General features: G+C 72.5%; 97 protein-coding genes, 3 pseudogenes and 1 riboswitch (1 of these 101 only partly in view). Of the genes and pseudogenes, 54 read left to right on the top strand and 46 right to left on the bottom strand.

Annotation, left to right across the window (positions count from 1 at the left end; all coding sequences use genetic code 11):
* Positions 1-361: 361 nt before the first annotated feature.
* On the bottom strand, positions 362-1,012 hold the full coding sequence (locus AB0D49_RS31505) for a DNA-3-methyladenine glycosylase (RefSeq protein WP_362763964.1): 651 nt from the start codon (positions 1,010-1,012) through the stop codon (positions 362-364).
* Positions 1,013-1,120: 108 nt separating this feature from the next.
* Between AB0D49_RS31505 and AB0D49_RS31500 the strand changes: the two genes are divergently transcribed.
* The 3 genes from AB0D49_RS31500 (at position 1,121) to AB0D49_RS31490 (ending at position 3,199) form a co-directional block, all read left to right on the top strand.
* Complete coding sequence (locus tag AB0D49_RS31500) at positions 1,121-1,903, top strand: sporulation protein (protein ID WP_362763961.1); 783 nt, start codon at positions 1,121-1,123, stop codon at positions 1,901-1,903.
* Positions 1,904-1,943: 40 nt separating this feature from the next.
* A complete protein-coding gene (locus AB0D49_RS31495) occupies positions 1,944-2,483 on the top strand; it encodes a YbhB/YbcL family Raf kinase inhibitor-like protein (protein ID WP_362763959.1) in 540 nt (179 codons plus the stop codon).
* 209 nt (positions 2,484-2,692) lie between these two features.
* Positions 2,693-3,199, top strand: coding sequence for an HNH endonuclease (locus tag AB0D49_RS31490; RefSeq protein ID WP_362763956.1), 507 nt, complete (start codon positions 2,693-2,695; stop codon positions 3,197-3,199).
* Positions 3,200-3,306: 107 nt separating this feature from the next.
* Here AB0D49_RS31490 and AB0D49_RS31485 read toward each other — a convergent pair whose 3' ends face one another.
* From AB0D49_RS31485 to AB0D49_RS31475, 3 genes are all read right to left on the bottom strand, one after another.
* A complete protein-coding gene (locus tag AB0D49_RS31485; RefSeq protein WP_362763953.1) occupies positions 3,307-4,260 on the bottom strand; it encodes an SPFH domain-containing protein in 954 nt (317 codons plus the stop codon).
* Between the two features lie 138 nt (positions 4,261-4,398).
* The gene (locus tag AB0D49_RS31480; RefSeq protein ID WP_362763951.1) at positions 4,399-4,830 is read right to left on the bottom strand and encodes an NfeD family protein; all 432 of its coding nucleotides are present in this window, start codon (positions 4,828-4,830) and stop codon (positions 4,399-4,401) included.
* Positions 4,831-5,026: 196 nt separating this feature from the next.
* Complete coding sequence (locus tag AB0D49_RS31475) at positions 5,027-5,818, bottom strand: ABC transporter ATP-binding protein (protein ID WP_362763948.1); 792 nt, start codon at positions 5,816-5,818, stop codon at positions 5,027-5,029.
* A 151-nt stretch (positions 5,819-5,969) separates the two neighbouring features.
* On the opposite strand from AB0D49_RS31475, the gene AB0D49_RS31470 reads away from it, so the two are divergent.
* Positions 5,970-6,764, top strand: a complete 795-nt coding sequence (locus AB0D49_RS31470; protein WP_362763945.1) for a hypothetical protein — start codon at positions 5,970-5,972, stop codon at positions 6,762-6,764.
* A gap of 292 nt (positions 6,765-7,056) precedes the next feature.
* Here AB0D49_RS31470 and AB0D49_RS31465 read toward each other — a convergent pair whose 3' ends face one another.
* The 4 genes from AB0D49_RS31465 to AB0D49_RS31450 all read right to left on the bottom strand — a co-directional run bounded on the left by AB0D49_RS31465 (position 7,057) and on the right by AB0D49_RS31450 (position 9,689).
* Positions 7,057-7,296 (bottom strand): chaplin, encoded by a 240-nt coding sequence (locus AB0D49_RS31465; RefSeq protein ID WP_362763942.1) that lies wholly within the window; start codon positions 7,294-7,296, stop codon positions 7,057-7,059.
* Between the two features lie 189 nt (positions 7,297-7,485).
* The gene (locus AB0D49_RS31460; protein ID WP_362763939.1) at positions 7,486-7,731 is read right to left on the bottom strand and encodes a chaplin; all 246 of its coding nucleotides are present in this window, start codon (positions 7,729-7,731) and stop codon (positions 7,486-7,488) included.
* A 178-nt stretch (positions 7,732-7,909) separates the two neighbouring features.
* Positions 7,910-8,551 carry a response regulator transcription factor gene (locus AB0D49_RS31455; protein ID WP_362763936.1) on the bottom strand — a complete coding sequence of 214 codons (642 nt, stop codon included), beginning with the start codon at positions 8,549-8,551 and terminating at the stop codon, positions 7,910-7,912.
* On the bottom strand, positions 8,544-9,689 hold the full coding sequence (locus AB0D49_RS31450; RefSeq protein ID WP_362763933.1) for a GAF domain-containing sensor histidine kinase: 1,146 nt from the start codon (positions 9,687-9,689) through the stop codon (positions 8,544-8,546). Before AB0D49_RS31450 ends, AB0D49_RS31455 begins: the two co-directional genes overlap by 8 nt.
* A 215-nt stretch (positions 9,690-9,904) precedes the next feature.
* Here AB0D49_RS31450 and AB0D49_RS31445 point away from each other — a divergent pair, with 215 nt between their 5' ends.
* From AB0D49_RS31445 to AB0D49_RS31435, 3 genes are all read left to right on the top strand, one after another.
* A complete protein-coding gene (locus AB0D49_RS31445; protein ID WP_362763930.1) occupies positions 9,905-10,603 on the top strand; it encodes an SDR family oxidoreductase in 699 nt (232 codons plus the stop codon).
* Positions 10,600-11,685, top strand: a complete 1,086-nt coding sequence (locus AB0D49_RS31440) for an S-adenosylmethionine:tRNA ribosyltransferase-isomerase (RefSeq protein ID WP_362763927.1) — start codon at positions 10,600-10,602, stop codon at positions 11,683-11,685. The genes AB0D49_RS31445 and AB0D49_RS31440 overlap by 4 nt, the downstream gene beginning before the upstream one ends.
* 294 nt (positions 11,686-11,979) lie before the next feature.
* The gene (locus AB0D49_RS31435; protein ID WP_362763924.1) at positions 11,980-12,756 is read left to right on the top strand and encodes a transglycosylase SLT domain-containing protein; all 777 of its coding nucleotides are present in this window, start codon (positions 11,980-11,982) and stop codon (positions 12,754-12,756) included.
* Between the two features lie 126 nt (positions 12,757-12,882).
* Here the strand turns inward: AB0D49_RS31435 and AB0D49_RS31430 are convergent, their stop codons facing one another.
* Positions 12,883-15,513: an FHA domain-containing protein gene (locus AB0D49_RS31430; protein ID WP_362763921.1), complete on the bottom strand. Its 2,631-nt coding sequence runs from the start codon at positions 15,511-15,513 to the stop codon at positions 12,883-12,885.
* A gap of 262 nt (positions 15,514-15,775) precedes the next feature.
* Between AB0D49_RS31430 and AB0D49_RS31425 the strand changes: the two genes are divergently transcribed.
* Entirely contained in the window at positions 15,776-17,794 is a 2,019-nt protein-coding gene (locus tag AB0D49_RS31425) for a streptophobe family protein (protein WP_362763918.1), read from the top strand.
* A gap of 146 nt (positions 17,795-17,940) precedes the next feature.
* The gene (serB, locus tag AB0D49_RS31420) at positions 17,941-19,149 is read left to right on the top strand and encodes a phosphoserine phosphatase SerB (RefSeq protein ID WP_362763915.1); all 1,209 of its coding nucleotides are present in this window, start codon (positions 17,941-17,943) and stop codon (positions 19,147-19,149) included.
* Positions 19,150-19,384: 235 nt separating this feature from the next.
* Here the strand turns inward: serB and AB0D49_RS31415 are convergent, their stop codons facing one another.
* The 4 genes from AB0D49_RS31415 to AB0D49_RS31400 all read right to left on the bottom strand — a co-directional run bounded on the left by AB0D49_RS31415 (position 19,385) and on the right by AB0D49_RS31400 (position 22,427).
* Positions 19,385-19,903: a histidine phosphatase family protein gene (locus AB0D49_RS31415; RefSeq protein WP_362763913.1), complete on the bottom strand. Its 519-nt coding sequence runs from the start codon at positions 19,901-19,903 to the stop codon at positions 19,385-19,387.
* Between the two features lie 114 nt (positions 19,904-20,017).
* The gene (locus tag AB0D49_RS31410; protein WP_362763910.1) at positions 20,018-20,224 is read right to left on the bottom strand and encodes a hypothetical protein; all 207 of its coding nucleotides are present in this window, start codon (positions 20,222-20,224) and stop codon (positions 20,018-20,020) included.
* Positions 20,225-20,524: 300 nt separating this feature from the next.
* On the bottom strand, positions 20,525-20,638 hold the full coding sequence (locus tag AB0D49_RS31405; RefSeq protein ID WP_362763907.1) for an SGM_5486 family transporter-associated protein: 114 nt from the start codon (positions 20,636-20,638) through the stop codon (positions 20,525-20,527).
* Positions 20,639-20,810: 172 nt separating this feature from the next.
* Complete coding sequence (locus AB0D49_RS31400) at positions 20,811-22,427, bottom strand: MFS transporter (protein ID WP_362763904.1); 1,617 nt, start codon at positions 22,425-22,427, stop codon at positions 20,811-20,813.
* An 82-nt stretch (positions 22,428-22,509) separates the two neighbouring features.
* Between AB0D49_RS31400 and AB0D49_RS31395 the strand changes: the two genes are divergently transcribed.
* Positions 22,510-23,205 carry a FadR/GntR family transcriptional regulator gene (locus tag AB0D49_RS31395; RefSeq protein ID WP_362763901.1) on the top strand — a complete coding sequence of 232 codons (696 nt, stop codon included), beginning with the start codon at positions 22,510-22,512 and terminating at the stop codon, positions 23,203-23,205.
* Here AB0D49_RS31395 and AB0D49_RS31390 read toward each other — a convergent pair.
* From AB0D49_RS31390 to fabG, 3 genes are all read right to left on the bottom strand, one after another.
* On the bottom strand, positions 23,180-23,521 hold the full coding sequence (locus AB0D49_RS31390; protein ID WP_362763898.1) for a hypothetical protein: 342 nt from the start codon (positions 23,519-23,521) through the stop codon (positions 23,180-23,182). The genes AB0D49_RS31395 and AB0D49_RS31390 overlap by 26 nt on opposite strands.
* A 247-nt stretch (positions 23,522-23,768) precedes the next feature.
* On the bottom strand, positions 23,769-24,536 hold the full coding sequence (gene fabI / locus AB0D49_RS31385) for an enoyl-ACP reductase FabI (protein ID WP_362763896.1): 768 nt from the start codon (positions 24,534-24,536) through the stop codon (positions 23,769-23,771).
* A gap of 5 nt (positions 24,537-24,541) precedes the next feature.
* On the bottom strand, positions 24,542-25,261 hold the full coding sequence (fabG, locus tag AB0D49_RS31380) for a 3-oxoacyl-[acyl-carrier-protein] reductase (protein WP_362763893.1): 720 nt from the start codon (positions 25,259-25,261) through the stop codon (positions 24,542-24,544).
* Positions 25,262-25,502: 241 nt separating this feature from the next.
* Here fabG and AB0D49_RS31375 point away from each other — a divergent pair, with 241 nt between their 5' ends.
* The 3 genes from AB0D49_RS31375 to tyrS all read left to right on the top strand — a co-directional run bounded on the left by AB0D49_RS31375 (position 25,503) and on the right by tyrS (position 29,894).
* Positions 25,503-27,026: a TldD/PmbA family protein gene (locus AB0D49_RS31375; RefSeq protein ID WP_362763890.1), complete on the top strand. Its 1,524-nt coding sequence runs from the start codon at positions 25,503-25,505 to the stop codon at positions 27,024-27,026.
* An 82-nt stretch (positions 27,027-27,108) separates the two neighbouring features.
* Entirely contained in the window at positions 27,109-28,500 is a 1,392-nt protein-coding gene (locus AB0D49_RS31370) for a metallopeptidase TldD-related protein (protein ID WP_362763888.1), read from the top strand.
* Positions 28,501-28,625: 125 nt separating this feature from the next.
* Positions 28,626-29,894, top strand: a complete 1,269-nt coding sequence (gene tyrS, locus AB0D49_RS31365; RefSeq protein ID WP_362763885.1) for a tyrosine--tRNA ligase — start codon at positions 28,626-28,628, stop codon at positions 29,892-29,894.
* Positions 29,895-30,029: 135 nt separating this feature from the next.
* Here tyrS and AB0D49_RS31360 read toward each other — a convergent pair whose 3' ends face one another.
* The gene (locus AB0D49_RS31360) at positions 30,030-30,320 is read right to left on the bottom strand and encodes a GlsB/YeaQ/YmgE family stress response membrane protein (RefSeq protein ID WP_362763999.1); all 291 of its coding nucleotides are present in this window, start codon (positions 30,318-30,320) and stop codon (positions 30,030-30,032) included.
* A gap of 247 nt (positions 30,321-30,567) precedes the next feature.
* On the opposite strand from AB0D49_RS31360, the gene AB0D49_RS31355 reads away from it, so the two are divergent.
* Complete coding sequence (locus AB0D49_RS31355) at positions 30,568-30,948, top strand: DUF3099 domain-containing protein (protein WP_362763882.1); 381 nt, start codon at positions 30,568-30,570, stop codon at positions 30,946-30,948.
* Between the two features lie 519 nt (positions 30,949-31,467).
* On the opposite strand, the gene AB0D49_RS31350 is transcribed toward AB0D49_RS31355, so the two are convergent.
* Positions 31,468-32,481 carry an AsnC family transcriptional regulator gene (locus AB0D49_RS31350; protein WP_362763879.1) on the bottom strand — a complete coding sequence of 338 codons (1,014 nt, stop codon included), beginning with the start codon at positions 32,479-32,481 and terminating at the stop codon, positions 31,468-31,470.
* 110 nt (positions 32,482-32,591) lie between these two features.
* On the opposite strand from AB0D49_RS31350, the gene AB0D49_RS31345 reads away from it, so the two are divergent.
* From AB0D49_RS31345 to AB0D49_RS31335, 3 genes and pseudogenes are all read left to right on the top strand, one after another.
* Positions 32,592-33,809, top strand: coding sequence for an amidohydrolase family protein (locus AB0D49_RS31345; RefSeq protein WP_362763996.1), 1,218 nt, complete (start codon positions 32,592-32,594; stop codon positions 33,807-33,809).
* 13 nt (positions 33,810-33,822) lie between these two features.
* The gene (locus tag AB0D49_RS31340; RefSeq protein ID WP_362763876.1) at positions 33,823-35,433 is read left to right on the top strand and encodes an AbgT family transporter; all 1,611 of its coding nucleotides are present in this window, start codon (positions 33,823-33,825) and stop codon (positions 35,431-35,433) included.
* A 284-nt stretch (positions 35,434-35,717) separates the two neighbouring features.
* Positions 35,718-35,936: pseudogene (locus AB0D49_RS31335) on the top strand (hypothetical protein); the annotation flags it as partial.
* A 738-nt stretch (positions 35,937-36,674) separates the two neighbouring features.
* Here the strand turns inward: AB0D49_RS31335 and moaA are convergent.
* From moaA to AB0D49_RS31320, 3 genes are all read right to left on the bottom strand, one after another.
* Complete coding sequence (moaA, locus tag AB0D49_RS31330) at positions 36,675-37,664, bottom strand: GTP 3',8-cyclase MoaA (RefSeq protein ID WP_362763874.1); 990 nt, start codon at positions 37,662-37,664, stop codon at positions 36,675-36,677.
* A gap of 402 nt (positions 37,665-38,066) precedes the next feature.
* Positions 38,067-39,704, bottom strand: a complete 1,638-nt coding sequence (locus tag AB0D49_RS31325; protein ID WP_362763871.1) for a cation acetate symporter — start codon at positions 39,702-39,704, stop codon at positions 38,067-38,069.
* Positions 39,701-40,057, bottom strand: a complete 357-nt coding sequence (locus AB0D49_RS31320) for a DUF485 domain-containing protein (protein WP_362763868.1) — start codon at positions 40,055-40,057, stop codon at positions 39,701-39,703. The genes AB0D49_RS31325 and AB0D49_RS31320 overlap by 4 nt, the downstream gene beginning before the upstream one ends.
* A 369-nt stretch (positions 40,058-40,426) precedes the next feature.
* On the opposite strand from AB0D49_RS31320, the gene AB0D49_RS31315 reads away from it, so the two are divergent.
* The 4 genes and pseudogenes from AB0D49_RS31315 (at position 40,427) to AB0D49_RS31300 (ending at position 46,437) form a co-directional block, all read left to right on the top strand.
* The gene (locus AB0D49_RS31315) at positions 40,427-41,956 is read left to right on the top strand and encodes a S8 family serine peptidase (RefSeq protein ID WP_362763865.1); all 1,530 of its coding nucleotides are present in this window, start codon (positions 40,427-40,429) and stop codon (positions 41,954-41,956) included.
* Between the two features lie 111 nt (positions 41,957-42,067).
* A complete protein-coding gene (locus AB0D49_RS31310) occupies positions 42,068-43,585 on the top strand; it encodes a S8 family serine peptidase (RefSeq protein ID WP_362763863.1) in 1,518 nt (505 codons plus the stop codon).
* Between the two features lie 141 nt (positions 43,586-43,726).
* Positions 43,727-45,242, top strand: a pseudogene (locus AB0D49_RS31305) (CoA transferase).
* Positions 45,243-45,342: 100 nt separating this feature from the next.
* Positions 45,343-46,437 (top strand): CopD family protein, encoded by a 1,095-nt coding sequence (locus tag AB0D49_RS31300; RefSeq protein ID WP_362763860.1) that lies wholly within the window; start codon positions 45,343-45,345, stop codon positions 46,435-46,437.
* 229 nt (positions 46,438-46,666) lie between these two features.
* Here the strand turns inward: AB0D49_RS31300 and AB0D49_RS31295 are convergent, their stop codons facing one another.
* From AB0D49_RS31295 to AB0D49_RS31285, 3 genes are all read right to left on the bottom strand, one after another.
* Positions 46,667-47,401 (bottom strand): lysoplasmalogenase, encoded by a 735-nt coding sequence (locus AB0D49_RS31295; RefSeq protein ID WP_362763857.1) that lies wholly within the window; start codon positions 47,399-47,401, stop codon positions 46,667-46,669.
* Positions 47,401-48,450 carry a sterol desaturase family protein gene (locus AB0D49_RS31290; protein ID WP_362763854.1) on the bottom strand — a complete coding sequence of 350 codons (1,050 nt, stop codon included), beginning with the start codon at positions 48,448-48,450 and terminating at the stop codon, positions 47,401-47,403. Before AB0D49_RS31290 ends, AB0D49_RS31295 begins: the two co-directional genes overlap by 1 nt.
* Before the next feature lie 249 nt (positions 48,451-48,699).
* A complete protein-coding gene (locus AB0D49_RS31285; RefSeq protein WP_362763851.1) occupies positions 48,700-49,410 on the bottom strand; it encodes a VIT family protein in 711 nt (236 codons plus the stop codon).
* A 244-nt stretch (positions 49,411-49,654) separates the two neighbouring features.
* On the opposite strand from AB0D49_RS31285, the gene AB0D49_RS31280 reads away from it, so the two are divergent.
* The 4 genes from AB0D49_RS31280 (at position 49,655) to AB0D49_RS31265 (ending at position 54,587) form a co-directional block, all read left to right on the top strand.
* The gene (locus tag AB0D49_RS31280) at positions 49,655-50,668 is read left to right on the top strand and encodes a DEDDh family exonuclease (RefSeq protein ID WP_362763848.1); all 1,014 of its coding nucleotides are present in this window, start codon (positions 49,655-49,657) and stop codon (positions 50,666-50,668) included.
* A gap of 267 nt (positions 50,669-50,935) precedes the next feature.
* Positions 50,936-51,739, top strand: coding sequence for an SURF1 family protein (locus AB0D49_RS31275; RefSeq protein WP_362763846.1), 804 nt, complete (start codon positions 50,936-50,938; stop codon positions 51,737-51,739).
* A gap of 311 nt (positions 51,740-52,050) precedes the next feature.
* Positions 52,051-53,826 (top strand): glycoside hydrolase family 15 protein, encoded by a 1,776-nt coding sequence (locus AB0D49_RS31270; protein ID WP_362763993.1) that lies wholly within the window; start codon positions 52,051-52,053, stop codon positions 53,824-53,826.
* A gap of 5 nt (positions 53,827-53,831) precedes the next feature.
* Positions 53,832-54,587, top strand: coding sequence for an SDR family oxidoreductase (locus tag AB0D49_RS31265; RefSeq protein ID WP_362763845.1), 756 nt, complete (start codon positions 53,832-53,834; stop codon positions 54,585-54,587).
* Between the two features lie 252 nt (positions 54,588-54,839).
* On the opposite strand, the gene amaP is transcribed toward AB0D49_RS31265, so the two are convergent.
* From amaP to AB0D49_RS31240, 5 genes are all read right to left on the bottom strand, one after another.
* The gene (amaP, locus tag AB0D49_RS31260) at positions 54,840-55,427 is read right to left on the bottom strand and encodes an alkaline shock response membrane anchor protein AmaP (protein WP_362763842.1); all 588 of its coding nucleotides are present in this window, start codon (positions 55,425-55,427) and stop codon (positions 54,840-54,842) included.
* On the bottom strand, positions 55,424-56,128 hold the full coding sequence (locus AB0D49_RS31255) for a DUF6286 domain-containing protein (protein ID WP_362763840.1): 705 nt from the start codon (positions 56,126-56,128) through the stop codon (positions 55,424-55,426). Before AB0D49_RS31255 ends, amaP begins: the two co-directional genes overlap by 4 nt.
* Positions 56,125-56,484 carry an Asp23/Gls24 family envelope stress response protein gene (locus AB0D49_RS31250; protein ID WP_362763990.1) on the bottom strand — a complete coding sequence of 120 codons (360 nt, stop codon included), beginning with the start codon at positions 56,482-56,484 and terminating at the stop codon, positions 56,125-56,127. The genes AB0D49_RS31255 and AB0D49_RS31250 overlap by 4 nt, the downstream gene beginning before the upstream one ends.
* A 146-nt stretch (positions 56,485-56,630) precedes the next feature.
* Complete coding sequence (locus AB0D49_RS31245; protein WP_133048226.1) at positions 56,631-56,816, bottom strand: hypothetical protein; 186 nt, start codon at positions 56,814-56,816, stop codon at positions 56,631-56,633.
* Positions 56,817-56,859: 43 nt separating this feature from the next.
* Positions 56,860-57,345 carry an Asp23/Gls24 family envelope stress response protein gene (locus AB0D49_RS31240; protein ID WP_362763835.1) on the bottom strand — a complete coding sequence of 162 codons (486 nt, stop codon included), beginning with the start codon at positions 57,343-57,345 and terminating at the stop codon, positions 56,860-56,862.
* A gap of 105 nt (positions 57,346-57,450) precedes the next feature.
* On the opposite strand from AB0D49_RS31240, the gene AB0D49_RS31235 reads away from it, so the two are divergent.
* The gene (locus AB0D49_RS31235; protein ID WP_362763833.1) at positions 57,451-58,299 is read left to right on the top strand and encodes a nucleopolyhedrovirus P10 family protein; all 849 of its coding nucleotides are present in this window, start codon (positions 57,451-57,453) and stop codon (positions 58,297-58,299) included.
* A 172-nt stretch (positions 58,300-58,471) separates the two neighbouring features.
* Here AB0D49_RS31235 and AB0D49_RS31230 read toward each other — a convergent pair whose 3' ends face one another.
* The 4 genes from AB0D49_RS31230 to AB0D49_RS31215 form a co-directional block, all read right to left on the bottom strand.
* Entirely contained in the window at positions 58,472-59,332 is an 861-nt protein-coding gene (locus AB0D49_RS31230) for an enoyl-CoA hydratase/isomerase family protein (RefSeq protein WP_362763830.1), read from the bottom strand.
* Positions 59,333-59,470: 138 nt separating this feature from the next.
* Positions 59,471-59,686: a helix-turn-helix domain-containing protein gene (locus AB0D49_RS31225; protein WP_355735174.1), complete on the bottom strand. Its 216-nt coding sequence runs from the start codon at positions 59,684-59,686 to the stop codon at positions 59,471-59,473.
* 347 nt (positions 59,687-60,033) lie between these two features.
* Complete coding sequence (locus tag AB0D49_RS31220; protein WP_362763826.1) at positions 60,034-61,632, bottom strand: ABC-F family ATP-binding cassette domain-containing protein; 1,599 nt, start codon at positions 61,630-61,632, stop codon at positions 60,034-60,036.
* 93 nt (positions 61,633-61,725) lie between these two features.
* Positions 61,726-62,496 carry a hypothetical protein gene (locus tag AB0D49_RS31215; RefSeq protein ID WP_362763824.1) on the bottom strand — a complete coding sequence of 257 codons (771 nt, stop codon included), beginning with the start codon at positions 62,494-62,496 and terminating at the stop codon, positions 61,726-61,728.
* A gap of 223 nt (positions 62,497-62,719) precedes the next feature.
* Between AB0D49_RS31215 and AB0D49_RS31210 the strand changes: the two genes are divergently transcribed.
* Together AB0D49_RS31210 and AB0D49_RS31205 are read left to right on the top strand one after the other, a co-directional pair.
* Positions 62,720-63,610 carry a neutral zinc metallopeptidase gene (locus AB0D49_RS31210; protein WP_362763821.1) on the top strand — a complete coding sequence of 297 codons (891 nt, stop codon included), beginning with the start codon at positions 62,720-62,722 and terminating at the stop codon, positions 63,608-63,610.
* 134 nt (positions 63,611-63,744) lie between these two features.
* A complete protein-coding gene (locus tag AB0D49_RS31205) occupies positions 63,745-64,158 on the top strand; it encodes a VOC family protein (protein WP_362763818.1) in 414 nt (137 codons plus the stop codon).
* A gap of 37 nt (positions 64,159-64,195) precedes the next feature.
* Here AB0D49_RS31205 and AB0D49_RS31200 read toward each other — a convergent pair whose 3' ends face one another.
* A complete protein-coding gene (locus AB0D49_RS31200) occupies positions 64,196-65,734 on the bottom strand; it encodes a hypothetical protein (protein WP_362763815.1) in 1,539 nt (512 codons plus the stop codon).
* A gap of 453 nt (positions 65,735-66,187) precedes the next feature.
* Here AB0D49_RS31200 and AB0D49_RS31195 point away from each other — a divergent pair, with 453 nt between their 5' ends.
* Entirely contained in the window at positions 66,188-66,784 is a 597-nt protein-coding gene (locus AB0D49_RS31195; RefSeq protein WP_362763812.1) for a putative immunity protein, read from the top strand.
* 528 nt (positions 66,785-67,312) lie between these two features.
* Here AB0D49_RS31195 and AB0D49_RS31190 read toward each other — a convergent pair.
* Positions 67,313-68,425 (bottom strand): alpha/beta fold hydrolase, encoded by a 1,113-nt coding sequence (locus tag AB0D49_RS31190; protein ID WP_362763809.1) that lies wholly within the window; start codon positions 68,423-68,425, stop codon positions 67,313-67,315.
* A 53-nt stretch (positions 68,426-68,478) separates the two neighbouring features.
* The gene (locus AB0D49_RS31185; protein WP_362763806.1) at positions 68,479-69,252 is read right to left on the bottom strand and encodes a class II aldolase/adducin family protein; all 774 of its coding nucleotides are present in this window, start codon (positions 69,250-69,252) and stop codon (positions 68,479-68,481) included.
* Positions 69,253-69,666: 414 nt separating this feature from the next.
* Here AB0D49_RS31185 and AB0D49_RS31180 point away from each other — a divergent pair, with 414 nt between their 5' ends.
* The 10 genes and pseudogenes from AB0D49_RS31180 (at position 69,667) to cobI (ending at position 84,268) form a co-directional block, all read left to right on the top strand.
* Entirely contained in the window at positions 69,667-70,308 is a 642-nt protein-coding gene (locus AB0D49_RS31180) for a lysozyme (RefSeq protein WP_362763987.1), read from the top strand.
* Between the two features lie 264 nt (positions 70,309-70,572).
* Entirely contained in the window at positions 70,573-71,892 is a 1,320-nt protein-coding gene (locus tag AB0D49_RS31175; RefSeq protein WP_362763803.1) for an inorganic phosphate transporter, read from the top strand.
* Between the two features lie 49 nt (positions 71,893-71,941).
* The gene (locus AB0D49_RS31170; protein WP_362763800.1) at positions 71,942-72,163 is read left to right on the top strand and encodes a hypothetical protein; all 222 of its coding nucleotides are present in this window, start codon (positions 71,942-71,944) and stop codon (positions 72,161-72,163) included.
* Between the two features lie 166 nt (positions 72,164-72,329).
* Positions 72,330-72,491, top strand: a riboswitch (cobalamin riboswitch).
* Between the two features lie 105 nt (positions 72,492-72,596).
* A pseudogene (locus AB0D49_RS31165) lies at positions 72,597-73,499 on the top strand (cobalamin biosynthesis protein); the annotation flags it as partial.
* Between the two features lie 287 nt (positions 73,500-73,786).
* Positions 73,787-75,286 carry a cobyric acid synthase gene (locus AB0D49_RS31160; protein WP_362763797.1) on the top strand — a complete coding sequence of 500 codons (1,500 nt, stop codon included), beginning with the start codon at positions 73,787-73,789 and terminating at the stop codon, positions 75,284-75,286.
* Positions 75,283-79,224 (top strand): cobaltochelatase subunit CobN, encoded by a 3,942-nt coding sequence (gene cobN, locus AB0D49_RS31155; RefSeq protein WP_362763794.1) that lies wholly within the window; start codon positions 75,283-75,285, stop codon positions 79,222-79,224. Before AB0D49_RS31160 ends, cobN begins: the two co-directional genes overlap by 4 nt.
* On the top strand, positions 79,221-81,299 hold the full coding sequence (locus tag AB0D49_RS31150; RefSeq protein ID WP_362763791.1) for a putative cobaltochelatase: 2,079 nt from the start codon (positions 79,221-79,223) through the stop codon (positions 81,297-81,299). The genes cobN and AB0D49_RS31150 overlap by 4 nt, the downstream gene beginning before the upstream one ends.
* The gene (gene cobO, locus AB0D49_RS31145; RefSeq protein ID WP_362763788.1) at positions 81,299-81,898 is read left to right on the top strand and encodes a cob(I)yrinic acid a,c-diamide adenosyltransferase; all 600 of its coding nucleotides are present in this window, start codon (positions 81,299-81,301) and stop codon (positions 81,896-81,898) included. The genes AB0D49_RS31150 and cobO overlap by 1 nt, the downstream gene beginning before the upstream one ends.
* Positions 81,899-82,166: 268 nt before the next feature.
* Positions 82,167-83,540 (top strand): cobyrinate a,c-diamide synthase, encoded by a 1,374-nt coding sequence (locus tag AB0D49_RS31140; protein WP_362763785.1) that lies wholly within the window; start codon positions 82,167-82,169, stop codon positions 83,538-83,540.
* A complete protein-coding gene (gene cobI / locus AB0D49_RS31135; RefSeq protein WP_362763782.1) occupies positions 83,537-84,268 on the top strand; it encodes a precorrin-2 C(20)-methyltransferase in 732 nt (243 codons plus the stop codon). The genes AB0D49_RS31140 and cobI overlap by 4 nt, the downstream gene beginning before the upstream one ends.
* 101 nt (positions 84,269-84,369) lie before the next feature.
* Here cobI and AB0D49_RS31130 read toward each other — a convergent pair whose 3' ends face one another.
* Positions 84,370-85,089, bottom strand: coding sequence for a ZIP family metal transporter (locus AB0D49_RS31130; RefSeq protein ID WP_362763779.1), 720 nt, complete (start codon positions 85,087-85,089; stop codon positions 84,370-84,372).
* A 104-nt stretch (positions 85,090-85,193) separates the two neighbouring features.
* Between AB0D49_RS31130 and cobM the strand changes: the two genes are divergently transcribed.
* The 6 genes from cobM to cobC all read left to right on the top strand — a co-directional run bounded on the left by cobM (position 85,194) and on the right by cobC (position 92,152).
* Positions 85,194-86,021: a precorrin-4 C(11)-methyltransferase gene (gene cobM, locus AB0D49_RS31125; protein ID WP_362763776.1), complete on the top strand. Its 828-nt coding sequence runs from the start codon at positions 85,194-85,196 to the stop codon at positions 86,019-86,021.
* Between the two features lie 8 nt (positions 86,022-86,029).
* Positions 86,030-87,538, top strand: coding sequence for a precorrin-6y C5,15-methyltransferase (decarboxylating) subunit CbiE (cbiE, locus tag AB0D49_RS31120; RefSeq protein WP_362763773.1), 1,509 nt, complete (start codon positions 86,030-86,032; stop codon positions 87,536-87,538).
* Positions 87,535-89,253, top strand: a complete 1,719-nt coding sequence (cobJ, locus tag AB0D49_RS31115; RefSeq protein ID WP_362763770.1) for a precorrin-3B C(17)-methyltransferase — start codon at positions 87,535-87,537, stop codon at positions 89,251-89,253. The genes cbiE and cobJ overlap by 4 nt, the downstream gene beginning before the upstream one ends.
* Before the next feature lie 151 nt (positions 89,254-89,404).
* Positions 89,405-90,091 carry a precorrin-8X methylmutase gene (locus tag AB0D49_RS31110; protein ID WP_362763767.1) on the top strand — a complete coding sequence of 229 codons (687 nt, stop codon included), beginning with the start codon at positions 89,405-89,407 and terminating at the stop codon, positions 90,089-90,091.
* Positions 90,088-91,047: a sirohydrochlorin chelatase gene (locus AB0D49_RS31105; protein ID WP_362763765.1), complete on the top strand. Its 960-nt coding sequence runs from the start codon at positions 90,088-90,090 to the stop codon at positions 91,045-91,047. Before AB0D49_RS31110 ends, AB0D49_RS31105 begins: the two co-directional genes overlap by 4 nt.
* Positions 91,007-92,152, top strand: a complete 1,146-nt coding sequence (gene cobC, locus AB0D49_RS31100) for an Rv2231c family pyridoxal phosphate-dependent protein CobC (RefSeq protein ID WP_362763984.1) — start codon at positions 91,007-91,009, stop codon at positions 92,150-92,152. The genes AB0D49_RS31105 and cobC overlap by 41 nt, the downstream gene beginning before the upstream one ends.
* Positions 92,153-92,286: 134 nt before the next feature.
* Here the strand turns inward: cobC and AB0D49_RS31095 are convergent, their stop codons facing one another.
* Positions 92,287-93,213, bottom strand: coding sequence for an SCO1860 family LAETG-anchored protein (locus AB0D49_RS31095; RefSeq protein WP_362763762.1), 927 nt, complete (start codon positions 93,211-93,213; stop codon positions 92,287-92,289).
* Between the two features lie 391 nt (positions 93,214-93,604).
* Complete coding sequence (locus tag AB0D49_RS31090) at positions 93,605-94,690, bottom strand: amidohydrolase family protein (protein WP_362763759.1); 1,086 nt, start codon at positions 94,688-94,690, stop codon at positions 93,605-93,607.
* Positions 94,691-94,892: 202 nt separating this feature from the next.
* Between AB0D49_RS31090 and AB0D49_RS31085 the strand changes: the two genes are divergently transcribed.
* Complete coding sequence (locus tag AB0D49_RS31085; protein ID WP_362763756.1) at positions 94,893-96,008, top strand: aminotransferase class V-fold PLP-dependent enzyme; 1,116 nt, start codon at positions 94,893-94,895, stop codon at positions 96,006-96,008.
* Positions 96,009-96,219: 211 nt separating this feature from the next.
* Here AB0D49_RS31085 and AB0D49_RS31080 read toward each other — a convergent pair whose 3' ends face one another.
* Both AB0D49_RS31080 and AB0D49_RS31075 read right to left on the bottom strand, forming a co-directional pair.
* Positions 96,220-99,312, bottom strand: a complete 3,093-nt coding sequence (locus AB0D49_RS31080; RefSeq protein ID WP_362763981.1) for an NACHT domain-containing protein — start codon at positions 99,310-99,312, stop codon at positions 96,220-96,222.
* A 2-nt stretch (positions 99,313-99,314) separates the two neighbouring features.
* Positions 99,315-99,704 carry a trypco2 family protein gene (locus tag AB0D49_RS31075; protein ID WP_362763752.1) on the bottom strand — a complete coding sequence of 130 codons (390 nt, stop codon included), beginning with the start codon at positions 99,702-99,704 and terminating at the stop codon, positions 99,315-99,317.
* 508 nt (positions 99,705-100,212) lie between these two features.
* On the opposite strand from AB0D49_RS31075, the gene ectA reads away from it, so the two are divergent.
* From ectA to thpD, 4 genes are all read left to right on the top strand, one after another.
* Entirely contained in the window at positions 100,213-100,743 is a 531-nt protein-coding gene (ectA, locus tag AB0D49_RS31070) for a diaminobutyrate acetyltransferase (RefSeq protein ID WP_362763749.1), read from the top strand.
* Between the two features lie 13 nt (positions 100,744-100,756).
* A complete protein-coding gene (ectB, locus tag AB0D49_RS31065; RefSeq protein ID WP_362763746.1) occupies positions 100,757-102,028 on the top strand; it encodes a diaminobutyrate--2-oxoglutarate transaminase in 1,272 nt (423 codons plus the stop codon).
* A 179-nt stretch (positions 102,029-102,207) separates the two neighbouring features.
* Complete coding sequence (locus AB0D49_RS31060; RefSeq protein ID WP_362763743.1) at positions 102,208-102,618, top strand: ectoine synthase; 411 nt, start codon at positions 102,208-102,210, stop codon at positions 102,616-102,618.
* A 5-nt stretch (positions 102,619-102,623) separates the two neighbouring features.
* Positions 102,624-103,511, top strand: coding sequence for an ectoine hydroxylase (thpD, locus tag AB0D49_RS31055; protein ID WP_362763740.1), 888 nt, complete (start codon positions 102,624-102,626; stop codon positions 103,509-103,511).
* A gap of 138 nt (positions 103,512-103,649) precedes the next feature.
* On the opposite strand, the gene AB0D49_RS31050 is transcribed toward thpD, so the two are convergent.
* From AB0D49_RS31050 to AB0D49_RS31035, 4 genes are all read right to left on the bottom strand, one after another.
* The gene (locus AB0D49_RS31050; protein WP_362763978.1) at positions 103,650-104,702 is read right to left on the bottom strand and encodes an aminotransferase class V-fold PLP-dependent enzyme; all 1,053 of its coding nucleotides are present in this window, start codon (positions 104,700-104,702) and stop codon (positions 103,650-103,652) included.
* Between the two features lie 209 nt (positions 104,703-104,911).
* Complete coding sequence (locus AB0D49_RS31045; RefSeq protein ID WP_362763737.1) at positions 104,912-105,634, bottom strand: DsbA family oxidoreductase; 723 nt, start codon at positions 105,632-105,634, stop codon at positions 104,912-104,914.
* 256 nt (positions 105,635-105,890) lie between these two features.
* Positions 105,891-106,499 (bottom strand): DUF1349 domain-containing protein, encoded by a 609-nt coding sequence (locus AB0D49_RS31040; RefSeq protein WP_362763734.1) that lies wholly within the window; start codon positions 106,497-106,499, stop codon positions 105,891-105,893.
* A gap of 115 nt (positions 106,500-106,614) precedes the next feature.
* The gene (locus AB0D49_RS31035; protein WP_362763732.1) at positions 106,615-108,144 is read right to left on the bottom strand and encodes an aldehyde dehydrogenase (NADP(+)); all 1,530 of its coding nucleotides are present in this window, start codon (positions 108,142-108,144) and stop codon (positions 106,615-106,617) included.
* A gap of 291 nt (positions 108,145-108,435) precedes the next feature.
* On the opposite strand from AB0D49_RS31035, the gene AB0D49_RS31030 reads away from it, so the two are divergent.
* From AB0D49_RS31030 to AB0D49_RS31020, 3 genes are all read left to right on the top strand, one after another.
* Positions 108,436-109,209: an IclR family transcriptional regulator gene (locus tag AB0D49_RS31030; protein WP_362763729.1), complete on the top strand. Its 774-nt coding sequence runs from the start codon at positions 108,436-108,438 to the stop codon at positions 109,207-109,209.
* A 92-nt stretch (positions 109,210-109,301) separates the two neighbouring features.
* Entirely contained in the window at positions 109,302-109,832 is a 531-nt protein-coding gene (locus AB0D49_RS31025) for a GNAT family N-acetyltransferase (RefSeq protein ID WP_362763975.1), read from the top strand.
* A gap of 206 nt (positions 109,833-110,038) precedes the next feature.
* A complete protein-coding gene (locus AB0D49_RS31020) occupies positions 110,039-111,490 on the top strand; it encodes a penicillin-binding transpeptidase domain-containing protein (RefSeq protein WP_362763726.1) in 1,452 nt (483 codons plus the stop codon).
* Positions 111,491-111,616: 126 nt separating this feature from the next.
* On the opposite strand, the gene AB0D49_RS31015 is transcribed toward AB0D49_RS31020, so the two are convergent.
* On the bottom strand, positions 111,617-112,204 hold the full coding sequence (locus tag AB0D49_RS31015; protein ID WP_362763723.1) for a TIGR03086 family metal-binding protein: 588 nt from the start codon (positions 112,202-112,204) through the stop codon (positions 111,617-111,619).
* 382 nt (positions 112,205-112,586) lie between these two features.
* On the opposite strand from AB0D49_RS31015, the gene AB0D49_RS31010 reads away from it, so the two are divergent.
* Positions 112,587-113,541 carry the 5' portion of an MFS transporter gene (locus AB0D49_RS31010; RefSeq protein ID WP_362763720.1) on the top strand. Its footprint extends 269 nt past the window's final position, so the window shows 955 of its 1,224 coding nt (coding positions 1-955); it begins with the start codon at positions 112,587-112,589; its stop codon lies off the right edge, out of view.

Raw genomic sequence — 113,541 nt, 5'->3', positions numbered from 1 at the left:
CGCTGTTGAGTTCTCAAGGAACGGACGCTTCCTTTGTACTCACCCTCTCGGGCTTTCCTCCGGGCGCTTCCCTTCGTGTCTCCGACTCTATCAGATCCTTTTCTCGATCCGATTCCCTGTCGGCGGGATTGTCTGGGGCTTTGGGCTATTCACCCGGCGGCCTTTCGACATTCACTACGCTAGCGGAATCCCCGCCCGATTCATAATCGGGGTTCAGGGCATTCGAATTCAGGCATGCGGGCATGACTGAATTGACCCCGGTCAGGGTTCATGTAGCTAGTGGGTTGGCCGCTCCGGCTGCTGACAAGCGCAGTACCCGGTTCAGCGGCTCGGGCCACGTTACGCACCTTCCGTGGTCGCGTCAACTTGAGCGGCGCCTGGGTGCGTGGGCCCGATAGGGGCTCACCGTAGGGTCGTTGGCGATCCAGAAGCGCCAGGGGTGGATCTCCCCGTCGCCGCCCTGGCCGGAGACTCCGGTGCGTGGGCCGTTGCGTACCTGGTCAGTGGGGGCGGGGGTGCCGGTGAGTATGCGGAGCGGGGTTTCGCCCGGGGTGCAGGCGTCGGTGCCGTCCAAGGTCCGGTCCACGTCGAGGGCGGTGGCGAGGCGGGCGGGACCTTTGGCCAGTTCCTTGTCATTTCGGGCTGAGATTCGACGTTTGCGGGCGAGTTCCTCGCCCTCGACGATCTCGCCGGCGCGGAGCAGGACGGCGCTCGCGGTTCCGTCGGGGCCGCAGACCAGGTTCATGCAGTGCCACATGCCGTAGGTGAAGTAGACGTACACATGGCCGGGTGGGCCGAACATCACGGCCGTGCGGGGGGTGGGGCCCCGGTAGGCGTGGGAGCCGGGGTCGTTGGGGCCGTCGTAGGCCTCCACCTCGGTGAGGCGGACCGCGATCGGGCCGTCCGGGGTGGTGCGCAGGAGGATGCGGCCCAGGAGGTCGGGGGCGACCTCCAGTACGGGGCGGTCGAAGAATCGCCTGGGCAGGGGCGTACGGTCGGGGGTCGCGGTCACGCCGTCCGAGAGTAGTGCAGCGGAACCGGACATCGCCGGATCGCGTTTGTAGGGGTCAGGGACCAGATGGATTGAGGACCGCGCGCTCGCCGCGCGAGAGGGAGTGTCATGGCGTTCAAGAAGCTGCTCGCGAGCCTGGGTGCCGGTGGGGCGTCGGTCGAGACCGTGCTGACCGAGGTGAATGTCGTGCCGGGCGGGGTCGTGCAGGGGGAGGTACGGATTCAGGGCGGGTCCGTGAACCAGCAGATCGAGGCGCTGTCGGTCGGGCTTCAGGCCAAGGTCGAGGTGGAGACGCAGGACTCGGAGTACAAGCAGGACATCGAGTTCGCGAAGCTGCGGCTGGGGGGCGCCTTCGAGCTGGTGGCCGGGAATGTGCACACGGTGCCGTTCGGGCTGGAAATCCCGTGGGAGACGCCGATCACGATGATCGACGGACACGCGCTGCCGGGGATGCACATCGGGGTGAGCACCGAGCTGGAGATCGCGCGTGCGGTCGACTCGGGCGACCTGGACCCGGTGAACGTGCATCCGCTGCCGGCGCAGAAGGCGCTGCTGGACGCGTTCATCCAGCTGGGATTCCGGTTCAAGAACGCGGACATGGAGCGCGGGCACATCCGGGGGACGCGGCAGAAGCTGCCGTTCTACCAGGAGATCGAGTTCCTGCCGCCGCAGCAGTACCGGGGGCTGAACCAGGTGGAGCTGAGCTTCGTCGCCGATTCCCAGACCATGGACGTGGTGCTGGAGATGGACAAGAAGCCGGGGCTGTTCAGTGAGGGCAGCGACACATTCCGCTCCTTCCAGGTGGGGCTGCACGACTTCCAGGGGACCGACTGGGCGGCGTACATCAATCAGTGGCTGTCCGAGGTCGGCTCGAAGCGGAACTGGTTCTAGGCTCGGGGGCGACTGAACCATCCGATCAGGAGGTACCGAGGTGACCGAGCCGAAGAGGCGGCCCCTGCCCCATGACTTCCATCCGCCCGTGCCCGCCTTCACGGTCACGAGTGAGGACGTCGAGGAGGGCGGGACCCTCAAGGACGCTCAGGTCTTCGCGGCCGGCAACGTCTCGCCGCAACTGCGGTGGGCGGGGTTCCCGCCGGAGACCAGGAGCTTCGCCGTGACCTGCTACGACCCCGACGCCCCGACGGGCAGTGGGTTCTGGCACTGGGTGCTGTTCGACATCCCGGTCTCGGTGACGGAGCTGCCGGCCGGCGCGGGCACGGGCGGGTTCGCGGGGCTGCCGGACGGTGCGGTGCACGCGCGCAACGACTACGGGACGAAGGACTTCGGAGGTGCCGCGCCGCCGCCGGGGGACGGGCCGCACCGCTATGTCTTCACGGTGTACGCGGTGGATCAGGAGAAGCTCGGTCCCGACGCGGACGCCAGTCCGGCCGTGGTCGGTTTCCATCTGCGGTTCCATGCGTTGGCGCGGGCGCAGCTGATCGGTGAGTTCGAGAACGCCGGGCAGGGCTGACCGGTCCAAGGTTCACCGAACGTTTGCCCGCCTCTGGTCTTGGAAGTGATCAGGGGCGGGCATTTTTGTTCCCGGGGGCGTGGGGGCCACCTTTCGAGGCCACCTCGCGGAGCAGCGGATATTGCGTTGTCCATCTCGGCGTGCCCGGCCAGAGTTGATCCCAGCCCGCCAGAAGTGGGCCGGGTGCGACACGGGAGGTGGGCTGGATCATGCGCGACACGCTGGTGCTCAATGCGAGCTTCGAGCCGCTGTCGACGGTGACGTTGAACCGCGCCGTCGTTCTGGTGCTCCAGGACAAGGCTGTCGTCGAGCAGGCCCACCCCGAGCTTCGGATGCGTGGTGCGGCCGTGGACATACCGGCGCCCCGGGTGATCCGGCTGTGCAGGTATGTGAGGGTGCCGTTCCGAAGACAAGCGCCGTGGTCGCGGCGGGGAGTGCTGGTCCGGGACCGGCACCGGTGCGCGTACTGCGGGCGGCGGGCGACGACCGTGGACCATGTGATGCCGCGGTCCAAGGGCGGTGGGGACACCTGGCTGAACACGGTGGCCTCGTGCGCGGAGGACAATCACCGCAAGGCGAATCGGACGCCGTCGGAGGCGGGGATGCCGCTGCTGCGGGAGCCGTTCGAGCCGACTCCGGCGGACGCGATGCTGCTGGCGCTGGCCCAGGACGACTATGAGGCGCTGCCTGAGTGGCTGAACTCGGTGGCGGCCTAGATCGTTCTACGAGGGGCCCGGTTGGGTGTGAGGTGTGTCGTGTGGTTCCCCGTACCCCGGTGAGGGGGTGCGGGGAACTTTCTGTGTGGGCGTGCGGCGCGGGTCCGTCAGTCGATCGACGGCTTCTCGCGGCGCGGTGCCGGGGGCTTCGGGCTGGTGTCGCCGGGGGTGGCGGAGCCGCCGCCGAGTCCGCCGAAGTTGCCCATGGCGCCGGACAGGCCCTTGAGGGCGTCGCCGATCTCGCTGGGGACGATCCAGAGCTTGTTGGCGTCGCCTTCGGCGATCTTCGGGAGCATCTGGAGGTACTGGTAGCTGAGCAGTTTCTGGTCGGGGTCTCCGGCGTGGATGGCCTCGAACACCGTACGCACCGCCTGGGCTTCGCCCTCGGCGCGGAGGGCTGCTGCCTTGGCCTCGCCCTCGGCGCGCAGGATCTGAGACTGCTTCTCACCTTCGGCGCGCAGGATCTCGGACTGGCGGACACCTTCGGCCTGGAGGATGGCGGCGCGCTTGTCGCGGTCGGCGCGCATCTGCTTCTCCATCGAGTCCTGGATGGAGGTGGGCGGTTCGATGGCTTTCAGTTCGACGCGGTTGACGCGGATGCCCCACTTGCCGGTGGCCTCGTCGAGGACGCCGCGCAGGGCCGCGTTGATCTCCTCGCGGGAGGTGAGGGTGCGCTCCAGGTCCATGCCGCCGATGATGTTGCGCAGGGTGGTGACCGTGAGCTGTTCGATGGCCTGGATGTAGCTGGCGACCTCGTAGGTCGCGGCGCGGGCGTCGGTGACCTGGTAGTAGATGACGGTGTCGATGTTGACGACCAGGTTGTCCTGGGTGATCACCGGCTGCGGGGGGAAGGGGACGACCTGTTCGCGCAGGTCGATGCGGTTGCGGATGGTGTCGATGAACGGCACGACGATGTTCAGGCCCGCGTTCAGCGTCCGCGTGTAACGGCCGAAGCGTTCCACGATCGCGGCGCTGGCCTGCGGGATGACTTGAATCGTCTTGATCAGGGCGATGAAGACCAACACCACCAGAATGATCAAGACGATGATGACCGGTTCCATCGTCGCTGCCCGTACCCTTCTCCGCCTCGGCGGACCTACGGTTGCAGATCTTATGCTTGTTGAAGATCTTGCTGGTCGAGTCTGACAGACCGTCGTATGCCCCGGGGGACGTTCGGTCCACTTGAGGTCCCGTGGGGGTCAGATGACGATCGCCGTGGCTCCTTCGATGTCGACGACGTCCACCTGCTGGCCCGCCTCGTAGCTGCGGTCGGCGTCCAGCGCGCGGGCGGACCAGACCTCACCGGCCAGCTTGATCCGGCCGCCGGAGCCGTCGACGCGCTCCAGGACGGTGGCCTGTCTGCCCTTCAACGCGTCGATTCCGGTGGCCAGTCGGGGGCTGTCGCGGCGGTGCCGGGCGGCGATCGGGCGCACGACGGCGACCAGCGCGGACGAGACGATGACGAAGACCAGGACCTGGGCGACGACACCGCCGCCGAACCCTGCCACTGCGGCTGCCGCGAGGGCGCCGACGGCGAACATCCCGAACTCCGGCATCGTGGTCACCACGAGCGGGATACCGAGTGCTGCCGCGCCGATGAGCCACCACACCCATGCGTCGATGTCGTTCACATGGTCAATGGTATGACTGCGGATCGGGTGGCGGACAGGGTGCAAAAGGGGCTGGGCCCTGCGTTCTTGGGAGTTCAGGGTTTCGCGGGGCGCGATGTCCGGGGTGGTTCAGGGGGTCGCCGGAGGGGTGGCCGGGGTTCGGCGGGGGTTGTTCCGGGGTGTTCTGAGGGTTGTCCGGGGTGTGCGGGCGGGTTCGTCAGGACAGGGGCAGGCCCTGGGCCGTCCAGCGGTCGCCCATCTGCTCGACGACGAGCGGGAGGCCGAAGCAGAGGGAGAGGTTGCGGGAGGTGAGTTCCAGCTCCAGGGGGCCCGCGGCGAGAACCTTGCCCTGACGGATCATCAGGACGTGGGTGAAGCCGGGGGCGATCTCCTCGACGTGGTGGGTGACCATGATCATGGAGGGTGCGATCGGGTCGCGGGCGAGGCGGCCGAGGCGGCGGACCAGGTCCTCGCGGCCCCCGAGGTCGAGACCGGCGGCGGGCTCGTCGAGCAGGAGCAGCTCGGGGTCGGTCATCAGGGCGCGGGCGATCAGGGTGCGCTTGCGCTCGCCCTCGGAGAGGGTGCCGAACTTGCGCTCCAGGTAGTCGGACATGCCGAGCCGGTCGAGGAAGGCGCGGGCGCGCTGCTCGTCGATCTCGTCGTAGTCCTCGTGCCAGGTGGCGGTCATGCCGTAGGCGGCGGTCAGTACGGTCTGGAAGACGGTCTGGCTCTTGGGGAGTTTCTCGGCGAGGGCGATGCCGGCCATGCCGATACGGGGGCGCAGGTCGAAGACGTCGACCTTGCCGAGGGTGTCGCCGAGGATGGTGGCGGTGCCCTTGCTGGGGAAGAGGTAGCTGGAGGCGATGTTGAGGAGGGTGGTCTTGCCGGCGCCGTTGGGGCCGAGGATGACCCAGCGCTCGCCTTCCTTGACCGACCAGGAGACCTGGTCCACCAGCGCCCGGCCCTCGCGGATGACGGATACGTCCTCAAGCTCCAGAACATCGCTCATGAGCGCGTTGTCTCCCCTTGCAGTGTGGCCGGTCTCGGCAGTCGCGTACGCCTAGGCTCGGGCCCGCCGCGCCGGTGGGACAGGCCCTCTACGAAATCTACGCCACCGGCTGCCCGGTCCATTCCATCGGTCCGGTCCTTAGGGTGGACACATGCTCTCGGAACCGCGTTCTGGACGCCTTGCCGCTTGGGGAAATGCCCTGCTTGCCGGACTTGTTTCGCCGGATGACGCCGTGCTGGCCATCGTCGGGGAGGACGCCGTGCACCGGGTGGCCGGGCTGCCCGGCGAGCCCGCGCCGGTCGGTCTGACGCTGGCGCTGGGGCGGCTGCGCGCGCTCGGTGCGACGGGGCTGCGGATCGCGTTGCCGGCGCCTGGGCATCCGCTCGGGCTGAGCGGGCCGCCGGAGTTCAACGCGCGGGCGATGGACGCCGAGGAGGCGGTGATCTGTCACGGGGCGGCGTTCGGTCTGGTGCCGGAGGTGACGGAGGCCGGGCCCGCGGACGACGTACATGTGGAGGTCGTCTGGCACTGTCTGGCCGTACGGGAGGCGCCGCCCGCGGACGTTCCCTCGCTGGGCGAGGCGGAGCGGGAGCTGGCGGAGGCGCTGCGGGACGCGACCGAGCTGCTGACCCGGCTGGATCTGGCGGCGTCGGGGCCGGTGGCGGAGGCGGCGATCGACGCGTACCGGGCGCGGGCCGAGCGCGGTCGGGAGGTGCTGGCGCCGGGGTATCCGCCGCGGGCGGTGCGGGTGCTGGAGCTGGCGCGGCGGGTGGGGCTGCTGATCTCCGTGGCGTCCGAGAGCGGGGACGGGGGTGGTGGGGCGGTGAGTGCGTCCGAGCTGGCGGCGCGGGGGGACGCGCTGCGGCCGGTGGAGCGGGTGGCTCGGCGGGCTCAGGTGGCGGCGTACAACTCTGTGGTGGAGGAGCGGGAGAAGGGGGTGCGGTGAGGTGGGGGGGTGGGGGGCGGTGAGTTTCGGGGGCTGGTGAGTTTTGGGGGGCTTGGGGCGCGGGAGTCGCGCGTGGTTCGGGGGTGGCGTCGGGTGTGGCGCTCGTTTGCGGGCTCGGCGGGCTTGTCCACCAGGGTGTGCGGGCTGTCGGGGTCGTCCTCCAGGGGCGTGCGGGCTGTCGGGGTCGTCCTCCAGGGGCCTACGGGCAAGCGGGCTGTCGGGGCGTCGTCGTGCGTCGTCAAAAGGCCCCCGAGTCGTCGTCGACTCGGGGGCCTCGTGCGGCTGGGGTGGATCAGCCGTTGGCCGCCTGGTTGCCGAACGCCGGGTTCAGCAGGCCGATGACGTTGACGCTGTTGCCCACGGCGTTGACCGGGATGTGCACGGGAACCTGGACGGCGTTGCCCGAGGCGACGCCCGGGGACTTCGCGGCCACGCCCTCGGCGCCAGAGTCGGCGACCGCCGCACCGGCGGAGGCGCCGGCGGCGATACCGGCGACGGTGAGGGCCACGGCGGCCTTCTTGGCGATGTTCATGAGAAGCGTTTCCTCCTGCTGTCGCGTGTGCGACCCGGGCGCGGGTCGTGCGCTGGACAACGCGGAAGGCTCTCGGGTGGCACGGTCGGGCCGGTCCAACTGCCCGTTCGGATCAATGGGCGGACAAAAGGACCGGCCTCCCGGAGAGCGCCCGGGAGGCCGGAGGTCAGTGCTGTGCTAGGACGGCACTCAGTGGTTCACGCCGAGGTTGCCGAACGCCGGGTTCAGCACGCCGATGACGTTGACGCTGTTGCCCACGGCGTTGACCGGGATCTCCACGGGGACCTGGATGACATTGCCCGACACGGCACCCGGAGAGGCTTCGGCCTTGCCGGTCGCCAGGGCGCCGTCCGTGGCGGAGGCCATGCCGGCGCCGGCGGCCACGAGCCCGCCGGCCACGATCGTCACGGCCGCTGCCTTCTTCAGGTTCTTCACTTCTCAAGCCCTCCTTGCGATCGCCACGGCAGTCACCGTGGCACGAATGGAGAACGGCCGGGAGGCACGGAGGATGCGCCATCCGGGGGACATTCCCACGACGGTATGAATCTCACCCCGGAGCGGAACCTTCCGAATTGCCGCCCTGAGCGGATACGGGCCGGTCGCGAAGCGGTCGTCATCCGGTCACACCATGACGTACGGCCCACAGCGCGGCCTGGGTGCGGTCCGCCAGGTCGAGTTTCATCAGGATGTTCGAGACGTGGGTCTTGACGGTCTTCTCGGAGAGGACGAGGGCGCGGGCGATCTCGCGGTTGGAGCGGCCGTCGGCGATCAGCGCGAGCACCTCGCGCTCCCGGTCGGTGAGGGAGCCGCCTCTGCCCTGGCCGGTGGTGGACTCCTCCTGGCAGATGAGCGCGTCGGCGACCTCCGGCTGGAGCAGCACATGTCCTGCGTGCACGGAGCGGATGGCACCGGCGAGGGCCTCGGGGTCGACGTCCTTGAAGACGTATCCGGCGGCGCCCGCGCGCAGGGCCGGGACGACCGTGCGCTGCTCGGTGAAGCTGGTGACGATCAGGACCCGCGCGGGGTGGTCGAGTTCGCGGAGCTTGCGCAGGGCCTCGACGCCGTCCATGCCGGGCATCTTGACGTCCATGAGGACGACGTCGGGGCGCAGCTCCTCCGCGCGGGCGACTCCTTCGGCGCCGTCGGCCGCCTCGCCGACGACCTCGATGTCGTCCTGTACTTCCAGGAAGGTGCGCAGTCCCCGGCGGACCACCTGGTGGTCGTCGACGAGCAGCACCCTGATTGCGTCAGCCACCGGGGACCTCCATCTCGATCGTGGTGCCCGAGCCGGGCGCCGATTGCACGCTCAGCCGACCGCCGACGCCGCTCGCGCGGTCGCGCATGGAGACCAGGCCCAGATGGCGTCCCGCGCGGCGGACGGTACGGGGGTCGAAGCCGGCGCCGTCGTCACGGACGCGTAGGACGGCGCCGCCCTCGCGGCGCTCCAGGACGACGTCGACACGCTGGGCGCCGGAGTGTCGCAGCGCGTTGTGCAGGGCCTCCTGGGCGACCCGCAGGACGGCTTCCTCCTGGGCGGCGGGCAGGGCGCGCATCCGGTGGGCGACGAAGGTGACGCGGGCGCTGTGGGCGCGGTCGAGGACGTGGATCTGGGTGCGCAGGGTGGCGACGAGGCCGTCCTCGTCGAGGGCGGCGGGGCGCAGTTCCACGACGGCGGCGCGCAGTTCGTCGGCGGCCTCGGCGGCGAGGGCGGCGACCTGGTGCAGTTCGCCCTTGGCACGGGCCGGGTCGCGGTCGACGAGGGCGGTGGCGGCCTGGGCGGTCAGGCGCAGGGAGAACAGCTTCTGGCTGACGGCGTCGTGCAGTTCGTGGGCGAGGCGGGAGCGCTCCTCGGCGATGGTCAGTTCCCGGCTGCGCTCGTAGAGGCGGGCGTTGGTGAGGGCGATGGCGGCGTGCTGGGCGAGGATCGCGAGGAGGTCCTCGTCATCCTCGGTGAAGCCGCAGCCGCCGTGCGGCCGGGGGCAGTTCTTGTTGGCGAGGAACAGGGCGCCGATGATCTCGTCGCCGTCGCGGATGGGCAGGCCCAGGAAGTCGACGAGGTCGGGGTGGGCGCTGGGCCAGCCGCCGAAGCGGGGGTCCTTGCGGACGTCGGAGAGGCGCTGCGGGGTGGCGTCGTGGAGCATCGCGGCGAGGATGCCGTGCTGGCGCGGGAGCGGGCCGATGGCCTTCCACTGGGCGTCGCTGACGCCGTCGACGACGAACTGGGCGAAGCCGCCGTGGTCGTCGGGGACGCCCAGAGCGGCGTACTCGGCGTCGAGCAGTTCTCGGGCGGAGGCGACGATCGTCTTGAGGACGTCGCGCACCTCCAGGTGCCTGCTCATGGCCAGCAGCGCGGCGCTGACCGCGGCGAGGCCGGACCGGGGGCCTTGACTCATGACTTCACCGTACCGGCGGGCACCGACAGCGGGATCGGACCGGCGTCCGCCCTGGTCTGGGCCTCGGGACCTAGGTCCCGGGTCGCAGGGTCGGCGGCTTAGGGCGAAGGGCCCCGTCGGACTGCGGCCCGCGCCCGAGGCGCCGGGTGGGGGGCCGTTCCTACGGTGGGGGCACGCCGGACCGAACGGCGTTCGAGGACGAGGGGACGTGTGCCATGCCGGTAGCGATCATCACGGGGGCGTCGAAGGGGCTGGGGCGGGCGCTGGCCGAGGCGCTGGCCGCGCGGGGCTGGGACCTGGTGCTGGACGCCCGCAGCGCGGACGTGCTGGAGGAGACGGCGAAGGCCGTCGCGGGGCACGGCACCCGTGTGGAGGCTCTTCCCGGGGATGTGACGGATGCGGCGCACCGCGCGGCGCTGGTCGCGGCGGCCTGGCGGCTGGGCGGGGTCGATCTGCTGGTGAGCAACGCGAGCGCGCTGGGCGCCGAGCCGCTGGTGCGGCTGGAGGAGCTGCCGCTGGCGGGGCTGCGGCGGGCGCTGGAGGTCAACACGGTGGCGGCGCTGGGGCTGGTGCAGGAGGCGCTGCCGCTGCTGCGGGTGTCGGGCGCGGGCACGGTGGTCGTGATCAGCTCGGACGCGGCGGCGGAGGCGTACGAGACGTGGGGCGGCTACGGGGCCTCCAAGGCGGCGCTGGACCAGCTGGCGGCGGTGCTGGGGGCCGAGGAGCCGGGGCTGCGGGTGTGGGCGGTCGATCCGGGGGACATGGCGACGGACCTGTACGCCGCCGCGGTTCCGGAGGACGGTGATCCGCGGCCGGAGCCGGGGAGTGTGGTGCCGGCGTTCCTGCGGCTGCTGGACGAGCGGCCGGCGAGCGGCCGGTACTGTGCGCCGTCGCTGCTGGAGGGGGTGCGGTGACGCTGGCCCTGCGGGTCCCCGAGGAGCTGTCCGCGCGGGTGCCCGCCGAGCAGCGGGGGGCGGGGCTGGGCCGGGACGCGGTACGGCTGCTGGTGTCGCGGGGGACAGAGGTGGCGCACCACCGGTTCGTGGAGCTGCCGCGGCTGCTGCGGGCCGGGGACCTGCTGGTGGTGAACACCTCGCCGACACTCCCGGCCGCGGTGGACGGGACGCTGGGGGCCGCACATGTGGTGGTCCATTTCTCCACGCGTGGGGACGACGGGCGGTGGTCGGTGGAGCTGCGTGCGCCGGACGGGCGGGGCACCACGCGTGCGCGTGCGGGCGGTCCCGAGGGGACGGCGGTGGCGCTGCCCGGGGGTGTGCGGCTGGTGCTGGAGGAGCCGGTGAGTCCGGCCGGGCTGCGGCTGTGGTGGGCGCGGGTGTCCGATCCGGACGTGCCGGGGCTGCTGCGGGCGCACGGGCGGCCGATCCGGTACGTCTACACGGAACGGGACCAGCCGCTCACGGCGTACCAGACGGTGTTCGCGCTGCCCTCGGAGGACGGGGCGGGCAGCGCGGAGATGCCGAGCGCCGCGCGGCCCTTCACGGCGCGGCTGGTGGCGGAGCTGGTGAGCCGGGGGGTGCAGTTCGCGCCGGTGACGCTGCATACGGGGGTGGCGTCGGTGGAGGCGCATGAGCCGCCGTTCCCGGAGCGGTTCGCGGTGCCGGAGACGTCCGCGCGGCTGATCAGGGCGGCCAGGGCCGGTGGGGGGCGGGTGATCGCGGTGGGGACGACGGCGGTGCGGGCCGTGGAGTCGGCGGCGGGGCCCTCAGGGGTCGTACGGGCGGCCAGGGGGTGGACGGACCTGGTGGTGACGCCCGAGCGGGGCGTACGGGCCGTGGACGGGCTGCTGACGGGGCTGCACGAGCCGGAGGCGTCGCATCTGCTGATGCTGGAGGCGGTCGCGGGGCGGGCGGCGGTCGGCCGGGGGTACGAGGCGGCGGTGCGGGGGCGCTACCTCTGGCACGAGTTCGGGGACGTGCATCTCCTCCTCCCGGAGGAGAACCCTCACGCTGAGGGTTGCTCCGGCAACTGTTGGTAAAACTACCCAGGCGCCGATGTGAGCCCGCGCATATCGCGCACATCACGTACGAAGGTCGGTAGGAGATCAAGACCCTGCATGTGAACGGGACAGACAGCGCAGTCTGTCCCGTTTTGCACTTCCTGGGTCCACTACCCGGCTTCGTACGTCACATCTTTGCCAGGCATTTTTGCGACCGCTAAGAATGGCTGCCGTCGCTCAGCGCCGCGGACTCCTGTCGCGGCTCACTCGCGGACAGTCCCCTGTTCCGGCGGATGTTGAGCGGCCCCCGCTACTCGAAGAGGTCCATTCGCCATGCCGAAGAACATTAAGCTTTCCGGTCTTGCCGCTCGGACCGGTCGCACCGCCCGGACCGGTCTGTCTGGCCTGTCCGGTCTCGCCGCCCGCGGTAAGGCCCTCCCCAGGCAGCGCAAGGCCGCGCTGGCCGGGGTCGGCGCGCTGAGCGCCGCCACGCTGGCGTTCACCGTGCTCCCCGCGGACGACACCGCCACCACGGTCACCGCCGACGCCGCCGCGCCGCAGATCAGCTACACCGGTGAGCAGATCAAGGACGTCAAGGGCAGCATCACCGACCAGCTCGCCGGTGCCAGCCTCAAGGTCGAGGCCATCGAGGCGCGGAAGCAGGCCGCGCACCAGAGCGCCGCCGAGGCGCGCAAGGCCAAGGCCGAGGCGCAGCAGCGGGCCGCCGAGCAGCAGGCCGCGAGCCGCTCCGCCCAGCGCCCGCAGAGCAAGCCCGCCGCCCCGTCGTACAGCAACAACCTGGACGGCTGGATCCGGGAGTCGCTGGACATCATGGACTCCAAGAACATCCCCGGCAGCTACCACGGGCTGCACCGCAACATCATGCGGGAGTCCTCCGGCAACCCGAACGCGATCAACAACTGGGACATCAACGCCATCAACGGCGTGCCCTCCAAGGGCCTGCTCCAGGTGATCCCGCCGACCTTCGCCGCGTACCACGTGCCCGGTACGCCGAAGAACATCTACGACCCGGTCGCCAACATCGTCGCCGCCGCGAACTACGCGGCCGACAAGTACGGCACGATCGACAACGTCAACGGGGCGTACTGAGGCAGGGCTCCCGTAGGCGGGTCCTATGGGCCGCCTCGTGGACGGGCTCCACATGACGCCGGTGGGCGGCACCCCCTGTCAGGGGGCCGCCCACCGGCGTACTCGCGTGCGGGCCCGCCGCTCACGTCACTTGCGCATGACCTCCGGCTCGTGGCGGCGCAGGAAGCGGGCCACGAAGATGCCGCAGAGGACGCCGAGGGCGAGCAGCGCGGCCATGTCCAGGCCCCAGGCGCCGACGGTGTGCTCCCAGAGCGGGTCGTTGCTGCCGCCCTCCTCGGGCGGGCTGATGCGGTTGAAGTCCAGCGTGGCGCCCGCCGCGGCGACCGCCCAGCGGGACGGCATCAGATAGGAGAACTCGTTGACGCCGACCGTACCGTTCAGCATGAACAGACAGCCGGTGAAGACGACCTGGACGATCGCGAACATCACCAGCAGCGGCATGGTCTTCTCGGCGGTCTTCACCAGCGACGAGATGATCAGACCGAACATCATCGAGGTGAACCCGAGCCCCATGATCGGCAGGGACAGCTCGATCATCGTCAGGTTGCCCAGGACCAGGCCCTCCTCCGGGATCTCCCGGGAGGAGAAGCCGATCACGCCGACCAGCAGGCCCTGGAGCACGGTGATCATGCCGAGCACGAACACCTTCGACATCAGATACGCCGAGCGGGACAGGCCGGTCGCGCGCTCCCGCTCGTAGATCACCCGTTCCTTGATCAGTTCACGGACCGAGTTCGCCGCGCCCGCGAAGGTGGCGCCGACGGCGAGGATCAGCAGGACCGTGGTCGCCGTGCCGTTGGGCACGATCCGGCCCTGTGCGTTCGGCCCGTTGGGCAGCAGGCTCTTGTCCGGGTCGATCAGCAGGCTGACCGCGCCGAGGACGGCCGGGAGGATCACCATCAGGGCGAGGAAGCCCTTGTCGGAGGCGATCACCGACACATAGCGGCGCACCAGGGTGACCCACTGGGACATCCAGCCCTGCGGCTTGGGCGGCCTGATGGCCTGCATCGGCGGCATCTGTACGGCCTGCGGGGCGACGGCGTCGATGTCCGCGGCGTACATCTGGTAGTGCTGCGAACCCTTCCAGCGGCCCGCCCAGTCGTAGTCGCGGTAGTTCTCGAAGGCGGAGAAGACATCGGCCCAGGTGTCGTAGCCGAAGAAGTTCAGCGCCTCCTCGGGCGGGCCGAAGTAGGCGACCGCGCCGCCCGGGGCCATCACCAGGAGCTTGTCGCACAGGGCCAGTTCGGCCACCGAGTGGGTGACGACCAGGACCGTACGGCCGTCGTCGGCGAGGCCCCGGAGCAACTGCATGACATCGCGGTCCATGCCCGGGTCGAGTCCGGAGGTCGGCTCGTCCAGGAAGATCAGCGACGGCTTGGTCAGCAGCTCCAGGGCGACCGACACGCGCTTGCGCTGGCCGCCGGAGAGGGAGGTGACCTTCTTGTCCTTGTGGATGTCGAGCTTCAGCTCGCGCAGGACCTCGTCGATCCGTGCCTCGCGCTCCTGGCCGGTGGTGTCGGCGGGGAAGCGCAGCTTGGCCGCGTATTTGAGAGCTTTCTTTACCGTCAGCTCTTTGTGCAGGATGTCGTCCTGCGGGACCAGGCCGATGCGCTGGCGCAGCTCGGCGAACTGTTTGTAAAGGTTCCTGTTGTCGTACAGGACCTCGCCCTGATTGGCAGGACGGTAACCGGTCAGCGCCTTGAGCAGCGTCGACTTGCCGGAGCCGGACGGGCCGATGACCGCGATGAGCGACTTCTCGGGGACGCCGAAGGAGACGTCCTTGAGGATCTGCTTCCCGCCGTCGACCGTCACCGTCAGATGGCGTGCGGAGAACGACACCTCACCGGTGTCGACGAACTCCTCCAGGCGGTCGCCCACGATCCGGAACGTGGAGTGGCCGACACCCACGATGTCGGTCGGGCCGAGCAGTTGCGAGCCGCCCTTGGTGATCGGCTGGCCGTTGACATACGTGCCGTTGTGCGAGCCGAGGTCACGGATCTCCATCCGCCCGTCGGGCGTCGAGTGGAACTCCGCGTGGTGGCGCGAGACCTGGAGGTCGGAGACGACCAGGTCGTTGTCCAGGGCGCGGCCGATGCGCATGACCCGACCCAGCGAGAACTGGTGGAACGTGGTCGGGCTGCGGTCGCCGTAGACCGGCGGCGCCCCCGCCGCGCCACCGGGTCCCTGCGGGGTGGGGGCGCCGTGGCCCTGGGCTTGGTGCTGGTGGGGGACATGGGCCGGCTGCTGCCAGCCGGGCTGGGGTTGGGGCTGAGGTTGGGCGGACGGGGCTGCGTGGGGATGGGCGTGGGCCTCGGGTGACCGTGACTGGGGTTGTGCCTGGTGCGCCTGCGCCTGGTGTGCCGGAGGCGGCTGCTGGGACCAGGCAGGGCCGGCCGCCTGGGCGGCGCCCGCGCCGCCGTGCACGCCCTGGGCCGCGTACGGCTGCTGCGGCTGGGCCGCGCCCGTCCCCCCCGAGAGCTTGACCTGCGGACCGTCGGTCGCGTTGCCCAGGTGCACCGACGAGCCGGGACCGATCTCCAGGCGCTGGACCCGCTGGCCCTGCGCGAAGGTCCCGTTGGTGCTGCCGTGGTCCTCGATGACCCAGCCGCGTCCGTCGAAGCTGACCGTGGCGTGCCGCCAGGAGACCCTGGCGTCGTCGAACACGACGTCCCCTTGCGGGTCGCGTCCGAGTGTGTAGGGCCTGGACGGGTCGAGCGTCCAGGTCCGTCCGTTTGTTTCCAGTACGAGTTCCGGCACTCCATGCCCCACTGAGTTGTCCCCCGATATTTCCCCCGTCAAAGGGAGTCTAGGGATGTCGAACATCGGGGGGAACTATTTCAGGAGCGGCCCCTTGACCGGAAGTCGGGCCTTGTACGGGGCTTGTCCGGGCCTTGTAACAGCGTCCTGGGGCGTGTCTGAGCTTTGTCGTCGACAGGGTTGCAACCCGCCCGCGAAGTGGTATTCCACGCGAAGGGGACGTGCGCGGCACTGTCCTACTCGGCGGATCGGGGGGTCTGCGATGAGCGTGGAGACCGTACGGCGTGCTCGACGGGTGCCGTGGATCGACGTACTGCTGTCCTCGGTCGCCGCCGTGAGCTGGGCGTTGATCGCGATGGCCGGTACGGCGGCGCTCGGGCTGCATCTGCTGGGGGCGGACGCGGCGGGCTCGCTGGGGCCGATGACCGCGGCGGTGGTGGCGCTCGGGGCGGGTGGTTCGGTGACCCCGTCCGGCGATGTGTCCGCGTTCGGGCTTCAGGGGGCGGAGGCGGCGACGGCCATCGAGATCACGCCACTCGGAGTGAGCCTGGTCGGTGCGCTCTTCCTGTCGTGGGTGTTTCTGCGGTCCCTGCGGGCGGCGGGGGCCGTGGTGTCGGCCGCTGAACTCCTGGCGCGTGTGGCCGGGGTGACCGGGGTGTTCGTGGCGGCGCTCGGGGGGCTGGCCTGGGCCGGGCACGACGTGATCACGATCGACGGGGGCGCGCTCGGGCTGGGGGATGTGCCGGGGGGCGGGGGAATTGGTGGGGGCTGGGGGATCGGGGGGATCGAGATCCCCGGGGTCGGGGACGTGGGGGACATCGGGGGGCTGCTGCCGGACCGGGTCGGCGATCTGATCGACGCGGAGGCCGCGGTCGGGTTCACCGTGGACACCGGGGCGACGCTGCTCGGCGGGCTGTGCTGGGTGCTGGGGGTCCTGTTGATCGCGCTCCTCGCCTCGCGGCGTACTCCCCTGCCGCGCGGTGCGGCCTTCGTCCACCGGGTGGTACGGCCGGGCGTGTCGTCGCTGGTCAGCGTGTTGCTGGTGGCGGTCGCCGCGGGGATCGCCGCGGCGGGGTACGCGGCGATCGGTGACGACCATCCCCGGCGGATCGCCGGGGCGGCGCTCCTCGGGGCGCCGAACGGAGTGTGGCTCGGGGTCCCGCTCGGCCTCTTCGTGCCGTACGAGGGCGATGCCGTGGGGCCGCTGACCGGGTTCCTGCCGCATCCGCTGGACGATCTGCTGGCCGACTCGGACGGCCCGGTCACCCTCGCGCGGCTGGCGGAACTGGACGGCAGGGTGTGGCTGCTGGCGGTGGGGGCGGGGGTGTTGATGATGCTGGCGGGGGTGTTGGTGGGGGTGCGTACGCCGGTGGGGGCGTCGGTGCGGACGGAGGCGGCATCCGGGGCTTCGGGGGGCGGGGGCGGTCTTCTTGCGTTCGTGGTGCGGTGTGCCGTGCCGTTGGGGGTCGTCACGGCGGTGGCGTTGCCGTTGCTCGGGTGGCTGGCGCGGGTGTCGGTGGACGCCTCGCTGTCGGTGCTCGGTGTCGACGCGTTCGGGGCCGGGATCGATCTGCGGGGGCGGGCCGGGTCCGCCGTGTTGCTGGGGGCGGGGTGGGGAGTCGGGGGCGGGGTCTTGGGGGCGTTGTTGGCTTGGGGGGCGGGGGCTGCGGGGCGGGGGGCCGTGAGAGTGGGGGCGGATGGGGCGGTGGGGGCGGGGTTGGGGGCGGTTGCGGGTGTGGGTGGCGGTGCGGGGAGGGGGGTGGGCGCGCCTGTGGGGAGGAGGGAGGCTGAGGTGGCACTCGGTGACGTGAGGGGGGCGGTGGAGGGGGCTGGTCTGCATGCGCAGGGGGCGGCGGAAGGGGCTGGTCCGTATGCGCAGGGGGCGGCGGAAGGGGCTGGTCCGTATGCGCCAGGGGTGCCGTACCGGCCGCCCAATCCGGATACCAATCCCTATCTACAGGTGCCGGGAGAGGTGCGGGGACGGGGGCGTGGCGGGGAGGCGTCGGATGGAGAGGTACGGAGGGGAGGGGCTTCGGGCGGGGAGGTACGGAGGGGTGAGGCATCGGAAGGCGAGGCACGGAGGCGAGAGGCACCGGGTGGAGGGGCGGGGCGGGGAGAGGCGCCCGGCGACCGTCCTGGGGTGCCGCCGGCCGACGTGCACGGGTCGCCCACCGTGGCCGGGCCGGGCGTATCGCCCGCTCCCCCGCCGTCCCGGCGGCCTCCCACCTCGCCCGAGGACGGGCCGCCTCCGCCGCCCGGTCGGCCCGGGGGGCGTCGCTGATCTCCGTACCAGGGGCGCGGCGCTGATCCCTGTACCGGGGGCGACTTTTCGGGTGGATGACATCGATCGGACACCCATTGTTCCGTGTCCGCCAGACGGACCACGGAGGCGGTAGGCACTGGGTGCCGGATACGGTGGGAGGCACCATGAGCCCTTCGCAGACCTCAGACTTCCCCACCCTCCTTGTCAAGATCTTCGGCAAGGACCGGCCGGGCATCACGGCCGGGCTCTTCGACACCCTCGCCGCTTTCACGGTCGACGTGGTCGACATCGAGCAGGTCGTCACCCGTGGCCGGATCACGCTGTGCGCGCTCGTGACCGAGCCGCCCCAGGGACTGTCGGGAGAGCTGCGGGCGACCGTCCACAGCTGGGCGGAATCGATGAAGCTCCAGGCGGAGATCATCTCCGGCACCGGCGACAACCGGCCACGCGGGCTGGGCCGCTCCCTGGTGACCGTGCTCGGCCATCCGCTGACCGCCGAGGCGACGGCGGCCATCGCCGCGCGGATCACCGCGTCGGGCGGCAACATCGACCGTGTCTTCCGGCTGGCCAAGTACCCCGTGACGGCCGTCGAGTTCGCGGTGTCCGGTGTCGGGACCGAGGTGCTGCGCACCTCGCTGGCCACCGGTGCCGCCGCGCTCGGCGTCGACATCGCCGTGGTGGCGGCCGGGCTGCACCGGCGGGCCCAGCGGCTGGTGGTGATGGACGTGGACTCCACGCTCATCCAGGACGAGGTGATCGAGCTGTTCGCCGCGCACGCCGGGTGCGAGGACAAGGTCGCCGAGGTCACCGCCACCGCCATGCGCGGGGAGCTGGACTTCGAACAGTCGCTGCACGCGCGGGTGGCGCTGCTCGAAGGGCTGGACGCCTCGGTGGTGGACAAGGTGCGCAGCGAGGTGCGGCTGACGCCGGGCGCGCGGACCCTGATCCGGACGCTGAAGCGGCTCGGCTACCAGGTCGGCGTGGTGTCCGGCGGGTTCACCCAGGTCACCGATGACCTCAAGGAGCGGCTCGGGCTGGACTTCGCGCAGGCCAACACGCTGGAGATCGTCGGCGGCAAGCTGACCGGCCGGGTCACCGGCGAGATCGTGGACCGCGCGGGCAAGGCGCGGCTGCTGCGCCGCTTCGCCGCGGAGGCGGGTGTTCCGCTGTCGCAGACGGTCGCCATCGGGGACGGCGCGAACGATCTGGACATGCTGAACGCGGCCGGGCTCGGGGTCGCCTTCAACGCCAAGCCGGTGGTGCGGCAGGCGGCGCATACGGCGGTCAATGTGCCGTTCCTGGACACCGTGCTGTATCTGCTCGGGGTCACCCGTGAAGAGGTGGAGGCGGCGGACACCCACGACGAGGGGTGACAGCTCGGCTGGAGGCTGAGGGCTGGAGGAGGGGCGGACTCGGGCCTCGGTCCGGAGGCGGGGCGGCTCGGCGGGGAAGAGGGGCAGCCTCGGCCCGAAGGACGGTGACCTCGTCCTTGGGCTCGCCTCAGTGGGAGGGTCGCTGGAGGTCGTCGGTACGGCGTGGCGAGGCCCGGCATCGGATGGTGCCGGGCCTCCGGTCTTCCCGGACCGGGCGGCGGGGGGGGTGGCGGCGTCAGTCGGACGGGGCCCAGAACTCGGTCAGTGCCGCTGTGCCGGGCTCCAGGTTCTTCCAGGGGCTGTCGGTGGTGAGGACGGCGAAGGCGGCGGCCGGGAAGCCCCGGCGGCTCATCCGCTCGCGCGGCTCGGCCTCCGCGGTGCCGGAGAGGACCTCGGCGAGGCCCTGGACGCCGGGGTTGTGGCCGATCAGCAGAATGGTGCGGACGTCGTCGGGGGTCTCGTTGAGCAGCGCGATCAGTTCGCCGGGGGACGCCTCGTAGATCCGCTCCTCGTAGACGGTTTTCGGCCGGTGCGGGAACTCCTGGACGGCGAGCTTCCAGGTCTCCCGGGTCCGGGTCGCCGTGGAGCACAGGGCCAGGTCGAAGGCGATGCCGGTGTCGGTCAGTCTGCGCCCGGCCTCGGCGGCGTCGAGGCGGCCCCGCTCGGCGAGCGGACGCTCATGGTCGTTCACCTGGGGCCAGTCGGCTTTCGCATGCCGGAAGAGGATGATCCTGCGGGGTTCTGCGACGCTCATGGCCCCAGCTTCGCATGAAACACGCCATGGGGCGCAGGGAGTTGACTTGGGGATTCACCGGGGTCGCGGGGGCTGGGGCGGGGTGGTGGGGGCACGGGGTGCCGTCGCATCGGACTAGCGGGCGATCAGTTGCTGGACGCGGTCCACGATGTGGGTGAGAGCGGGCTCGCCACCGGCCGCGTGAGCCTCGGAGGGGTTGATGATCAGCGCGAGCAGTGTGATGAACGCGAGGGTCGGGAGGGCGAGGGCCCACCAGGGCAGTCGGGTGACGGTACGGCCCGTGCTGGCCGGATGGGGCCGGGTGTGCAGTGGGGCCGACATGGGTGCCTCCGCGTCTTCGAGGGTGAGCGTCCGCCGCTCGCGGTCACACTTCGAAGGTACGGACTCCAGGGCCCCCAACCCATCCGGTGATCCACCCACTTGACCCTGACCCTGACCCCCTAGGGGATGGTGGGGCTAACCCCACCATGAGGTCGGGAGGAGGTCGTCGCGGCGACCGGGACGGCGCGGCGAGGCGACGATCACGGCGACCGGAACGTCGCGGCGACGCCATGGTCGCGGCGGGCGATCCTCGCGGCGACTGGGAGGTCGCGGCGAGGCCTCGTCACAGCGAGGCGACGGTCACGGGGAGGCGATCGTCGCGATGATGCCGATGATCACGAAGATGGCGAAGAACGAGCCGAAGACGAGGAGCATCTTCTTCTGGCCGTTCTGGGGATTCGGGTCGAGCACCATGGCGTCAGTGTCCCATCCCGGAAGCGGGTGGCCGTCAGGGGGGTCGGGGCCCGCCCGGGAGCGGGCGACCGTCAGAGGGATCAGGGCCCGCCTGATGGTGGGGGCGCGCCGCCCACGCGGGGGCCGGGCCGGTTCGTCGGGGTGGCGCGGTCCGCCGGGCGGGCCGCCCGGCTCAGCGGGCCGCCGCCTCCTCCTCCACCGTCCGGTTACGCCCCGCCAGCAGGCCGACGAGGATCTGCGGGATCATCAGGGCCGCCATGAGGGCGATGGGCACACCCCAGCCGCCGCTGTGCTGGTAGAGGACCCCGACCAGGAGCGGGCCCGGGATGGAGATCAGGTAGCCGGTGCTCTGGGCGAAGGCGGAGAGCTGGGCGACTCCGGCGCCGGTCCGGGCGCGCATGCCGACCATCGTCAGGGCCAGCGGGAAGGCGCAGTTGGCGATGCCGAGCAGTACGGCCCAGGCCCAGGCGCCACCGGCGGGGGCGAGGTACAGGCCGGCGTATCCGGCCAGGCCGCACAGGCCGAGGACGAGCACGATGGGGCCCTGATGGGGCAGCCGGGTGGCCAGACGCGGGATGACGAACGCGAGGGGCACGCCCATCACCATGGTCACGGCGAGCAGCAGTCCGGCGGTGTCGGCGGAGACGCCCGCGTCGCGGAAGATCTGCGCCATCCAGCCCATGGTGATGTAGGCGGCGGTGGCCTGGAGCCCGAAGAACACGGCGAGCGCCCACGCGGTTCGGCTCCGGGTGATCCGCAGCGGGGCGGGGTCCTCGTTCCGCGCGGGCTGTCCGGCCGACCCGCGCGGGAAGGACTCCGACGCCGCTCCCGTAGGGCCTGTCCCTCCCGACCGGCGAGGTCCCATGTCCGCCGAACCGCGAGGCCCGATCTCCGCCAATCGACGAGGTCCCCACTCCACCGCCGGGCCCGATCCCGTATCCGCCGCCCCGCGCGGATCTGCTTCCGCCGACGCGGACAGCCCCGTCGCCTCCGAGGAGCGCGGGTCCCCTCCCGCCGACACACCCGGGCCCGTTTCCGCCGACCCGTGTGCACTCGCCCGCGTCGTCCGGTCGGCTCCCGTGGGCGCGGTCCCGCGCGGGCCGGGCGCCGCCGACCCGCCCGGTCCCGTCTCCCCGGGCGCCCCCGACTTCCGTACGAACGGCAGCCACGGCAGTACGGCGGTCGCCGCGACGGCGGCCCAGACGGCGAGGCCCGGCTGCCAGCCGCCCAAGGTGTCGGCCAGGGGGACGGTCACCGCGGCGGCGATGGACGTGCCGAAGGCGAGGGCCATGGAGTAGAGGCCGGTCATGGAGCCGACCCGGTCCGGGAACCAGCGCTTGACGATCACCGGCATCAGGACGTTGCTCACGGCGATGCCCATGAGGGTGAGGGCGCTGGCGGCCAGGAAGCCCGCCGTACTGCCCGTGAAGGGCCGGATGAGCAGGCCCGCGGTGATCGCCGCCATGCCCGCGCAGACGACCGCGGCGGGGCCGAAGCGGCGGGCCAGGCGGGGCGCCATCACGCCGAAGACCGCGAAGCAGAGCGGCGGGACGGAGGTGAGCAGTCCGGCCACGGTGCCGCTCATGCCGAGGCCGTCGCGGACCTCTTCCAGGAGGGCGCCGAGGCTGGTGATCGCGGGACGGAGGTTCAGCGCGGCCAGGACGATACCGACGACCAGCAGCCGGGTCGCCCACGCCCGCGCGGAGCCGCGTCCGGGCGCCTCGGGGACGGAACCGGCCGAGCTGACGATGGTGCGGGGTGGTGTCGTGGTCGTGTCCTCGCGCTGCATGACGACCATCATAGAATCATGGGATGATTGGTTGTCCATTCTCCGGCGGCATCCCGCCGGTCCCCGTGAGCGAAGAGGTGCCATGCCGCTGAGCCACCCGCGCCGCTCGGCCCTGTCCGAGCAGGTCATCGCCGAGCTGAGGAACCAGATCACATCCGGCGAGTGGCCGGTCGGCTCGCGCATCCCGACCGAGCCGGAGCTGGTCGAACAGCTCGGTGTCGCCCGCAACACGGTGCGTGAGGCGGTCCGCGCGCTGGCGCACAACGGGCTGCTCGACATCCGCCAGGGATCGGGCACCTATGTCGTGGCCACGAGCGAGCTGGCCGGTGTCATGCATCGCCGGTTCGCGGGCGCCGATCCACGGCACATCGGCGAGCTGCGCTCCACGCTGGAGTCGGCCGCGGCCCGGCTGGCCGCCGAGCGGCGGACCGAGAAGGACCTCAAGCAGCTGGACGCGCTGCTGGAGCGGCGTGAGGAGGCGTGGCACTCCGGGGACGCGGAGGTGTTCGTGGCCGCCGACGCGACCTTCCACCTGGCCGTGGTGGCGGCCTCGCACAACGACGTGATGACACAGATGTACGCCGACCTGGGCGAGGTGCTCAGGGACTGGCTGCGCGAGGACGTCGGCGCGGAGCTGACGCCGGACACGCACATGGACCACACGCGGCTGCTGGACGCGATCCGCGCGGGCGATGCCGTCACGGCGGGCGCGGAGGCGGCGAGCTATCCGTTCCTGTGCCGCCCGGCCGGGTTCAGCTCCCCCGGTTCTGGTGGCTGACCCAGGCCGCGCGGACCTCCTTCCAGCAGCGGCCGGTGAGCCGTACGGTCGTCGCGGGCCGGGCGTCGGTGGCGCGGCCGTCGGTGTCGAGGTCCCACCAGCGGGCGCACTCGATGTGCAGCCGCAGCCGGTCGACCTCCGGGTAGGGGTTGTGGCAGTAGGCGGTCACGCGGGAGCCGTCGACGCTGGTGCGGCACTCGGCACCGGACGGGGCGGTCTCCTCCGGTCCGCGCGCATGTGCCGCCTTCGTGAGCGGCGCGGCCAGCACGAGTGCGGCGGCAAGGGTCGCTGAGGCCATGCTGCGGGAGAAGCGCACAAGGGGGACCTCCTCGGCCGTGCTGGGTCGTGCTGGGGAGGAAAGGAACCACAGGGGGAACGCGTGAAGTGAACGCCTCCTCCAGGGTGCCCAGTTGCGGCGGTGTCCCGCCCGGCCGGATAGGCCGAACGGGGGACACGCCCGAGTGCACCGGGGAGCGCCTCCGAAGACGCCGGGGGCGTCCCCGGACACGCCGAGGGCCCGCATCCGGTGCGGGACGCGGGCCCTCGGCGTGTCGGCGGGGCGGTCAGGCGCCGATGGCGTGCAGACCGCCGTCCACGTGGATGATCTCGCCGGTGGTCTTGGGGAACCAGTCGCTGAGCAGTGCGACGATGCCGCGGCCGGCCGGCTCGGGGTCCTTGAGGTCCCACTCCAGGGGGGAGCGGCTGTCCCACACCGAGGCCAGGTCGCTGAAGCCCGGGATGGACTTGGCGGCCATGGAACCGATCGGGCCCGCGGAGATCAGATTGCAGCGGATGTTCTGCTTGCCGAGGTCGCGCGCCATGTAGCGGCTGGTGGCCTCCAGGGCGGCCTTGGCGGGGCCCATCCAGTCGTACTGCGGCCAGGCGTACTGGGCGTCGAAGGTGAGGCCGACGACGGAGCCGCCGTTCTGCATCAGCGGCAGACACGCCATGGTGAGCGACTTCAGGGAGAACGCCGAGACATGCATGGCGGTCGCCACGGACTCGAACGGCGTGTTGAGGAAGTTGCCGCCGAGCGCGTCCTGCGGGGCGAAGCCGATGGAGTGGACGACGCCGTCGAGGCCGCCCAGCTCCTCGCCGACCAGGTCGGCCAGGCGCGCGAGGTGCTCGTCGTTGCTGACGTCCAGCTCGATGACCTTGGTGGGCTTGGGCAGCTTGCGGGCGATGCGCTCGGTCAGGGTGGGCCGCGGGAACGCGGTCAGGATGATCTCGGCGCCCTGCTCCTGGGCCAGCTTCGCGGCGTGGAAGGCGATGGAGGACTCCATCAGCACACCGGTGATCAGAACGCGCTTGCCGTCGAGGATTCCGCTCATGGTGATCAGTGACCCATTCCCAGTCCGCCGTCAACGGGGATGACGGCTCCAGTGATGTACGAGGCGTCGTCCGAGGCCAGGAACCGCACCGTCGCGGCGATCTCCTCGGGCGTCGCGTAGCGGCCCAGCGGCACCTGCTTGACGATGTTCGCGCGCTGCTCGTCCGTGAGCACCTTGGTCATGTCGGTGTCGACGAAACCGGGTGCGACGACATTGAACGTGATGTTGCGCGATCCGAGCTCACGGCTGAGCGAACGAGCAAAACCGACCAGAGCGGCCTTGGAGGCGGCGTAGTTGGCCTGGCCGGCGCTGCCGAGCAGACCGACCACGGAGGAGATGAGTACGACACGGCCCTTCTTGGCCCGCAGCATGCCGCGGTTGGCGCGCTTGACCACGCGGAAGGTGCCGGTGAGGTTGGTGTCGACGACCGAGGTGAAGTCCTCCTCGGACATGCGCATCAGCAGTTGGTCCTTGGTGATGCCGGCGTTGGCGATCAGGACCTCGACGGGACCGTGCGCGTCCTCGATCTCCTTGTACGCCTGCTCCACCTGCTCGGTGTCGGTGATGTCGCACTTCACGGCGAGGCAGCCCAGCTCGGCGAGCGCGGCCGGCGGCTCCCCCGAGCGGTATGTGATCGCGACCTTGTCGCCGGCTTCGGCGAAAGCGCGGGCGATGGCGAGGCCGATGCCCCGGTTGCCTCCGGTGACGAGAACCGAGCGGCTCAACGGATCACCCTTTCGATAGGGGTCTGACATATCCGCCCGACCTTCGCAACGACGGGCGGCTTTACCCGAAACCTATCGGGCGCCCTGGCCGGGCGGGCATTCGGGCACCGACAGTGGCTCGGGGGGCGCGCTGTCGGGTCCCTACAGATCGCCGCCGCGCGGGGGCGGCAAACGTGTGGTCCACGGACCCGCGTACGCGACATGATCGGAGCCGACAGGCGACGACAGCAGGGAGACCTCGGTGCCTCATACCATCGACGAAGCCTTCAGGGCGCTTCCGCTACAGGCCCTGGCGGACGCGGCGCTGGCACGCGCGCGTGCGCTCGGGGCGGACCATGCCGACTTCCGGCTGGAGCGGGTGCGCAGCGCGTCCTGGCGGCTGCGGGACGGACGGCCCGCCGGGTCGTCGGACACCACGGACCTCGGGTACGCGGTGCGGGTGGTGCACGGCGGGACATGGGGGTTCGCCTCGGGCGTGGACCTGACCATGGACGCCGCCGCCAAGGTCGCCGCTCAGGCGGTGGCCATGGCGAAACTTTCCGCTCAAGTGATCACAGCGGCGGGATCGAACGAGCGGGTGGAGCTGGCCGACGAGCCCGTGCACGCCGACCGGACCTGGATCTCCTCGTACGAGATCGATCCGTTCAGTGTGCCCGACGAGGAGAAGTCGGGGCTGCTGGCGCAGTGGAGCGGGCGGCTGCTGGGGGCGGACGGGGTCGATCATGTCGACGCCTCGCTGCTGACCGTGCACGAGAACAAGTTCTATGCCGATACGGCCGGGACCGTGACGACCCAGCAGCGGGTCCGGCTGCATCCGCAGCTCACGGCGGTGTCGGTGGACGACTCCAGCGGCGAGTTCGACTCGATGCGCACGATCGCGCCGCCGGTGGGGCGGGGCTGGGAGTATCTGACCGGCACCGGCTGGGACTGGGACGGGGAGCTGGAGCGTATCCCCGGTCTGCTCGCCGAGAAGATGCGCGCACCGAGCGTCGAGCCGGGATCGTACGATCTCGTGGTTGATCCTTCGAACCTGTGGCTGACCATTCATGAGTCGATCGGTCATGCGACCGAGCTGGACCGCGCGCTCGGCTATGAGGCCGCCTACGCGGGGACCTCCTTCGCCACGTTCGATCAGCTGGGCAAGCTCCGGTACGGCTCGGATCTGATGAACGTGACCGGTGACCGCACGGCCGAGCACGGGCTGGCGACCGTCGGGTTCGACGACGAGGGCGTGGCCGCGCAGTCCTGGGACCTGGTGAAGGACGGCACCCTGGTCGGCTATCAGCTGGACCGGCGGATCGCCCGGCTGACCGGGTTCGAGCGGTCCAATGGATGCGCCTTCGCCGACTCGCCCGGACATGTGCCGGTGCAGCGGATGGCCAATGTGTCGCTGCGGCCGGACCCCGCGGGGCTGTCCACGGAGGATCTGATCGGGAGCGTGGACCGGGGCATCTATGTGGTCGGTGATCGTTCGTGGTCGATCGACATGCAGCGGTACAACTTCCAGTTCACCGGGCAGCGGTTCTTCCGGATCGAGAACGGCCGGATCACCGGGCAGCTCAAGGACGTGGCCTACCAGGCGACCACGACCGACTTCTGGGGCTCCATGGCGGCCGTCGGCGGACCGCAGACATATGTGCTCGGTGGCGCCTTCAACTGCGGCAAGGCCCAGCCGGGCCAGGTGGCGGCGGTCTCGCACGGCTGCCCGTCCGCGCTGTTCAAGGGCGTCAACATCCTCAACACCACGCAGGAGGCGGGCCGATGAGCGCCGCGACCGGGTTCTGCCGGGGAGCCGGGGACAGGCTCCAGGGCCGGCACAGTGCCATCACGACTCAGGAGGCCGGGCGATGAGCGCCGCCGTCAGCAAGCCGTACGAGATGGTCGAGCGTGCCCTTGAGCTGTCGCGCGCCGATGAGTGTGTCGTGATCGCCGATGAGCATTCGACCGCCAATCTGCGCTGGGCGGGCAACGCGCTCACCACGAACGGGGTCACGCGCGGGCGGACGCTCACGGTCGTGGCGACCGTGGACGGCGCCGAGGGCACCGCCTCCGGGGTGGTCTCGCGGGCCGCGGTGACGGCGGACGAGCTGGAGCCGCTGGTGCGGGCCGCGGAGGCCGCCGCGCGGGGCGCCGGTCCGGCCGAGGACGCCCGTCCACTGGTGACCGGTGTCCCGGCGAGCCCGGACTTCACGGACGCGCCCATGGAGACGTCCTCCGCGGTGTTCGCCGACTTCGCGCCCGCGCTCGGCGAGGCGTTCGCCCGCGCACGGGCGGGCGGGCGCGAGCTGTACGGTTTCGCCAACCACGAGCTGGTGTCGACCTATGTCGGTACGTCGACCGGGCTGCGGCTGCGGCACGACCAGCCGACCGGCACGCTGGAGCTGAACGCCAAGTCGCCCGACCGCACCCGCTCGGCGTGGGCGGGGCGCTCCACACGGGACTTCAAGGACGTCGACCCCGCGGCGCTGGACGCGGAGCTGGCCGTACGGCTGGGCTGGGCCGAGCGGCGCGTCGAACTGCCGGCCGGGCGGTACGAGACGCTGCTGCCGCCGACCGCGGTCGCGGACCTGCTGATCTACCAGTTGTGGTCGGGATCGGGCCGGGACGCGGCCGAGGGCCGGACGGTGTTCTCCAAGGCGGGCGGGACCCGGATCGGCGAACGGCTGACCGAGCTGCCGCTGACGCTGCGCAGCGATCCGAACGAACCGGGTCTGGAGTGCGCGCCCTTCGTGATCGCCCACTCGTCGGGCGGTGATCAGTCGGTCTTCGACAACGGGCTGCCGCTGGGCGCGACGGACTGGATGCGCGCGGGCGAGCTGCACCGGCTCACCACCAGCCGGCACAGTGCCGCGCTCACCGGGCTGCCCGTCGCGCCGGGCATCGGGAACCTGATCCTGGACGGTGGTACGGACCGTTCCCTGGACGAGATGGTGGCCGCCACCGAGCGCGGGCTGCTGCTGACCTGCCTCTGGTACATCCGGGAGGTGGACCCGGCGACGCTGCTGCTCACCGGGTTGACCCGGGACGGGGTGTACCTGGTGGAGAACGGCGAGGTGACCGGGGAGGTGAACAACTTCCGCTTCAACGAGTCGCCGGTCGGCCTGCTGGGCCGGGCCGCCGAGGCGGGGCGCACGGAGAAGACGCTGCCCAGGGAGTGGAGCGACTGGTTCACCCGGGCGGCGATGCCCGCGCTGCGGGTGCCGGATTTCAATATGAGCTCGGTCAGCCAGGGCGTATAACCTCGTAGACGTTCGCCGTCGGGTGGCGTCCGACCCACCGCGACCACCCGACGGTCATACGAACATCACTGGCAGATCATTCGATCAAAAGATCTCAGAAGATCTTTCGAGGAGACACGAGAACCGTGACGGACATCGTCGACGAGCTGAAGTGGCGCGGGCTGTTCGCCCAGTCCACCGATGAGGACGCTTTGCGCAAGGCGCTCGCGGACGGCCCCGTCACGTTCTATTGCGGCTTCGACCCGACCGCGGCCAGTCTGCATGTCGGCCATCTGGTGCAGGTGCTCACCATGCGCCGCCTCCAGCAGGCGGGGCTGCGTCCCCTGGCCCTCGTCGGAGGCGCCACCGGCCAGATCGGCGACCCCCGCCCGACCGCCGAGCGCACGCTGAACGCCCCGGAGACGGTCGCCGCCTGGGTCACCCGGCTGCGCTCGCAGATCGAGCCGTTCCTGTCCTTCGAGGGCGACAACGCCGCGGTGATGGTGAACAACCTGGACTGGACGGCCGGGCTGTCCGCCATCGAGTTCCTGCGGGACATCGGCAAGCACTTCCGGGTGAACAAGATGCTCACCAAGGACTCGGTCGCACGGCGGCTGGAGTCCGAGGAGGGCATCAGCTACACCGAGTTCAGCTACCAGCTGCTCCAGGCCATGGACTTCCTGGAGCTGTACCGCCGTCACGGCTGCACGCTCCAGCAGGGCGGCAGCGACCAGTGGGGCAATCTCACCGCCGGGCTCGACCTGATCCACCGGCTGGAGCCGCAGGCGCAGGTGCACGCGCTGGCGACGCCGCTGATGACCAAGGCGGACGGCACCAAGTTCGGCAAGACCGAGGGCGGCGCGGTCTGGCTCGACCCCGAGATGACCTCGCCGTACGCGTTCTACCAGTTCTGGCTGAACGTGGATGATCGGGACATTTCCACGTACATGCGGATTCTATCCTTCATGTCTCCTTCCGAGCTGGAGGAGCTGGAGGAGCAGACCCGGGAGCGGCCCCAGGCGCGGGCCGCGCAGCGGGCGCTGGCCGAGGAGCTGACGACGCTGGTGCACGGCGCCGCGCAGACCGATGCCGTGATCGCGGCGAGCCGGGCGCTGTTCGGACAGGGCGAGCTGGAGTCGCTGGACCAGCGGACGCTCGTGGCCGCGCTGGCCGAGGTCCCGCACATCGAGGTGTCCGGGGCGGCGCCGGTGGTGGATCTGTTCGCCGCGGTGGGGCTGGCGGCGAGCAAGTCCGCGGCGCGGCGGACGGTGAAGGAGGGCGGGGCCTACGTGAACAACGTCAAGGTGACCGCCGAGGACGCCGTGCCCGTCGCCGGGGATCTGCTGCACGGCAAGTGGCTGGTGCTGCGGCGGGGGAAGCGGAACATCGCGGCCGTCGCGGTGAACGACATCTGAATCCCGGCCCGCGCGGTCCGGGATGGCCGGGAGGCGGGGGCGGGCTCCTGGAGGGCCCTCCCCCGATGAAACGGCAGAAACGGCTGGTTCCCGCCGGTCCCGTGGTGTTTCGCGGGACCGGCGGGAGTGGCCGGATCAGGTGTGCTGGGAGCGCTGTTGCTTGCGTTTGCCCAGTGTCGCCGTGTAGGCCATGTCGCCGAAGAAGACGATGATGATCGCGGCGACCAGCTGGAACAGATGACGGCTCCAGTCGATGCCCGGCGTGGCGGCGACGCCCAGGCCGCGGGCGATGGCGTTGCCGGCGAGCGCGCCGAGCATGCCGAAGATCGTGGTCAGCCAGAGCGGGCTGTGCTGCTTGCCCGGAATGACGGCCTTGGCGATCAGACCGAGCACGAAGCCCACGATGATGGCCCACAACCAGCCCATGACTGCCTCCTCGTACGGCTCGACGTGAGCAGTTTCCGCCAGTGTCGGCCCGGGGGCCGTACGCCGCATGTCGGGCTCGCCCATACGGTCCACGGCCCAGGACGTTCACGCAGGCGGCAGGGTGACCCGGTCTCGAACACGGCGCAGACGCGGCGTAACGTGGACGCTGTCCGTGCCGGTCCTGCTGCCGGGCGCGGGCCGGGATCGGAACGGGGACGGCTCCCCTGTGGGCGGATGGTGGAATGTGATGCGGAAGCAGCGCGACGGGGGCGGCGCCCAGGTGTTCCGGATCACCGGGGCCCGGCAGGGACTCCAGGACGACGTCCGCGGACGGCAGCGCCGGTACATCATCTCGATGTCCTTGCGCACGGTGTCGGTGGTCCTCGCGGCGGTGCTGTGGAACGTGGAACGGCACGTCGCGATCGTGGCGCTGGTGCTCGGCGTCGTTCTCCCCTACATCGCGGTGGTCGTCGCCAACGCCGGACGGGAGAACGTGCCGTCGCTGCCGACGACGTTCGTGGCCGTGCAACCCAAGCCGACGATCGCGCCGCCGCGCGTGGCCGACGGAAGCTACCCGGAATCCTCCGCGGAGGGTGGGGCGGCGGGTTCGGCGGAGCGTTCCGCCTAGACACAGTGCAGTTTCACTGTCGGTAAAAGCTCAGATCAATCATGTTGTTCAGGTGCCGGGCGGGCGGTTACCCATGACATACTTCGTACGCGCTCCGCATCCCCCGTCGGAGCGACGGACCGACGCCGGGCAGCTCCCCCCGTGGCTGCTCGGCGTCGCCTTTTGTGCGGGCGGTCCGTGGATCCGGGCCTGGTGCCCGATCGGGGGCGACCATGTGATCGGGCTGGGGTCAACACGGTGATTCAGCCATGTGATCGGGTGAAGAGCCGTGCAGGATCGATCCGGGATCGAACAATCAGCCGTCGATCGATCGGCACTGAACCAATCAATCAAGATCTGATCGCTTGATCACGGATCAGTCGATCCCACGGATGATCGATCCCTGATCAGCTGATCCCGCACCTGGTTGCCCTCTGATCACACGATCCGACAACTGATCGCCCCCCATCAGGTCGATCCCGCACCTCGTCGACCCCACATCAGATCGATCCCACATCAGGTCGATCCCAGATCGTTCGATCACGGCTCCAGCAGCTCCATAGGAACCGCCGCCACGCTGCGGCCCGTGCGGTCGACGATGCGGCCGACGTTCTTCTCGGTGCGCAGCACCACCGCCCGGTCGCCGACGTGGAAGTCGAAGCGGGCCAGTTCCAGTTCCAGGTGGGCCTCCAGCCGGTGGACGTCGGGCACGGAGCGCAGCCAGACGTCCAGGATGAGGTTGTGCGGTCCGGCGGTGATCGTGCACAGCCGCAGCTCGGGCAGGGTGCGCAGCGAGCCGCTCGCGGCCTCCAGGTGCCCGGCCGGCACGGAGGCGAAGTAGACGGCGGAGATCGGCCAGCCGGTGAGCGAGCGGGCCACGTTGCAGCGCAGGGCGATCTGTCCGGCGGCGGTGAGCTGATGCAGTCGGCGGCGGACGGTGGCCACGCTGGCGCCGGTGCGCTCGGCGAGCTGGTTGAAGGGCATCCGGCCGTCCTCGCCGAGGGCCGCGAGCAGGCGCAGGTCCACCGGGCGCAGGGGTTCGGCGGGGACGGGTTGCAGTTCCGGGGGCTTCAGCAGGGCGCGCTGTACGGCGTCGAGGCTGCGCAGGCGCCAGCGGCTGCCCTCGAACGGGGCGGCGGTGATCACATGGGAGCGGGTGGCCCGTACGCCGTCGCAGCGGGCGATGCGCTCGCCGATGTAGTCGGCAAGGCCGTCGAGGTCGTAGGCCCAGACGATGGCCAGGATGTCGCGGGCGCCGGAGGTCTGCTTGACGCTCATCGTCTGGGCGTCGTGGGCGAGCAGCCGGGCGACGGCCCCCGCCCGCGCGGCCTCGGTGACGATCTCGACCTGCGCCATGGCACGGCCGTCGGAGGTGGGCGCGCGGTAGCCCGCGACCCAGGCCGCGCCGCTGTCGGTCAGCCGGCGCCAGTGGCGGGCCGCGGTGACCGCGTCGACGCCGAGGGCCTCGCCGACCAGGGACCAGGAGGCGCGCGGATGGATCTGCAGGGCGTTCACGATGGCGAGATCCAGCTCACTCAGGGCGGATTCCTGCATTTCCCGACCTCTCGTGATTGATTCCGGCGATTTCACGCCACTGGCGCGCTTCGTGCGGAGGCTACCGCTTCCAGGCACCGAGGGACCCCGAGGGAGCGGCACCAGTGGTTCTGAAGATCATCAACGCACGCATCGTGGACGGCACCGCGCGGGAGCCGGTACCGGACGGGGTGGTCGTCACGGACGACCGCGGCGATCTGGTGTACGTGGGCCCCGGTGAGGGCGCGCCGGAGGCCGGTCCGGACGCCGAGGTGCTGGACGTGGCGGGACGGACCGTGCTGCCCGGGTTCATCGACTGTCATGTGCACCTCGGCATGGAGCACGGCCGGGATCTGGCGACCCGCTTCGCGGACGATCCGACGGTGGAGACGTTCCGTACGGCCGACCGGCTGCGGCGTACACTGCACGCTGGCGTCACCACGGCACGTGACCTGGGTGGACTCCCGGCGGGGTTCCGTATGTCCGTCGCCCAGGGGCTGGTCGAGGGGCCGCGGCTGCACACGGCGGTGCGGATCATCGGGCACACCGGCGGGCACGCCGACTTCACCACGCCGTCCGGCGTCGACACCAGCGGGGGCGTCGGGGAGATCGCGGACAACGCCGACGAGGTGCGCAAGGCGGTACGGCGGCTGCTGCGCGACGGCGCCGACGTGATCAAGCTCTGTGCGACCGGCGGGATGGGCTCCCCGCACGACCAGCCCGACGACGAGGGGCTGACCGAGGACGAGATCCGGGTCGTCGTGGACGAGGTGCGCCGGCACGGCGGACGGCCGGTGGCCGCGCACGCACAGGGCACCGCGGGCATCCTCAACGCGATCCGCGGCGGCGTGACCAGCATCGAACACGGATACGGCATGGATGCGCAGGCCAGGGAGCTGGCGGGCGAGCGGGGCGTGTTCGTCGTACCGACCCTGTCGACCGTGTTCGACGGTATCGACAAATCGACTATGGCTCCTTTTCACTACGAGAAGAAGGTCCGCTGGTCCGGGATCACCAAGGAGAACATCTCGGCGGCGATCGCGGACGGTCTGCGGATCGCCCTCGGCACGGACGCGGCGATCTGCCCGCACGGCCGCAATCTGCGCGAGCTGGCACACCTCGTGTCGCTCGGCATGTCCCCCATGGACGCGATCGGCGCCGGGACCCGGGTCGCGGCCGAACTCCTCGGCCTGGACGAACGGGTGGGCACGCTGGAGGCCGGAAAGGCGGCGGACGTCGTGGTGTGCGACGGCGATCCGCTGGCCGACATCTCCGTGCTCGGCGATCCCACCCGTGTCCGCTGTGTGATCCAGCAAGGCGTCGTACGCAAGAACACCCTCTCCGACTGAAAGGCGGACCGCTGTGCACAACACCCTCGCCGAGCCTGTCCCGGCGCCCCCGGGCGGCAGACTCGACCGTGTGATGGCCGGGCTGGAGCGGCTCGGCAACAAGCTGCCGCACCCGTTCTATCTGTTCGGTGTTCTCTTCGCCATCCTCGCCGTGGTCTCCACGGTGCTGGCCGCGGTGGACGCCGAGGTGACCGTGCCGGGCTCGGACGAACGGCTCGCCGTACAGGGCCTGCTGACCTGGGACGGCATCAAGTGGCTGCTGGAGAACGCGGTCACCAACTTCACCGGCTTCCCGCCGCTGGGCACCGTGCTGCTGATGATGATGGCGGTGGGGGTCGCCGAGCGGACGGGTCTGCTGGAGGCGGCGGTCAAGGCGACGATCGCCAAGGCGCCGGCCCGGACGCTGCCGTATGTGGTGACGTTCGTGGCGACCCAGGGCCATGTGATGAGCGACATCTCGGCGCTGGTGATCCCGCCACTGGCCGCGCTGGCGTTCAAGGCGGCGGGCCGCAATCCGCTGGCGGGCCTGATCGGTGCCTTCGCGGCGGTGACCGCGGGCTACGCCTCCGGCTTCACCGTGGGCGCGCTGGACGCTCTGTACTCCGGGATCACCCAGCAGGTCACCACGGTGCTGCCGATCTCGGACGGGGCGCCCACGCATCTGCTGGTGAACTACTTCTTCACCGCCTCCGTGAGCGTCGCGCTGACCGTGCTCGGCGGGTTCCTGACGGACCGGGTGCTGGAGCCGCGGCTGCCCTGGCCGACCGGGGACGGGATCAGTGAGACCGGTGAGGGGGACTCGGACCGGGCCGGTTCCGGGGACGGGGCCGCCTCGGGGGCCAAGGAGCCGAGCACCACGCTCGCCCGTGAGCAGGTGCGCGGGCTGTGGGCGGCCACCGCGTCGGTCGCCGTCCTGGCGGCCGTGGTGGTGACGGCCTGGCTGATACCGGGCAGCCCGCTACGCGGTGAGGGCGGCGCGCTCATCCCGTCGCCGGTGCTGTCGGGTCTGGTTCCGCTGCTGTTCACGGCGTTCCTCACGGCAGGTGTGGTGTATGGGATCGCCGCGCGCACCGTCAAGCACAAGAACGATCTGCCGCGGATCATGGGCGAGTCGGTCACCTCGATGTCCGGGTACATCGTGCTGATCCTGGTGATCGCACAGTTCATCGCGGTGTTCAACTGGTCGAATGTCGGCACACTGCTCGCCGTGAAGTGCTCTGCGGCGCTGGAATCGATCGGGCTGACCGGGTTCCTGGCACTGCTGCTGTTCGTGGTGGTCGTGAGTGTGCTGAATCTGTTCATCACGTCCGGGTCGGCACTCTGGTCGCTCATGGCGCCGGTGTTCGTTCCCACGTTCATGCTCATCGGGATGTCCCCGGCGCTGACGCTGGCCGCGTTCCGGATCGCGGACTCGGCGACACAGATGATCAGCCCGCTCAACCCGTATGTGTTCCTGATGCTGGCGTTCATGCGGAAATACGAGCCGGGGGCGCAGCTCGGGACGCTGATCTCGCGGCTGATGATCTATGTGGTGCCGTTCATGGCGATGTGGCTGGCGGTGCTGGGGATCTTCTACTTCTTCGATCTGCCGCTGGGGCCGGGGGCCGGGATTCATATGCCGTGAGCGGGTGATCTGGCCGGGTCGATCGGTTGATCGGACGGGATCGGTCGGACGGTCGCGCAGGATCGATCAGGCGATCCGGCGGGATCGGTCGGATGGTCGCGCAGGGTCGATCAGGTGGTCCGGCGGGATCGAACGGGCGGTCGCTCAGGATCGATCAGGCGATCCGGCGGGATCGATCGGACGATCTGGCAGGGTCGATCAGGTGATCAGGCAGGATCGATCGGGCGGTCGGGCGGGGTCGATCAGGTGATCGGGACGGGGGTCCGCCGGGTTAGGGTCGGAGGGTGAATGTCCTTCCGACCCCTGACCCCGTTTCACCGATCTGCTCCGCGAAGGGCTGTCGGGCCGACGCCGTATGGGTGCTGGCGTGGAACAACCCGAAGCTGCATACGCCGGACCGGCGGAAGACCTGGCTCGCGTGCGACGCGCATCGCGAGCATCTCGGGCAGTTCCTGGGGGTGCGGGGGTTCTTGAAGGATGTCGTCCCGTTCGAGGAGTGGGACGAGGGGAGCCAGGGCCGTGTCGGGGACGCGGGGTCCGGCGGGGATGCGGGCGGAGGCTCGGGCCGCGCGGGGTCGGACGGGGGCGAGGCCGACGGCGCCGGGCGCGTGGAATCCGACGGGGGCGAGGCTGGCGGCACCGGGCGCGTGGAGTCTGACGAGGGCGTGAACGCTGCTGCCGGGGGCATGGAGTCCGACGGAGGCGAGGACGCTGCCGGAGGCGGGAGCACCGGCGTGGGCTGAGGCGCTGCCGGGGGCGGTGCGTAGGGCGTCGGAGCGGGACCTTCGCGTCGGGCGCCGGGCAGGAGCGCTGCGTCGGGCGCCGGGGCAGGAGCGCTGCGTCGGGCTCAGGCGGGGACGCCGCGTCGAGCGCCAGCCACGGAAGCCGCGGCGAGCGTCAGGCGGGACCGCTACGTCGAGCGCCAGGCAGGGGACGGGGCGCGTCGGGCACCGGGCAGGGAAGCCGCGTAGTGCGTCAGGCGAGTACGACACATAGGGCGTCGACGCGGGGACCCGAGCGGGCCCATGGAAACCCGACCGGTGCCATAGGGACCCGGCGGGGTCCACCGCAGACCCGAGCCTCGGCGGCGGACCCTACTGGAACCCAAACGCCGCTGAGGTCCGCACCGCCGCAAACCCGGGCCTCGGCGCGGCCAGTTGAGAACCCGTGCACCAGCAGGGTCCGCAGGAAACCCGGCAGAGGCCCATGCGATGGCCCCTGAAGCGCGCGAAGCGCCCCGCTCAGCCGCCGATCGCCGACATAGGCCGGTCCGGCTGGACGAACGTCGGGTCGTCCAGTCCCGCGCCCGCCTTCTTGCCCCACATCGCGAGGCGCCAGCGCCGGGCTATCTCCTCGTCGGGGGCGCCGGAGCGCAGGGCCGCGCGGAGGTCCGTCTCCTCACGGGCGAACAGGCAGGTGCGGACCTGGCCGTCGGCGGTGAGGCGGGTGCGGTCGCAGGCGGCGCAGAAGGGGCGGGTGACGGAGGCGATGACCCCGACGCGGTGCGGGCCGCCGTCCACCAGCCAGCGTTCGGCGGGGGCCGAGCCGCGGGCCTGCTCGCCCTCGGGCGTGAGGCTGAAACGGGTGCGCAGGGAAGTCAGGATGTCACCGGCGGTGATCATCCCGTCACGTTTCCAGCCGTGCTGGGCGTCGAGTGGCATCTGCTCGATGAAGCGCAGCTCGTAGCCGTGGTCGACGGCCCAGGCGAGGAGGTCGGGGGCTTCGTCCTCGTTGAGCCCCGGCATCAGTACGGAGTTGACCTTCACCGGGGTGAGTCCGGCCTCGTGGGCGGCGGTCAGGCCCTCGATGACGTCGCGGTGGCGGTCCCGGCGGGTGAGGGTCTTGAAGACGTCGGGGCGGAGGGTGTCCAGGGAGACGTTGACCCGGTCGAGACCGGCGGCCTTGAGGGCGCTCGCCGTGCGCTTGAGGCCGATGCCGTTGGTGGTCAGGGACATCTGAGGGCGGGGGGCGAGGGCGGCGACCCGCTCGACGATGCCGACCAGTCCGGGGCGCAGCAGGGGCTCACCGCCGGTGAAGCGGACCTCTTCGACGCCCAGGGAGGTGACCGCGATGCCGATCAGCCGGACGATCTCGTCGTCCGTGAGGAGATCCGGCTTGGCGAGCCACTGGAGTCCCTCTTCGGGCATGCAGTAGGTGCAGCGCAGATTGCAGCGGTCCGTGAGTGAGACCCGCAGGTCGGTGGCCACTCGTCCGTAGGTGTCGATGAGCACGGGGACCCCCTTCCCTCGTCCTGGATCATCGGCAGGTCCGATCATCACCCGCTCAACGGCCGACCGATCACAAACGTTCCAAGGTTCCGACATCTGCGAGCCTACGCGACCGTACGGACATCCGGACGTGCTCGATCCCACGAGGTGCGGCGCGGCCACGTCGTAGGTCTCTACGACGTGATCGGTTGATCGATCGCGCCGGTGACCGGTACGACGTGGCCGCGCCGCTGGGCGGGCCTTCCCGCGCGTGGGGACCGGGACGCGCCGGGCCGGCGGGGGCCGTGGCGGTTCCGGCCGAGCGGCGTCCCGCCGCGGGAGCGGCCTTCGCTGGATGCGCAGCCGGGTCCGCGAGGTCCTGCCGGGCGCCCGGGGGCGGGGCAGGACGTCGCGGACCCGGGTGGGTCAGTGCGCGCCGGTGCCGGTCAGGGACCGGACCTCCAGCTCGGCGTACTTGCCCTTGTCCGGCTCCTCCTTGGACAGCAGGGTGCCGATGATGCCGAGCAGGAAGCCGACGGGGATGGAGACGATGCCCGGGTTCTCCAGCGGGAACCAGTGGAAGTCGACGTCGGGGAACATCGACGTGGCCTTGCCGGAGACCACCGGGGAGAACAGCACCAGGCCGACCGCGGTGATCAGACCGCCGTAGATCGACCACAGGGCGCCCTGGGTGGTGAACCGCTTCCAGAAGAGGCTGTAGAGGATCGTCGGGAGGTTGGCCGAGGCGGCGACCGCGAAGGCCAGGGCGACCAGACCGGCGACGTTGAGATCGCGGGCGAGGGCGCCGAGCAGGATCGAGACGGCGCCGATGCCGACGGTCGCGAGCCGGGCCGCGCGAATCTCTTCCTTCTCGGTCGCCTGACCACGCTTGATCACATTGGCGTAGATGTCATGTGCGAACGAACTCGACGAGGCCAGGGTGAGGCCCGCGACGACCGCGAGGATGGTGGCGAAGGCGACCGCGGAGATCGTGGCGAGCAGGATCGCGCCCCAGTTGGAGTCGACGCCGCCCAGATGGAGGGCGAGCAGCGGGGCCGCGGTATTGCCCGCCTTGTTGGACGAGGTGATCTCCTCCGGGCTGATCAGCGCCGCCGCGCCGAAGCCGAGCGCGAGGGTCATCAGGTAGAAGGTGCCGATGAGGCCGATCGCCCAGATCACGGACTTACGTGCGGCCTGCGCGGTGGGGACCGTGTAGAAGCGGATCAGGATGTGCGGCAGACCCGCGGTACCGAGCACCAGGGCGATGCCCAGGGAGATGAAGTCGATCTTGGTGGTGCCCGACACGCCGTACTTGAGGCCGGGTTCCAGGAAGGCGGCTCCCTTGCCGCTGTTGTCGGCGGCGGTGCCCAGCAGGTCGGAGATGTTGAAGTTGAACTTGAGCAGCACCAGGAAGGTGAGCAGCAGGGCGCCCGCCATGAGCAGGACGGCCTTGACCATCTGCACCCAGGTGGTGCCCTTCATGCCGCCGATCGTGACATAGACGATCATCAGGAGGCCGACCAGGGCGACGATGCCGATCTTCCCGGCGTCACTGGTGATGCCCAGCAGCAGGGAGACCAGGACGCCCGCGCCGGCCATCTGGGCGAGCAGGTAGAAGATCGACACGACGATGGTGGAGGTGCCTGCGGCGGTGCGCACGGGGCGCTGGCGCATCCGGTAGGCGAGCACGTCGCCCATGGTGTAGCGGCCGGAGTTGCGCAGCGGCTCGGCGACCAGGAGCAGGGCGACCAGCCAGGCGACGAGGAAGCCGATGGAGTACAGGAAGCCGTCGTACCCGGCGAGGGCGATGGCGCCCGCGATGCCGAGGAAGGACGCGGCGGACATGTAGTCACCGGCGACGGCCAGGCCGTTCTGGAAGCCGGTGAACTGACGGCCGCCGGCGTAGAAGTCGGCGGCGTCCTTGGTCTGCCGTCCGGCCCAGACGGTGATGAACAGCGTGGCCACCACGAACGCGGCGAACAGACTGATGATGAGCGTACGGTGCTCGCTGGCCGCGCCCGCCGCGAGCGACTCGCCCGCCGCGAGGCTGAAGGTGTCTCTCATGCGCCGTTCTCCATCCGGGACTTGATCGCCTCTGCCTTGGGATCGAATTTGTTCGCCGCGATCCGCGCGTACCACCAAGCGATCAGGAAGGTGGTGACGAACTGGGCGAGGCCGAGGACCAGGGCCACGTTGACGTTGCCGAACAGCTTGGTGCCCATGAAGCCGCCCGCGTAGTTCGAGAGCAGCACATAGAGCAGGTACCAGGCGATGAAGCCGACGGTGAGCGGGAAGGCGAACGAGCGGTAGGAATGGCGTAGTTCACCGAACTCCGCGCTCTCCTGCACCTCGACGAACTCCTCGGTGGTGGGGAGCCGGTGCTCTAGTTTCGAAGGTGGCGGTGTCTCGGTGGCCACGGAGTCTCCTCGCGTTGCGGGTGCTCCGCCGACCGGTGCCGGGGCGCGGTCGGGGATCGGGGACGGTTGCGGTACGGACATGCGGTTCTGACCTCTTGCTGGGGCGGATCATCTGATCGGCCGGGACGGTGATGGCCGGGTGCGTGATCCACGGGGAGGCGTCGATCGTGCTCGGCTCCCTGTCCAACGTGCACGGCGCCACGCGAGGACTGGTTCAACATCGATCAGTTCTTTGTGAAGTCGTCGCCTTTGGTCATTGCTGGCCAGCGAGTTCGGGAGATAGCTTCACCCTGCACCACCCGTCATGTACCTGCCCGAGCACGACCTGTGGCTCGGGCAGCCCCGTTTCCCGGATGATGTGGAGACCCCATGGCTCATCTGCCTTCCAGACGTCGGCTCGCGCTCGCCGTGCCCGTCGTGCTGTCCCTGACCGCCTCGCTCGGTTTCCTGCCCGCGACCGCGACCGCCGTCTCCCCCGCGGAGAGCGGTGTCCGGGCGGCGACGCAGGACGCACCGAGCCTGGCGTACGTGGTCAACACGAAGACGGACCGGCGCACGATCGAGTCGGTGACGAAGGCGATCGCCGCGGCCGGCGGCAGTGTCGTGGCCACGTACGCGAAGATCGGGGTGATCGTCGTGCACTCGGCGAACCCGGACTTCGGTGCGACGATCCGCGCGGTGCGCGGGGTGCAGTCGGCGGGCGCGACCCGCACCGCACCGCTGGTCGCCGCGGGGACCACGGACCAGGGCGCCGCCGACTATCTGACGGCCGCCGAGGCGGCGAAGGTGACGGCGGCGGCCACGCCGGGCGACGAGCCCCTGGAGGCCGATCAGTGGGATCTGCGCGCGATCGGCGCGGACCAGGCCGCGAAGATCAATCCGGGGAGTTCGAAGGTCACGGTCGCGGTGATCGACACGGGCGTCGACGACACCCACCCGGACCTCGCCCCGAACTTCTCCAAGTCGCAGTCGGCCAACTGCGTCGGCGGTGTGGCGGACACCAGCGAGGGCGCATGGCGGCCGTACACCGCCGCCGACTACCACGGCACACATGTGGCCGGTGAGATAGCCGCGGCCCGCAACGGCATAGGCGTCGCCGGGGTGGCGCCCGGCGTCAAGGTGTCCGCCATCAAGGTGAGCGACCCGGACAACGGGCTGTTCTACCCGGAGAACGTGGTGTGCGCGTTCGTGTTCGCAGCCGATCACGGTGTCGAAATAACGAACAACAGCTACTACGTGGACCCGTGGCTCTACAACTGCATGGACGATCCTGATCAGAAAGCGATCGTCGACGCGGTGAACCGGGCGCAGCTGTACGCCCAGAAGAAGGGCACGCTGCACCTGGCGTCGGCGGGCAACTCCAACCACGATCTGGCCTCGGACGCGATCGTGGACGACTCCAGCCCGGACGACTCGACGCCGGTCGAGCGGACGATCGACCCGAGCGAGTGCTTCGACGTCCCGACCCAGCTCCCGGGGGTCGTCACGGTCAGCGCGACGGGCGTGAAGAACATCAAGTCGTACTACTCCTCGTACGGTGACGGTGTGGTCGACGTGGCGGCGCCGGGCGGCGACCGGATCTACCAGATCCCCGACACGCCGTCGAAGAACGGCCGCATCCTGTCGACCATGCCGAACAACCAGTACGGGTTCCTCCAGGGCACCTCCATGGCCGCGCCCCACGCGTCGGGGGTCGCCGCGCTGCTGAAGTCCGAGCACCCGAAGGCGTCCCCGGCGCAGCTCCAGTGGCTGCTGAAGGCCCAGGCGGACGACACGGCCTGCCCCGAGTCCTACGACCAGAACGGGGACGGCGTACAGGACGCGGTGTGCGAGGGCGGCAAGCGCTCCAACGGCTTCTACGGGGCCGGGATCGTCAACGCGCTGCGCGCGGTGAAGTAGGGCACCCCTCGTGGCGCGGTCCCGTGGCGCGGCTCCGCCGCCCCGGGGCCGCGCCGCACCACAGCCAGCAAGGTCCGCTCCTCACGTGAACGAACTGGAGAGACTCTCATCATGACCGCGTCCCACTCGCGTCACCGCCGTGCCCTCGCGATCCCCGTCGGGATGGCCGTGGCCACCGCCGTGGCGTTCCTGCCGAACGTGACCGCAGCCGCCGCGGAGCCGGCCGCCGCGCCCGCCGCCGACGGGCCCTCGCTCAGCTATGTCGTGAACGTCGGTCAGGGGCACGGCACCTCCGCCGCGGTGAAGAAGGCCATCGCCAAGGCGGGCGGCACGGTCGTAGAGGCGTACGACCAGATCGGTGTGATCGTGGTGCACTCGACGAACACCGAGTTCGCTCAAACGATCAGAAAGGTGCGGGGCGTGCAGTCCGCCGGTGCCACGCGTACGGCGCCGCTGCCCGCGCAGTCGACCACGGACGTGGGGACGCCGAAGGTGCTCTCGGCCGAGGATGTCGCCGCCGTCGAGGCGCAGGCCGGTCAGGACCCGCTCCAGCCGCTCCAGTGGGACCTGCCCGCCATCAAGGCCGACAAGGCGCACGAGAAGTCCCTCGGCAGCAGCAAGGTCACCGTCGCGGTGATCGACACGGGTGTCGACGACACGCACCCGGACATCGCGCCGAACTTCGACCGCGCGGCGTCCGTCAACTGTGTGACGGGCAAGCCGGACACCAGGGACGGCGCCTGGCGGCCGAGCGCGGCGGAGAGCCCGCACGGCACCCATGTGGCCGGTGAGATCGCCGCAGCCAAGAACGGCATCGGCATGACCGGTGTGGCGCCCGGCGTGAAGGTCTCGGGCATCAAGGTGTCCACGACCGCCGGGTACTTCTACACGGAGGCCGTCGTGTGCGGCTTCGTGTGGGCGGCCGAGCACGGCGTGGACGTGACGAACAACAGCTATTACACCGACCCGTGGTACTTCAACTGCAAGAACGACCCGGACCAGAAGGCCCTGGTCGAGGCCATCACCCGGGCCTCGAAGTACGCGGAGCGCAAGGGCGCGGTCAATGTGGCCGCGGCCGGCAACGAGAACTACGACCTGGCCGCCGACGAGATCACCGACACCAGCTCGCCGAACGACTCCACGCCCGGCGAGCGGGTGATCGACCCGTCCGAGTGCTACGACATACCGACCCAGCTGCCCGGCATCGTGACGGTCGCGTCGACCGGCGCCAAGGGCCTGAAGTCGTCGTTCTCCAACCATGGCCGGGGCGTCATCGACATCGCCGCGCCCGGGGGCGACTCGACCGCCTACCAGACCCCGGCGCCGCCCGCCACGAGCGGTCTGATCCTGGGCACCCTGCCCGGCGGCCGGTGGGGCTACATGGCCGGTACGTCCATGGCGGCGCCGCATGTCGCGGGTGTCGCCGCGCTCATCAAGTCGACCCACCCGTACGCGCCGCCCGCGCTGGTCAAGGCCCTGCTGTACGTGCAGGCCGACGCCACGGCGTGCACCAACCCGTACGACATCAACGGCGACGGCAAGGTCGACGCGGTGTGCGAGGGGCCGAAGAACTACAACGGCTTCTACGGCTGGGGCACGGCGGACGCGCTGGACGCGGTGACGAAGTAGCCGCCTGGCGGGGCGCTCCGGAGCGGGCGCCCTGTGAGCGGTTCCCGGGGCCGGGCGGAGATTTCTCCGCCCAGCCCCGGCGTGTGCGACACGCCCGGCCGCCGTCCGGAACAGCGGCCGGGCGTGTCGCATAGTGCCCGCATGAACGAGACCGCGTACGCATGGGCCGCCCTGGGCGGCGATCCGGCCCTGCTCGCCCGGCTGTCCGTGTGCGAACGACCGGACACGCTCACGTCCCGTCTCCCGGTACGGGACCTGGCGCGGGCCTGTGTGGGGGTGTGCGGGCTGGCCGCCGCGGAACTGGCGGCGCTGCGGGCGGGACTCGCGCGCGTGCCGCGGGTGCGGGTGGCCGACGGGGCGGTGGCGACCGCGTTCACCAGTGAGCGGCGGCTGCTGATCGACGGGCGCGCGCCGGTCGCGTTCGCGCCGCTGTCCCGGTTCTGGCCGACCACGGACGGCTGGGTACGTACCCACGCCAACTATCCCCATCACCGGCGGCGGCTGCTGGAGGCGCTCGGGCTGCCCCAGGACGCCTCGGCGGAGGCCCTGGGCGCGGTGCTCGTGGGACGGGCCGCGCTGGAGGTGGAGGAGACCGTCCAGGGCGCCGGGGGCCTCGCCGTCGCGGTGCGCACGCCGTCGGAGTGGGCGCGGCACGGGCAGGCTCTCGCCGTGGCCACCCTTCCGCTGGTGGCGCGGGAACGTCTCGGCTCCGGGCCGGTGCGCCCACCCGCGCCGCTGACGGGCTCTCCGCTGCTCCCGGCCGCGGGGCTGCGCGTGCTGGACCTGACGCGTGTCATCGCGGGTCCGGTGGCCACCCGCACGCTCGCCCTGCTGGGCGCCGACGTGCTGCGCCTGGACGCCCCGTGGCTGCCCGAACTCCCCGACCAGCACACCGACACGGGCTTCGGGAAGCGGTCGGCGACGCTGGACCTGGCGGCGGACCGGGACACCTTCGAGGAGTTGCTCGGCGCGGCGGACGTGGTCGTCACCGGCTACCGTCCGGGCGCGCTGGACCGGTGGGGGCTGTCCGCGCGGGCGCTGGCCGGGCGGCGCCCGGGTCTGGTGGTGGCCGAGTTGTCGGCGTGGGGCGGGTACGGGCCCTGGGGCGGCCGACGCGGCTTCGACAGCCTCGTACAGGCCGGCCACCGGGATCGCGGTGGCCGAGGGCACGGGCGGGCGGCCCGGTGCCCTTCCGGCGCAGGCCCTGGACCACGGCTCCGGCTATCTGCTGGCGGCCGGGGTGCTGCGCGCGCTCACCGAGCGAGCCCGGGACGGGGAGGGGCGTGGGGTGCGGGTGGCGCTGGCACGGACCGCCGAGTGGCTCAAGAGCGGGTCATGCGCGCGGGGTCCGCGGGACACGGAGGCGGACCCGGGAGCCTCGGAGGGGTCGGGGCACGCTCCGGGCGCCGGGCAGGACACGCCCGACACCGGTCCGGAGGTGCCCGGTGTGACGCCCGCCGCGCGGGAGGGCGCCGCGCGGGACCGGGCCGGGGAGGGGCTCGCCGGGACGGACGGGGCCGGGGCGTGGCTCGCCGAGCGGGACAGCGGGTGGGGGCGGCTGCGGTACGCGCTCCCTCCGGTGCGGTTCGACAGAGGGCCGACGGACTGGGCGACGCCTCCCGTACCGTGGGGCTCCGACCCGCCCGGATGGTCATGAGTACGATGCCTGCCGGAATCGTACGTATGGCCGGAATGCGGGTCCTGTCCACCGCCTTCTGGTCCCTGCCCGGTCCTGCGCGACCGGTGATGATCTTGAGGTGACCTTGATACGACCGACGGCCGGGACCCGCGGCTACGGCGGCCCCGGCGAACGGCGCCCCGGGACGGGCCGGGCCGTCGCCGTACTCGTCCTGGTGACCCTGGGCGCGCTGATACCGCTCCTCGGACCGTCCGCCGCGCTGTACGGGACCGGGGAGAACCCCGCGCCGGGCGTGGGCGGCATCGCTCTACTGCGCACGGCGCTCTTCACCGCGCTGTGCATCCCGGTGGGCGAGCTGTTCGTGCAGCGGCTCGCCGGGCGGCTGCCGGGGGCTCCCGCGGCACGGCCGCGCAGTTGGGCGCTGTACGCGGCCGGGGCCGGTTTCCTGGCCGCGCTGGGACTGGCGTCGGTGGTGGCGACCGGGAACCTCGTCCCGGGCGGCCTCGGCGAGATCGACGTGGGCGGGCTGTACGAGTCGCGGGACGGGAAGCTCGCCCTGCTGGAGATCAACGCGTTCGCGCTGGCGGGGCTGCTGGTGCTGTTCGGCAGTCCCCGCGCGCAGGTGTGGCCCCTGGCGGCGATCGCCGTGGCGGAGGCACTGCGCGCGCACCCGACGGTCGAGCACAGCCCGCTGGTCGGGTCCGCGCTGACGCTGGTCCATGTGACGTGTTCGGCGCTGTGGGTCGGCGGTCTGGTGTACGCGCTGCGCACGCTGCGGCTGTGGCGCCGGGGTTCCGGCACCGCCACCGGAACAGAGGCGCATGCGCCCGGTCCGGACGGTGACACGGGTGCCGCCTCGGGCGCGGCGCTCTTGGGGCTCTACGCGCGGGTGGCGGCCGTACTGCTCGCCGCGACCACCGCGACCGGGATCTGGAGCACCTTGCGGCGGATGCCGCCGGAGACGGTCGTCGAGCAGCTCACCGAGACGGCGTACGGGCGGGTGCTGCTCGCCAAGGTGCTGCTCGTGGTCGTCGTGACCGCGCTGGCGCTGTCCGCGCGGAGCCGGCTGCGGCGTGTCGCCGGGCGGACACCGTCCGGGCGACCGGACCTTCTGCGGGCGTACGCGCCCGCGCGGGCGGAGGTCGTGGCGCTGGGGGTGGTCGTGGCGGTCTCCGGGCTGCTGACGGCGCTTCCGGTGCCGATCCGCTGGTGAGGGGGTGGGTGTCGGCGGTCGCGATCGTTGTGGGCGCCAGGTGTTTTGGGTGTTCGTTCGTTCATTGGGCAGCAGGTGCCTTGGGTGGTCGATCATTCCTTGAGCACCTGACGCCTCGGGTGTTCGTCCGCTCTTTCTGTGGTGTTCGTTGGCCGTCCGCCCAACTCAGCCCAAGTCCGTTCAGATGCACCCAGGTCCGTCCAGGTCCGTCCAGTGGGAGGCCGTTGCTCTACGGAAGGTCTCCCGCTGATCGTTCGATCACGACACGCCGGGCCGGAGCGCCCCGGGTCAGGACTCCCTGTGTCAGGAGGAGTTGCGCGGCGATGTAGGTGAGCATCACCCAGAAGTCCGGCCGGGGCAGTTGCGGCCACTCGGCGATGTCCGTGGCGATCAGGGTGTCGGAGAGCAGGAAGAGCGCGCCGCCGATCCCGGCGACGAGCCCGACCCGGGTGGCCGCGAGATAGGCCATCGCCGTGAGCAGGGCACTGTAGGCGGCCACCGCGATCCGCAGATCGGCGGGCAGGTTGGGCCAGAGCAGGGCGACCACGCCGACGAGGGTGAGCGCGTAGGCGGGCGCGAGCAGCTTGGCGGACGCGCGGGACGGGCCCATCCGGCGGAACAGCACGAGGTAGCAGACGTGCCCGGCGGCGAACGAGCCCATCCCGGCGAGGAACGCGGGGTCGGCGTCGGCCAGGAGCAGGACGTCCCCGCCCCAGCCGAACAGCAGGGCGGCGATCAGCAGCCGTGGCGCGCCGCTGAGGGCGGCCCAGGCCGCCAGCAGGGGCATCAGCAGCGGCTTGGCCACCAGGTGCCCGGCCTCGGACCCGGCCAGCAGGGAGCCCAGGTCGACCGCGACCGCGAGGCCGAACAGCGCCGGGACGAGGCGTCCGAGGGGCGAACGGCCGAAGGTGAGGCCGGGTGCGTCGGAGGTGGACCGGGCGGGGGATGTGCGGGTCTGGTCCATCAGGCGACCACGGTCTCCTCGGCGGCCGGGCGGGCCTTGGGGTCGGTCTTCGCGCCGGGCTTCGTACCGGTCTTCACGCCTGTTGGCTTGTCGGTCGGCGTGTCGGTCGGCGTTTCTGTCTTTGCGTCGAGTCTTCCGTCGATCTTTGCGTCGGTCTCTAGGCCCGTCCCCAGGCCGGTCCTCGCGTCCGTGGACACGGCCGCGCCGGTGACGTGACGGTCCTGCGGCTGCCAGCCGGGGCCGCGGAACACACGGCCCGCCCGTTCGCGCCAGTTCGCGGCGGCTCTCAGGTCACGGGCGATGGCGGCGTACTCATGAGTGGCGACCCTGAGCGGGTTGTATGTGCGGATGTTCTTCGTGAGGCCGTAGACCGGGCGTTCGGTCTCGGGGACGTACGAACCGAACATCCGGTCCCAGACGATCAGGATGCCGCCGAAGTTGCGGTCGAGGTAGCCGCCCTGGGAGGCGTGGTGGACCCGGTGGTGGGACGGCGTGTTGAACACGTACTCAAACCATCGCGGCATCCGGTCGATCCGTTCCGTGTGGATCCAGAACTGGTAGACCAGGTTCGCCGAGGAGCAGAAGGCCAGGGCGGCCGGATGGACGCCCATGGCGATCAGCGGAAGATAGAACGGCCAGACGGTCAGGGACGTCCAGGGCTGACGCAGCGCGGTGGTGAGGTTGAACTTCTCGCTGGAGTGGTGGACCACGTGACAGGCCCACAGGACGCGGACGACATGATGGCCGCGGTGGGACCAGTAGTAGAAGAAGTCCTGGGCGAGCAGCATGAGCGGGATCGTCCACCACAGCACGGGTACGCGCAGCGGTGTCAGTTCGTGGACCGCCGTGTAGATCGCGACGATCGGGACCTTCCACAGAAGGTCGAAGGCCAGGCTGCCGAGGCCCATGGTGACGCTGGTGGCGGCGTCCTTGGCCGCGTAGCCGGCGGCGTCCTCGTCCGGGTGGACGCGCACGCTGATCATCTCGACCACGGTGAGCAGTACGAAGGCCGGGATCGACCAGAGCACGACATCGGGCAGGTTCGGCATGCAGGCACCGTATGGCGGTCCGTCGTCCCTCGCTAGACGTTGTTACCGACAAGTATTACCGACGGTACGGGTGGATTTGTTGGCGATCCCCACCAAGGGACCGTCCTGGTCCCGATCAGGGCCGATCGCGCACGACCGGTCGGCGGGGCGCGTTCGGCCGGTCGGCGGCGCGCGTTCGGCCATCAGCTGATCGAACGATCAAACGAACGACCGTGGTCGTGCGGACCCCGGCGGGGCGCGCCGCGCCGCTTACGCGCCCGTCGCTCCCAGCAGTGTCCCGGCCGCATAGGTGACGCCCATCGCGAGGATGCCGCCCGCGACATTGCGCAGCGCCGCCCGCCGGGGGTCGGCGGAGCCGAGCCGTGCACTGCTCCAGCCCGTGAGCACCAGCGCGGCCAGCACCGAGGCCACGGTGACCGGCAGTCGCCAGTCGGCCGGCGGGAGGACCATCGCGAGCAGCGGCAGCAGCGCGCCCACGGTGAAGGAGAGGAAGCTGGCCCAGGCGGCGTGCCACGGGTTGGTCAGCTGATCGGGATCGATGCCCAGTTCGACGCTCGCGTGCGCCCTGAGCGCGTCGCGCCGGGTCAGCTGGACGGCGGCCTCGCGCGCCACCTCCCGGGACAGACCGCGCCGCTGGAGCAGGTCGGTCAGCTCCTCCAGTTCCGCCTCCGGCTGCTCGCGCAGTTCGCGCTTCTCCTGGGCGATCGCGGCCTTCTCGGAGTCACGCTGGGTGGACACCGAGACGTACTCCCCCGCCGCCATGGACATCGATCCGGCGAGCAGTCCGGCGAGGCCCGCGGTCAGCAGGGCCTCGCGGTCTCCGGTGGCGCCCGCCACACCGACGACGATGCCGGCCGTGGACACGATCCCGTCGTTGGCGCCGAGCACCGCGGCGCGCAGCCAGTTGAGCCGCTCACCGAGCGCGCCGCCGTGGGCCTCGTCGTGGGTTGGTTGTGTCACACCGCGAGGATCGCACCCGGGGCGGGCGCACGCGCGTACCGACTCGTGCGCGCCGGGGGCGATCCGGCGGAGCCGGGCGCTTGTCCCAGGTGGGGCCGGAGAAGGGGCCGCGCGGTGAACTCCCGTACATGTGCCCGGCCTTGGGAACGGGGCTCACGCGCGGGGGCGGGGCCCCGTGACGCGGGCCTGGGGGGCGTGGGGCGACTCGACGCACTGTCAGTCCGGGCCCGTATCCTCAATGACCATGCTCGAAGACCGTACGACCGCAGGGCCTTTGCCCGTTTCGTGGCCGGCCGCGTATCCGACGGGGTACGCGGTCGTCGACGTGGAGACGACCGGACTGGCCCGGGACGACCGGATAATCTCCGCGGCGGTCTACCGGCTGGACGCGCGCGGGGAGGTCGAGGACCACTGGTACACGCTGGTCAACCCGGAGCGCGATCCGGGACCGGTGTGGCTCCACGGTCTGACGACCGATCAGCTCGATTCGGCGCCGCTCTTCCAGGAGGTCGTCGAGGAGTTCGGGCGGCGGCTGGAGGACCGGGTCCTGGTGGCGCACAACGCGGTCTTCGACTGGCAGATGATCGCGCGGGAGTACGCGCGCGCGGAGCGGACGCCGCCGGTGCGTCAGCGGCTGTGCACGATCGCGCTGTCCAAGGCGCTGGCCCTGCCCCTGCCCAACCACAAACTGGAGTCGCTCGCCGCGCATTTCGGCGTGGTGCAGCAGCGGGCGCATCACGCGCTGGACGACGCGCGGGTGCTCGCGGAGACATTCCGGCCGAGTCTGCGTTCCGCGGCCGAGGGCGGGGTCCGGCTGCCGTTGCAGGAGTGCCGTCCGCTGACGGAGTGGTCGGACCGGCCGACGCCGCGCATCGGGCAGCAGGCGGGCGGCTCGGGCGGCGGACCAGCGGGCTACGGGAGCTATCGGCCGGGTACCTGGCGGCCGTCCCGGAAGCGGCCCGCGTGCCCGTACCCGAATCCGGGGCGCTACGAGGACGGCGGGCGGCTCAAGCAGGGCATGCGGGTGGCGTTCTCCGGGGACACCTCCGTGGAGCGCGAGATGCTGGAGGACCGGGCGATCGAGGCCGGGCTGCATGTGGCGACCAGCCTGTCCCGGCTGACGAGCCTGCTGGTCACCAATGACCCGGACTCGGGGACGTCGAAGGTGATCAAGGCACGCCAGTACGGCACACCGGTGGTGGACGAGGCGGCGTTCGGGCAGTTGCTGCTGGACGTGGAGCCGTCGTCGGAGCAGTGACCACAGAGGGACCGTACGGACGGGTGAGGGTGCGCGACTCGCCCGGCCGCTGTTCCCCGTGCCCGGTGGGCCACTCTTCATGTTCGGGCGTGGTGTGACGGTCGACGGCCACTGGTACGGGGGCACGCGCGGTGCGCGCGCGGCGGACGGTCCGGGCATCGTCGAGCGCTTCTGAGCGAACGGGAGCGAACGATCGGGAGTGATCAGACCGACAGGGCTCCCCACCCCGCGCACGGCCCGCCGTGGACCGAGAGGTACGGTCGTGGGGTGTACCGCTTCTTGTTGTCTCGGCAGTGGATTCTGCTGACCCTGCTCTCCGTCGCGCTCATCCCGACGATGATCGAGCTGGGCTTCTGGCAGATGCACCGCTACGAGGAGCGCACCGCCCGCAACGACCTGGTCGCCGACGCGCTCGGCGCCCCGCCGGTGCCGGTGGAGCAGCTGACGTCCCCGGGGCACACGATCACCAGGGACGAGCGGTACCGCACGGTGACCGCCAGCGGTCACTTCGACACCGAACGGCAGGTCGTCGTCAGACGGCGGGTCAACGCCGACGAGGAGGTCGGCTTCCACATCCTGACGCCCTTCGTGCTGGCGGACGGCAAGGTGATGCTGGTCAACCGGGGCTGGATCCCCGCCGACGGGCCCAGCCAGACCGCGTTCCCCGAGGTTCCGGCGCCGCCGAGCGGTGAGGTCACCGTCACCGGGCGGCTGATGCCCGACGAGACGACCGAGGCGAGCGGGATCAAGGACCTGGAGGGGCTGCCCGATCGGCAGATCATGCTGATCAGCAGCGCGCAGGAGGCCGACCGGCTCGGCGCCCGGGTGCTCGGCGGCTATGTGGTGCTGACCACTCCCGAGCCCAAGGGCGACACACCGCAGCTCATCGGAAAGCCCGGCAACGAGAACGCCGCCCTGAACTACGCCTACGCCATCCAGTGGTGGCTGTTCGCCGCCGCCGTACCGGTCGGCTGGGTGATCCTGGTACGCCGGGAGGCCCGCGACAAGCGCGACCGCAAGGACCCGGCCGACGTGGAACAGAGCGAGGACCCGGAGCCCGCCGGGGTGTAGCGCCCACAGCGCACACGACACGCCCACCGGCGCCCACCCGCGCCCTTCGGCGTCCATCGAGACCCACCGACACCCACCGACACCCCCGATCCGCCCCCCTGGCACACGACACGCCCGGCACGCCCCGCCCCGTGCCCCACGGCACGCGCCACGCCGACACATCAGGCACGCAGAGACCCCGCCCCCGTCACCCGCCCGGCCCCCACTCCCGATTGCCGACACGCCCGGCCGGGAACCCGGAAGCCGTGCACCCGCCCAACGACACCCCCGCGCGGGGCCCGGCCGGGGACGACCCCGGGCGTGCCAACCGCATCGAGGACTACGCCCTGATCGGCGACGAGCAGACCGCCGCCCTGGTGGGCACGGACGGCTCCGTCGACTGGCTGTGCCTGCCCCGCTTCGACTCGGCCGCCTGCTTCGCGAAGCTCCTCGGCGACGAGGACAACGGCCACTGGCGCATCGCCCCCGCCGGGGCCACCGGCCGCTGCGCGAGGCGCGGCTACCGTCCCGGCACGCTCGTCCTGGACACCGAGTGGGAGACGGACGAGGGCGCGGTGCGGGTCACCGACCTGATGCCGCAGCGCGACCGCGCGCCCGACCTCGTACGGGTCGTCGAAGGGCTGCGGGGACGGGTCACGGTCCGCAGCACGCTGCGGCTCCGCTTCGACTACGGGTCGATCGTGCCGTGGATGCGCAAGTCCGGCGGCCACCGGGTGGCGACGGCGGGCCCGGACTCGGTGTGGCTGCGCAGCGAGCCGCCGGTGCGGACCTGGGGCGAGGACTTCGGTACGCACTCGGAGTTCACCGTCGGGCCGGGTGAGCGGGTCGCGTTCGTGCTGACCTGGCATCCCTCGCACGAGCCGCGTCCGCCGCTGACCAACCCGTTCCAGGCGCTGCGCGCCAGCGTGGACGACTGGCAGGCGTGGACCGCGCGGTGCACGTACCAGGGCCCGCACCGGGAGGCCGTACTGCGGTCCCTGATCACCCTCAAGGCGCTGACGTACAAGCCGACCGGGGGTGTCGTGGCGGCGCCCACGACGTCCCTGCCGGAGGACCCGGGCGGGGTGCGCAACTGGGACTACCGGTACTGCTGGCTGCGCGACTCCACGCTCACCCTCGGCGCGCTGCTCGCGGTCGGCTACGAGGAGGAGGCGGTGGCGTGGCGCGACTGGCTGCTGCGCGCGGTGGCTGGTGATCCGGCCGATCTCCAGATCATGTACGGGCTGGCGGGCGAACGGCGGCTGCCGGAGATGGAGGTGCCCTGGCTCACCGGGTTCGCCGCGTCCGCGCCGGTACGGATCGGCAATGACGCCGTGGACCAGCTCCAGCTGGACGTGTACGGCGAGGTCCTGGACTCGCTGCGACTGGCCCGGCACGAGGGGCTGGAGACGAGGCCGGACATGTGGGGGCTGGAGAGCGCGCTCATGGAGTGGCTGATCGACCGGTGGCGGCAGCCGGACGAGGGGCTGTGGGAGGTGCGCGGCGAGCGGCAGCAGTTCGTGCACTCCAAGGTGATGGTGTGGGTGGCCGCCGACCGCGCGGTGCGCGCTCTGGAGGCGAAGCCGGAGCTGGACGGTGATCTGGACGCCTGGCGGGCGATGCGGGACGAGGTGCACCGGGAGGTGTGCGAGCGCGGATACGACACCGCGCGGAACACGTTCACGCAGTATTACGGCTCCCAGGACCTCGACGCCTCCGCGCTGCTCATCCCGCGCGTGGGCTTTCTGCCGCCGGACGACCCGCGGGTGATCGGCACCGTGGACGCGGTCCGCGCGGAGCTGGACCATGGCGGGCTGCTGCGCCGGTACAGCACCGAGGGGACGGGCGTGGACGGGCTGCCAGGGGGCGAAGGAGCCTTTCTGGTCTGTTCGTTCTGGCTGGTGGACGCGCTCCACATGACGGGCCGTACACGGGAGGCGCGCGAGTTGTTCGAACGGCTGGTGTCGCTCACCAATGACGTCGGTCTGCTGGCCGAGGAGTGCGATCCGGGCACGGGCCGTCATCTGGGCAACTTTCCGCAGGCGTTCAGTCACATCGGGCTCGTGAACTCGGCGCTCGCGCTCTTCGGGAACGGCGGGGCACCATAGGGGCCATGGATCTTGGACTGAAGGACCGGGTGTACATCGTCACCGGGGCGACGCGCGGGCTGGGCCACGCGGTCGCGCGGGAACTGGTCGCCGACGGCGCGAAGGTGGTCGTCACCGGGCGCGACGGGAAGACCGTCGCCGAGGCGGCGGACGCGCTGGGGGCGAACGCGGCCGGGGTCGCCGTGGACAACGCCGACCCGGCCGCCGCGGAGCGGCTGATCGCCACCGCGCGGGAGCGGTTCGGCGGATTCGACGGGATGCTGGTCAGCGTCGGCGGACCGCCCGCCGGGTTCGTGGCGGACACCACCGACGAGCAGTGGCGGACGGCGTTCGACTCGGTGTTCCTGGGCGCGGTACGGCTGGCCCGCGCGGCGGCCGGTGAGCTGTCCGACGGGGGCGTGATCGGATTCGTGCTGTCGTCGTCGGTGTACGAGCCGATCCCGGGGCTGACCATCTCCAACGGGCTGCGGCCGGGGCTGGCAGGGTTCGCCAAGGGCCTGGCGGACGAACTGGGGCCGCGCGGCGTCCGGGTGGTCGGACTGCTGCCGGGCCGCATCGACACGGACCGGGTGCGTGAGCTGGACGGGCTGTCCGCCGACCCGGTGGCGACCCGCACGGCGCACGAGGCGCGGATCCCGCTGCGGCGGTACGGGACCGCACAGGAGTTCGGCCGGGCCGGAGCGTTTCTGCTGTCCCCGGCCGCGTCCTACGTGACCGGCGTCATGCTCAGCATCGACGGCGGCGCGCTGCACGGCTTCTGACCGCCCGTAGGGCAACGGGAGGGGGCTGGGGCGCGAGGGGGGCTGCCAGGGCGGCAGGGAGGCACCCACCGGCAGGGACGGCACCGGAGCGGCAGGCACGGCGGGCGCCACATGGGCGGCGAGAACTCAGCTCCCCCGCCCCGCCCCACCTCGTCACCTCTCCCCCGTCACTCCTCGCGCCACGACACCTCGCCCCACCACCGTTCCCTCAGCCGCCTAACCCCGCCCCACCCCACCGTTCCCCCACCCGCCTCAGCTCACCCGCTCCGCACGATGCTTGACCCCGTCGAGCCGGACCTCCGCCGGAAGCGCCGCCAGTCCCGCCGAGTCCCGGGCGTGGGCCAGCGCCCCGGTGGTGAGCTGGTGCAGGGCCGTCCCGGGGTCCACATGAGGCTCCAGCAGCAGCCGCACCCGCGCCTCCGGGGCGGTGCGGCGGCCCCGGAGATCGACATGGGCGGTGTCCACGCCGTCCAGGTCGGCGGCTTCGGAGGCCAGCGCCTGTTCCAGCGCGCGCCCCCGCAGCAGGGCGCTCTCGCCGTCGCCGGTGTCCACCAGCACCTCGCCGAGCCGACGGCGGCGGAGGTTCGCGGCGAGCCACCACAGGGCCAGCAGCAACAGCACCGCCAGGACGGCGATGACGACGGGCCACCACCAGCCGTCCGCCCGCCAGCGGGTGCGGCGGGCCTCGCTGAGCAGCACGTCGTCGGGACCGTCGTAGATCCACCAGGACGGCGGTTGCACACCGAGGCCGACGGCGAGCACGGAGCCGCCGAAGACGAGCAGGACGAGGCCGAGGAGGCCGAGCAGGACCCGGTTGACGGTTCTGAGCACCGCGCTCACCCTTTCCGGCCGGGACGGCGGACATGTACGGCGAGTGCGGGCGGCCGGGAGAGCCCGAGGCCCCGGACGGCGTCGCCGAGCACGGTGTCGAGATCGGTCCGTACGTCGTCCAGGGGGCGGAAGTGGGACACCGCGCGGACGTCGGCGCGTCGGCGGCGCATCCGCACCCGGACGGACTGCACGCCGGACACCTCCATGGCGCGGTCGCGCAGGGCGAGGGCGGCGGCGTCGCGGCGCAGGCCCGCGCGGACGTCGGGGTGGACGCGGCGCATGGGCAGCACCGTGCGCAGGCCGGGGGTCAGGGCGAGAACGACCAGCCACAGTCCGAGCGCAGCGGCGACACCGGCGCCGGTGAGGACCCAGGTGTCGTCCAGGGGGCGTTCGGCGAGTTGTGTGGCCAGTTCGCGGCGCCAGCTCATGGCGGAGTGCCCGGCACGCACGGCGGCGATGTCGTACAGGAAGAGCCCGGCGAGGCCGAGGAGGATCAGGGCGGTCAGGGCGGCGGGGACGCGCCGGGCGGACCAGAAGCGGCGCTGGTCGCCGCCGTCGCCGTCGAGCACGGGAGGCGGGTCGTATGCGGCGGCCGACGCGGACTGGTCGAGGCCGTGCCCGCGCGGGGCGGCGTCGCTGCCCGGTCCGGCGTCCTTCTCCAGGACCGGGAGCCGCTTGGTGGTGTTCTCGGGCTCCTGGGACTCGCTCATCGCGTCCTTCCCTGTGCGCCGCGTCCCGCCGGCGGATGCAGCCGCTCCACCTCGACGGCGACCTCCGGGACCTCCATGCCCACCAACGCGCCTACCCGCTCCACGACATGGCGACGCACCGCGCGGCAGCGGGCGCCAATGTCGACGGGGTAGCCGAGTTCGAGGTGGAGGCGGATGTCGGCGGCCTCCACGGGCGCCTGTCCGGGGCCCTGGGCCTGCGGCCGGATCACGACGGTGGCGTGCGGACGGGCCGCGTCCTCGGGCAGCGGTCCGATCGCCTCGCATGCCGCCTGCGCGGCGATCTTCGCGACTACGCGGTCGGCGATCCGGGTGGCTCCGCGCTCGGCGGGGGGCACGCGCGGACCGGCGTCCGGCGCGGCGTGCCCGGCGCCCTCATGCGCGCCACGGGAGGCGGGTTCACGGTCGCCGTCGGGGTCATGGGGCGGTTCCCCGGACCGGGTGCCGCCCGACCGCCCCGTTCCGGTCCCACCGGTCACCGGCGTCACCGCCGGCGGTCGTCACGCGTGCGGAAGAAGTCGCCCAGTTCCAGATCGCCCTCCAGGAACCGGCCGGCCACGAAACCAATGGCGCCCAGGGCCGCCACCAGCAGAAAGGCACCGAAACCGCCGAAGTACCCGGCGAACCCCAGCGCCATCCCCGCGATCATCCCGACCACGGCCATGCTCATCCTGCGCTCCCCTCAGCGGTGCGTTCGTCCGGTACCCGGCGGGTCACTGAATCCGGGGCTCCGGCTCCTCGTCCTCCTCGTCGGGCAGCTTCACGTCGCTGACCGCGATGTTCACCTCGACCACTTCGAGCCCGGTCATGCGCTCGACGGCGGCCACCACGTTCTCCCGCACATCGCGGGCCACCTCGGAGATCGACACGCCGTAGTCGACCACGATCTCCAGGTCCAGGGCGGTCTGTACCTCGCCCACTTCGGCCTTCACTCCACGGCTGACCGATTTCGAGCCACCGGGCACCCGGTCGCGCACGGCGCCGAACGTCCGGCTGAGACCGCTGCCCATGGCGTGCACACCGATGACGTCCCGCGCGGCGAGTCCGGCGATCTTCTCGACGACCCCGTCGGCGATGGTGGTCCGCCCGCGTGTCGCGGGGTCCCCGCCGCCGCGCCTGGTGGTCTTGCGTGGCTGTACGGGCGTGTCGGTGTCGCTGTCGGCGCCCTGGGCCCGGTTCCGGTCCGTCGTGTCCGTCATCGCCGTACGTCCCTTTCGATCGTTCCGATCGTTCGATCGTCGTCCCTTCGACCACCGTAAGCGGGGTTGCGCGATGGCGCGCCGGGAATGCGGCAGGCTGGAGCAATGACGGAGCAGTGGGCGCGGGTGGTACGGCGACAGGTGGGTCTCGGCAGGCTGCTGCCGCTGGGCGGCGCGCGTGACGGCGCCTGGATCACGGAGGACGCGGCGGCGGACGCGCTGCGCCGGGCGGTGCGGGACATGGCGGGTGCGCGGCTCGGTGCGCTGCGGATCGCCCCGGCCGGTCCGGGCCCGGCCCAGGAGCCGGTCGTACCGGCCCCGCCGAGCGCGCTGCCGCCCGGCCCACTGCGGGTGACGGCCGACTTCTCCGCCACGGCGGTCGAGCCACTGCCGACGGTCGCCGCCCGGCTGCGCGACGCCCTGGGCGAGGCCGCGTCGGGGCGGCTGGGCCTGACCGTCACGGAGATCGATCTGCGGGTGACGGCGCTCCTGGACGAGTCCGGGGAGCGGGCCGCTACGGGTGACAGGGACGGTTCGTCGTCCGTACGGCCGTCGGAGTCACGGCCGGGCGGCGGCGAGGGCAAGGGTGAGGGTGAGGAGAGCAGCGAGGACGGACAGGTGCCGCGGACCGGCGGCCGGGAGGCGGCGCCCGGCGGCGAGCCGGACGGCGGTGCCACCGACGAAGCACGGGTCGCGACCGCCGCCCTGGCCGTCCCAGGTGTCACGGGGCTGACCGGACGGCTCGGCGGGCTCGGCCGGGCGGTGCACATCGATCAGTCCGCCGATCGAACGGACACCGGCGCCGAGGCCGTGCCCCGTCGTCATGTCCGGGTGGAGATCGCGGTCGACCGGGAGCATCGGACCGTGGAGGTGGCCCGGCAGGTGCGTTCGGCGGTGGGGCGGGCGCTGCCCGGCCATCCGTCGGTCGCGGTACTGGTGACAGCCGTCGGCTGATCGAACGACCGATTGATCGAACGATCAGCCGATCGATTGATCGTTCGCACGTGATCACCTGATCGTCCGAACTCAACCACCTGATCGTCCGCCCCACGCGAACGCACCACGCGAACGCACCACGCGGCGCCCCCGCCGCTCCCTTCCCTCTGCCTCCTGGCCCCCTGCCCCCCTACTCCCCCAGCCCCGCCAGATCCCGCAGCCGCCTCGCCTGGGCCTGGCGTTCGGCGGTGCGCTGGGCCTCGTAGGACCGCTGGTGCGCGCTCTGGAGCAGGGCCTTGGTCTCGATGACCGCGTCGCGCGGCGCGGCCAGCAGGGCGGCTGCCAGGTCCTGGACGGCGGCGTCGAGCTGGTCGGCGGGGACGGCGAGGTTGGCCAGCCCGATCCGTTCGGCCTCGGGGGCCTGGACGAAGCGTCCGGTCACACAGATCTCCAGCGCGCGGGCGTAGCCGACAAGGCCGACCAGCGGATGGGTGCCGGTGAGGTCGGGGACCAGGCCGAGGCTGGTCTCGCGCATGGCGAACTGCACATCGTCGGCGACGACGCGCAGATCACAGGCGAGGGCGAGCTGGAAGCCCGCCCCGATGGCGTGTCCCTGGACGGCGGCGACGGAGATCAGGTCGCTGCGCCGCCACCAGGTGAACGCGTCCTGGTACTCGGCGATGACAGCGTCCAGTGCGGTGTCGGTGCCGCGTGCGAGGTCGAGGAACGACGGTTCGCCGTCGAAGCCCTCGGGCGTGAACGCCTGCCGGTCGAGCCCGGCCGAGAAGGACATGCCCTCGGCGCGCAGCACGACCACGCGCACGGTGCCCGGCAGTGCCCGCCCGGCGGCGGTCAGCGCGCGCCACAGAGCGGGGCTCTGCGCGTTGCGCTTGGCCGGGTTGGTGAGCGTCACCGTGGCGGTCGGGCCGTCCACGGTGAGCCGTACGCCGTCCTGGTCCAGAACCGGACCGTTGTGGTCATGAGTGGTGTCATGAGCCGGATCGGTGACCGGTGCGGTCACCGGATCGACAGCCGGGTCGGACGAAGCCATACGGGGCCTCCGAGGGGTGCGGTCGACGAGGAGTGCCGTACTGCGGCACTCGTAAGTGACTGCACAGTAACCACCCGGCCGATCGGCCGACCGACCGGGTGTCCGCCATCGGAGCCGATGGACCGCCCGGGTCCGGGCCTAGGGAGCCTTCTTGCCCCGTGTAGCCCCGCCACGCCCACGGAGCGTGACGCCCGACTCGCTCAGCATCCGGTGCACAAAGCCATACGAGCGGCCGGTCTCCTCGGCCAACGCCCGGATGCTCGCACCGGCGTCGTACTTCTTCTTCAGGTCTGCCGCGAGCTTGTCGCGCGCGGCGCCGGTTACCCGGCTGCCCTTCTTCAGAGTCTCGGCCACCCGTGCCTCCTCATGGGAAGTGCGCTCTGGTCCCCTCATGATCACCCCTCCGGGGCTTCATGGCCACCCATTCGGCAAGGTCCGTGCGACAGCGTCGTGACGACAGGAGCACATCCCCACAACCGGAATCGTGAATTCCATGAGGCGGGGTCTCCGGCGCCCGACGGGTTCCCCCGCGAAGGTCCAGGTCAGCAGCGCACAACGGCGGAGCCCCGGGCGCGCGGGGCTCCGCCGTGACAGGACGAGGGGACACACCCCGGTACGAGGAGATCTCACACAGATGGTGGATCACCGATGGGCCGAATGATCCATACCCTGTGGATCATCCCTGTGGATCATCCATTCGATCAGGCCAGGGCGACCAGATCCGCGTAGTCGGCGCCCCACAGGTCCTCGACGCCGTCCGGCAGCAGGATGATCCGCTCCGGCTGGAGCGCCTCCACGGCGCCCTCGTCGTGGGTGACCAGGACGACCGCGCCCTTGTAGGTGCGCAGGGCGCCGAGGATCTCCTCACGGCTGGCCGGGTCGAGGTTGTTGGTGGGCTCGTCGAGCAGCAGCACGTTCGCCGACGACACCACGAGGGTGGCGAGGGCGAGCCGGGTCTTCTCGCCGCCGGACAGCACCCGCGCGGGCTTGTCCACGTCGTCCCCGGAGAACAGGAACGAGCCGAGCACCTTGCGGACCTCGACCAGATCCATGTCGGGGGCGGCCGTCCGCATGTTCTCCAGGACCGTGCGGTCCGCGTCGAGGGTCTCGTGCTCCTGCGCGTAGTAGCCGACCTTGAGGCCGTGCCCGGGGACGACGCCGCCGGTGTCCGGCTGCTCGACGCCCGCGAGCAGCCGCAGCAGCGTGGTCTTGCCCGCGCCGTTGAGACCCAGGATCACGACCCGGGAGCCCTTGTCGATCGCCAGGTCGACATCGGTGAAGATCTCCAGCGACCCGTACGACTTCGACAGGCCCTCCGCCATCAGCGGGGTCCGGCCACAGGGGGACGGCTCCGGGAAGCGGAGCTTGGCGACCTTGTCGGACTGGCGGACGTCCTCAAGACCGGCCAGCAGCTTCTCCGCGCGGCGGGCCATGTTCTGCGCGGCGACCGTCTTGGTGGCCTTGGCGCGCATCTTGTCGGCCTGCGCGTTGAGCGCGGCGGCCTTCTTCTCGGCGTTCTGCCGCTCCCGCTTGCGGCGCTTCTCGTCCGCCTCGCGCTGCTGCTGGTACAGCTTCCAGCCCATGTTGTAGATGTCGATCGCCGACCGGTTGGCGTCCAGGTAGAACACCTTGTTGACGACCGTCTCGACCAGGTCGACATCGTGGGAGATCACGATGAAGCCGCCCCGGTAGGTGCGCAGATAGTCGCGCAGCCAGACGATCGAGTCGGCGTCGAGGTGGTTGGTCGGCTCGTCCAGCAGCAGCGTGTCGGCGTCCGAGAACAGGATCCGGGCCAGCTCGATACGGCGGCGCTGACCGCCGGAGAGGGTGTGCAGCGGCTGGCCGAGCACCCGGTCGGGCAGATTCAGCGCGGCGGCGATGGTGGCGGCCTCCGCCTCGGCCGCGTAGCCGCCCTTGGTGAGGAACTCGGTCTCCTGGCGCTCGTACTGCTTGAGGGCCTTCTCGCGCGTGGCGCCCTTTCCGACGGCGATGCGCTGTTCGTTGTCGCGCATCTTGCGGATCAGTACGTCCAGACCGCGCGCGGACAGGACACGGTCGCGGGCGAGCATGTCGAGGTCGCCGGTGCGCGGGTCCTGGGGCAGGTAGCCGACCTCGCCGGAGCGGGTCACCGTGCCCCCGGCGGGCATACCCTCGCCGGCCAGGACCTTGGTGAGGGTGGTCTTCCCGGCGCCATTGCGCCCGACCAGACCGATGCGGTCGCCCTTGGCGACCCGGAAGGTGGCGTTCTCGATGAGGATGCGGGCACCGGCGCGCAGCTCGATACCGGAGGCGGAGATCACGGACAGACTCCAGAGCGGGTGGGTGGCGGACGGACGGGGTCTAGCGGACGCACCCGCCGTCTAGTGCGCGAGGAGAATGGCCATGGGGCCAGTCTAACGGGGCCGTGCAACCAGTTTTTCCGACTTGGCGCGTTCCCGCGTCCCGCCCGGTGCCCGATTGCCCAGCGGGGTCCGGCCCGGCACGATCCGGCCGAGGTCGTCCACCGCGATGAGCTGCGCCGTCCATCCCTCCCCCGCACACGGCTGGGCGACGAGCAGCGCGCCCGCGTGACCGACGGCACGCCCGGGATCGAACGAGCAGCCGCTCCGCGCGGGGAGCACCCAGCGCAGATCCCCGTCCGCGAGCCGGTACCCGGCGATCCGGTCCGGGGTGATCACCGCGAGCATCCCGTACGGCAGCGCGCGCAGCACACCTGTGCCGCCGTGCGCGCGGAGCCAGTCCCGCGCGGCGGGCAGCGCGCGGTGCCAGCGCACGGAACGGCCGTCGCCGGTGGTGGCGGTGACCAGTCCGTCGTCCCAGAGCGTGATCGCCTCCCCCCGCGCGGGAAGCACCTCCAGCGGACGGCTGCCCGCGCGGGCGTGCCGCCAGCGCACGGCGCCCGTCCCGGGGTCGTACGCCTCCACCCCGGAACGGCGGATCGCGGCGGCGCGTACGGGTGTGGGGGCGGTCCCCGCGCGGGCGTGGACGGTGAGCCGGTCGCCGTAGGGGACGGGCCGCACATGGTGGGCCACCACGAGCAGGGGGGCGGCGAGGAGCAGGACCAGGGCTGTGGCGAGCAGTCCGCGGCGGCGGGGGCCGGGGAGCCTGTCCCGCCAGGGCCGCGCGGAGCGGCGTCCCGGGGGCTCGGACTGTCGTACGGCCACGCGTGCGCCCTTCTCGGGAGTCCGGGCCGGGGGCAATCACCTCGGGAGGTGGGGGGCGGCCCCCGGATCAGGCGCAGAGCGTAGCCGCGCGGGCGGGCGGTGGGGCGGGACACGGCGGGCGGTGGGCGGCGTGTCGCCCGTTCGGCCCCGCTCCCGGGCCCGGGGTGCGGGGGCGGGTCAGGATGACCGCAGGGGGACGGCACCGGCGGAGGGTGAGGTCCGGATGCGGTTCGACGACGACGCGCGGCTTGACACCTCCGAGGTGCAGGACCGGCGCGGCAGCCGGGTGCCGGGCGGACGGGCGACCGTCGGCGGCGGTGTCGCGGGGCTGATCGCGCTGCTGCTGGGGCTGTTCTTCGGTGTCGGTCCCGAGGGGCTCGGGCTGTCCTCGGGGGACTCCTCGCCCGCGGCCACCGCGTCCAGCCTGGCGCAGGTGCAGCAGAGCTGCCGGACCGGGCGGGACGCCAACGCCAGGGACGACTGCCGGATCGTGGCCGTGGTCAACAGCGTGCAGGACTTCTGGGCCGGGGAGTTCGCGCGGCGCGGCGGCCGGTACACCCGCTCCCCCACGGTGTTCTTCTCCCAGCGGGTCGCCACGGCGTGCGGCACGGCGACCTCGGCGGTCGGGCCGTTCTACTGCCCCGCCGACCAGAAGGTGTATCTCGACCTCGGCTTCTTCGACGAGCTGCGGACGACGTTCGGGTCGTCGGGCGGACCGTTCGCACAGGCGTATGTCGTGGCCCACGAGTACGGGCACCATGTGCAGGATCTGCTGGGCACGCTGAGCCGGGCGCAGGACGGGCGGACCGGCCCGGACAGCAACGCGGTGAAGGTGGAACTCCAGGCCGACTGCTACGCCGGGGTGTGGGCGCACCACGCGACGACCACACCGGACGAGTCGACCGGCCGCCCCCTGATCACCAGCCTCACGGACGCCGACATCCGGGACGGTCTCGACGCGGCGGCGGCCGTCGGCGACGACCGTGTCCAGGCGCGCCACCAGGGCCGGGTGACGCCGGAGGACTGGACGCACGGGTCGGCGCGGCAGCGGCAGGACTGGTTCCACCAGGGGTACCGGACCGGCGACATGGCGCAGTGCAACACCTTCCGATGAGGGGGCGGCGGGGGGCGCCGCCGGTGCCGGGGGCCGTTGTCAGTGGCGGGTGCGAGACTGAATTCACGTCGGATCCGGCTCGGCGGAGCCGCCTCCGGCGTGGTCCGGCACGGCTTCACGAGGGAGTGATCGGCATGGCAGGCACGGGCGGCGCACGGCCCAGCATCTACCCCACCTTGCTGTACGCGGACGCGAAGGCGGCGGTCCGGCAGCTCACGGAGGCCCTGGGCTTCACGGAACTCGCGCTGTACGAGGGGGAGGACGGCGTGGTGACGCACGCCGAGCTGGTACAGGGCAACGGCGCGGTGATGGTCGGCTCGAAGGGCCGCGGCGGCGCGTTCGACACGGCGATGAAGGGCGCGGGCCCGGTCGGTGTGTACGTCGTGGTCGACGACGTCGACACCCACCACCAGTGGGCCGTGGACCACGGCGTGGAGATCCTGATGCCCCCGACCGACCAGGACTACGGCGCCCGGGACTACCTGGCCCGGGACATCGAGGGCAACATCTGGAGCTTCGGCAGCTACGCCCCGGCGATATCCGGCTGACGCCGGTCACCCGCGCGGGGCGCCCGGCGCGGGAGCGTCAGCGTCCCCCGGTGTGCACCTGGAAGGCCGCGCGGCGCACGGCCTTGGCGAGCGCCGGGTCGGGATGGGCGGCGGCCAGCGCCACCAGGACCTGCACGGTGCGCGGATGGCCGACGGCACGCACCTCGTCCAGCAGCGCGGGCACGGTCGGCTGTACGGCCGACTCCAGATGCCGTACCAGCAGCGGTGCCTCGCCGTGGTCGGCGACGGCGGCGGCGGTGTCGACCCACAGCCAGGTGGCCTCCTCGCGGGTCAGCACCTCATGGGCGTCCTCGGGGTCGGCGCCGTCGTGCTCGGCGAGCCAGAGCAGGGCGTAGGGCCGCAGGGTCGGTTCCTCGGCGACCGCGCGGACGTCGGGTTCGGCGGGCGCGCCGACGACCCGGAGCGCCTCGAAGGCCAGGCTGCGCAGCAGGGCGTCTTCGCCACGGGCGGCGTCGAGGAGTTCGGTGACGGCGCCGCCGACCGTGCGGGCGGCGAGCCAGGCCCGGTACTCGGCGCGGGCGGCGTTGGGGCGCAGCTGGGAGCAGCCGCGCAGCATGTCCTCGGCGGCGGCCTCGATGTTCCCGGCGGGGCTCTGCGCGGCGACGCAGATCTGCTCCAGCTTGACCCAGACCGCCCAGCTGCCCAGCGGGGTGAGGGTGGCCTGGGCGTCGCCGTAGGTGAGGGCGCCGACATGGGCGAGGGCGTGCAGGGCCCAGTCGAGGAGCGGGGCGAGGGCGATGCCGTCGTCCGCGGCGGCGGAGGGCGGGGCGGGCTCGGGCCGGGGGCCGTAGGGGATCTCGCAGCGTTCGGTGCGCAGTTCGCCGACGCGCTGCCGGAGCAGGTCCAGGAGCTGGTCGACGGGTACGGGACCGGCGGAGAGCTGGAGGAAGGAGAGCACCTGGGGCATGGCCGAGACGACCTCGGCGACCGCGGCGGGCTCGTGGCCGTCGGGCTCGGGGTGGGCGAGCGACCAGGCGTCGAAGAGGGCGACCCAGCCGCGCAGTACGGCGCTGTCGTCGCGGTGCCAGGCGCGCAGCCGCCAGCCGGGGCGGGCGACCCCGCCGTGCACCTCGACCAGACCGGCGAGGCGGGCGGTGTCCCAGTCGGCGCGGACCTGAGCGGGGGTCAGGCCGAGTTCCGCCGCGGCGTGTTCGGCGGTGGGGGCGGACATCGTGGCCCGGTCGTCGCCGGGCCTGTCCGGCGCGGACTCGGTGGCGCCGTCGGTGGACCTGTCCGGTGCGGATCTGGTGGCGCCGGTGGGCCCGTCCGGTGCGGAGCCGGTTGTGCCGTCGGTGGGACGGCCGGGGGCGGGTGCGGCGACGGCACCGAGGGGTCTGGTGTCGGCGGGCGCGGCGGTGCCGGTGGGGCGGTCGCCGGGGGCCTTGGTGTCGCCGGTGGGGCGGAGGGTCCCGCCCGCGGTGGGCGCCGTCTCGGCCCAGCGGGCCACGCGGGCGGCGCCGGCCAGCAGGGAGCGCGCCATTCTGGCCAGCTCCGAGGGGGCGGGCGTGCCCTCCGGCGGCCGGGGCGCGGGGCGGCGCGAGCGCCGCTGGTTCATCGCTCGGGGGGCTGCGGCCAGGGGTCGCGGGCGGACAAGTCGAAGCCTGGAGTCGCGCGGGATACGGGACGTCACGGGTGCAGTCTTCCGGTTGACGGTCCGAAAACCCAAACGGAATGCCAGGAACAGCCATGGGAGCGGGGTACGGGAGCGGGTCCGGGGGTGGGCGGAGGGGGGTCGGGGGGAGGGGGGCGGGGGCCGGATCAGGCCACGGGGGCGGGGGGGAAACGGAACCCTGGCCGAGGTCGGCGGGTGCCGTCGGCGCGGGGCGGGTCCGACGGTGGGGGCGGCGGGTGGAGGGCGACATGTGCCAAGGGCCGGTTGGCCGGTGGAGGACGCCAGGGCGCTGGTTGGCGGGTGGAGGGCGCCAAGTGCCGGTTGTGGGTGGAGGGCCAGGTGCCCGGAGTCGGCGATGTGGTGCTGTCGTCCGGTGCGGCGGTCGAAGATGGGGGGATGACGAGTGAAGCGGGCGAGATCGTTCTGAGTACACGGGATCTTCGTGAGGTCACGGCGTTCGCCGCGGCGTGCGCGGAGTCGGCGCTCGACATCTTCGAGGCCGATCAGGCGGACGACTCCCGCCCCCGGGACGCCATCGGCGCGGCGTGGGAGTTCGCCCGGGGCGGTGCGCGCGGGAAGTCCTTGCGGGACACGGCGTCGGCGGCCCTCAAGGCGGCGAAGAGCGCGGACACCGTGGCCGCGCGCGAGGCCGCGTGGGCGGCGATGTCCGCGGCGGGCGCCGCCTATCTGCATCCGCTGGCCAAGGCCACGCAGGTCAAGCACATCCTGGGGGCCGCGGCGTACGCCGCCAGGGCGGCCGAACTCGCCGCCGGGGACGACCCCGGCGTCGGTGCCGAGCAGCTGCGGCGGGCGGTGGACCGGGTGGGTCCGGTGGTCGTCGAGGTGTTGAGGCGCTATCCGGCGCCGCCCGCGGGCGGCGGACGGGTCGGTGAGCTGATACGGCTGCTGGACGCCGATCTCCGTGCGCTGACGTTCGTGGACGCGGAGGGCTCCGCCGGGGAGCGGGGTGGGGGGACGCAAGGGGTGGGATGAGGGTGATCTCGGGCGGGGTGGGGGGTCGGGTGGGCGTCACGGGGACGTTCGCGGCTGGGGGGTGTCGGCTACGGCCGGGCTGCTTGCGTCGGCTCTCCGCCTGCGCGGACGGTGGCTGGGCTCGGCCTGGCGGCAGGGGTGTCTCTCGGGGCGGGCGTAGCGGTGATATCCGGCAGGCGCCACGGGAACGCTCGCGGCCCGGTGGCGGGCGTCGGCTGCGGCCGGACCGCTTCCCTCGGCGCGCTGCCCTCGGCGCGCCGCCCGCACGGGCAGCGGCAGCACTCGACCCGGCGACAGGGGCGCCCCTCAGGGCAGGCGTAGCGGTGATACCCGGCAGGCGCCACAGGACCGCTCGCGGCCCGGTGGCGGGCGTCGGCTGCGGCCGGGCCCCTTCCCTCGGCGCGCCGCCCTCGGCGCGCCGCCCACGCGAGCAGCGGCAGCGCTCGACCCGGCGGCAAGGGTGCCCCTCAGGGCGGGTAGGGCGGGCCGAACCCGGCGTAGAAGGGGGGCCGTAGGAGCCGGAGCCGGCTACATCAGTGGGGTCAGGAAGCGGCGGAGGGTCTCTTCGTAGGGCTCGGGGGCCGGGTTCCACATCGCGGCGTGGGGGGCGTCCGGGACCTCGTGGAGGGTGACCAGGCCGGGGTGGCGGGCGGCGTAGCGGCGGGAGAGGCTCCAGGGGGCGACCTGGTCGCCGGGGCCGTGGACGATCAGCGCGGGGACGGTGAGGTCCGGCAGGTCGGCGGCCGGAGGCAGCCCGGTGCGGCCCTGGGCGGCGCGGACGGCGAGCGGCAGCAGGGCGCCCGGGGTGCGGCGGGCCGTGGCGAGGGCCTTGAGCGTGGTCCGCCAGTCGAGCACCGGGGAGTCCAGGACGAGCCCGGCGATCCGGTCCCGTACGGCGGAGTGGGCGGCGGCCCGCAGGGCCATCGTGGCGCCGGTCGACCAGCCGAGGAGGACGACCTGGCGGGCGCCGTGGGCGAGGGCGTGGCGGATCGCGGCGTCCAGGTCGCGCCACTCGCTCCGGCCGAAGTGGTGGAGGCCGTCCGGGGAGCGCGGGGCGCCGGGGTCGCCGCGGTAGGCGAGGGCGAGCACGGGCAGGCGCTGGGCGTGCAGGTACGGCATGAGGTTGAGGGCGTGTTCCCGGGTGGTGCCCAGGCCGTGCGCGGCGATCACCCAGGTGTCGCGGGCGCCGGGGACGAACCAGGCGGGGAGGGGGCCGAGTTCGCCGGGGACGTCGGCGTCGGTGTGGTCGAGGCCGAGGGCGGTGCGGGGGTCGCCGACGTACAGGTTGGGGGTGAGCCAGATGTGGTCGCCGGGGGTCAGGGTGCCGTGGGTGACGCGTTCGAGGCGGCGTACGACGGTGTCGGGGGTGGGGGCGGCGGCGGTGAGGACGGGGCCGACGACCGCGTGGGTGCCGTCGCCCGCGAGTCCGTAGGTGCCGGGGCGCAGGGAGGCCAGGTGCCGGGTGAGGGTGATCTGGCCGGCCGCGGTGCCGTGCACGGTGAGCCGGGGTTCGGTCGGCAGGGGGCGGCCGGGCGGCGCCTTCAGCGCGGCGTCGCTGGCGAGTCGTCCGGCGGCGACACTCGCGGCCCCGGCCGCCAGTGCCACGGTGACGGCCGCGGCCGTCGCTCTGACAGTGCCCACGGGTCCAGTGTCCTGGGCCGTGCCGATCCCGGCCAGTGGAGCGGGCGGGGGCGTCAGCCGGGGGGCTGGCCGTAGCCGCGCAGTCGGGCGGCGGCCTCGGTGAGCTGCCGGGGGGACAGCAGGCTGGGGGTCAGGCCGGGGACGGCGGAGGCGGTGAGCCACAGGCGGCACATCCACTCCAGTTGGGCGGTGCGGTCGTACGCCTGGGCGAGGGTGGTGCCGTGGGTGAGGGTGCCGTGGTTCTGGAGGAGACAGGCGGAGCGGCCGGTGAGGGCGTGGAGGGCGTTCTCGGCCAGTTCGTCGGTGCCGTAGGTGGCGTAGGGGGCCACGCGGACGGGGCCGCCGAGGGCGGCGGTCATGTAGTGGACGGCGGGGAGTTCCGGGACGAGCGTGGAGACGGCCGTGGCGTGCACGGCGTGGGTGTGGACGATCGCGCGGGCGTCGGTGCCGTGGTAGACGGCGAGGTGCAGGGGGAGTTCGCTGGTCGGGGCGAGGGTGCCGTGGGTGCGGCGGCCGGTGAGGTCGACGGCGGTGAGGTCGCCGGGGCCGAGCCGGTCGTAGGGCACTCCGGTCGGGGTGACCAGGACGGTGTCGCCGACCCGGACGGAGACATTGCCGGAGGTGCCGACCACGAGGCCGTCGGTCACGGTGCGGCGGGCGGTGTCCACGAGGTCCCGCCAGGCGGTGGCGAGGTCCGCCGGGACGGCCGGGACGGCCGGGTCGGAGGGGGCGGAGGGGGGCGGATCAGGGGTCGCCGCGGGGCCGGGAGGTCGGTGGTCGGGGGGTCGGTGGTCGGGGGGTCGGTGGTCGGGTCGCTGCTCGGGCATGGGGTGATCCTCGCAGCCGGGGTCGGGGCATGGGACGCGGCAAGTTCGGGCGAGGCGGGTGGTCCGTCGTTCGAAGGGGTTTGGCCGGAGATCGTCCGGAGATCGATGATCTTGACCTATTGTCGGGGCGATTTGTCCGCAGATCGTCGTTCGTCAGATCGCCGCTCGTCAGATCGTCGCTCGTCAGATCGCAGTTCGTCACTGTTCTCCGGGAGAAACATGGCCATGACTCGGACCGCCTTCGATCACGCTCCGCCCCTCCCCCGCCGGGCCCCGGTGGAAGTCACCCGGGCGGGAGACCGCCCCAGTCCCCGGCGCCGGGCGCGCGCCGTGGTCGTCGCGGCCGGTGTGCTGGCGTTCGCGGGGGTGACCTGGGGGCAGTTTCCGGCCGTCGCCGCGAACGGGGCGGGCGGGATGAAGGGGGCCAAGGGGCACGACGTCTCCTCGTATCAGAAGGACGTGGACTGGCGTTCGGCGCGGGCCAAGGGGGCGCGGTTCGTGTATGTGAAGGCGACCGAGTCGGTGTCGTACCGCAATCCCTATTTCGGGCGGCAGTACGACGGTGCGCGGGGGGCCGGGCTGGTGCGCGGGGCGTATCACTTCGCGCTGCCGGACCGGTCCTCGGGCGCTGCGCAGGCCCGGTACTTCGTGCGCAACGGCGGGGACTGGCGGGCGGACGGGTGGACGCTGCCGCCCGCGCTGGATCTGGAGGGCGATCCGTACGGTGCGAAACGCCGGTGCTACGGGATGAGCGCGGCGCGGATGACCGGCTGGATCTGGGCGTTCAGCGACGAGGTGCGGCGGCTCACGGGGCGGCGGCCGGTGATCTACACCACGGCGCGATGGTGGAACGCCTGCACGAAGCGCAGTACCGCGTTCGCGGACGACCATCCGCTGTGGGTGGCCCGGTACGGGGCGCGAAGCGCCGGGGAGCTGCCCGCGGGGTGGGCGCGGTGGACGTTCTGGCAGTACGCGGACCACGGGAAGCTGCCGGGTGACCAGAATCTCTTCGACGGTCCGGAGGACGGGCTGCGGGGGTTCGCCAGGGACGAGTGACGCGGGCGCCCGCCCCGGCAGCACGAGCCCGACGCGAGCCCAACTCGGCCCGCGCACGGGCCCGGTAGGGGTCCCCTGCGGGGCCGGGAGGCGTGGGGCGGGAGTCCCGTAGAGGGCCTGGTGGGGTGCGGTGCGGGCCCGCGGAGCGAAGTGGAATGCCGACTCCCCGTCACATACACCCTGATGCCCCCCTCAGTTCACCATTCGTTCATCTGGGTTACCTACGTTCATCCGGCCGATGACCTCGAACGAATGCTTGGGTAAATGGAAAACTTCTCGCTGATCCTCGCGATTGTGGTGATCACCGCACTTGCGTTCGATTTCACGAACGGTTTCCACGACACCGCCAACGCGATGGCCACCACCATCTCGACCGGTGCGATGAAACCCAAGATCGCGGTGGCGATGTCCGCCGTACTGAATCTTGTGGGCGCCTTCCTCTCCGTGGAGGTCGCGAACACCATCTCGAAAGGGCTCGTCGACGAGTCCGGTATCCAGCCAGAGGTCATCTTCGCCGCGTTGGTCGGCGCGATCCTGTGGAATCTGCTGACCTGGCTGGTGGGTCTGCCCTCGTCCTCCTCGCACGCCCTGATGGGCGGTCTGATCGGTGCGACCGTGGCGTCCGCCGGTATGGGCGCCGTGCACGGCGATGTGCTGATCACCAAGGTGCTGATCCCGGCGATCGCCGCCCCGCTGGTGGCCGGCCTCGCGGCGATGTTCGCGACCCGGCTCACCTACTCCCTCGGCAAGAAGTCCGCCGGGAGCAAGTCCTCCGCCAAGGGCTACCGCGCCGGGCAGATCGCCTCCGCCGGTCTGGTCTCGCTGGCGCACGGCACCAACGACGCCCAGAAGACCATGGGCATCATCACCCTCGCCCTGGTCGCCGGTGGCGCGCTCGCCCCCGACTCGGACCCTCCCACCTGGGTCATCGTCTCCGCCGGTGTGGCCATCGCGCTCGGCACCTACCTGGGCGGCTGGCGGATCATCCGCACCATGGGCAAGGGCCTGACCGACCTCCAGCCGCAGCAGGGCTTCGCCGCCCAGACCAGCGCCGCCACGGTCATCCTGGCCTCCTCCCACCTCGGCTTCTCGCTCTCCACCACGCACTCCGTGTCCGGCGCGGTGATGGGCGCGGGCCTCGGCCGCAAGGGCGGCGTGGTCCGCTGGTCGACCGCCACCCGGATGTTCGTCGCCTGGGGGCTGACCCTGCCCGCCGCCGCCGTGGTGGGCGCGCTCGCCGAGTGGGTGTGCCGCGCCGGGGCCTGGGGCACCGCCCTGGTGGCCATCTTCCTGGTCGGCTCCAGCGCCTGGATCTGGAAGCTGTCCCGGCGCGAGATCGTCGACCACACCAACGTCAACGACACCGACGGCGACACCGGCGCCGGGAGCACCGACGGCACCGGTCCGGGCGTGGCGCCCGACGAGGCGCCCGGTGTGGTCACCGCCGCCGTCGCCGCCGTGACACCGCCGCCGACCGTCGCCGCCGAAGGGGCCGCGGCCACCGTCCCGGCGCAGGCGACCGCCGCGGCCACGCCCGTCCCGGGCACCGGTCCCGATCCGGCCGCGCCCAAGGCCACGGTCTGACCCCGCGCCCCTCCCCCGACCCCACCAAGGATTCAAAGGACTCAGCAGCATGGAAATCGACTGGGCGGCCCTCGGCTCCGTCTTCGGAGTCAGTCTCGTGGTCACCGTGGCCCTCGTCGGCCTGTTCACCCTCGCCATCTCGGGGCTGTCGCGCCATGAGCGCGCGGCCGAGACCGGCGGGAGCGCGGCGCTCGCGGTCACCGGCGCCTACGCCTGCTTCGCGGCGTGCCTCGGGGCCGTGGCGTACGGGATCTATCTGATCGTCGCCTGACAGCGGCGCCACGGCCGTACAGCCGTACGCGCCTCACATGTGCCTCGCACGCGCCCCGCGCGCGGTACGGAGGGCGGGTAAGGACCCTGACGTATCTGGGTCCGTACCCGCCCTCCGTGGTGTGTGCGGACGGGTCCCCAGGGGCGTGGCACGCTCTTCCGCCGCTGGTCAATGGCTGGTTGACGGTTTCTCCAGGCCCGTGGTGGACTTCCGGGGCCAACAACGGCGACACGAGAGGAAGCCGGTGCGAATCCGGCGCGGTCCCGCCACTGTCACCGGGGGAGAACCCCGGGAGCCAGGAACTCTCACCGCCGCTTACGTCGAACCAGGGCGCGGACACCCTGAGTGAGGACAGGTCGCCATGCACGGCTGCCGATCGAGGCGCGCCACCGGAACCACGATCCCGTCGACCGTCCCGACGGCCGGCTGAGCCGTGGCCGCCGGACGCGACTTCGCGTACGGCGCCGCCGCCGGGCTCCTCGGTGATCTGCTCCTCGGCGATCCGCGCCGCGGGCATCCGGTCGCCGGGTTCGGCCGGGCCGCGGGCGCCGTGGAACGACTGCTGTGGCGCGACCACCGGGGCTGGGGCGCCCTGCACACCGCCGTGTGCGTGGGCGGCGCCATGGCGCTGGGCACGGCGGCGGCCCGTACCGTACGGTGCTCCGCCGCCGCCTCCGTCGCGCTGACCGGCGCGGCGACCTGGGCCGTGGTCGGCGGCACCTCGCTCGGCCGGGAGGCGCGGGCGGTCGGGCGGGCACTGACGGCCGGGGACCTGGCCGGGGCGCGGGCGCTGCTGCCGCGGCTGTGCGGGCGCGATCCCCAGACGCTGGACGGTGACGGGATCGCGCGGGCGGTCGTCGAGTCGGTCGCGGAGAACACCTCCGACGCGGTGGTGGGGGCGCTGGTGTGGGGGACCGTCGGTGGTGTGCCGGGGCTGCTGGGGTTCCGGGCGGTGAACACGCTGGACGCGATGGTGGGTCACCGCTCCGCGCGCTACCGGCGGTTCGGGTGGGCGGCGGCGCGGCTGGACGACGTGGCGGGGTGGCCGGGGGCACGGCTGACGGCGGCGCTCGCCGTGGTCGCCGGGGGTGATCCCCGGGGGGCGTGGCGGGCATGGCGGGCGGACGCCGGGAAGCATCCGAGTCCCAACGCCGGGGTCGTGGAGGCGGCCTTCGCCGGGGCGCTGGGCGTCCGGCTCGGGGGGACCCTGTCGTACGCGGGACGGGTCGAACGGCGGCCGGTGCTGAACGGGACGGGGCGGGCCGTGACGGTCGCCGACATCGAGCGGGCGGTACGGCTCTCCCGCCGGGTGCAGTGGCTGGCGCTGGGGGCGGGCGTGGCGGGGGCGCTGGGGTGGGCGGCGTACGCCGGGGGGTCGCGGGGCGGCACACCCGTGCGGACGGAGCCCGCCCGACTCGACCTCATCCGAACAGATCCCGCTCGGTTCGAGCGCATCCGAACCGATCCCGCTCGGTTCGAGCCCACTCGAACAGAATCCGCTCGGTTCAAGTCCACCCGAACAGAACCCGCTCGGTTCAAGTCCACCCGAACAGAACCCGCTCGGTTCGAGCCCACCCGAACAGAACCCGCTCGGTTCGAGCCCACCCGAACAGAATCCGTCCGATGACCGGCCGCGGCATCCTCGTCGCCGGTACCACCTCCGACGCGGGCAAGAGCGTCGTCACCGCCGGGATCTGCCGGTGGCTGGTGCGGCGGGGCGTCAAGGTCGCGCCCTTCAAGGCGCAGAACATGTCGCTGAACTCGTTCGTGACCCGCGAGGGCGCGGAGATCGGGCGGGCGCAGGCCATGCAGGCGCAGGCGTGCCGGATCGAACCGACGGCGGCGATGAACCCGGTGCTGCTGAAGCCGGGCGGGGAGCGCAGCAGCCAGGTCGTGCTGATGGGGCGGCCGGTGGGCGAGCTGAGCGCGCGCGGCTACCACGGCGGACGCCAGGAACGCCTGCTGGGCACGGTCCTGGAGTGTCTCGACGGGCTGCGGCGGACCCATGACGTCGTGGTGTGCGAGGGCGCCGGGAGTCCCGCCGAGATCAATCTGCGCCGGACCGACATCGTGAACATGGGGATCGCCCGCAACGCCCGGCTCCCCGTGCTGGTGGTCGGGGACATCGACCGGGGCGGGGTGTTCGCCTCGTTCTTCGGGACGGTCGCGCTGCTGTCGCCGGAGGACCAGGCGCTGGTCGCCGGGTTCCTGGTGAACAAGTTCCGCGGGGACGTGTCGCTGCTCGCGCCCGGCCTCGACATGCTCAAGGGCCTCACCGGGCGGCCGTCGTACGGGGTGCTGCCGTTCCGGCACGGGCTCGGCATCGACGAGGAGGACGGGCTCAGCGCGGCGGCACGCGGGGCGGTGGCCGGGGAGCCCGCGGGGGCGGACGTGCTGCGGGTCGCCGTCTGTGCCGTCCCGCTGATGTCCAACTTCACCGACGCCGACGCGCTCGCCGCCGAACCTGGTGTGGTGGTGCGGTTCGTGGACCGGCCCGAGGAGATCGCCGACGCCGATCTGGTCGTCGTACCCGGCACGCGGGGGACGGTCCGGGCGCTGGCGTGGCTGCGGGAGCGGGGGTTCTCCGAGGCGTTGCTGCGGCGGGCGGCGGGCGGGCTGCCGGTGCTCGGGATCTGCGGGGGGTTCCAGTTGCTCGGGGAGCACATCCAGGACGACGTGGAGAGCCGGGCCGGGTCGGTCGACGGGCTCGGGCTGCTGCCGGTGCGGGTGCGGTTCGCGGCCGGCAAGACGCTCGCCCGGCCCGTGGGGGAAGCCCTCGGGGAGCGGGTCGAGGGGTACGAGATTCATCACGGGGTCGCCGAGGTCACCGGTGGCACACCGTTTCTCGACGGGTGCCGGGTCGGCCAGACCTGGGGCACCCACTGGCACGGCTCGCTGGAGTCGGACGCCTTCCGGCGGGCGTTCCTGCGGGAGGTGGCCGCCGCCTCCGGGCGCCGGTTCGTGCCCGCGCCCGGCACCTCGTTCGCCGCGCTGCGCGAGGAGCGGCTCGACCGGCTCGGCGATCTCATCGAACAGCACGCGGACACGGACGCGCTGTGGCGGCTCATCGAGTCCGGCGCGCCGAACGGACTGCCCTTCATCCCACCGGGAGCGCCCGTATGACCAGTCCCTCGCCCGATCCCACCGTCCTGCTCCTGTCCACCGCCGACACCGATCTGCTCGCCGCCCGTGCCGCGCCCGGGGTCCGCTACCGGATCGGCAACCCCACCCGCGTGGACGTGGAGAGCGAACTGCCCGCGTTGCTGGAGGGCGCCGCCCTGGCCGTCGTACGGCTGCTGGGCGGGAAGCGGGCCTGGGAGGACGGGCTGGCGCGGCTCGCCGCGTCCGGGGTGCCGACCGTGCTGCTGGGCGGGGAGACCGTGCCGGACGCGGAGCTGATGGCGCTGTCGTCGGTGCCCGCCGGGGTGGTCGCGGAGGCGCTGCGCTATCTGGTCGAGGGCGGGCCGGACAACCTCGCCGAGCTGGCCCGGTTCCTGTCGGACACCGTGCTGCTGACCGGTGAGGGGTTCGAGGGACCGCGCGCGATGCCGGAGTACGGGGTGCGGGGCGGGCGGGCGTGGCGGGAGGGGCGGCCGACGGTCGGGGTGCTCTTCTACCGGGCCCATGAACTGAGCGGCAACACCGGCTTCGTGGACACGCTGTGCGAGGCGGTCGAGGCATGCGGCGCGAACGCGCTGCCGGTGTACTGCGGTTCGCTGCGCGGCGCGGACCCCGGGCTGTACGAGCTGCTCGGGCGGGCCGACGCGCTGGTGGCGACCGTGCTGGCCGCCGGTGGCGCGCACGCGGCGGACGCCTCGGCGGGCGGCGACGAGGAGGCGTGGGACGTCGGGGCGCTGGCGGAGCTGGGCGTGCCGGTGCTCCAGGGGCTGTGCCTGACCTCGTCGCGGGCGGCCTGGGAGGGTTCCGACGCCGCGCTGTCGCCCATGGACGCGGCGATGCAGGTCGCGATCCCGGAGTTCGACGGACGGCTGATCACCGTGCCGTTCTCGTTCAAGGAGCAGGGCCCGGACGGCGTACCGGTGTACGTGGCGGACCCCGGGCGGGCCGCGCGGGTCGCCGGGATCGCCGTACGGCACGCGCGGTTGCGGCACACGCCGAACGCGGAGAAGAAGGTCGCGCTGGTGTTCACCGCGTATCCGACGAAGCACGCGCGGGTGGGCAACGCGGTGGGGCTGGACACGCCCGCGTCGGCGGTACGGCTGCTGGACGCGCTGCGGGACGCCGGGTACGGGGTCAGCGGGTATCCGGCCGGGGGCGACGAGCTGATCCACCGGCTGATCGAGGCCGGTGGGCACGATGTGGAGTGGCTGACGGAGGACCAGCTCGCGGCGGCGCCCGCGCGGGTGCCGCTCGCCGACTACCGGGCGTGGTTCGAGACGCTGGACCCGGCGCTCAGGGAGGCGATGACCGGGGCGTGGGGGGAGCCGCCGGGCGCGCTCTATGTGGACGGCGACGACATCGTGCTGGCGTCGCTGCGGTTCGGGAACGTGGTGGTGATGATCCAGCCGCCGCGTGGCTTCGGCGAGAACCCGATCGCGATCTACCACGACCCGGACATGCCGCCGTCGCACCACTATCTGGCGGCCTACCGGTGGCTCGACCGCACGTTCGGCGCGGACGCGGTGGTGCACATGGGCAAGCACGGCACGCTGGAGTGGCTGCCGGGCAAGGGGCTCGGGCTGAGCGGGGGCTGCGCGCCGGACGCGGTCCTCGGCGAACTGCCGCTGGTCTATCCGTTCATCGTCAACGACCCCGGCGAGGGCACCCAGGCCAAGCGGCGCGGACACGCCACCGTCGTGGACCATCTGGTGCCGCCGATGGCCCGCGCCGACACCTATGGCGACCTCGCCAAGCTGGAGCAGTTGCTCGACGAGTACGCGCTGGTCTCCGATCTGGACCCGGTGAAGGCACCGGCCGTGCGGGCGCAGATCTGGACGCTGGTGAAGGCCGCCGAGCTCCATCACGACCTGCATGTGGCCGAGCAGCCGGGCGAGGACGACTTCGACGCGTTCGTGCTGCACATCGACGGCTATCTCTGCGAGATCAAGGATGTGCAGATCCGTGACGGGCTGCATGTGCTGGGCGGCGGGCCGGTGGGCGAGCCCCGGGTGAACCTGGTGCTGGCGGTGTTGCGGGCGGCGCAGGTGTGGGGCGGGAAGGCGGACGCGCTGCCGGGGCTGCGGGCGTCGTTCGCCGCGCACTTCGGGCTGAGCGAGAAGGAGCTGCTGGCCGAGCCGGGCGCCCGGGTGAAGGTCCCGGCGGAGCTGACCGCGCTGGTGGCGGGTCCCGCGCGGACCGCCGCCGACACGATCGACCTGCTGGAGCAGTTGTGCCGCCGGGTCGCGGAGGGCATGGAGGAACGGGGCTGGGACGCCGGGCGGTGCGAGGCGCTGGTCCGGGAGGTCCTGGGCGGGGCGGAGGCGGGGGAGGCGGCGACCGAGCTGCCGGAGGCGGTGGCGGGCCTGTCGGGCGCGGTGGCGGGCCTGCCGGAGGCGGTGGCGGAGCTGGCGGAGACGGTGGCGGGCCTGTCGGGCGCGGTGGCGGGCCTGCCGGGCGCGGTGGCGGAGCTGCCGGACACGGTGGCGGGCCCGCCGGACACGGTGGCGGACCTGCCGGGCGCGGTGGCGGAGCTGCCGGACACGGTGGCGGGCCTGCCGGACACGGTGGCGGACCTGCCCGACGCCGTGGCGGTGCTCCGGTTCGCGTGTGAGGAGGTCGTGCCGCGGCTCGCCCGGACCACGGACGAGATCGGGAACGTCCTCGTCGCCCTGGACGGCGGCTATGTGCCCGCCGGGCCGTCCGGGTCGCCGACCCGGGGGCTGGTCAACGTCCTGCCGACCGGGCGGAACTTCTACTCCGTCGACCCCAAGGCGATCCCGTCCCGGCTGAGCTGGGAGGTCGGGCAGTCGCTCGCGGACTCCCTGGTGGAGCGGTATCTCGCGGACAACGGGGAGTACCCGGCGTCGGTCGGGCTGACCGTGTGGGGCACGTCCGCGATGCGTACCCAGGGCGACGACATCGCCGAGATCCTCGCCCTGCTGGGCTGCCGCCCGGTGTGGGACGACGCCTCGCGGCGGGTGACCGGCTTCGAGGTGGTCGACCCGGCGGAGCTGGGGCGCCCGCGCATCGATGTCACGGTCCGTATCTCCGGCTTCTTCCGGGACGCGTTCCCGCACGTGGTGGCGCTGATCGACGACGCGGTGCGGACGGTGGCGGAGCTGGACGAGCCAGCCGAGGTGAACCATGTCCGGGCGCACGCCGACGAGGACACGGCCGTACACGGGGACCGGCGGCGGGCCACGGCCCGGGTCTTCGGCTCCAAGCCGGGCGCGTACGGGGCGGGGCTGCTGCCGCTGATCGACGCCCGCAACTGGCGCTCCGACGCGGATCTCGCCGAGGTGTACGCGGTGTGGGGCGGCTACGCGTACGGGCGGGACCTGGACGGACGGGCCGCGCGCGGGGACATGGAGACGGCGTTCCGCCGGATCGCGGTCGCCGCGAAGAACGTCGACACGCGCGAACACGATCTGGTCGACGCCGACGACTACTTCCAGTACCACGGCGGAATGGTCGCCATGGTCCGTCATCTGACCGGCACCAGCCCGGAGGCGTACGTCGGCGACTCGGCCGTCCCCGACCAGATCAGGACCCGCACGCTGGGCGAGGAGACGCACCGGGTGTTCCGGGCCCGGGTGGTCAACCCGCGCTGGATGGCGGCGATGCGGCGGCACGGCTACAAGGGCGCCTTCGAGATGGCGGCGACCGTCGACTACCTGTTCGGCTACGACGCCACGGCCGGGGTGGTGGACGACTGGATGTACGAGAAGCTCGGCGCCGCGTATGTGTTCGACCCGGAGAACCGGGACTTCATGAAGCGGTCCAACCCGTGGGCGCTGCGCGGGATCACCGAACGGCTGCTGGAGGCGGCCGAGCGGGGGCTGTGGGCGGAGCCGGACGCGGACACGCTGGAGCGGCTGCGGGCCACGTATCTGGAGCTGGAGGGCGACCTCGAAGGCGCCTCGGAGGGTGAGGCGAAGTGACTGCGATCCCGTTTCCGTTCACGGCCGTCGTCGGCCAGGACGATCTGCGGCTGGCGCTGCTGCTGAACGCCGTCTCCCCGGCGGTCGGCGGCGTGCTGGTGCGCGGTGAGAAGGGCACCGCCAAGTCGACCGCCGTACGGGCGCTGTCGGCGCTGCTGCCCGCGGTGCGGGTGGTGGCCGGGTGCCGGTTCTCGTGCGATCCCGGCGGGCCGGATGCGGGCTGCCCGGACGGGCCGCACGAGACCGGTGCCGGGCAGGAGCGGCCGTCGCGGATGGTCGAACTGCCGGTCGGCGCGTCCGAGGACCGGCTCGTCGGCGCCCTGGACATCGAACGGGCCCTCGCCGAGGGCGTGAAGAGCTTCGAGCCGGGCCTGCTGGCCCGCGCCCACCGCGGCATCCTCTACGTCGACGAGGTCAACCTCCTCCACGACCATCTGGTGGATCTGCTGCTGGACGCGGCGGCGATGGGCGCCTCCCATGTCGAGCGCGAGGGTGTGTCGGTACGGCACGCGGCCCGCTTCCTGCTGGTGGGGACCATGAACCCGGAGGAGGGCGAGCTGCGGCCCCAGCTCCTGGACCGGTTCGGCCTCACCGTCGAGGTGACCGCCTCGCGCGAGCCGGACCAGCGGGTCGAGGTCGTCCGGCGCAGGCTGGCCCACGACGACGACCCCGCCGCGTTCGCCGCCCGGTGGGCGGACGAGGAGAGCGCCGTACGGGCCCGGATCGTGGCGGCGCGGGCGCTGCTGGGGTCGGTGCGGCTGGGCGACAGGGCGCTGCGGCAGATCGCGGCGACCTGCGCGGCGTTCGAGGTGGACGGGATGCGCGCGGACATCGTGATGGCCCGCACCGCGACCGCGCTGGCCGCGTGGGCGGGGCGCACGGACGTACGGGCCGAGGACGTCCGGCAGGCGGCGCTGCTGGCGCTGCCGCACCGGCGGCGGCGCAATCCGTTCGACGCGCCGGGGCTGGACGAGGATCGGCTCGACGAGACGCTGGAGGAGTTCGCGGGGGACGGTGACGCCGGGGGCGGTGACGGGGACGGGGACGACGAGCCCGATCCTGAGGGGCCCGGTGGGGGCGGTCGCGGGGGCGGTCCCGGGGGCGGACAGGGGCCGGACGACCCGGCGCCCACCGGCGAGTCCGGCGGCTCCGGCGAGTCCGGCGGCTCCGGTGAGCCCGGCTCTGGTGGGCCGCAGATGCCGTCCGGCGGTGGGGAGCAGTCCGCCGTACGGGCCGGGGAGCCGTTCCGGACGAAGACGCTGAGCGTGCCCGGGATCGGGGAGGGGGCCGCCGGGCGGCGTTCGCGGGCGCGGACCGAGCATGGGCGGACCACCGGGGCGCTGCGCCCCGAGGGCGCCCTGACCCGGCTGCATCTGGCGGCGACCGTGCGGGCGGCGGCCCCGCATCAGCGGGCGCGCGGCCGGGTCGGGCCGGGGCTGGTGGTGCGGCGGGACGATCTGCGCCAAGCGCGGCGGGAGGGGCGCGAGGGCAATCTCGTGCTGTTCGTGGTGGACGCCTCCGGATCGATGGCCGCCCGGCGGCGGATGGGCGCGGTGAAGGGGGCGGTGCTGTCGCTGCTGCTGGACGCGTACCAGCGGCGGGACAAGGTGGGGCTGGTGACCTTCCGGGGGGCGGCGGCGGAGGTGGCGCTGCCGCCGACGTCATCGGTGGACGCCGCCGCCGCGCGGCTCCAGTCACTGCCGACAGGCGGGCGCACCCCGCTCGCGGCCGGTCTGCTGAAGGCGCGGGACGTGCTGCGGGTGGAGCGGCTGCGGGACCCGGCGCGGCGGGCGCTGGTCGTGGTCGTGACGGACGGCCGGGCCACCGGCGGGGCCGACCCGGTGGCGCACGCGGGGCGCGCGGCGCGGCTGTTCGCCGCCGACGGGACCGCGTCGGTGGTGGTGGACTGCGAGTCGGGGCCGGTACGGCTGGGGCTGGCCGGGCGGCTGGCCGGTGAGCTGGCGGGGACGGCGGTGACGCTGGACGAGCTGCGGGCGGACGCGCTCGCCGGGCTGGTACGGGATGTGCGGGATGTACGGGACGTGCGGTTCGTGCGGGAGAGGAGGGCCGCGTAGTGCCGCAGGGACAGCCGAGTGCCGTGCCGGACGACGGGCTGACGACCCGGCAGCGGCGGAACCGGCCGCTGGTCGTCGTGCACACCGGGGTCGGCAAGGGGAAGTCCACCGCCGCGTTCGGGCTGGCGCTGCGGGCCTGGAACCAGGGCTGGCCGATCGGGGTGTTCCAGTTCGTCAAGTCCGCCAAGTGGAAGGTCGGGGAGGAGCGGGCGCTGCGAGTGCTCGGGGACTCCGGGGAGGGCGGATCCGTCGTCTGGCACAAGATGGGCGAGGGCTGGTCCTGGGTGCAGCGCGACGCCCAGCTCGACAACGAGGAGAAGGCCCGGGAGGGCTGGGAGCAGGTCAAACGGGATCTGGCGGCCGAGACATACCGGCTGTACGTGCTGGACGAGTTCGCGTATCCGATGCACTGGGGGTGGGTGGACACCGAGGAGGTGGTGTCCGTGCTGCGGGCGCGGGGCGGGACGCAGCATGTGGTGATCACCGGGCGGAACGCGCCCGGCCCGCTGCTGGAACTCGCCGATCTGGTCACCGACATGTCCAAGGTGAAGCATCCGATGGACGTGGGGCAGAAGGGGCAGCGGGGGATCGAGTGGTGACGCCGACCGTCGTGGGGGCCGGGTGTGGGCGGCGCCGATGCGATCCGGGGGCGGGTCTTGAGCGGCGCCGATGTGACCCCGGGGGCCGTGTCATGAGCGCCGCCTACGCAATGCCGGAGGCCGTCTCATGAACGCCGCCCACGCGACCCCGGAGGCCGTGTCATGAGCGCCGCCCACGCAATGCCGGAGGCCGTGTCATGAGCCCCGCCCACACGACCCCCGAAAGCCATCCCATGAACGCCGCCCACGCCACCCCGGAGGCCGTCACATGAACGCCGCCGTCCCCCGCCTGGTCGTCGCCGCGCCCGCCTCCGGCAGTGGGAAGACCACCGTCGCGACGGGGCTGATGGCCGCGTTCGCGGCGCGCGGGCTCGCCGTGTCCCCGCACAAGGTGGGGCCCGACTACATCGACCCCGGCTATCACGCGCTCGCCACCGGGCGCCCCGGGCGCAATCTCGACGCCTATCTGTGCGGGCCCGAGCTGATCGCGCCGCTGTTCCTGCACGGGGCGCGGGGGTGCGACCTCGCGGTGGTCGAGGGGGTGATGGGGCTCTTCGACGGGGCCGCCGGACAGGGCGAGCTGGCGTCCACCGCCCAGGTGGCGAAGGTGCTGCGGGCGCCGGTGGTGCTGGTCGTGGACGCGTCGGCGCAGGCGCGGTCGGTGGCGGCGCTGGTGCACGGGTTCGTGTCCTGGGACCCCGGGGTGCGGATCGGGGGGCTGATCCTCAACAAGGTGGGGTCGGACCGGCACGAGGAGCTGTTGCGGGAGGCGTTGGAGGCGGTGGGGACGCCGGTGCTGGGGGTCCTGCGGCGGGCGGCGCCGGTCGGGACGCCGTCCCGGCATCTGGGTCTGGTGCCGGTGGCGGAGCGGCGGGCCGAGGCGGTGGCGGCGGTCGCGGAGATGGGCGCGCGGGTCGCCGAAGGGTGCGACCTGGAGGCGCTGCTGAGTCTGGCGCGGGGGGCCGGGGAACTGGCGGAGGAGGCGTGGGACGCGGCGCGGGCGGTGCGGGCGCCGTCCCCGGGTCCGCTGTCCGGGGACCGCCCGGTGATCGCCGTGGCCGGTGGCCCCGCGTTCAGCTTCTCCTACGCCGAGCACGCCGAGCTGCTGACGGCGGCCGGGGCGGAGGTCGCCGTGGTCGATCCGCTGCGCGACGAGGCGCTGCCCGAGGGGACCCGGGGGCTGGTCCTCGGGGGCGGGTTCCCCGAGGTGTACGCCGGGGAGCTGGCCGCCAATCGCGCGCTGAGGGAGGGGATCGTCCGGCTGGTGGAGCGGGGCGGGCCGGTCGCCGCGGAGTGCGCGGGGCTGCTGTACCTGTGCCGGGAGCTGGACGGGCGGGCGATGTGCGGGGTGCTGGACGCCGCCGCGCGGATGACGGACCGGCTCACCCTGGGCTACCGGGACGCCGTCGCCGTGAGCGACAGCGTGCTGGCCGGGGCGGGGACCCGGATGCGGGGGCACGAATTCCACCGGACCGCCGTCGAGCCGGGCGCCGGGAACGCCCCCGCCTGGGGGGTGCGGACGCCCGCGCCCCGCCGGGAGGGTTTCGTGGAGCGCGGGGTGCACGCCAGCTTTCTGCATACGCACTGGGCGTCGGCGCCCGGTGTCGCCCGTCGGTTCGTGGAGAGGTGCCGGACATCATGAGCAGCAGGCTGATCGGGGTGGGCGTCGGGCCCGGCGACCCGGAGCTGGTGACCGTGAAGGGCGTGAACGCGCTGCGCGCCGCCGCCGTCGTCGTCGTCCCGGTGATGGACACCGGGGAGCGGGGTCGGGCGGAGGCGACCGTGCTGCACTACGTGGGCGCGGAGCGGGTCGTGCGGGTGGTGTTCGCGCTGAACGAGCGGACCGACCGGGCGCGGCGGGAGGCGGCCTGGGACGCCGCCGGGCGGCGGGTCGCCGCGCTGCTCACCGAGCACGGGTGTGTGGCGTTCGCGACGCTCGGCGACCCGAACGTGTACTCGACGTTCGGCTATCTCGCGCAGACGGTGTCCGCGCTGGCCCCGGGGACCGTCGTGGAGAGCGTGCCCGGGATCACCGCGATGCAGGATCTCGCCGCCCGGTCGGGGGCCGTGCTGACCGAGGGGACCGAGCCGCTGACGCTGGTCCCGGTGACGGCGGGGACGGGCGTGCTCAAGGACGCGCTGAACGGGCCGGGGACCGTGGTCGCCTACAAGTTCGGGCGGCAGGCCGCAGAGGTCGTCGAGGCGCTGCGGGACAGCGGGCGGATCGAGGGGGCGGTGTGGGGGTCCGCGCTGGGTCTTGACGGCGAGTCGATCCGCCCGGCGGGTGACCTGGACGGGGCGCCGCTGCCGTATCTGTCGACGCTGATCGCGCCCGCGCGGCGGGACGGTGGACGGGGCGGGAAGCTGTGACCGGCCGAACGGGGTGGGCGGGTCCGCCGGGTTCGCGTCCCAGCCGGGCATCGGCGCAGCCGGAATCACTCCCCGACCGGCGGCCGTCGCGGCGCCCGGGATCACTCCCCCGCCAGCCCCACCACCAGCCAGATGAACCCCGCCCCGGCGACCGTGCACAGCAGGGTCGGGCCCGCGGGGTGGTCGTGGTGGGCCTCGGGGAGGATCTCGGCGGCGGCGAGATAGAGCAGGGCGCCGCCGAACAGGCCGAGATAGCCGCCGAGCACCGGGTGCGGGATGGTGAACAGCAGGGTGGAGGCGGCCCCGAGGACCGGCGCCGCCGCGTCCGCGAACAGCAGGATCACCGCCTTGCGGCGGGCGTTGCCGTAGAGGGTCGCCAGGGTGAAGGTGTTGAAGCCGTCCGCGAAGTCATGGGCGATGACGGCGACCGCGACGGCCAGCCCCATGCCCTCGCCGACCTGGAAGGCGGCGCCGATCGCCACCCCGTCCATCGCGCTGTGCCCGACCATCGCGGCGGCGGCGGTGAGCCCGACCTCGGGCGTGCGGACATGCTCGTCCCCGCCGTGCGCGGCGGCCAGCAGCCGTTCCACCAGATGGGCGAGGAGGAACCCGGCGACGAACAGCAGCAGGGCGGCCGGTACGCCGAACACCTCACGGCCCGCCGCCTCGATCGCCTCGGGCAGCAGATCGAGGCCCACCACGCCCAGCATCAGCCCGCCTGCCAGGCCCAGCACCAGGTGACGGCGGTCCGTCACCCGTTGCGCGGTCCAGCCGCCGGCCAGGGTCATCAGGAACGCGCCGAGCGCGACGAACACCGCCATGTGCCCTTGCTATCGGACCGGGCGCACAGGGCGCGGTTCCGACGCCCCGGACACCCCGACTCCCCCGCACATCGCTCACTTCCGTCCGAGAGGAATCCGCGCACATGAACGAGCCCGCCGCCGCGCGTCCCGGGAAGGTGACCTTCGTCGGGGCCGGTCCCGGTGCCGCCGATCTGCTGACGTTCCGGGCCGCGCGGGCGATCGCGGAGGCCGACGTGGTGATCTGGGCGGCGAGCCTGGTCCAGGCCGAGGTGCTGGAACACGCCCGGGACGGCGCGGAGATCCTCGACTCGGCGGCACTGTCGCTGGAGGACGTCGTGGCCGTGTACGCGCGGGCGCGCCGGGAGGGGCTGCGGGTGGCGCGGGTCCACTCCGGTGATCCGGCGCTGTGGGGCGGCACACAGGAGCAGGCCGACCGGTGCGCGGAGATCGGGATCGACGTCGAGATCGTGCCCGGGGTCTCCGCGTTCTCGGCCGTGGCCGCGCTGGCGGGGCGGGAGCTGACGATCCCCGAGGTCGCGCAGTCGGTGATCCTGACCCGGCTGGGCGGCGGCAAGACCCCGATGCCGCCCGGCGAGGAGGTACGGGAGTTCGCCCGGCACGGGACGACGATGGCGCTGTTCCTGTCGGCGGCGCGCAGCGGCCAGCTCGCGCGGGAGTTGCTGGAGGGCGGCTATCCGGCGGACACCCCGGTGGTGCTGGCGTACCGGGCGACCTGGCCGGACGAGCTGGTCGTGCGGTGCACGGTCGGCACGCTGGAGGAGACCGTCAAGGAGCACCGGCTCTGGAAGCACACGCTGTTCCTGGTCGGCCCGGCGCTCGCCGCGCACGGCACCCGCTCGCACCTCTACCACCCCGGTCATTTCCACGGCCACCGCAGGGCCGACCCCGAGGCCCGGCGGGCGCTGCGGGAGCGCGGGGCGACCACATGATCACGGTCGTGGGGACGGGAACGGGTGCACATGTTCCCGGTCTGGCCGAGGCGCTCGGCGCGGCGGAGCTGGTGGTGGGCGGGCGGCGCCATCTGGACGGCGTACGGCTGCCCGAGGGCGTCGAGCGGATCGTGCTCGGGCCGCTGGCGCCCGCGCTGGACCGGATCGCGGAGTACGTGGCGGACGGGCGGCCGGTGCTGGTGCTGGCCTCGGGCGATCCCGGGTTCTTCGGGGTCGTCCGGGTGCTCGCCGAGCGGTTCGGGCCGGAGCGGCTGCGGGTGCTCCCGGGCGTGTCGTCGGTCGCGGTGGCGTTCGCGCGGGCGGGGCTCGCCTGGGACGACGCCGTGGTGGTGAGCGCGCACGGGCGGGACCTGCGGACGGCCGTGCAGGTGTGCCGGGCCCGGCCGAAGGTGGCGGTGCTGACCGGGCCGGGGGCGGGTCCCGCGGAGCTGGGGGCCGCGCTGGCGGGCTGGGGCGACGGGCGGGTGCTGGTGGTGGCGTCGGCGCTGGGCGACCCGGCGGGTGAGCGGGTCGAGCGGGTGACCCCGGCGGAGGCCGCCGGGCGGGACTGGGGCGGTGCGGTGAGCGTGGTGCTGTGCCTGGACGCGGGGCGGGTGATCGCGCCGGGCGGGGGGACGGTGGCGGGGGGCGGGGCGGGGCACGCCGGGGGCGGGACGGGGCTCCCGGCGGGCCGGGGGACCGTCGCGGGGGGCGGGACGGGGCTCCTGGCGGGCCGGGGGACCGTGGCGGGCGGCGGAGCGGGGCACGCGCACGGCGGAGCGGGGCTCCCGGCGGGACCAGGGACCGTCGCGGGCGGCGGGGCGGGGCTTCCGCCCGGGGCCGGTGGATGGGCGCTGGCCGAGGAGCAGTTCACGTACCGGGACTCGATGATCACCAAGTCCGAGGTGCGGGCGCTGGCGCTCGCCCGGCTCGGGCCGCGCCTGGGCGACCTGGTGTGGGACATCGGGTCCGGCTCCGGGTCGGTGGCCGTGGAGTGCGCGCGGCTGGGGGCGGCCGTGGTCGCGGTGGAGAAGGACCCGGAGGCGGCGGCACGGGTGCGCGGCAACGCGGCGGCACACGGGGTGGGGGGCGGGGTACGGGTGGTGCGGGGGGTCGCGCCCGCGGTGCTGGACGGGCTCTCCGGGGCGTCCGGCGTGGACGATCCCGACGCCGTGTTCGTCGGCGGCGGCGGACGGGAACTGCCCGCGATCGTCGCCGTGTGCGCGGCCCGCGCCCGGCGGACGGTGGTGGTCGCGCTGGCCGCGCTGGACCGCGTACCGCGTGTGCGGGCGGCGCTGAACGGGGCCGGGCTGGCCTGCGACGGAGTGCTGCTCCAGGCGTCGCGGCTGGCGCCGCTGCCGGGGGATGTGACCCGGCTTGCGGCGACCAATCCGGTGTTCCTGCTGTGGGGCGAACGCCGCCCGGCAGGACAGGAGTCCGACACCTCAGGGGGCGCCCAGCACTCTGAGGACTCTGTGGGCTCTGTGGGTTTCGAGAGTGAGGGAGACGACCGGTGATCGGGCTGATTTCCGCCACGGCGGCGGGGGCGCTGGCACGCGACCGGCTGGCCGGGGCATGGCCGGACCGCACCCGCGTGTACGGCGGTCCCGTCGCGGACGCGGTACGGGCGGCGTTCGCCGAGTGCGAGCGGGTGGTGTGCTTCCTGGCGACCGGCGCGGTGGTGCGGCTGATCGCGCCGCTGCTCGCGGACAAGGGGTCCGACCCGGGAGTGGTGTGCGTGGACGAGGGCGGGCGGTTCGCCGTCGCCCTGGTCGGCGGGCACGGCGGCGGCGCGAACGCGCTGGCCGTGGCGGTCGCGGACGTCCTGGGCGCCCGTCCGGTGGTGACCACGGCGACGGACTCCGTGGGGATGGCCGGCCTGGACACGCTCGGGATGCCGGTCGAGGGGGACGTGGCGGCGGTGTCCCGGGCGCTGCTGGACGGCGACCCGGTGGCGCTGCGCGCGGAGACGGCGTGGCCGCTGCCCGCGCTGCCGGTGGCCGTGGCGGAGGGTACTTCGGGGTCGTACGTCCTGCGGGTCAGTGACCGGCTGGTGGAACCGGCCGCCGGTGAGGCCGTGCTGCGTCCGCCCACGCTCGTGGTCGGGGTCGGCGCCTCGCGTGGCGCCCCGGTCGAGGAGGTCGTGGGGCTCGTCGGGGACGCCCTGCGCGAGGCCGGGCTCTCGGCCCGCAGTGTCGGCGGGTTCGCCACCGTGGACGCCAAGGCGGCGGAGCCGGGGATCGTGGCGGCGGCGGCGCGGTTCGGGGTGCCGCTGGTCGCCTTCCCGGCCGCCCGGCTGGCGGAGATCGACGTACCGAACCCGTCCGCCGCGCCGCTGGCCGCCGTGGGCACGCCCTCCGTGGCCGAGGCCGCGGCGCTGGCCGGGGGCGGTGAACTGGTCGTGCCGAAGCGGAAGTCGGCGCGGGCGACCTGCGCGGTGGTACGGCGGCCCGGCCGGGGGCGGCTCGCGGTGGTCGGGCTCGGGCCGGGCGCGCGTGACCTGCTCACCCCGCGTGCCACGGCCGAGCTGCGGCGCGCCTCGGTGGTCGTCGGACTCGACCAGTACGTGGCGCAGATCCGGGACCTGCTGCGGCCGGGCACCCGGGTGCGGGAGTCGGGGCTCGGGGCCGAGGAGGAACGGGCGCGGACCGCCGTCGAGGAGGCCCGGCGGGGGCACGCGGTGGCGCTGATCGGGAGCGGGGACGCCGGGGTGTACGCGATGGCGTCCCCGGCGCTCGCGGAGGCGGGGGACGACATCGACGTCGTCGGCGTGCCCGGGGTGACCGCCGCGCTGGCGGCGGGGGCGCTGCTGGGGGCGCCGCTGGGGCACGACCATGTGGCGATCAGCCTGTCCGATCTGCACACGCCGTGGGAGGTGATCGAGCGGCGGGTACGGGCGGCGGCGGAGGCGGATCTGGTGGTGACGTTCTACAACCCGCGCAGCCGGGGCCGGGACTGGCAGTTGCCGAAGGCGCTCGGGACGCTCGCGGAGCACCGGGCGGCGACCACACCGGTCGGGGTCGTACGGAACGCCTCCCGGCCGGACGAGTCGGTACGGCTGACGACGCTGGCGGCGCTGGACCCGGCGACGGTCGACATGATGACGGTCGTCGTGGTCGGCAACACGGCGAGCCGGGAGGTCGCGGGGCGGATGGTGACGCCCCGGGGGTACCGGTGGCAGGCGGAGCGGGAGCGGGACGGGGACGGGAGCGGGGCCCATGGGGACGACTGACGGCCCGGAGGCGGGACCAATAGGGACGGCTCACGGCCCGGAGGCGGGACCAATAGGGACGGCTCACGGCCCGGAGGCGGGACCAATAGGGACGGCTCACGGCCCGGAGGCGGGGCCCATAGGGACGACTGACGGCCCGGAGGCGGGGCCCATGGGGACGGCTGACGGGCCGGAGCGGGAGGGCCGGAGCGCGCGTCCGCCGGAGCGGATCGTGCATCCGATCGAGCGGGAGTCGTTCCGGCGGCTGCGCGCCCGGCTGGACACCTCGGGGCTGCCGCCGTTGACCCGGGCCGTGGTGGAGCGGGTGATCCACTCCTCCGCCGACCTCGCCTACGCCGACGATCTGGTGCTCGCCGAAGCCGATCTGGTGCCCGCGCACATCGCGCTGCACGAGGGGGCGCCCGTGGTGACCGATGTGCAGATGGTCGCGGCCGGGATCACCGGGCGGGAGACGGTGTGCCGGTTGCGGGACGCGTCGTCCGGGCCGGGGCTGACCCGTACCGCACACGCCGTGCGGCTCGCCCATGAGCAGGTCGGGCCCGGCGCGATCTGGGTGATCGGCTGCGCGCCGACCGCCCTGGAGGAGCTGCTCACCCTGGACGCCGCTCCCGCGCTGGTGATCGGGCTGCCCGTCGGGTTCGTGGGGGCGGCCGAGTCCAAGGCGGCGCTCCGCGCGAGCGGGCTGCCCGCCGTGAGCAACGTGTCCGAGAAGGGCGGGTCGGCGGTGGCCGCCGCCGCGCTCAACGCCCTGCTGTACCACCCGCTGTCCGCCGTACCGTCCGCTGTGCCGTTCGCCGTACCGTCCGCCGTGCCGTCCGCCGTGGAGGAGACACCATGACCGCCCTGCCGTCCGCCCCGCCGCCCGCCCTGCTGATCGCCGGTCATGGCACCCGTGACGCCGCCGGGGCCGAGGCGTTCCGCGCGTTCGTCCGGGAGCTGGGCCGCCGCCGTCCCGGACTGCCCGTCGCGGGCGGCTTCATCGAGCTGTCCCCGCCGCCGCTGGGCGAGGCGGTGGCGGAGCTGGTGGAGCGCGGGGTGCGCCGGTTCGCCGCCGTACCGCTGATGCTGGTGTCCGCCGGGCACGCCAAGGGCGACATACCGGCGGCGCTGGCCCGGGAGAAGGAGCGGCACCCCGGGATCTCGTACGCCTACGGCCGTCCGCTCGGCCCGCATCCGTCGCTGCTCGCGGTGCTGGAGCGGCGGCTGGACGAGGCGCTGGGCGTGGCGGGCCGCTCCCCCGGCGACCGGTCCGAGGTGACCGTGCTGCTGGTCGGGCGGGGTTCGACCGATCCGGACGCCAACTCCGAGGTGTACAAGGCGGCCCGGCTGCTCTGGGAGGGGCGCGGCTACGCCGGGGTGGAGACGGCGTTCGTGTCGCTGGCCGCGCCGGACGTGCCGAGCGGACTTGACCGGTGCGTACGGCTGGGCGCGCGGCGGATCGTCGTGCTGCCGTACTTCCTGTTCACGGGGGTGCTGCCGACGCGGGTACGGCAGCAGACCGAGGGGTGGGCCGCCGCGCACCCGGCGGTGGAGGTGCGCTCGGCGGATGTGATCGGCCCCGAGCCGGAACTGCTGGACCTGGTGATGGAGCGGTACGCGGAGGCCGTGCGCGGGGACGTGCGGATGAACTGCGACACATGTGTGTACCGGATCGCGCTGCCGGGGTTCGAGGAGAAGGTGGGGGCGCCGCAGCAGCCGCACTTCCATCCGGACGACGACGGGCACCATCACGGTCCCGGGCATGGGCACGGTCATGGGCATGGGCACTCCGCCGCCCCCTCCCATGTCGGTTGAGCCGCCCGGTCTCGGGCATCACGGGGACGCCGAGGTCCGGGACGACGGGGCGGCGCTGGTCGATCTCGCCGTGAACGTCCGCGCGGGCACTCCTCCCGGGTGGCTGCGGGAGGTGATCGCGGGGTCGCTGGAGGGGCTCGCGGCCTACCCGGACGGGCGGCGGGCGCGGACGGCGGTGGCGGCCCGGCACGGGCTCACGGCGGAGCGGGTGCTGCTGACGGCGGGGGCGGCGGAGGCGTTCGTGCTGCTGGCGCGGGCCGCGAAGGTGGCCCGTCCGGTGGTGGTGCATCCGCAGTTCACCGAACCGGAGGCGGCGCTGCGGCACGCCGGGCACACCGTGGACCGGGTGCTGCTGCGGGCCGGGGACGGCTTCCGGCTGGACCCGGGGGCCGTGCCTGAGGACGCCGATCTGGTGGTGCTGGGCAATCCGACGAATCCGACGTCGGTGCTGCATCCGGCGGCGGCCGTGGCGGCGCTCGCCCGGCCGGGGCGGACCCTGGTGGTGGACGAGGCGTTCATGGACGCGGTGCCCGGCGAACGGGAGTCGCTGGCCGGGCGGACCGATGTGCCCGGTCTGGTGGTGCTGCGCAGCCTGACCAAGACATGGGGACTCGCCGGACTGCGCGTCGGGTACGTGCTGGGCGCGCCGGAGACCGTGGCCGCGCTGGAGCGGGTCCAGCCGCTGTGGCCGGTGTCCTCGCCCGCGCTGGCGGCGGCGGAGGCGTGCGTGACACCCCGTGCGCTGGCGGAGGCGGACCGCGCGGCGCGGCGTCTGGCCGCCGACCGGGCCCATCTGGTGGCGGGACTGTCGGCGGTGCCCGGTCTGCGGGTGACGGGACCGGCGGCGGGGTCCTTCGTCCTCGTCCGGCTGCCGGGCGCGTCCGCCGTCCGTCACCGGCTGCGCGGGCTGGGCTTCGCGGTGCGGCGCGGGGACACGTTCCCTGGGCTGGGCGAGGACTGGATCCGGGTGGCGGTACGGGACCGGGACACGACGGATGCGTTTCTGGGGGCGCTGGGGGTGGCGGTGGGGCGGCGTGAGGGGGACGCGGGGGACGCCGGAGGTGAGGGGGCCGCCGGGGGTGAGGGGGACGAGCGGAGCGCATAGGGGGCGGCTTTCGTACGGGCCCCCTATGCGCCCTCTCCCCGAGTCGGCGGCTGCCCGCTCGGCACTGCGCTCTGCTGCGCGCCCGGCTACGGGATCTGCTGCCCGCCCGGCTGCGCGCTCCGCTGCGCGCCCGGCTACGCGTGCGGCTGTCCGCCGCGCCTCCGTGCCAGGAACACCGCGCCGCCGCCCGCCGCGAGCAGGGCGACCGCGCCGCCCGCGATGTACGGGGTCATGGAGTTGCCGCCGGTCTCGGCGAGGTTCGCCTCGGTGGCCTTGCCGCCCTGGGGCTCGACCTCGGTGGGCTTCTCGGACTCGGCGGGCGGCGACGGCTCGGTGACGGCGGGCGCCGCCGGGGACTCGCAGGTCGCCTTGGCCAGCGTCACGACACCGTTGACCTCGGCGACGTTCAGCTTCAGCGGGTTGACGGAGACGCTGAGTTCGAGGGCGGTCGCGGCGGCCGTCTTCGACGTGGTCTCGCGCTGGGACAGGTCGAGCCGTACGTCGCCGACGCCCGGCACGGTGACCTCGGTGGTGCCGCCCGCGCTGAGCGTGACCTTCTTGCCGAGGACGGTGACCGAGCCGAGCACATTGGACTCGGCGACCGGCTTCTCGCCCGCCACACAGGTGGCCTTGGCGGTGACCTGCTCGACCTCGATGAGGGAGAGCAGCGGCAGTCCGGGCAGATGCAGTTTGGCGTGGGCGAGCCGGGTGCTGCCCTCGGCGGTGCCGTCCGCCACGGTCGCCTTGGCCTCGGCGACCTCGGCGCTCAGCACGCTGAACGGCTTGCCGCCGTCGACGCCGTCGAGCTGGACGCTGAGCGTGGTCTCCTCGGCGCTCTGCGGCGCCTTGACCTCGTTGAGGCTGACCGAGAGCGGGACGTTCACGGTCTTGTTGAGCAGGCTCACATCGAGCCCGGTGCGCAGGACGACCGCGTCGGCGCGGCCCTCCTCGGTGGCGTGTGCGGTGCCCGCTCCGGCGAGGGCCGCGGGACCGGCGGCCAGGACGGTGGCGGAGGCGACGACCGCGAGTCTGCGGACGGACGCGAACCGGTGTGCGGGCATGCGGAAGGTGGTGCCGTTCAAGGTGTGGGACCCCCAGAAGAGACCTGCTTGGGACCCCGTAAGAATTACGCACTGAGAGTGAACGGGCGGCGATCCTGGGTCACTTCACCCGGACGTGGGGTTTCCGGGCACGTTTTCGATTCCTCCGGCACCGGTGTTCCACGAATTCACCGGACCATCAGATTTCATTCGAGGCGGCGGGGCGGAAGCCGGGCCCGCGCGGAGGATGCCCAACGACTGGAGCCCCGGCTCGTCACGCTCCGTCAAGTCCAGAACGCGGCCACCGCGTTCGGCGTACGGGCCGCGAAACCAGCGGCTCGCGGCGTGCGGGGCCGCCCGTGAAACCCGCAGCCCACGGCGAACGGGGCCCTAGGACCCGTGTACCGGACGGTCAGGAGACGACCCGGCCGCGCAGCACGACCCGGCGCGGGTCGCTCATGACCCGTACGTCGGTGCGCGGGTCCTGGTCGTAGACCACCAGGTCGGCGGGGGCGCCCTCGTCCAGACCGGGGCGGCCGAGCCAGGAGCGGGCCGCCCAGGTGCCCGCCGCGATGGCGTCCACCGCCGGGAGCCCCGCCGTGACCAGCTCGGCGATCTCGGCGGCGGCCAGTCCGTGCGGCAGCGTGCCGCCCGCGTCGGTGCCCACGAACACCGGGACTCCGGCGGCGTAGGCGTCGTGGACGGTGTCGTAGCGGCGCTCGTGGAGCCTGCGCATATGGGCCGACCAGCGCGGGAACTTGCGCTCGCCGCCGTCGGCGAGGCGCGGGAAGGTGGCGATGTTGACCAGGGTCGGGACGATCGCGACGCCACGGTCGGCGAACAGCGGGATCAGGTCGCCGGTCAGTCCGGTGGCGTGCTCTACGCAGTCGATACCGGCCTCGACCAGATCGCGCAGCGAATCCTCGGCGAAGCAGTGGGCGGTGACCCGGGCGCCGAGCCGGTGCGCCTCCGCGATCGCCGGGGCCACCGCCTCGCGCGGCCAGCAGGGGGTCAGGTCGCCCGCCTCGCGGTCGATCCAGTCGCCGACCAGCTTGACCCAGCCGTCGCCGCGCCGGGCCTCCTGGGCGACGTACGCGACGAGGTCCTCGGGTTCGATCTCCCAGGCGTAGTTGCGGATGTAGCGGCGGGTGCGGGCGATGTGCCGGCCGGCCCGGATGATCCTCGGGAGGTCGTCGCGGTCGTCGATCCAGCGGGTGTCGGAGGGCGATCCGGCGTCCCGCAGCAGCAGCGCGCCGATCTCGCGGTCGGTGAGGGCCTGCTTCTCGGAGACGTCGTCGGGCACCGGGCCGTGCCGGTCGAGACCGACATGGCAGTGGGCGTCGACGAGGCCGGGCAGCACCCAGCCCTCGACGGTGCGCAGCTCGCGGGCGGTGGCGGGGCGGTCGAAGGAGATACGGCCGTCCAGGACCCACAGTTCGTCGCGGACGTCGTCCGGTCCGACCAGGATGCGGCCCTTCACATGCAGCGCGTCGCTCATGTCCGCGCAGCCTAGTCAACCGTGCTGGTGAGCCGGGTCCTCAGGGGTGCGGCGGGGAGGGCGGCGGCTACCCTCGGAGGCGTCGTCCGCGCGGACGACGCCTCGCCTGGTGACCGATCACGGTGACCGATCGCGACCGATCACCACCGACTATTACTGAACGCCACTGCACATAACTGCACGTTACTGAAAGAGTGCCTCCGTGACCGCGACCCACCCCTTCCTCGACCTCCCCCCGCTGAGCGCCGGGCGTTTCGCCGACATCGAGGACCGGGTGGCCCGGCTGCTCGGCACCCGCCAGGACGTGGTGATCACCCAGGGCGAGGCGCTGCTGCCGCTGGAGGGCGCGATCCGGGCGACGGCGACCCCCGCCACGACCGCGCTGAACGTGATCACGGGTCCCTACGGCCAGACCTTCGGGGACTGGCTGCGCGACTGCGGGGCGACCGTGCACGACCTGGCGGTGCCGTTCCACACGGCGGTCACGGCCGAGCAGATCGCGGAGGCGCTGGCCGAGCACCCGGAGATCGACTTCGTCTCCCTGGTCCACGCGGAGGCGGCGACCGGCAACACCAACCCGGTCGCCGCGATCGGTGAGGTCGTCCGGGCCCATGGCGCCCTGTTCTATCTGGACGCGGTCGCCTCGGTGGGCGCCGAGCCGGTGCTGCCGGACGCCTGGGGCGTCGACCTGTGTGTGATCGGCGCCCAGAAGGCGATGGGCGGTCCCGCCGGCGTGTCGGCCGTGTCGGTGAGCGAACGCGCATGGGCGCGCATGGCGGCCAACCCGCGCGCGCCGCGCCGCTCCTACCTGTCCCTGCTGGACTGGAAGGAGCGCTGGATCGACGGTGGCCGTACGGCGCTGCTGCACGCGCCCGCCCAGTTGGAGATGCTCGCGCTGGAAGCGTGCGTGGAGCGGATCGAGGCGGAGGGTCTGGACGCGGTCATGGCCCGGCACCGGGCGGCGGCGGCCGGGACCCGCGCGGGAGCGCGGGCACTGGGCGGGGGCCTGGAGCCGTACGTCCACGAGGCGCGGGACGCGGCGCCGGTGGCCACGACGCTGCGGGCGCCCGCCGGGGTGCCGGCGTCCGGGCTGGTCGCCCGCGCACTGGCCGCGGACCCGTCGCTCCCCCTGGCGGCGGGCGGCGGCGCCCTGGCGAAGGAGATGATCCGCGTCAACCACTACGGCACCGCCGCGACACCCGGGGTGGTCCGGGCGTGTCTGGCGGGGCTGGGCGTGGCGATGGCCGAGCAGGGGTTGAGCGTGGATGTGGTGGGGGCGTTGGGGGCGGCGGAGCGGGGGATGGGTGGGGAGGGGTGACGCTTCTGGGCGGGGGCCTTGGGGGGCGCCTCAGCAGGCGCCTTGGTGGGGGCCGTTAACGGGCGCCTTGGCGGGGGTCCTTAGCGGGCGCCTTGGCGGGCGCCTCAGCAGGCGCCTGGGTGGGCGCCTTGGTGGGCGCCAGAACCACCACCGATCACCCCGACCGCCGAGCCGTCACCCTGCCCGCCCCGCTCGCCTCGCTCACCCAAGATCACCGTTCACGCGAACCAGACACCACTGATCGTTCGATCACCAGACGATCACCCATGTCCCGTTCACCGACAAAGCCGATCTGGTCGTAGAGGATCTCCGGGATCGTCACGCTCACCTCCGCCCGGGTGTGCAGCGGGGTCAGATCGATCACCTGGGTGCGTACCTCCCGTCCCCATCCCACCCGGATCTCCCGGACGGCGGGGAAGGCCCGGCATATGAGGCGCAGATCGACGTCGTGCCGGACGTCCACCAGGTCCAGGCCCCGGACGTTCGGCAGCGGGTCGGCGGGGACGAGGTCGGTGAGTGACCCGTCGAACAGGCGCAGGACGGGCGGCGGTCCGAGCAGCGCGGCCAGGGTCCGCCAGCCCTCCGGTGTCATCCCGGTGCCGACCCCGAGGGTCTCAAGCCCCAGTCGGGCGAGGGCCGAGAGGTCCCGCAGGCCGGGGCAGTCCCGTACCAGCAGTTCGGCGAGCCCGGTCCGGTCCGTGAGGAACTCCAGGTCGGTGATCCGGTCGTTCCCGGCGAGCATCATGATGTGGACGCCGGAGGCCGGGAGCCGGGCGGCGAGGTCGGGCGCCGGGTGTCCGCCGCGCACCACGAGCGTTCTGATCGAGGCCAGACAGGCCACCTGCGCGAGCTGTTCGGACGTGTTCACATGCACCTCGCCCGCGTGCATGCCGGAGAGCACCTCGCGCGCGTACTCGGCGACCGGCTGCCGGTCCCAGCCCAGGACGATGCGCGCGGCCACCTCGTCGGACGGATGCGTGGTCCAGGCTCTGAGCGCGTTCCGCGCCGCGGGGCTGCGGACGCGGGTCAGCAGGGCGACGACGCGCTCGGCGGCGCCGTCGTCCAGCCCGTCCGGGCCGGGGACCAGGTCCACCACCCAGTCCCCCAGTTCCGCGAGGGCGGCGGCCCGGCCCACCGTCTTGGGCGGCAGCAGCGCCCTGACCCGGGCGCGCACCTCGGCCATCAGACCGGCGTCCAGGGCGAGCAGACCGATCGCGCAGCGCGCCGCCAGCAGGTGGAGGTGGGTCCGCGCGGCCCGCCCGTTCCCGGCGCCGTCCCCGAACTCGATCAGTCTCGCGATCAGATGCTCGGCGTCCTTGCGCGTGGCGTGTCCGGCGCCCATCACGACCACGTCCTGCCAGGCGGGATCACGTGCGTGCGTCAGCAGCTCCAGCACGTACCCGCTCTCCTGGAACTCCTTGGCCGCCAGGAAGTCCTGGAACGTCCGGTGGATGAACTGGACGTCGTCGTCGCCCCGCTCCTGGAGCAGCCCGCTGCGGTCGAGCAGGAACTGGAGGACCTGGTCCGTGGTCGCCTGGGCGCGGATCTGCGGCATGTCGCGCAGCGCCAGGTCGAGTTGGCGGGCCGCCTGGTCGCGGGTCATCTGCTGCCGCCCGGTGCGGACCAGCCAGATGGCGATCCGCTGGAGCAGGGCGTGCTGTTCGTCGGGGCCGAGGGCCGGGTCGAGCCGGCCGACCCCGCGGCCCGCGTCACGGCCGCCGAGGAGCATCGCGAGGGCGGCGCGGTACAGCGACCAGCGGGTGGTGGGCAGCAGTCCGCCCCGGCGCCGGTGCAGGGCGCAGATCACGGCGCCCAGGAGCGGCGTACGGGCGAGGGTGTGCAGGGCGTCGTTCTCCCGGAGCTGATGGATCAGCGACTCCTCCAGGGCGGTCAGCAGGGCCCGCTCGTCGTCCTCGGTGCCCGCCGGGGCGTAGCGGTCGCATTCGAGGCGCGCTGCGGCGTGCCAGGCCCGTACGAACGTCTCGATGTCGTCGTCGTTCATGGGGAGCAGGGTCAGTTCGGTGAACCGTTCGGCGGCGAGCCAGTGCTTGGGGACGGCGTTGGGGCGGACCGTGGCCAGGCAGCGGGTGCCGGGGTAGCGCTCCAGGAGGGCGGACAGCCACCAGTGGGCCTCCGCGCGCTCCCGCTCGGGGACCTCGTCCAGGCCGTCCACCAGCAGCAGGCCCCGCCCGGCCTCCAGGACGCGCCGGACCCATCCCCGGGGCGGTTCCTCGGTCAGGGCCCGTCCTGTGGAGGGCAGTTCGGCGAGGGACGGGAAGCCGCTCCCGCGCGCGTGGACCTTGCGCAGCGGGACGACGAAGGGGACGAGGTGGTTGAGTTCGCGCAGCCGCCGGTCCAGGGTGCCGGTCGCGGCGTGCGCGGCGAGCCACCACACGAGGGTGGTCTTCCCGGCGCCCGCCTCGCCGCGCAGCAGGGTGCGGGGGCGGTCGGCGAGCAGGGTCTCGACCCGGCCCCGCGAGGCCCCTGGGCCCGGTTCGGCGGCTTCGAGGCTGTGGTAGGCGGTGTCGAGGTCCCAGCGCGACTCGGCGCGGCCCAGCTCCTCGATGCCGAAGATCTCGGTCCTGCGGTACTGGGCCTTCAGATCGGCGGCGTAGCGGGCCTCGAACCGTTCGTCGTCGGGATGGACCTCGGTGATGTCCTCGAAGGCGCGGGCGGGCCAGCCGAACTCGTCCTGGGCCGCCCGCATCGCGGCCTCGACCGGCACCGCCTCGATCCGGAGGTGATGACGGTCCCGGGGCACCTGCGTGACCACGCCGAGCAGCACCGCTCCGGCGAGGACGGGGGCACCGGACAGTCCGGCCAGCGGGGACCGGTCCCGCGCGGGGCCCGGCTCGGCGGCGGCGGACTGGTCGAGCTGGCAGACCAGCAGGTCCCGGACACGCCCGGCCATCGGCAGCAGGCTCACGGTGTACTGGTCGTACTCCAGTTCGTCGCCGTGGGCGCCGTACCGCTGGTTCTCGGGGAAGCCGACGATCTGGCAGTGCGGGACGGGGGACGTGGTGGCGATCCTGCCGTACCGGATCGCGCCGAGCGGGGCGGCGCGTTCGGCGCCGATCACCGCGCGGTCGGCGGCCAGCAGGGCGACGTCGAGGTCCGCGGACGCCCACGCCACCCGGCAGGGCACGGGGTCGGCGTAGGCGGGGTGGAGCACCTGTACGGCGTCCCGGCCCTCCACGACATGTGCGGCGGTCAGCACGACATACCCGTCGAGGAGTACGCCGCTGCCCTGGCCGGCGCCCTGGACCACGACGACCCGGTCGAGCGCGGACTCGCCGGAGCCCATGGTCACCGCGCCCCGCCGCCGGTCCCGTCGGCTCCGTCGCCGCTTCCGTCGTGCCGTCCGCCCGGCCGGTGCGCGCCGAACCCCGCGGTGCTCCCGTGGTCGTCGTTGCGCACCTTCCAGGGGCGCCCGGTGCGGGCGTCGAGGGCGCGGAGGGTGACCGCGACCCGGTGGGTGCGGCTGGTGCCCACGCCGGCGTCGGCACCGGCGTCCACGACCCACGCCTTGACCTTGAGCCCGCCCCTGGCCTCCTTGCGGAGTTCGACGGCGAACTCCAGCTCGATGTCCCCGACCTCGAAGGTCACGTCCTGCCCGGTCGCGCGTCCGGCGGCGGTGATCAGTTCGTCGCGTACGGCCGCGACGGCGTCGGCCAACTCGATCCGGTCGTCGGTCATATGAGGCCCCCTCAGGTGTCGCGCACGAGGGTCTCACAGCCGGAAGGAACACCGCCGGGCCGCACGGGAACGGTCCCGGAACACCCCTGGGAAACGCCCCCAGGAATCCATCGGACCCCACCCCCGGAAATGATTCCCGCCCCGCAGGCACCCCCCCAATCCCCCTCCGACCCCCCTTCGATCCACTGAGAACTCCTGAGAATACGAATCGAATTCTAAGATTTAAATGAGAGCAGTAATCCCTCATCTTCTGCCCGGTATCCCGGCACGTAAACACTAAGATTTCGCGAACTTCAAGAGGGCGATCCAGACCCCGTCCACGGGGGTTACATGATTGTGATGCGTTCCACAATCCACACCTTTTATCACGATTTATTCATGCCAAATCCCCACAATCACTCAGCCGACTCGCGCACGCCCACCCGCCCGCGCGATAACACAGGACCGCTCCGCCCCCAAGCGCCGTCGGCCATGAAATTTCAAATTTACCTCGCTAAATTCAATTCGCATGACTGTCGCACAAGCAGACCTGCAGATCGACCGTCCGTCGGTGGCCGACGGGGCGGCACTGTGGCGACTCGCCAAGGAATCCGGGAATCTCGACCTGAACTCGTCGTACGCCTATCTGCTGTGGTGCCGTGACTTCGCGGCGACCACGGCCGTGGCCCGTACCGGGGACGGCACACCCGTCGGGTTCGTGACCGGGTACCTCAGGCCGGACCGGCCGGGCACGCTGCTGGTGTGGCAGGTGGCGGTGGACGCCGCGTACCGGGGGCGGGGGCTCGCCGCGCGACTGCTGGACGCACTCACCGCGCGGATCGCCGCCGGGCATCCGCTGACCCATGTCGAGACCACCGTCACCCCCGGCAACACCGCCTCCGAGCGGCTGTTCGCCTCCTACGCCGACCGGCACGGCGCCCCGGTCGAACGCGAGGTGCTGTTCGACACGGGGCTGTTCCCGGACGGCCCGCACGCCCCCGAGGTCCTTCACCGCATCGGCCCGCTGACCACCCGGCCGCATCGAGGCCCTTCGCACTGAGGAGCGATTCACCGTGACCATCACCCAGCCCGATCTGAGCATCTTCGAGACGCTGGAGTCCGAGGTGCGCAGCTACTGCCGCGGGTGGCCCACCGTGTTCGACCGTGCGCGGGGCAGCCTGATGTACGACGAGGACGGCCACCGGTATCTGGACTTCTTCGCCGGTGCCGGGTCACTCAACTACGGCCACAACAACCCCGTGCTCAAACGCGCGCTCATCGACTATCTGACGCGCGACGGCGTGACCCACGGCCTCGACATGTCGACCACGGCGAAACGCTCGTTCCTGTGCGCTTTCCAGGACCTGGTGCTGCGTCCGCGCGATCTGCCGTACAAGGTGATGTTCCCAGGCCCCACCGGCACCAACGCCGTGGAGTCCGCGCTGAAACTGGCGCGGAAGGTCAAGGGCCGCGAGGCGATCGTGTCCTTCACCAACGCGTTCCACGGAATGTCGCTCGGTTCGCTCGCCGTGACCGGCAACGCGTTCAAACGCGCCGGGGCCGGTATCCCCCTGGTGCACGGCACGCCCATGCCGTTCGACCACTATCTCGACGGCCGGGTGCCGGACTTCCTCTGGTTCGAACGGCTCCTCGAAGACCAGGGCTCCGGACTCAACCAGCCCGCCGCGGTCATCGTGGAGACCGTGCAGGGCGAAGGCGGCATCAATGTGGCCCGTCCGGAGTGGCTGCGCTCGCTGGCGGCGCTGTGCGAGCGGCGCGACATGCTGCTGATCGTCGACGACATCCAGATGGGCTGCGGCCGGACCGGCGCGTTCTTCTCGTTCGAGGAGGCCGGGATCACCCCGGACATCGTGACCGTGTCCAAGTCGATCAGCGGCTACGGGCTGCCCATGTCGCTGTGCCTGTTCAAGCCGGAGCTGGACGTCTGGGAGCCGGGCGAGCACAACGGCACCTTCCGCGGCAACAACCCCGCGTTCGTGACCGCCACGGCCGCCCTGGAGACGTACTGGGCCGACGGCTCGGCCATGGAGAAGCAGACCCGTGAGCGCGGCGAACAGATCGAACGCGCACTGATCTCCCTCACCGAGGAGAACCTCGCCGACATCAAGGAGTACCGCGGGCGCGGGCTGGTGTGGGGCGTGGAGTTCCACGACAAGGAGCGGGCTGGGAGGATCGCCCGCCGCGCGTTCGAACTCGGGCTGCTGATCGAGACGTCCGGCCCCGAGGGCGAGGTCGTCAAGCTGCTCCCCGCGCTCACCATCACCCCGCAGGAGCTGGACGAGGGCCTGAGGACACTGTCCCGCGCGGTACGCGAGACCACCTGATCGTTCTGGTTCACCTGATCGGATCGGATCTGATCTATCTGGTCTATCTGATCCGTCCGGTCAGTCCGGTCAGTCCGGTCAAGAGACTTGATCCATCCGACCGTCCGGTCCACCTGGTCCATCCGATCCATCTCATCCGTCCGTCCCGTCCGTCCCGTCCAAGGAGGCATCGCACCACCGTGATCGTCCGATCGTTCAAGGAGATCGAAGGCACAGACCGGCATGTGAGGGCCGCGTCCGGCACCTGGGAGAGCAAGCGCATCGTGCTCGCCAAGGAGCGCGTCGGCTTCTCGCTGCACGAGACGATCCTCTACGCCGGCACCGAGACGTCGATGTGGTACGCGAACCACATCGAGGCCGTGGTCTGCGTCGAGGGCGCGGCCGAGCTGACCGACCACGAGTCCGGGCTGACCCACACGATCACGCCCGGCACCATGTACCTCCTCGACGGCCACGAGCGGCACACGCTCAAGGTCAAGGAGGACTTCCGCTGCATCTGTGTGTTCAACCCGCCGGTCACCGGCCGGGAGGACCACGACGAGAACGGCGTCTATCCGCTGCTCACGGAACCCGAACCCGAGGAGGTGTGACCGCCATGACCACGATCACCGATCTGTACCCCAGCCGCGGCGCCACCGAGGTGACCGTCCCCCGCAAGGACCCGGTCGTCTGGGGCGCCCCGGGCACCCCGGGTCCGATCGCGGCGGCCGAGCTGCGCGGCTACGAACAGGACGGCTTCCTCGCGATCGATCAACTGATCAGCGACGACGAGGTGGCCGTGTACCGGCGCGAACTGGAACGGCTCATCGCGGACCCGGCGATCAGGACCGATGAGCGTTCGATCATCGAGCCGCGCTCGCAGGAGATCCGCTCGGTCTTCGAAGTGCACAAGATCAGTGAGGTGTTCGCCCGGCTCGTCCGGGACGAGCGGGTCGTCGGACGGGCCCGGCAGATCCTCGGCTCGGACGTGTACGTCCACCAGTCCCGGATCAACGTCAAGCCAGGTTTCGGCGCGAGCGGCTTCTACTGGCACTCCGACTTCGAGACCTGGCACGCCGAGGACGGTCTCCCGCACATGCGGGCGGTGTCCGTGTCGATCGCGCTGACCGAGAACCATGACACCAACGGCGGGCTCATGATCATGCCGGGCTCGCACCGCACGTTCCTCGGCTGTGCGGGCGCCACGCCGAAGGACAACTACAAGAAGTCGCTCCAGATGCAGGACGCCGGGACCCCCTCGGACGGGGCGCTCACCACCATGGCGGGCGAGTACGGCATCCGGCTGTTCACCGGCCGGGCGGGCTCGGCGACCTGGTTCGACTGCAACTGCATGCACGGCTCGGGCGACAACATCACCCCGTTCCCGCGCAGCAATGTGTTCCTCGTCTTCAACAGCGTGGACAACGCGGCGGTGGAGCCGTTCGCGGCGCCTGTGCGGCGTCCGGAGTTCATCGGGGCGCGGGACTTCACCCCGGTGCGCTGAGCCGGAGCCCTGACCCGGAGCCCTGGTCCGGCGCCCTTGCCCGTGCCCTGCCGGCGCCGCGCCTGTGGGTGGGCCCGCCGTCCCGATCGGGGCGGCGGGCCCGCCGTCGTGTTCCGGGGCGACACGCCCCGGGCGGGCTCACCCCGACAGCGCGTCGAGCAGGCGGTCCACGTCGTCGGGCGTGTTGTAGAGGTGGAACGCGGCACGCAGGTTGCCCGCCCGGTCGGAGACCTCGATGCCCGCCGCGCTCAGCCTCGTCTGGTGCCCGCCGAGGCCGGGCACGGACACGATCGCAGAGCCGGGCGCCGGGACCGGCACATGGCCCAGGTCGCGCAGACCCGCGCGGAAGCGGTCGGCGAGGGCGACGTCATGGGCGTGCACGGCGGCGACACCGAGTTCCTCGACGAGGTCCAGGGAGGCCCGGAGCGCGGCATGGGTGAACAGGGCGGGGCTGATGTCGAAGCGGCGCGCGGAACGGGCGAGCTGCTCCACGGGGCCGTAGCAGCTGTCCCAGGGGGCCTCCCCGGCGACCCACCCGGCGAGCAGCGGCGTCAGCTCGCCGAGGTCCTCCGGCACCACGAAGAACGCGGCCCCGTGCGGACCGAGCACCCATTTGAAGCCGACGGCGGCCAGGAAGTCGTAGGTGTCCGCGTCGACCGGGAGCCAGCCGAGGGACTGGGAGGCGTCGAGATACACGCGGGCGCCCACCGCGCGGGCCGCCTCCCGGACCGCGGTCAGGTCGGCGAGCCGCCCGTCCGCGGACTGGACGACGCTGACCGCGACGAGCGCGGTCTCCGCCCGGACGGATTCGGCGAGCCGCTCCAGAGGCACGGACCGGACCTTGAGATCGCCGCGCATGTGGAACGGGTTCACCAGGGAGGCGAAGTCGGCCTCGGCGGTGAGCACCTCGGCCCCGGCGGGCAGCGCGGCGGCGATCAGCGCGCCGAACTCCGCGACGGACGCCCCGGCGGCGACCCGCGCGGCGGGCACCCCGGCCAGCCGGGCGACACTCGCCCGCACAGCCTCCACGTCCTCGTAGAGCGGGCCCAGGGGAACGCCTTCGGCCCGCATCCGTACGGCCCGCTCCAGGGCGGCGACGGTACGGGCCGGGAGCAGGCCGTTGCTCGCGGTGTTCAGGTAGGTGTTCTTCGGGGTGAACTCGGCATGGACGAGGCTCTCGAAGGTCTCCATGGCACCACTGTGCGGGCACCGTATGTCGAAGTCCATCACGCGATTCTGGGGGGATCGCCTTAGGAACGCTTATGGATGAGTCCCGGCCTGCGGTTTCCGATCTGCGGGTTCCGATCCCCGGGCTCCGGTCCGAGCGTTTCTGGTGTGACCGTTCCGATCTGATCGTTCCGGTCTGATCGCTCTGGGCTGATCGTTCCGTGAACGAACGCTCAGGGGCGGGACGGAACCGCGCAATTGTCGGGACCGCAGGTGTCGCCGCCGTCGCCGTCCTGGTCGAGCAATTGCAGCGGGGAGCGTTCGCCCCACGCCTCGGACAGCGCGCGGGTGAACACCTCGGCGGGCTGGGCGCCCGACACGCCGTACTTGCGGTCCAGGACGAAGAAGGGGACCCCGTTCGCGCCGAGCTGGGCGGCCTCGCGTTCGTCGGCGCGCACGTCGTCGGCGTAGGCGGTGGGGTCGGCGAGCACCGCGCGCACCTCCTCCGGGTCCAGTCCGGCGGTGGTGGCGATCTCGACCAGGCGTTCCCCGTCGTCGAAGACGGACCGCTCCTCGGCGAAGTTGGCCTCGTACAGGAGCTGGATCAGCTCGCCCTGGCGGCCGTGCTCCTTGGCGAGGTGCAGCAGCCGGTGCATGTCGAAGGTGCTGCCGTGGTCCCGGCCCCGGGAGCGGTAGGCGAGGCCCTCGGCGGCGGCCTGCGTGCCGAGATTGTCCTCACCGGCCTGGGCCTGCGCCTCGCTCATGCCGTACTTCTTGGTGAGCATGGTGATCACGGGCTGGATGTCGCCCTTGGCCCGGCCGGGGTCCAGTTCGAACGACCGGTGCACCACTTCCACCTGGTCGCGGTGCGGGAAGGCCGCGAGCGCCTTCTCGAAGCGGGCCTTGCCCACGTAGCACCAGGGGCAGGCGATGTCGCTCCAGATCTCGACGCGCATGGGTCTCGATTCTCTCCCGATAGGCGGCTGGGGCGGTGGAGGCACCCTCCACCGTGATCGGTGAACGTTCAATCGATCGGTTTCATTCCGATCGATCGGTTGCGATCCGACCGGCCATAGAGCCGCCGATCGACCAGCGCACCTCCGACCGACCGATGCACCCCCGACCAATTGGTGCACCTCTGATCGATCGACGCACCTTCGATCAGCAGATGCGCGTTCGATCAATCGATGTGCCTTCGGCCGGCGCCCCCGGTCAGCTGCCGTCCCGCAGATCGCTCGGCCACACGGCCCGGAACTCCAGATGGTCGTACGTCACGACACACCCCTCCCCCATCGGCGACTGGGTCATGAAGCCGACCAGCGCGGCGCCGGTCTCCTCGGTGTCGCCCAGCGTGAACAGCCGGACGAAGGTCCAGTGCTCGCCGTCGCGGGAGGCGTGGAAGGCGAAGGAACGGCCGGTCCGGCTCACCCGGAGCCAGACGGAGCTGCCCTCCACGGTGAAGGAGTTCGCGTCGTCGGAGTGGCCACGGGTGACGACCGTGCACACGGTGGGCACGTCCGGCGAGTACTCCAGGCAGAGTTTCGCCCAGGCCCGCTCGCCGACCTGCACGTACAGCACTCCGGCGTCGAAGGTGGCGGCGAAACCGACCGTGACGCGGGCGATCAGCTGGAAGTCGCCGACGGGCGCGCCGAGCAGTCGGGGCGCGTCGGCGGCCGGTTCCAGGGACTCGCCGGTGGGCGGTACGAACCGGTCCTGCCGGGCGCCCGCCCATCCGGTGAGGACGCCGTCCTCGTACGACCAGTGACCGTCGGGGCCGTAGGTGCGCAGGGCGAACGGCAGTTCGGGGAGTTCCAGTTCCATGGCGGGATTCTTCCAGGCCGTGCGCGCCCGCTCACGCCGGGGCGCCGCCCCTGGTCCTCCGCCCGCTCCCTCGGGCTCCCCGGCGGAGGCCGCCCCGCGCGGACCGGCCCCCGGGTCAGCGCTCCAGCGTGCCGTTGAAGCGGCGGGGCAGTCCGAGCGGGTTGTCGTCGCGCAGTTCGGCGGGGAGCAGGGCCGCGGGGGCGTTCTGGTACACGACCGGGCGCAGCCAGCGCTCGATGGCCGTGCCGCCGACGGACGTGGAGGTGGAGGTGGTCGCCGGGTAGGGCCCGCCGTGATGCTGGGCGGACGCGACGGCGACGCCGGTCGGCCAGCCGTTGACGAGCACGCGCCCGGCCAGCGGGGTCAGCTCGGCGAGGATGGACGCGCCGAGCCCTTCCCCGGCGGCCTCCGCCCCGGAGAGCTGGACGGTCGCGGTCAGGTTGCCCGGCAGCCGGGACAGGACGGCCTTGACCTCGCTGTCGTCGGTGTAGCGGGCCACGACGGTGACCGGCCCGAAGCACTCCTCCAGGAGCAGGTCGTGGTCGCCGGCGGTGCTCAGCCGGGCCGCGGGGACGGTGAGGAATCCGGCGCCGACGGTGTGCTCGCCGCCCGCGCCCGGCGTCACCGGCGACTCCACGTCGTCCAGCTTGGCGCGCTCGGCGACCCCGGCGACGAAGTTGTCACGCATCCGGTGGTCGAGCAGGACCCCGGCCTCCACCTTGCTGACCGCGTCCATGAGCGAACCGATCAAACGATCACCGGATGTGCTCGTAGGAACAAGGACCAGTCCCGGCTTCACACAGAACTGGCCGACGCCCAGGGTCATCGATCCGGCGAGTCCCTCACCGATCTCCTCGGCCCGCTCGGCGGCGGCGGCCTCGGTGACCACGACCGGGTTGAGCGATCCCAGTTCGCCGTGGAAGGGGATCGGCACCGGCCGCGCGGCGGCGGCGTCGAACAGGGCCCGTCCGCCGCGCACGGAGCCGGTGAAACCGGCGGCGGCGACCAGCGGGTGCTTGATCAGTTCGACCCCGGCAGCGAAGCCGTGCACCAGGCCTAGCACGTCCTCGGGGATGCCGTGCTCGGCGGCGGCCGTACGCAGCACCTTGGCGACGAGTTCGGACAGGGCCGGGTGGTCGGGGTGGGCCTTGACCACGACGGGGCAGCCCGCGGCGAGGGCGCTGGCGGTGTCGCCGCCGGGGACGGAGAAGGCGAAGGGGAAGTTGGAGGCGGAGTAGACGGCGACCACGCCGAGCGGCACCTTGTGGCGGCGCAGATCGGGCACGGGCGGGGTGGCGGTGGCGTCGGGGTGGTCGATCACGACGTCCAGGAAGGCGCCTTCGTCGACGATCCCGGCGAAGGCGCGCAACTGGTGGCACGTGCGGGCGAGTTCGCCGGTGAGCCGGACCGGTCCGAGGGCGGTCTCGGCGTCGGCGGCCTCCACCAGGGCGGCCCGCGCGGCTTCCAGGCGGTCGGCGGCGGTGCGCAGGAAGGCCGCGCGGACGGTCCGGTCGGCGAGCGTGTCCCGGGCGGCGTACGCGGCCCGTACGGCGGTGTCCACCTCCGCGGGGGTCGCCTCCACGGCGACCTGTTCCCGCTGCTTCCCGGTACGGGGGTCGACGCTCCAGACTGGTGCTGCTGCCACCGCGGGTCCCTTCACATGTAGTGCCGCACGTAGTTCCGAGACATGGTGCTGAAACGTAGTGCCTGAACGTCGTGCATAGGTGTCGTGCAGAGGTGTCCCGCAGAGGTGCCGCGTATCGACGCGGTGCTGCGAGGTGGTGCCGAAACGTGGTGCCGGACCGCGAATATGCCGCACTATGTACGGCATCTCCCGGCATCCCGCAGAGCCTGTTCGATATACTGAACGCTGTCTCTGATGATGAACTTCACCCGCTCGGAGACTATTTCCCGGCGAACGAAGGGGTCAAGGGCGATGTCGGCAGGCGATACGGGCGGTGGGGCACAGGTCAAGTCCGCGGTGCGGACGGTGGAGCTGCTGGAGTACTTCGCCGGGCGCCCCGGTATGCACTCCCTGGCGGCGGTCCAGGAGGCCGTCGGCTATCCCAAGTCCAGCCTCTACATGTTGCTGCGCACCCTCGTCGAGCTGGGCTGGGTCGAGACGGACGCCACGGGCACGCGCTACGGCATCGGGGTGCGCGCCCTGCTGGTGGGCACGTCGTACATCGACGGCGACGAGGTGGTCGCGGTCGCCCGCCCGACCCTCGACCGGCTCTCCGACGACACCACCGAGACCATCCACCTGGCCCGGCTGGACGGCACCAATGTGGTCTATCTGGCCACCCGCCAGTCGCAGCACTACCTGCGCCCCTTCACCCGCGTCGGCCGCAGGCTGCCCGCCCACTCCACCTCCCTCGGCAAGGCCCTGCTGAGCACCTGCACGGACGAACAAGTGCGCAAGCTGCTGCCCGAAACGCTCCCCGCGCTGACCGAACACACGATCACAGACCGCGAGAAACTGATCGAGGAACTGCACCAGGTGCGCGAGCAGGGCTACGCGGTCGACCGCGAGGAGAACACCCTGGGCCTGCGGTGTTTCGGTGTGGCGATCCCCTACCGCACACCCGCGCGGGACGCGATCAGCTGCTCCATCCCGGTGGCGCGGCTCACCCCGGCGCATGAGCAGATGGTCAAGGACGCGCTGTTCGACGCGCGCGACCGGCTGACCCTGGCAACACGGAGGCTGTGACGGTGGAACATACGGAACGCGTGGAAACAGCGGGAGCGACCGGCCCCTCGTGGCCGACAGACGCCCCGGACCGGGACCAGGAGGCGCCCTGGCTGCGCCCCGCACCTGCCGCCGAGGTCGCCCTGCGCCCGGTCCACGACAGCGACCTGCCGGTGTTCTTCCGGCAGACGAACGATCCCGAGTCGCTGCACATGGCCGCCTTCACGGCCGAGGACCCGGCCGACCGGGACGCCTTCGAGGCCCACTGGCGGCGCATCCGCGCGACACCCGGCGTGGTGAACCGGACGGTTCTGGTGGACGGTGACGTGGTGGGCAGCGCGGCGGTGTACGGCGATCCGGGCGAGCGCGAGGTGACGTACTGGATCGACCGGGCGTACTGGGGGCAGGGCGTCGCGACGGCCGCGCTGCGGCTGCTGCTGGCCGAGGTGACGGAGCGCCCGCTGCAAGCCCGCGCGGCGGCGGACAACGCGGGGTCGCTGCGAGTGCTGGCCAAGTGCGGTTTCCGGGTCACCGGGCGGGAGCGCGGGTTCGCGCAGGCACGGAGCGAGGAGATCGCCGAGGTCGTGCTGACCCTGGACGGCGACGGGGCTGTACGGGCCGTACCGCCCTTGAGCACGAACTGATCATTCGCTCAACACTCGCTCATCCGAACAGGTCCGCTCCCGACCGCACGGCCCGCTGCGACGGTCTTGGTCACCTTGGTCGTCCTGATCGCCCTGGTCGTCGTTCTGATCATCCGAGCAGCGCGACTCTGTTCGGATGAGCGTTCCATGAGAAAGCCATACGGAAGGGAACGTTCAGGTCCGCTCCGATCGTCTGAAGGAGCGGGATGAACAAGACGATCAGGCGAGCCTCCGTCTTCTCACTGCTCCTGGTGCTCGCCCTGCTGGTCAGGGCGACATGGGTGCAGTTCTACGACGGACAGGCCCTCGCGGACGGCAAGGACAACCGGCGGAACGCGATCGAGCTGTACAGCGCCCCGCTCGGCAACATCATCGTGGCCGGCGAGGCGATCACCGGCTCGGCCAGAACCACCGGCGGCGACCTGGCGTACAAGCGCACGTATGTGGACGGCCCGCTGTACGCGGCGGTCACGGGCTTCAGCTCCCAGGTCTACGGCGCCACCCAACTGGAGGGCATCTACCAGGACGTGCTGGACGGCACGGACACCCGGCTGAAGAACGTGATGGACACGGTCACCGGCAAGCGCGCCGACCCGGGCGACGTGGTCACCACGATCGACCCGGCCGTGCAGAAGGCGGCGTACGACGCGCTGGGCGACAAGCGGGGCGCCGCCGTGGTGATCGACCCGGCCAGCGGGAAGATCCTCGCGGTGGTCTCGACGCCGTCGTACGACCCCGACGAGATCACCACCGGCAACACGGACGTCTGGCAGCAGCTCACCGGGGCCGAGGACAAGCCGATGACCAACCGCGCGCTGCGCCAGCCGCTGCCGCCCGGTTCCACGTTCAAGCTGGTGGTCGCGGCGGCGGCGCTGGAGGACGGCCTGTACGCGTCGGTGGACGAGCGCACGGACAGCCCCGACCCGTACGACCTGCCGCTGTCCAGCGACGACCTCACCAACGAGAACAAGTCGGCGCCCTGTGAGAACGCCACGATCCGGGTCGCGCTCCAGTACTCCTGCAACAACGTCTTCGGCAAGATGGCCGTCGACCTGGGGCAGGACAAGGTGCGGGACATGGCGGAGAAGTTCGGTTTCAACGACGCCGAACAGGACGTGCCGGTGCGGGCGTACGAGAGCGTGTACCCCGCGGACATGGACGAGCCGCAGACCGCGCTGAGCGGGATCGGCCAGTTCGAGGTGACCGCCACGCCGCTCCAGATCGCGATGGTGTCGGCGGCCATCGCCAACGGCGGTGAGCTGGTCTCGCCGCACATGGTGTCCCAGATCACCGACAGCAACGGCGACACGCTGGAGAACTACGACGACAACACGTCCACGGAGCGGATCGTCAGCACCTCCACCGCCGAGCAGCTGCAATCAGCCATGCAGACCGTGGTCCAGGACGGCACCGGTTCGAACGCGCAGATCTCCGGCGCGACGGTCGGCGGCAAGACCGGTACGGCGCAGCACGGCGAGAACAACAGCCAGACGCCGTACGCCTGGTTCACGTCGTACGCCAAGTCCGACACCAACGGCAAGGAAGTGGCCGTGGCCGTGGTGGTGGAGCAGTCGGACGCGGCCCGCTCCGAGGTGAGCGGCAACGGGCTGGCGGCGCCGGTGGCCAAGGCGGCGATGGAGGCCGCCCTCGCGGACTGATCCGGTCGCGACGCGCCTGTGCGGGACATATGAGCGGCCCTCGCAGGCGCATCGCGGCGTGTCGCGGCGTGTCGGCCACCGCACGCCCCGCCCGCCGGGGGAGCTGTCCAGGGCCGCGTGGCCGTGTCAGGGCTTCCAGTGGGGGTCACGGCCGCTGAGGCCGACCGCGCGGGCCAGCAGCGGTGCGTCGTCGGGCACCGTGACGACCGGTCCGAAGAGGCCGTTGCCCCGGCCGGGGTCATCGGCGGCGGCGAGCAGGAACGTGTGGGCGGCCTCCAAGGCGGCCGGGTCGGGTGCGTAGGGCTGGCCGGTGGCGCGGGCCAGGTCCCAGGCGTGGATGACCAGTTCGTCGGCCGCGACCGCCGCCGCGACCTGGGCGGGCAGATCGACGCCGCCCGCGCGGGTCATGCCGGTCCAGGCGTCGGGGTCGCGCCAGGCGTCGGCGAGTCCGCCGAGGGCGGCGGGCAGGTCGTCGCGCCAGCCGGGGGCGATGTCCGGCCGGTGGTCGCCGGGGCTGGTGTCGGTCGTCTCGCCCAGTTGCTTGCGCCCGGCGTCCCGGAAGGCGACGGAGAGTCCGGCGAGGTGCCCCAGGAGATGGCGTACGGCCAGGTCGGGACAGGGTGTGGGGTCGGCGAGCTGTTCGTCGCGGACACCGGCCGCCAGCCGGGCCACGATCGTGGACTGCGGGCCGAAGTCGAACGCGGGGTCGGTCATGACGGGCCTCCTGGACGGACGGGCGGGGGCGTTCTTGGTGATGCCGGGTGCGTGCACTTCCCGTGTCCACGGGTCGCGATTCCCGTGCCGATGAGCGGGCACGGCGCCCCATGACACCGGATGGCGCCGGATGACGCCGAGTGGGCACGCCTCTCAAGAGGGGGACCGTCCCGACGGCCGAAACTCATCGCCCACTCCGCCAGTGCCCGTCGTGGCGCGGGTTCGCGTCGACCCCGGCCTGTGCCTCCTCGCCCCCCTATGCGATGCCCGTCGGCCGTCTCGGGCGCCTCATGTGCGGCCGTTCCCCCGCGCCGCGCGGACGCCGCTCCTAGGGCATCCGCCCGATCCCGGCGGCGCCGCCTTAGCCCCACCATGACCAGGCATGACGACGACATGGACGGGCGCACGGCTGCTCCGGGACCGCCGGGCGCGCCGCTATCTGGGCGCGGTGCTGGTGAACGGTTTCGGCACGAACGCGCTGTGGCTGGCGGCCGGGGTGTGGGTGAAGGACCTGACCGGTTCGGACGCCCTGGCGGCGCTGTGCCTGCTGGCGATGTGGGCGCCGGTGGTCGCCGGGCCGCTGCTGGGTCCGCTCGCCGACCGGGTGCGCCGCAAGCCCCTGCTCGTCGGGCTGAACCTGGCCATGGCCGTGCTGCTGCCGGTCCTGGTGACCGTCGACTCCCCGGACGGGGTGTGGCTGATCCTCGCGGTCCTGCTGGCGTACGGGACGACGGCGGTGCTCAGCGACGCGGCCGAGGCGGCGCTGATGCCCTCGGTGATCCCGGAGGAGCTGCTCGGCGACTTCAACGGGCTGCGTATGACCGCCACCGAGGGCATGAAGCTGACGGCGCCGCTCGTGGGCGCGGGCCTGTACACCGCGTACGGCGGCGCGGCCGTGGCCGTGCTGGACGCGGTGACATGTGTGCTGGCGGCCGTCCTGATCGCCGGTGTGCGGGTGCGGGAGGCGGCCCCTGAGCGGCCCGTGGAGGGCTGGTGGGCGCGGACGGCCGGGGGCGGGCGGGAGCTGTGGGCGCGTCCGGCGCTGCGCCCGCTGGTGCTGGCCGGTGGCGCGACGATGCTGTGCGCGGGCGTGAACGGGGCACTGGTGTACGCCGTCGTGGCGGGCCTGGGCCGCTCCCCCGCGTACGCGGGGCTGCTGGCGGCCGTGCAGGGGGCGGGGTCGGTGCTGGCCGGGGTGGCGGCGGGACCGGCGCTGCGGCGGCTGGGGGCGCGGCGTTTCGCGGCGGCGGGCATCGCGCTGACGGGCGGGGCGGTGCTGCTGCGGGCGGTGCCGTACGACGCGGCGGCGCTGGTGTCGGGCGTGGCGGTCGGGGCGG

Origin of the sequence: Streptomyces sp. NPDC048290 (assembly GCF_040652095.1) — a bacterium.
Classification (GTDB): Bacteria; Actinomycetota; Actinomycetes; order Streptomycetales; family Streptomycetaceae; genus Streptomyces.
This window is presented reverse-complemented; position numbering and strand designations above follow the sequence as displayed.

Excerpts from the sequence above, each read along its gene's own strand:
- AB0D49_RS31500 (WP_362763961.1), top strand. The coding sequence starts at position 1,121 with ATGGCGTTCAAGAAGCTGCTCGCGAGCCTGGGTGCCGGTGGGGCGTCG.
- AB0D49_RS31490 (WP_362763956.1), top strand. The coding sequence starts at position 2,693 with ATGCGCGACACGCTGGTGCTCAATGCGAGCTTCGAGCCGCTGTCGACG.
- AB0D49_RS31485 (WP_362763953.1), bottom strand. The coding sequence starts at position 4,260 with ATGGAACCGGTCATCATCGTCTTGATCATTCTGGTGGTGTTGGTCTTC.
- AB0D49_RS31475 (WP_362763948.1), bottom strand. The coding sequence starts at position 5,818 with ATGAGCGATGTTCTGGAGCTTGAGGACGTATCCGTCATCCGCGAGGGC.
- AB0D49_RS31470 (WP_362763945.1), top strand. The coding sequence starts at position 5,970 with ATGCTCTCGGAACCGCGTTCTGGACGCCTTGCCGCTTGGGGAAATGCC.
- AB0D49_RS31465 (WP_362763942.1), bottom strand. The coding sequence starts at position 7,296 with ATGAACATCGCCAAGAAGGCCGCCGTGGCCCTCACCGTCGCCGGTATC.
- AB0D49_RS31450 (WP_362763933.1), bottom strand. The coding sequence starts at position 9,689 with ATGAGTCAAGGCCCCCGGTCCGGCCTCGCCGCGGTCAGCGCCGCGCTG.
- AB0D49_RS31445 (WP_362763930.1), top strand. The coding sequence starts at position 9,905 with ATGCCGGTAGCGATCATCACGGGGGCGTCGAAGGGGCTGGGGCGGGCG.
- AB0D49_RS31435 (WP_362763924.1), top strand. The coding sequence starts at position 11,980 with ATGCCGAAGAACATTAAGCTTTCCGGTCTTGCCGCTCGGACCGGTCGC.
- AB0D49_RS31425 (WP_362763918.1), top strand. The coding sequence starts at position 15,776 with ATGAGCGTGGAGACCGTACGGCGTGCTCGACGGGTGCCGTGGATCGAC.
- serB (WP_362763915.1), top strand. The coding sequence starts at position 17,941 with ATGAGCCCTTCGCAGACCTCAGACTTCCCCACCCTCCTTGTCAAGATC.
- AB0D49_RS31415 (WP_362763913.1), bottom strand. The coding sequence starts at position 19,903 with ATGAGCGTCGCAGAACCCCGCAGGATCATCCTCTTCCGGCATGCGAAA.
- AB0D49_RS31410 (WP_362763910.1), bottom strand. The coding sequence starts at position 20,224 with ATGTCGGCCCCACTGCACACCCGGCCCCATCCGGCCAGCACGGGCCGT.
- AB0D49_RS31405 (WP_362763907.1), bottom strand. The coding sequence starts at position 20,638 with ATGGTGCTCGACCCGAATCCCCAGAACGGCCAGAAGAAGATGCTCCTC.
- AB0D49_RS31400 (WP_362763904.1), bottom strand. The coding sequence starts at position 22,427 with ATGCAGCGCGAGGACACGACCACGACACCACCCCGCACCATCGTCAGC.
- AB0D49_RS31395 (WP_362763901.1), top strand. The coding sequence starts at position 22,510 with ATGCCGCTGAGCCACCCGCGCCGCTCGGCCCTGTCCGAGCAGGTCATC.
- fabI (WP_362763896.1), bottom strand. The coding sequence starts at position 24,536 with ATGAGCGGAATCCTCGACGGCAAGCGCGTTCTGATCACCGGTGTGCTG.
- AB0D49_RS31370 (WP_362763888.1), top strand. The coding sequence starts at position 27,109 with ATGAGCGCCGCCGTCAGCAAGCCGTACGAGATGGTCGAGCGTGCCCTT.
- AB0D49_RS31360 (WP_362763999.1), bottom strand. The coding sequence starts at position 30,320 with ATGGGCTGGTTGTGGGCCATCATCGTGGGCTTCGTGCTCGGTCTGATC.
- AB0D49_RS31355 (WP_362763882.1), top strand. The coding sequence starts at position 30,568 with ATGCGGAAGCAGCGCGACGGGGGCGGCGCCCAGGTGTTCCGGATCACC.
- AB0D49_RS31350 (WP_362763879.1), bottom strand. The coding sequence starts at position 32,481 with ATGCAGGAATCCGCCCTGAGTGAGCTGGATCTCGCCATCGTGAACGCC.
- AB0D49_RS31325 (WP_362763871.1), bottom strand. The coding sequence starts at position 39,704 with ATGAGAGACACCTTCAGCCTCGCGGCGGGCGAGTCGCTCGCGGCGGGC.
- AB0D49_RS31315 (WP_362763865.1), top strand. The coding sequence starts at position 40,427 with ATGGCTCATCTGCCTTCCAGACGTCGGCTCGCGCTCGCCGTGCCCGTC.
- AB0D49_RS31310 (WP_362763863.1), top strand. The coding sequence starts at position 42,068 with ATGACCGCGTCCCACTCGCGTCACCGCCGTGCCCTCGCGATCCCCGTC.
- AB0D49_RS31295 (WP_362763857.1), bottom strand. The coding sequence starts at position 47,401 with ATGGACCAGACCCGCACATCCCCCGCCCGGTCCACCTCCGACGCACCC.
- AB0D49_RS31290 (WP_362763854.1), bottom strand. The coding sequence starts at position 48,450 with ATGCCGAACCTGCCCGATGTCGTGCTCTGGTCGATCCCGGCCTTCGTA.
- AB0D49_RS31280 (WP_362763848.1), top strand. The coding sequence starts at position 49,655 with ATGCTCGAAGACCGTACGACCGCAGGGCCTTTGCCCGTTTCGTGGCCG.
- AB0D49_RS31265 (WP_362763845.1), top strand. The coding sequence starts at position 53,832 with ATGGATCTTGGACTGAAGGACCGGGTGTACATCGTCACCGGGGCGACG.
- AB0D49_RS31255 (WP_362763840.1), bottom strand. The coding sequence starts at position 56,128 with ATGAGCGAGTCCCAGGAGCCCGAGAACACCACCAAGCGGCTCCCGGTC.
- AB0D49_RS31245 (WP_133048226.1), bottom strand. The coding sequence starts at position 56,816 with ATGAGCATGGCCGTGGTCGGGATGATCGCGGGGATGGCGCTGGGGTTC.
- AB0D49_RS31240 (WP_362763835.1), bottom strand. The coding sequence starts at position 57,345 with ATGACGGACACGACGGACCGGAACCGGGCCCAGGGCGCCGACAGCGAC.
- AB0D49_RS31235 (WP_362763833.1), top strand. The coding sequence starts at position 57,451 with ATGACGGAGCAGTGGGCGCGGGTGGTACGGCGACAGGTGGGTCTCGGC.
- AB0D49_RS31230 (WP_362763830.1), bottom strand. The coding sequence starts at position 59,332 with ATGGCTTCGTCCGACCCGGCTGTCGATCCGGTGACCGCACCGGTCACC.
- AB0D49_RS31210 (WP_362763821.1), top strand. The coding sequence starts at position 62,720 with ATGCGGTTCGACGACGACGCGCGGCTTGACACCTCCGAGGTGCAGGAC.
- AB0D49_RS31205 (WP_362763818.1), top strand. The coding sequence starts at position 63,745 with ATGGCAGGCACGGGCGGCGCACGGCCCAGCATCTACCCCACCTTGCTG.
- AB0D49_RS31200 (WP_362763815.1), bottom strand. The coding sequence starts at position 65,734 with ATGAACCAGCGGCGCTCGCGCCGCCCCGCGCCCCGGCCGCCGGAGGGC.
- AB0D49_RS31195 (WP_362763812.1), top strand. The coding sequence starts at position 66,188 with ATGACGAGTGAAGCGGGCGAGATCGTTCTGAGTACACGGGATCTTCGT.
- AB0D49_RS31185 (WP_362763806.1), bottom strand. The coding sequence starts at position 69,252 with ATGCCCGAGCAGCGACCCGACCACCGACCCCCCGACCACCGACCCCCC.
- AB0D49_RS31180 (WP_362763987.1), top strand. The coding sequence starts at position 69,667 with ATGAAGGGGGCCAAGGGGCACGACGTCTCCTCGTATCAGAAGGACGTG.
- AB0D49_RS31175 (WP_362763803.1), top strand. The coding sequence starts at position 70,573 with ATGGAAAACTTCTCGCTGATCCTCGCGATTGTGGTGATCACCGCACTT.
- AB0D49_RS31170 (WP_362763800.1), top strand. The coding sequence starts at position 71,942 with ATGGAAATCGACTGGGCGGCCCTCGGCTCCGTCTTCGGAGTCAGTCTC.
- AB0D49_RS31160 (WP_362763797.1), top strand. The coding sequence starts at position 73,787 with ATGACCGGCCGCGGCATCCTCGTCGCCGGTACCACCTCCGACGCGGGC.
- cobN (WP_362763794.1), top strand. The coding sequence starts at position 75,283 with ATGACCAGTCCCTCGCCCGATCCCACCGTCCTGCTCCTGTCCACCGCC.
- AB0D49_RS31140 (WP_362763785.1), top strand. The coding sequence starts at position 82,167 with ATGAACGCCGCCGTCCCCCGCCTGGTCGTCGCCGCGCCCGCCTCCGGC.
- cobI (WP_362763782.1), top strand. The coding sequence starts at position 83,537 with ATGAGCAGCAGGCTGATCGGGGTGGGCGTCGGGCCCGGCGACCCGGAG.
- AB0D49_RS31130 (WP_362763779.1), bottom strand. The coding sequence starts at position 85,089 with ATGGCGGTGTTCGTCGCGCTCGGCGCGTTCCTGATGACCCTGGCCGGC.
- cobM (WP_362763776.1), top strand. The coding sequence starts at position 85,194 with ATGAACGAGCCCGCCGCCGCGCGTCCCGGGAAGGTGACCTTCGTCGGG.
- AB0D49_RS31110 (WP_362763767.1), top strand. The coding sequence starts at position 89,405 with ATGGGGACGGCTGACGGGCCGGAGCGGGAGGGCCGGAGCGCGCGTCCG.
- AB0D49_RS31105 (WP_362763765.1), top strand. The coding sequence starts at position 90,088 with ATGACCGCCCTGCCGTCCGCCCCGCCGCCCGCCCTGCTGATCGCCGGT.
- cobC (WP_362763984.1), top strand. The coding sequence starts at position 91,007 with ATGGGCATGGGCACTCCGCCGCCCCCTCCCATGTCGGTTGAGCCGCCC.
- AB0D49_RS31095 (WP_362763762.1), bottom strand. The coding sequence starts at position 93,213 with ATGCCCGCACACCGGTTCGCGTCCGTCCGCAGACTCGCGGTCGTCGCC.
- AB0D49_RS31090 (WP_362763759.1), bottom strand. The coding sequence starts at position 94,690 with ATGAGCGACGCGCTGCATGTGAAGGGCCGCATCCTGGTCGGACCGGAC.
- AB0D49_RS31080 (WP_362763981.1), bottom strand. The coding sequence starts at position 99,312 with ATGGGCTCCGGCGAGTCCGCGCTCGACCGGGTCGTCGTGGTCCAGGGC.
- AB0D49_RS31075 (WP_362763752.1), bottom strand. The coding sequence starts at position 99,704 with ATGACCGACGACCGGATCGAGTTGGCCGACGCCGTCGCGGCCGTACGC.
- ectA (WP_362763749.1), top strand. The coding sequence starts at position 100,213 with ATGACTGTCGCACAAGCAGACCTGCAGATCGACCGTCCGTCGGTGGCC.
- thpD (WP_362763740.1), top strand. The coding sequence starts at position 102,624 with ATGACCACGATCACCGATCTGTACCCCAGCCGCGGCGCCACCGAGGTG.
- AB0D49_RS31050 (WP_362763978.1), bottom strand. The coding sequence starts at position 104,702 with ATGGAGACCTTCGAGAGCCTCGTCCATGCCGAGTTCACCCCGAAGAAC.
- AB0D49_RS31045 (WP_362763737.1), bottom strand. The coding sequence starts at position 105,634 with ATGCGCGTCGAGATCTGGAGCGACATCGCCTGCCCCTGGTGCTACGTG.
- AB0D49_RS31040 (WP_362763734.1), bottom strand. The coding sequence starts at position 106,499 with ATGGAACTGGAACTCCCCGAACTGCCGTTCGCCCTGCGCACCTACGGC.
- AB0D49_RS31030 (WP_362763729.1), top strand. The coding sequence starts at position 108,436 with ATGTCGGCAGGCGATACGGGCGGTGGGGCACAGGTCAAGTCCGCGGTG.
- AB0D49_RS31020 (WP_362763726.1), top strand. The coding sequence starts at position 110,039 with ATGAACAAGACGATCAGGCGAGCCTCCGTCTTCTCACTGCTCCTGGTG.
- AB0D49_RS31015 (WP_362763723.1), bottom strand. The coding sequence starts at position 112,204 with ATGACCGACCCCGCGTTCGACTTCGGCCCGCAGTCCACGATCGTGGCC.